109 protein-coding genes and 2 tRNA genes (1 of these 111 cut by a window edge) are annotated in these 111,514 nt (G+C 63.1%); 50 read left to right on the top strand and 61 right to left on the bottom strand.

What is annotated here, in order from left to right; all coding sequences use genetic code 11:
- Nucleotides 1-161, top strand: partial view of a DUF2093 domain-containing protein gene (locus tag ABLE85_RS03795; protein WP_348791335.1) — the 3' portion only. The gene continues 76 nt to the left of window position 1, outside the view; 161 of the gene's 237 nt are visible here — the last part of the coding sequence; its start codon lies off the left edge, out of view; its stop codon occupies nucleotides 159-161.
- A 55-nt stretch (nucleotides 162-216) separates the two neighbouring features.
- Here ABLE85_RS03795 and lpxK read toward each other — a convergent pair whose 3' ends face one another.
- The 6 genes from lpxK to ABLE85_RS03765 all read right to left on the bottom strand — a co-directional run bounded on the left by lpxK (nucleotide 217) and on the right by ABLE85_RS03765 (nucleotide 5,822).
- Nucleotides 217-1,239, bottom strand: coding sequence for a tetraacyldisaccharide 4'-kinase (gene lpxK / locus ABLE85_RS03790; RefSeq protein ID WP_348791334.1), 1,023 nt, complete (start codon nucleotides 1,237-1,239; stop codon nucleotides 217-219).
- 2 nt (nucleotides 1,240-1,241) lie between these two features.
- Nucleotides 1,242-2,552 carry a lipid IV(A) 3-deoxy-D-manno-octulosonic acid transferase gene (gene waaA, locus ABLE85_RS03785; protein WP_348791333.1) on the bottom strand — a complete coding sequence of 437 codons (1,311 nt, stop codon included), beginning with the start codon at nucleotides 2,550-2,552 and terminating at the stop codon, nucleotides 1,242-1,244.
- Complete coding sequence (locus ABLE85_RS03780; RefSeq protein ID WP_348791332.1) at nucleotides 2,549-3,271, bottom strand: lysophospholipid acyltransferase family protein; 723 nt, start codon at nucleotides 3,269-3,271, stop codon at nucleotides 2,549-2,551. Before ABLE85_RS03780 ends, waaA begins: the two co-directional genes overlap by 4 nt.
- Nucleotides 3,272-3,339: 68 nt before the next feature.
- On the bottom strand, nucleotides 3,340-3,594 hold the full coding sequence (locus tag ABLE85_RS03775) for a DUF4170 domain-containing protein (protein ID WP_348791331.1): 255 nt from the start codon (nucleotides 3,592-3,594) through the stop codon (nucleotides 3,340-3,342).
- A gap of 79 nt (nucleotides 3,595-3,673) precedes the next feature.
- Nucleotides 3,674-4,456, bottom strand: a complete 783-nt coding sequence (locus ABLE85_RS03770) for a 3'(2'),5'-bisphosphate nucleotidase CysQ (RefSeq protein WP_348791330.1) — start codon at nucleotides 4,454-4,456, stop codon at nucleotides 3,674-3,676.
- A 10-nt stretch (nucleotides 4,457-4,466) separates the two neighbouring features.
- Nucleotides 4,467-5,822: a TldD/PmbA family protein gene (locus ABLE85_RS03765; RefSeq protein WP_348791329.1), complete on the bottom strand. Its 1,356-nt coding sequence runs from the start codon at nucleotides 5,820-5,822 to the stop codon at nucleotides 4,467-4,469.
- A 197-nt stretch (nucleotides 5,823-6,019) separates the two neighbouring features.
- Between ABLE85_RS03765 and ABLE85_RS03760 the strand changes: the two genes are divergently transcribed.
- Both ABLE85_RS03760 and ABLE85_RS03755 read left to right on the top strand, forming a co-directional pair.
- The gene (locus ABLE85_RS03760) at nucleotides 6,020-6,436 is read left to right on the top strand and encodes a VOC family protein (RefSeq protein WP_348791328.1); all 417 of its coding nucleotides are present in this window, start codon (nucleotides 6,020-6,022) and stop codon (nucleotides 6,434-6,436) included.
- Between the two features lie 33 nt (nucleotides 6,437-6,469).
- Nucleotides 6,470-7,873, top strand: a complete 1,404-nt coding sequence (locus ABLE85_RS03755) for an MATE family efflux transporter (RefSeq protein WP_348791327.1) — start codon at nucleotides 6,470-6,472, stop codon at nucleotides 7,871-7,873.
- On the opposite strand, the gene ABLE85_RS03750 is transcribed toward ABLE85_RS03755, so the two are convergent.
- The 5 genes from ABLE85_RS03750 to ABLE85_RS03730 form a co-directional block, all read right to left on the bottom strand.
- On the bottom strand, nucleotides 7,874-8,719 hold the full coding sequence (locus tag ABLE85_RS03750) for a patatin-like phospholipase family protein (RefSeq protein ID WP_348791326.1): 846 nt from the start codon (nucleotides 8,717-8,719) through the stop codon (nucleotides 7,874-7,876).
- Nucleotides 8,716-10,071, bottom strand: coding sequence for a pitrilysin family protein (locus tag ABLE85_RS03745; RefSeq protein WP_348791325.1), 1,356 nt, complete (start codon nucleotides 10,069-10,071; stop codon nucleotides 8,716-8,718). The genes ABLE85_RS03750 and ABLE85_RS03745 overlap by 4 nt, the downstream gene beginning before the upstream one ends.
- A 14-nt stretch (nucleotides 10,072-10,085) precedes the next feature.
- On the bottom strand, nucleotides 10,086-11,576 hold the full coding sequence (locus ABLE85_RS03740; protein WP_348791324.1) for a pitrilysin family protein: 1,491 nt from the start codon (nucleotides 11,574-11,576) through the stop codon (nucleotides 10,086-10,088).
- 203 nt (nucleotides 11,577-11,779) lie between these two features.
- Entirely contained in the window at nucleotides 11,780-12,334 is a 555-nt protein-coding gene (gene rsmD / locus ABLE85_RS03735) for a 16S rRNA (guanine(966)-N(2))-methyltransferase RsmD (RefSeq protein ID WP_348791323.1), read from the bottom strand.
- Nucleotides 12,315-14,525 (bottom strand): pseudouridine synthase, encoded by a 2,211-nt coding sequence (locus ABLE85_RS03730; RefSeq protein ID WP_348791322.1) that lies wholly within the window; start codon nucleotides 14,523-14,525, stop codon nucleotides 12,315-12,317. Before ABLE85_RS03730 ends, rsmD begins: the two co-directional genes overlap by 20 nt.
- A 65-nt stretch (nucleotides 14,526-14,590) precedes the next feature.
- Here ABLE85_RS03730 and ABLE85_RS03725 point away from each other — a divergent pair, with 65 nt between their 5' ends.
- A complete protein-coding gene (locus ABLE85_RS03725) occupies nucleotides 14,591-15,043 on the top strand; it encodes a nucleoside deaminase (RefSeq protein ID WP_348791321.1) in 453 nt (150 codons plus the stop codon).
- A 25-nt stretch (nucleotides 15,044-15,068) separates the two neighbouring features.
- Here ABLE85_RS03725 and ABLE85_RS03720 read toward each other — a convergent pair whose 3' ends face one another.
- From ABLE85_RS03720 to ABLE85_RS03710, 3 genes are all read right to left on the bottom strand, one after another.
- Nucleotides 15,069-15,737, bottom strand: coding sequence for a hypothetical protein (locus tag ABLE85_RS03720; RefSeq protein WP_348791320.1), 669 nt, complete (start codon nucleotides 15,735-15,737; stop codon nucleotides 15,069-15,071).
- 184 nt (nucleotides 15,738-15,921) lie between these two features.
- Complete coding sequence (gene ileS, locus ABLE85_RS03715; RefSeq protein ID WP_348791319.1) at nucleotides 15,922-18,843, bottom strand: isoleucine--tRNA ligase; 2,922 nt, start codon at nucleotides 18,841-18,843, stop codon at nucleotides 15,922-15,924.
- 238 nt (nucleotides 18,844-19,081) lie between these two features.
- Nucleotides 19,082-19,840: a MipA/OmpV family protein gene (locus ABLE85_RS03710; RefSeq protein ID WP_348791318.1), complete on the bottom strand. Its 759-nt coding sequence runs from the start codon at nucleotides 19,838-19,840 to the stop codon at nucleotides 19,082-19,084.
- A 246-nt stretch (nucleotides 19,841-20,086) separates the two neighbouring features.
- On the opposite strand from ABLE85_RS03710, the gene ABLE85_RS03705 reads away from it, so the two are divergent.
- On the top strand, nucleotides 20,087-20,695 hold the full coding sequence (locus tag ABLE85_RS03705; protein ID WP_348791317.1) for an HdeD family acid-resistance protein: 609 nt from the start codon (nucleotides 20,087-20,089) through the stop codon (nucleotides 20,693-20,695).
- Between the two features lie 26 nt (nucleotides 20,696-20,721).
- Here the strand turns inward: ABLE85_RS03705 and ABLE85_RS03700 are convergent, their stop codons facing one another.
- Nucleotides 20,722-21,720: a bifunctional riboflavin kinase/FAD synthetase gene (locus ABLE85_RS03700; RefSeq protein ID WP_348791316.1), complete on the bottom strand. Its 999-nt coding sequence runs from the start codon at nucleotides 21,718-21,720 to the stop codon at nucleotides 20,722-20,724.
- Between the two features lie 8 nt (nucleotides 21,721-21,728).
- A complete protein-coding gene (locus ABLE85_RS03695; protein WP_348791315.1) occupies nucleotides 21,729-22,589 on the bottom strand; it encodes a TIGR01459 family HAD-type hydrolase in 861 nt (286 codons plus the stop codon).
- A gap of 324 nt (nucleotides 22,590-22,913) precedes the next feature.
- Here ABLE85_RS03695 and ABLE85_RS03690 point away from each other — a divergent pair, with 324 nt between their 5' ends.
- A complete protein-coding gene (locus tag ABLE85_RS03690; RefSeq protein ID WP_348791314.1) occupies nucleotides 22,914-23,546 on the top strand; it encodes a LysE family translocator in 633 nt (210 codons plus the stop codon).
- A gap of 45 nt (nucleotides 23,547-23,591) precedes the next feature.
- On the opposite strand, the gene ABLE85_RS03685 is transcribed toward ABLE85_RS03690, so the two are convergent.
- Genes ABLE85_RS03685 through ABLE85_RS03675 form a run of 3 tightly spaced genes read right to left on the bottom strand, consistent with a single transcriptional unit; the run spans nucleotide 23,592 to nucleotide 26,817 of the window.
- A complete protein-coding gene (locus tag ABLE85_RS03685; protein WP_348791313.1) occupies nucleotides 23,592-25,124 on the bottom strand; it encodes a DHA2 family efflux MFS transporter permease subunit in 1,533 nt (510 codons plus the stop codon).
- Between the two features lie 59 nt (nucleotides 25,125-25,183).
- Complete coding sequence (locus ABLE85_RS03680; RefSeq protein WP_348791312.1) at nucleotides 25,184-26,344, bottom strand: HlyD family secretion protein; 1,161 nt, start codon at nucleotides 26,342-26,344, stop codon at nucleotides 25,184-25,186.
- Nucleotides 26,341-26,817 carry a MarR family transcriptional regulator gene (locus ABLE85_RS03675; protein ID WP_348791311.1) on the bottom strand — a complete coding sequence of 159 codons (477 nt, stop codon included), beginning with the start codon at nucleotides 26,815-26,817 and terminating at the stop codon, nucleotides 26,341-26,343. Before ABLE85_RS03675 ends, ABLE85_RS03680 begins: the two co-directional genes overlap by 4 nt.
- A 387-nt stretch (nucleotides 26,818-27,204) precedes the next feature.
- On the opposite strand from ABLE85_RS03675, the gene groES reads away from it, so the two are divergent.
- On the top strand, nucleotides 27,205-27,501 hold the full coding sequence (gene groES, locus ABLE85_RS03670) for a co-chaperone GroES (protein WP_348791310.1): 297 nt from the start codon (nucleotides 27,205-27,207) through the stop codon (nucleotides 27,499-27,501).
- A gap of 72 nt (nucleotides 27,502-27,573) precedes the next feature.
- On the top strand, nucleotides 27,574-29,223 hold the full coding sequence (gene groL / locus ABLE85_RS03665; RefSeq protein ID WP_348791309.1) for a chaperonin GroEL: 1,650 nt from the start codon (nucleotides 27,574-27,576) through the stop codon (nucleotides 29,221-29,223).
- Nucleotides 29,224-29,414: 191 nt separating this feature from the next.
- Here groL and ABLE85_RS03660 read toward each other — a convergent pair whose 3' ends face one another.
- The gene (locus tag ABLE85_RS03660; protein WP_348791308.1) at nucleotides 29,415-30,032 is read right to left on the bottom strand and encodes a TetR/AcrR family transcriptional regulator; all 618 of its coding nucleotides are present in this window, start codon (nucleotides 30,030-30,032) and stop codon (nucleotides 29,415-29,417) included.
- 100 nt (nucleotides 30,033-30,132) lie between these two features.
- On the opposite strand from ABLE85_RS03660, the gene ABLE85_RS03655 reads away from it, so the two are divergent.
- The 3 genes from ABLE85_RS03655 to ABLE85_RS03645 all read left to right on the top strand — a co-directional run bounded on the left by ABLE85_RS03655 (nucleotide 30,133) and on the right by ABLE85_RS03645 (nucleotide 32,944).
- Entirely contained in the window at nucleotides 30,133-30,897 is a 765-nt protein-coding gene (locus ABLE85_RS03655; RefSeq protein ID WP_348791307.1) for an NIPSNAP family protein, read from the top strand.
- Nucleotides 30,898-30,996: 99 nt separating this feature from the next.
- On the top strand, nucleotides 30,997-32,394 hold the full coding sequence (gene fumC / locus ABLE85_RS03650; protein WP_348791306.1) for a class II fumarate hydratase: 1,398 nt from the start codon (nucleotides 30,997-30,999) through the stop codon (nucleotides 32,392-32,394).
- 166 nt (nucleotides 32,395-32,560) lie between these two features.
- The gene (locus tag ABLE85_RS03645; protein WP_348791305.1) at nucleotides 32,561-32,944 is read left to right on the top strand and encodes a DoxX family protein; all 384 of its coding nucleotides are present in this window, start codon (nucleotides 32,561-32,563) and stop codon (nucleotides 32,942-32,944) included.
- Between the two features lie 61 nt (nucleotides 32,945-33,005).
- Here the strand turns inward: ABLE85_RS03645 and ppx are convergent, their stop codons facing one another.
- Complete coding sequence (ppx, locus tag ABLE85_RS03640; protein ID WP_348791304.1) at nucleotides 33,006-34,544, bottom strand: exopolyphosphatase; 1,539 nt, start codon at nucleotides 34,542-34,544, stop codon at nucleotides 33,006-33,008.
- A gap of 198 nt (nucleotides 34,545-34,742) precedes the next feature.
- Complete coding sequence (locus tag ABLE85_RS03635) at nucleotides 34,743-36,941, bottom strand: RNA degradosome polyphosphate kinase (RefSeq protein WP_348791303.1); 2,199 nt, start codon at nucleotides 36,939-36,941, stop codon at nucleotides 34,743-34,745.
- Nucleotides 36,942-37,096: 155 nt separating this feature from the next.
- On the opposite strand from ABLE85_RS03635, the gene ABLE85_RS03630 reads away from it, so the two are divergent.
- Together ABLE85_RS03630 and ABLE85_RS03625 are read left to right on the top strand one after the other, a co-directional pair.
- The gene (locus ABLE85_RS03630) at nucleotides 37,097-37,342 is read left to right on the top strand and encodes a zinc-finger domain-containing protein (RefSeq protein ID WP_348791302.1); all 246 of its coding nucleotides are present in this window, start codon (nucleotides 37,097-37,099) and stop codon (nucleotides 37,340-37,342) included.
- Between the two features lie 27 nt (nucleotides 37,343-37,369).
- Nucleotides 37,370-38,584: an FAD-dependent monooxygenase gene (locus ABLE85_RS03625; RefSeq protein ID WP_348791301.1), complete on the top strand. Its 1,215-nt coding sequence runs from the start codon at nucleotides 37,370-37,372 to the stop codon at nucleotides 38,582-38,584.
- Nucleotides 38,585-38,732: 148 nt separating this feature from the next.
- Here ABLE85_RS03625 and ABLE85_RS03620 read toward each other — a convergent pair whose 3' ends face one another.
- The 4 genes from ABLE85_RS03620 to ABLE85_RS03605 form a co-directional block, all read right to left on the bottom strand.
- The gene (locus ABLE85_RS03620; RefSeq protein ID WP_348791300.1) at nucleotides 38,733-39,536 is read right to left on the bottom strand and encodes an amino acid ABC transporter ATP-binding protein; all 804 of its coding nucleotides are present in this window, start codon (nucleotides 39,534-39,536) and stop codon (nucleotides 38,733-38,735) included.
- Between the two features lie 12 nt (nucleotides 39,537-39,548).
- Complete coding sequence (locus ABLE85_RS03615; RefSeq protein WP_348791299.1) at nucleotides 39,549-40,706, bottom strand: amino acid ABC transporter permease; 1,158 nt, start codon at nucleotides 40,704-40,706, stop codon at nucleotides 39,549-39,551.
- 3 nt (nucleotides 40,707-40,709) lie between these two features.
- Nucleotides 40,710-41,900, bottom strand: coding sequence for an amino acid ABC transporter permease (locus ABLE85_RS03610; RefSeq protein ID WP_348791298.1), 1,191 nt, complete (start codon nucleotides 41,898-41,900; stop codon nucleotides 40,710-40,712).
- Between the two features lie 62 nt (nucleotides 41,901-41,962).
- Nucleotides 41,963-43,000, bottom strand: a complete 1,038-nt coding sequence (locus tag ABLE85_RS03605; RefSeq protein WP_348791297.1) for an amino acid ABC transporter substrate-binding protein — start codon at nucleotides 42,998-43,000, stop codon at nucleotides 41,963-41,965.
- Nucleotides 43,001-43,394: 394 nt separating this feature from the next.
- Here ABLE85_RS03605 and ABLE85_RS03600 point away from each other — a divergent pair, with 394 nt between their 5' ends.
- From ABLE85_RS03600 to ABLE85_RS03580, 5 genes are all read left to right on the top strand, one after another.
- Complete coding sequence (locus tag ABLE85_RS03600; RefSeq protein ID WP_348791296.1) at nucleotides 43,395-44,567, top strand: cystathionine beta-lyase; 1,173 nt, start codon at nucleotides 43,395-43,397, stop codon at nucleotides 44,565-44,567.
- 165 nt (nucleotides 44,568-44,732) lie between these two features.
- The gene (locus tag ABLE85_RS03595) at nucleotides 44,733-45,803 is read left to right on the top strand and encodes a transporter substrate-binding domain-containing protein (protein WP_348791295.1); all 1,071 of its coding nucleotides are present in this window, start codon (nucleotides 44,733-44,735) and stop codon (nucleotides 45,801-45,803) included.
- Between the two features lie 93 nt (nucleotides 45,804-45,896).
- A tRNA-Pro gene (locus ABLE85_RS03590) sits at nucleotides 45,897-45,973 on the top strand.
- Between the two features lie 23 nt (nucleotides 45,974-45,996).
- On the top strand, nucleotides 45,997-46,302 hold the full coding sequence (locus tag ABLE85_RS03585) for an ETC complex I subunit (protein WP_348791294.1): 306 nt from the start codon (nucleotides 45,997-45,999) through the stop codon (nucleotides 46,300-46,302).
- Between the two features lie 32 nt (nucleotides 46,303-46,334).
- Nucleotides 46,335-46,411: transfer RNA gene (locus ABLE85_RS03580), tRNA-Arg, on the top strand.
- A 65-nt stretch (nucleotides 46,412-46,476) separates the two neighbouring features.
- On the opposite strand, the gene ABLE85_RS03575 is transcribed toward ABLE85_RS03580, so the two are convergent.
- Genes ABLE85_RS03575 through ABLE85_RS03565 form a run of 3 tightly spaced genes read right to left on the bottom strand, consistent with a single transcriptional unit; the run spans nucleotide 46,477 to nucleotide 47,925 of the window.
- A complete protein-coding gene (locus ABLE85_RS03575; RefSeq protein ID WP_348791293.1) occupies nucleotides 46,477-47,550 on the bottom strand; it encodes a tyrosine-type recombinase/integrase in 1,074 nt (357 codons plus the stop codon).
- A complete protein-coding gene (locus ABLE85_RS03570; RefSeq protein WP_348791292.1) occupies nucleotides 47,547-47,768 on the bottom strand; it encodes a hypothetical protein in 222 nt (73 codons plus the stop codon). Before ABLE85_RS03570 ends, ABLE85_RS03575 begins: the two co-directional genes overlap by 4 nt.
- A gap of 4 nt (nucleotides 47,769-47,772) precedes the next feature.
- The gene (locus ABLE85_RS03565) at nucleotides 47,773-47,925 is read right to left on the bottom strand and encodes an Arc family DNA-binding protein (protein ID WP_348791291.1); all 153 of its coding nucleotides are present in this window, start codon (nucleotides 47,923-47,925) and stop codon (nucleotides 47,773-47,775) included.
- A 99-nt stretch (nucleotides 47,926-48,024) separates the two neighbouring features.
- On the opposite strand from ABLE85_RS03565, the gene ABLE85_RS03560 reads away from it, so the two are divergent.
- The 3 genes from ABLE85_RS03560 to ABLE85_RS03550 all read left to right on the top strand — a co-directional run bounded on the left by ABLE85_RS03560 (nucleotide 48,025) and on the right by ABLE85_RS03550 (nucleotide 50,099).
- Nucleotides 48,025-48,291: an Arc family DNA-binding protein gene (locus ABLE85_RS03560; protein WP_348791290.1), complete on the top strand. Its 267-nt coding sequence runs from the start codon at nucleotides 48,025-48,027 to the stop codon at nucleotides 48,289-48,291.
- Nucleotides 48,292-48,300: 9 nt separating this feature from the next.
- Nucleotides 48,301-49,086, top strand: coding sequence for a hypothetical protein (locus ABLE85_RS03555; protein ID WP_348791289.1), 786 nt, complete (start codon nucleotides 48,301-48,303; stop codon nucleotides 49,084-49,086).
- A gap of 395 nt (nucleotides 49,087-49,481) precedes the next feature.
- Entirely contained in the window at nucleotides 49,482-50,099 is a 618-nt protein-coding gene (locus tag ABLE85_RS03550) for a hypothetical protein (RefSeq protein WP_348791288.1), read from the top strand.
- Between the two features lie 476 nt (nucleotides 50,100-50,575).
- On the opposite strand, the gene ABLE85_RS03545 is transcribed toward ABLE85_RS03550, so the two are convergent.
- From ABLE85_RS03545 to ABLE85_RS03530, 4 genes are all read right to left on the bottom strand, one after another.
- Nucleotides 50,576-51,193 (bottom strand): hypothetical protein, encoded by a 618-nt coding sequence (locus ABLE85_RS03545; RefSeq protein ID WP_348791287.1) that lies wholly within the window; start codon nucleotides 51,191-51,193, stop codon nucleotides 50,576-50,578.
- A gap of 67 nt (nucleotides 51,194-51,260) precedes the next feature.
- Nucleotides 51,261-52,337, bottom strand: coding sequence for a site-specific integrase (locus tag ABLE85_RS03540; protein WP_348791286.1), 1,077 nt, complete (start codon nucleotides 52,335-52,337; stop codon nucleotides 51,261-51,263).
- Nucleotides 52,324-53,406 carry a hypothetical protein gene (locus ABLE85_RS03535; protein WP_348791285.1) on the bottom strand — a complete coding sequence of 361 codons (1,083 nt, stop codon included), beginning with the start codon at nucleotides 53,404-53,406 and terminating at the stop codon, nucleotides 52,324-52,326. The genes ABLE85_RS03540 and ABLE85_RS03535 overlap by 14 nt, the downstream gene beginning before the upstream one ends.
- A gap of 496 nt (nucleotides 53,407-53,902) precedes the next feature.
- Entirely contained in the window at nucleotides 53,903-54,649 is a 747-nt protein-coding gene (locus tag ABLE85_RS03530) for a hypothetical protein (protein ID WP_348791284.1), read from the bottom strand.
- Between the two features lie 504 nt (nucleotides 54,650-55,153).
- Between ABLE85_RS03530 and ABLE85_RS03525 the strand changes: the two genes are divergently transcribed.
- Together ABLE85_RS03525 and ABLE85_RS03520 are read left to right on the top strand one after the other, a co-directional pair.
- Nucleotides 55,154-56,605, top strand: a complete 1,452-nt coding sequence (locus ABLE85_RS03525; protein ID WP_348791283.1) for a DUF1254 domain-containing protein — start codon at nucleotides 55,154-55,156, stop codon at nucleotides 56,603-56,605.
- Nucleotides 56,606-56,814: 209 nt separating this feature from the next.
- Nucleotides 56,815-58,203 (top strand): GGDEF domain-containing protein, encoded by a 1,389-nt coding sequence (locus ABLE85_RS03520; protein WP_348791282.1) that lies wholly within the window; start codon nucleotides 56,815-56,817, stop codon nucleotides 58,201-58,203.
- A gap of 19 nt (nucleotides 58,204-58,222) precedes the next feature.
- On the opposite strand, the gene ABLE85_RS03515 is transcribed toward ABLE85_RS03520, so the two are convergent.
- The 4 genes from ABLE85_RS03515 to ABLE85_RS03500 all read right to left on the bottom strand — a co-directional run bounded on the left by ABLE85_RS03515 (nucleotide 58,223) and on the right by ABLE85_RS03500 (nucleotide 61,601).
- On the bottom strand, nucleotides 58,223-58,975 hold the full coding sequence (locus ABLE85_RS03515; protein ID WP_348791281.1) for a hypothetical protein: 753 nt from the start codon (nucleotides 58,973-58,975) through the stop codon (nucleotides 58,223-58,225).
- A 207-nt stretch (nucleotides 58,976-59,182) separates the two neighbouring features.
- Nucleotides 59,183-59,884 carry a DnaA regulatory inactivator HdaA gene (gene hdaA / locus ABLE85_RS03510; protein ID WP_348791280.1) on the bottom strand — a complete coding sequence of 234 codons (702 nt, stop codon included), beginning with the start codon at nucleotides 59,882-59,884 and terminating at the stop codon, nucleotides 59,183-59,185.
- A 12-nt stretch (nucleotides 59,885-59,896) separates the two neighbouring features.
- Nucleotides 59,897-61,072 (bottom strand): AI-2E family transporter, encoded by a 1,176-nt coding sequence (locus tag ABLE85_RS03505; protein WP_348791279.1) that lies wholly within the window; start codon nucleotides 61,070-61,072, stop codon nucleotides 59,897-59,899.
- Nucleotides 61,044-61,601, bottom strand: coding sequence for a CDP-alcohol phosphatidyltransferase family protein (locus tag ABLE85_RS03500; protein WP_348791278.1), 558 nt, complete (start codon nucleotides 61,599-61,601; stop codon nucleotides 61,044-61,046). Before ABLE85_RS03500 ends, ABLE85_RS03505 begins: the two co-directional genes overlap by 29 nt.
- Nucleotides 61,602-61,831: 230 nt before the next feature.
- Between ABLE85_RS03500 and purM the strand changes: the two genes are divergently transcribed.
- The 5 genes from purM to ABLE85_RS03475 all read left to right on the top strand — a co-directional run bounded on the left by purM (nucleotide 61,832) and on the right by ABLE85_RS03475 (nucleotide 64,831).
- Nucleotides 61,832-62,896 (top strand): phosphoribosylformylglycinamidine cyclo-ligase, encoded by a 1,065-nt coding sequence (purM, locus tag ABLE85_RS03495; protein ID WP_348791277.1) that lies wholly within the window; start codon nucleotides 61,832-61,834, stop codon nucleotides 62,894-62,896.
- Entirely contained in the window at nucleotides 62,893-63,600 is a 708-nt protein-coding gene (purN, locus tag ABLE85_RS03490) for a phosphoribosylglycinamide formyltransferase (protein ID WP_348791276.1), read from the top strand. The genes purM and purN overlap by 4 nt, the downstream gene beginning before the upstream one ends.
- A gap of 47 nt (nucleotides 63,601-63,647) precedes the next feature.
- Nucleotides 63,648-64,175 carry a histidine phosphatase family protein gene (locus tag ABLE85_RS03485; RefSeq protein WP_348791275.1) on the top strand — a complete coding sequence of 176 codons (528 nt, stop codon included), beginning with the start codon at nucleotides 63,648-63,650 and terminating at the stop codon, nucleotides 64,173-64,175.
- 94 nt (nucleotides 64,176-64,269) lie between these two features.
- Nucleotides 64,270-64,551 (top strand): type II toxin-antitoxin system ParD family antitoxin, encoded by a 282-nt coding sequence (locus ABLE85_RS03480; RefSeq protein WP_348791274.1) that lies wholly within the window; start codon nucleotides 64,270-64,272, stop codon nucleotides 64,549-64,551.
- Nucleotides 64,544-64,831: a type II toxin-antitoxin system RelE/ParE family toxin gene (locus tag ABLE85_RS03475; RefSeq protein ID WP_348791273.1), complete on the top strand. Its 288-nt coding sequence runs from the start codon at nucleotides 64,544-64,546 to the stop codon at nucleotides 64,829-64,831. The genes ABLE85_RS03480 and ABLE85_RS03475 overlap by 8 nt, the downstream gene beginning before the upstream one ends.
- Before the next feature lie 5 nt (nucleotides 64,832-64,836).
- Here ABLE85_RS03475 and ABLE85_RS03470 read toward each other — a convergent pair whose 3' ends face one another.
- On the bottom strand, nucleotides 64,837-66,942 hold the full coding sequence (locus tag ABLE85_RS03470) for a molybdopterin oxidoreductase family protein (RefSeq protein ID WP_348791272.1): 2,106 nt from the start codon (nucleotides 66,940-66,942) through the stop codon (nucleotides 64,837-64,839).
- Nucleotides 66,943-67,063: 121 nt separating this feature from the next.
- On the opposite strand from ABLE85_RS03470, the gene ABLE85_RS03465 reads away from it, so the two are divergent.
- The 3 genes from ABLE85_RS03465 (at nucleotide 67,064) to ABLE85_RS03455 (ending at nucleotide 68,366) form a co-directional block, all read left to right on the top strand.
- Nucleotides 67,064-67,393, top strand: a complete 330-nt coding sequence (locus ABLE85_RS03465; RefSeq protein ID WP_348791271.1) for a metalloregulator ArsR/SmtB family transcription factor — start codon at nucleotides 67,064-67,066, stop codon at nucleotides 67,391-67,393.
- A complete protein-coding gene (locus ABLE85_RS03460) occupies nucleotides 67,390-67,854 on the top strand; it encodes an SRPBCC domain-containing protein (RefSeq protein WP_348791270.1) in 465 nt (154 codons plus the stop codon). Before ABLE85_RS03465 ends, ABLE85_RS03460 begins: the two co-directional genes overlap by 4 nt.
- A gap of 92 nt (nucleotides 67,855-67,946) precedes the next feature.
- The gene (locus ABLE85_RS03455) at nucleotides 67,947-68,366 is read left to right on the top strand and encodes a GFA family protein (RefSeq protein WP_348791269.1); all 420 of its coding nucleotides are present in this window, start codon (nucleotides 67,947-67,949) and stop codon (nucleotides 68,364-68,366) included.
- Between the two features lie 123 nt (nucleotides 68,367-68,489).
- Here ABLE85_RS03455 and ABLE85_RS03450 read toward each other — a convergent pair whose 3' ends face one another.
- Complete coding sequence (locus ABLE85_RS03450; protein WP_348791268.1) at nucleotides 68,490-70,367, bottom strand: ABC-F family ATP-binding cassette domain-containing protein; 1,878 nt, start codon at nucleotides 70,365-70,367, stop codon at nucleotides 68,490-68,492.
- 93 nt (nucleotides 70,368-70,460) lie between these two features.
- On the bottom strand, nucleotides 70,461-70,973 hold the full coding sequence (locus tag ABLE85_RS03445; RefSeq protein ID WP_348791267.1) for a DinB family protein: 513 nt from the start codon (nucleotides 70,971-70,973) through the stop codon (nucleotides 70,461-70,463).
- 70 nt (nucleotides 70,974-71,043) lie between these two features.
- Between ABLE85_RS03445 and ABLE85_RS03440 the strand changes: the two genes are divergently transcribed.
- Both ABLE85_RS03440 and ndk read left to right on the top strand, forming a co-directional pair.
- A complete protein-coding gene (locus ABLE85_RS03440; RefSeq protein WP_348791266.1) occupies nucleotides 71,044-71,742 on the top strand; it encodes a glutathione S-transferase family protein in 699 nt (232 codons plus the stop codon).
- A gap of 182 nt (nucleotides 71,743-71,924) precedes the next feature.
- On the top strand, nucleotides 71,925-72,347 hold the full coding sequence (gene ndk, locus ABLE85_RS03435; RefSeq protein ID WP_280819521.1) for a nucleoside-diphosphate kinase: 423 nt from the start codon (nucleotides 71,925-71,927) through the stop codon (nucleotides 72,345-72,347).
- Between the two features lie 102 nt (nucleotides 72,348-72,449).
- Here the strand turns inward: ndk and ABLE85_RS03430 are convergent, their stop codons facing one another.
- The 6 genes from ABLE85_RS03430 to ABLE85_RS03405 all read right to left on the bottom strand — a co-directional run bounded on the left by ABLE85_RS03430 (nucleotide 72,450) and on the right by ABLE85_RS03405 (nucleotide 77,287).
- On the bottom strand, nucleotides 72,450-72,896 hold the full coding sequence (locus ABLE85_RS03430; protein WP_348791265.1) for a YbaY family lipoprotein: 447 nt from the start codon (nucleotides 72,894-72,896) through the stop codon (nucleotides 72,450-72,452).
- A 104-nt stretch (nucleotides 72,897-73,000) separates the two neighbouring features.
- Nucleotides 73,001-73,471: a molybdenum cofactor biosynthesis protein MoaE gene (locus tag ABLE85_RS03425; RefSeq protein WP_348791264.1), complete on the bottom strand. Its 471-nt coding sequence runs from the start codon at nucleotides 73,469-73,471 to the stop codon at nucleotides 73,001-73,003.
- Nucleotides 73,472-73,475: 4 nt separating this feature from the next.
- Entirely contained in the window at nucleotides 73,476-73,742 is a 267-nt protein-coding gene (gene moaD / locus ABLE85_RS03420; RefSeq protein WP_348791263.1) for a molybdopterin converting factor subunit 1, read from the bottom strand.
- A complete protein-coding gene (pgsA, locus tag ABLE85_RS03415) occupies nucleotides 73,739-74,329 on the bottom strand; it encodes a CDP-diacylglycerol--glycerol-3-phosphate 3-phosphatidyltransferase (RefSeq protein ID WP_348791262.1) in 591 nt (196 codons plus the stop codon). The genes moaD and pgsA overlap by 4 nt, the downstream gene beginning before the upstream one ends.
- A 115-nt stretch (nucleotides 74,330-74,444) precedes the next feature.
- A complete protein-coding gene (uvrC, locus tag ABLE85_RS03410) occupies nucleotides 74,445-76,526 on the bottom strand; it encodes an excinuclease ABC subunit UvrC (protein WP_348791261.1) in 2,082 nt (693 codons plus the stop codon).
- Nucleotides 76,523-77,287, bottom strand: coding sequence for an SDR family oxidoreductase (locus ABLE85_RS03405; RefSeq protein ID WP_348791260.1), 765 nt, complete (start codon nucleotides 77,285-77,287; stop codon nucleotides 76,523-76,525). The genes uvrC and ABLE85_RS03405 overlap by 4 nt, the downstream gene beginning before the upstream one ends.
- A gap of 402 nt (nucleotides 77,288-77,689) precedes the next feature.
- Here ABLE85_RS03405 and ABLE85_RS03400 point away from each other — a divergent pair, with 402 nt between their 5' ends.
- Nucleotides 77,690-78,358, top strand: coding sequence for an outer membrane protein (locus ABLE85_RS03400; protein ID WP_348791259.1), 669 nt, complete (start codon nucleotides 77,690-77,692; stop codon nucleotides 78,356-78,358).
- Between the two features lie 71 nt (nucleotides 78,359-78,429).
- Here ABLE85_RS03400 and ABLE85_RS03395 read toward each other — a convergent pair whose 3' ends face one another.
- The 7 genes from ABLE85_RS03395 to ABLE85_RS03365 form a co-directional block, all read right to left on the bottom strand.
- Nucleotides 78,430-79,026, bottom strand: a complete 597-nt coding sequence (locus tag ABLE85_RS03395) for a glutathione S-transferase family protein (RefSeq protein ID WP_348791258.1) — start codon at nucleotides 79,024-79,026, stop codon at nucleotides 78,430-78,432.
- Nucleotides 79,027-79,089: 63 nt separating this feature from the next.
- Nucleotides 79,090-79,788 (bottom strand): ribonuclease, encoded by a 699-nt coding sequence (locus ABLE85_RS03390; protein ID WP_348791257.1) that lies wholly within the window; start codon nucleotides 79,786-79,788, stop codon nucleotides 79,090-79,092.
- Between the two features lie 51 nt (nucleotides 79,789-79,839).
- Nucleotides 79,840-80,277 carry a hypothetical protein gene (locus ABLE85_RS03385; protein WP_348791256.1) on the bottom strand — a complete coding sequence of 146 codons (438 nt, stop codon included), beginning with the start codon at nucleotides 80,275-80,277 and terminating at the stop codon, nucleotides 79,840-79,842.
- A 69-nt stretch (nucleotides 80,278-80,346) separates the two neighbouring features.
- Entirely contained in the window at nucleotides 80,347-81,207 is an 861-nt protein-coding gene (locus ABLE85_RS03380) for a 23S rRNA (adenine(2030)-N(6))-methyltransferase RlmJ (RefSeq protein WP_348791255.1), read from the bottom strand.
- 2 nt (nucleotides 81,208-81,209) lie between these two features.
- Nucleotides 81,210-81,818 (bottom strand): hypothetical protein, encoded by a 609-nt coding sequence (locus ABLE85_RS03375; RefSeq protein WP_348791254.1) that lies wholly within the window; start codon nucleotides 81,816-81,818, stop codon nucleotides 81,210-81,212.
- A 151-nt stretch (nucleotides 81,819-81,969) separates the two neighbouring features.
- Nucleotides 81,970-82,419 (bottom strand): DNA polymerase III subunit chi, encoded by a 450-nt coding sequence (locus ABLE85_RS03370; RefSeq protein WP_348791253.1) that lies wholly within the window; start codon nucleotides 82,417-82,419, stop codon nucleotides 81,970-81,972.
- Nucleotides 82,420-82,496: 77 nt separating this feature from the next.
- Nucleotides 82,497-83,993 carry a leucyl aminopeptidase gene (locus ABLE85_RS03365; RefSeq protein ID WP_348791252.1) on the bottom strand — a complete coding sequence of 499 codons (1,497 nt, stop codon included), beginning with the start codon at nucleotides 83,991-83,993 and terminating at the stop codon, nucleotides 82,497-82,499.
- Between the two features lie 365 nt (nucleotides 83,994-84,358).
- Here ABLE85_RS03365 and lptF point away from each other — a divergent pair, with 365 nt between their 5' ends.
- From lptF to rsmA, 6 genes are all read left to right on the top strand, one after another.
- Nucleotides 84,359-85,561, top strand: a complete 1,203-nt coding sequence (gene lptF / locus ABLE85_RS03360) for an LPS export ABC transporter permease LptF (RefSeq protein ID WP_348791251.1) — start codon at nucleotides 84,359-84,361, stop codon at nucleotides 85,559-85,561.
- Nucleotides 85,558-86,646, top strand: a complete 1,089-nt coding sequence (gene lptG, locus ABLE85_RS03355; protein ID WP_348791456.1) for an LPS export ABC transporter permease LptG — start codon at nucleotides 85,558-85,560, stop codon at nucleotides 86,644-86,646. Before lptF ends, lptG begins: the two co-directional genes overlap by 4 nt.
- A 159-nt stretch (nucleotides 86,647-86,805) precedes the next feature.
- Complete coding sequence (locus tag ABLE85_RS03350) at nucleotides 86,806-89,052, top strand: LPS-assembly protein LptD (RefSeq protein WP_348791455.1); 2,247 nt, start codon at nucleotides 86,806-86,808, stop codon at nucleotides 89,050-89,052.
- Between the two features lie 93 nt (nucleotides 89,053-89,145).
- Nucleotides 89,146-90,084 carry a peptidylprolyl isomerase gene (locus ABLE85_RS03345; RefSeq protein ID WP_348791250.1) on the top strand — a complete coding sequence of 313 codons (939 nt, stop codon included), beginning with the start codon at nucleotides 89,146-89,148 and terminating at the stop codon, nucleotides 90,082-90,084.
- A 5-nt stretch (nucleotides 90,085-90,089) separates the two neighbouring features.
- On the top strand, nucleotides 90,090-91,115 hold the full coding sequence (gene pdxA / locus ABLE85_RS03340) for a 4-hydroxythreonine-4-phosphate dehydrogenase PdxA (protein WP_348791249.1): 1,026 nt from the start codon (nucleotides 90,090-90,092) through the stop codon (nucleotides 91,113-91,115).
- Nucleotides 91,112-91,936: a 16S rRNA (adenine(1518)-N(6)/adenine(1519)-N(6))-dimethyltransferase RsmA gene (gene rsmA, locus ABLE85_RS03335; protein WP_348791248.1), complete on the top strand. Its 825-nt coding sequence runs from the start codon at nucleotides 91,112-91,114 to the stop codon at nucleotides 91,934-91,936. Before pdxA ends, rsmA begins: the two co-directional genes overlap by 4 nt.
- A 28-nt stretch (nucleotides 91,937-91,964) precedes the next feature.
- Here the strand turns inward: rsmA and gmk are convergent, their stop codons facing one another.
- From gmk to fabD, 7 genes are all read right to left on the bottom strand, one after another.
- Nucleotides 91,965-92,621: a guanylate kinase gene (gmk, locus tag ABLE85_RS03330; RefSeq protein ID WP_348791247.1), complete on the bottom strand. Its 657-nt coding sequence runs from the start codon at nucleotides 92,619-92,621 to the stop codon at nucleotides 91,965-91,967.
- A gap of 3 nt (nucleotides 92,622-92,624) precedes the next feature.
- Nucleotides 92,625-93,515 carry a YicC/YloC family endoribonuclease gene (locus tag ABLE85_RS03325; protein ID WP_348791246.1) on the bottom strand — a complete coding sequence of 297 codons (891 nt, stop codon included), beginning with the start codon at nucleotides 93,513-93,515 and terminating at the stop codon, nucleotides 92,625-92,627.
- A gap of 109 nt (nucleotides 93,516-93,624) precedes the next feature.
- On the bottom strand, nucleotides 93,625-94,818 hold the full coding sequence (mltG, locus tag ABLE85_RS03320; RefSeq protein WP_348791245.1) for an endolytic transglycosylase MltG: 1,194 nt from the start codon (nucleotides 94,816-94,818) through the stop codon (nucleotides 93,625-93,627).
- A 96-nt stretch (nucleotides 94,819-94,914) separates the two neighbouring features.
- On the bottom strand, nucleotides 94,915-96,177 hold the full coding sequence (gene fabF / locus ABLE85_RS03315; RefSeq protein ID WP_348791244.1) for a beta-ketoacyl-ACP synthase II: 1,263 nt from the start codon (nucleotides 96,175-96,177) through the stop codon (nucleotides 94,915-94,917).
- A 34-nt stretch (nucleotides 96,178-96,211) separates the two neighbouring features.
- Nucleotides 96,212-96,448 (bottom strand): acyl carrier protein, encoded by a 237-nt coding sequence (locus ABLE85_RS03310; protein ID WP_106572369.1) that lies wholly within the window; start codon nucleotides 96,446-96,448, stop codon nucleotides 96,212-96,214.
- Nucleotides 96,449-96,759: 311 nt separating this feature from the next.
- Complete coding sequence (gene fabG / locus ABLE85_RS03305; protein ID WP_348791243.1) at nucleotides 96,760-97,497, bottom strand: 3-oxoacyl-[acyl-carrier-protein] reductase; 738 nt, start codon at nucleotides 97,495-97,497, stop codon at nucleotides 96,760-96,762.
- A gap of 59 nt (nucleotides 97,498-97,556) precedes the next feature.
- Complete coding sequence (gene fabD, locus ABLE85_RS03300) at nucleotides 97,557-98,498, bottom strand: ACP S-malonyltransferase (protein WP_348791242.1); 942 nt, start codon at nucleotides 98,496-98,498, stop codon at nucleotides 97,557-97,559.
- Nucleotides 98,499-98,871: 373 nt separating this feature from the next.
- On the opposite strand from fabD, the gene ABLE85_RS03295 reads away from it, so the two are divergent.
- Complete coding sequence (locus tag ABLE85_RS03295) at nucleotides 98,872-100,689, top strand: LTA synthase family protein (RefSeq protein ID WP_348791241.1); 1,818 nt, start codon at nucleotides 98,872-98,874, stop codon at nucleotides 100,687-100,689.
- An 86-nt stretch (nucleotides 100,690-100,775) separates the two neighbouring features.
- Here ABLE85_RS03295 and ABLE85_RS03290 read toward each other — a convergent pair whose 3' ends face one another.
- A complete protein-coding gene (locus tag ABLE85_RS03290) occupies nucleotides 100,776-102,668 on the bottom strand; it encodes a pilus assembly protein (RefSeq protein ID WP_348791240.1) in 1,893 nt (630 codons plus the stop codon).
- A 152-nt stretch (nucleotides 102,669-102,820) separates the two neighbouring features.
- On the opposite strand from ABLE85_RS03290, the gene rpsF reads away from it, so the two are divergent.
- From rpsF to purF, 9 genes are all read left to right on the top strand, one after another.
- Entirely contained in the window at nucleotides 102,821-103,270 is a 450-nt protein-coding gene (gene rpsF / locus ABLE85_RS03285) for a 30S ribosomal protein S6 (RefSeq protein WP_348791239.1), read from the top strand.
- Entirely contained in the window at nucleotides 103,270-103,518 is a 249-nt protein-coding gene (rpsR, locus tag ABLE85_RS03280; protein ID WP_019170551.1) for a 30S ribosomal protein S18, read from the top strand. The genes rpsF and rpsR overlap by 1 nt, the downstream gene beginning before the upstream one ends.
- A 214-nt stretch (nucleotides 103,519-103,732) precedes the next feature.
- On the top strand, nucleotides 103,733-104,308 hold the full coding sequence (gene rplI / locus ABLE85_RS03275) for a 50S ribosomal protein L9 (protein ID WP_348791238.1): 576 nt from the start codon (nucleotides 103,733-103,735) through the stop codon (nucleotides 104,306-104,308).
- A gap of 141 nt (nucleotides 104,309-104,449) precedes the next feature.
- A complete protein-coding gene (locus ABLE85_RS03270; RefSeq protein ID WP_348791237.1) occupies nucleotides 104,450-105,739 on the top strand; it encodes a cyclopropane-fatty-acyl-phospholipid synthase family protein in 1,290 nt (429 codons plus the stop codon).
- A 60-nt stretch (nucleotides 105,740-105,799) separates the two neighbouring features.
- The gene (locus ABLE85_RS03265) at nucleotides 105,800-106,126 is read left to right on the top strand and encodes a YnfA family protein (RefSeq protein ID WP_348791454.1); all 327 of its coding nucleotides are present in this window, start codon (nucleotides 105,800-105,802) and stop codon (nucleotides 106,124-106,126) included.
- A gap of 258 nt (nucleotides 106,127-106,384) precedes the next feature.
- On the top strand, nucleotides 106,385-107,872 hold the full coding sequence (locus ABLE85_RS03260; protein WP_348791236.1) for a replicative DNA helicase: 1,488 nt from the start codon (nucleotides 106,385-106,387) through the stop codon (nucleotides 107,870-107,872).
- A gap of 44 nt (nucleotides 107,873-107,916) precedes the next feature.
- Entirely contained in the window at nucleotides 107,917-109,314 is a 1,398-nt protein-coding gene (gene radA / locus ABLE85_RS03255; RefSeq protein ID WP_348791235.1) for a DNA repair protein RadA, read from the top strand.
- A 53-nt stretch (nucleotides 109,315-109,367) separates the two neighbouring features.
- A complete protein-coding gene (locus ABLE85_RS03250) occupies nucleotides 109,368-109,964 on the top strand; it encodes a CvpA family protein (protein WP_348791234.1) in 597 nt (198 codons plus the stop codon).
- Nucleotides 109,965-110,022: 58 nt separating this feature from the next.
- The gene (gene purF / locus ABLE85_RS03245; protein ID WP_348791233.1) at nucleotides 110,023-111,492 is read left to right on the top strand and encodes an amidophosphoribosyltransferase; all 1,470 of its coding nucleotides are present in this window, start codon (nucleotides 110,023-110,025) and stop codon (nucleotides 111,490-111,492) included.
- The last annotated feature ends 22 nt before the right edge of the window (nucleotides 111,493-111,514 follow it).

Raw genomic sequence — 111,514 nt, 5'->3', positions numbered from 1 at the left:
GCCCGGGCTCCTTCGTGCGCTGCGTGGTGACCGGCGAATCGATTCCCCTCGACGAGCTCAAATATTGGAGCGTGGAGCGCCAGGAGCCCTATCTCAACGCCAGCGTCTCGCTGCAGCGCGAACTCGAGGCCCATCCGGAACTGCGTGTGCGTCGCGGCTGACGCGCGCCGGACAGAGCCAGAACTGCGGCGATAGCGAAAGCGTTGCCAGCCGGACCTAAGTTTTGGGCTGCCTTCTGCGCCACGCGTCCACAGTGTCGCCAATAATGCGCGCGGGAGCATGCTTCAGATCGAACGCGGCATCGATCTCCAGCACCCGGAGCCGATCGAGAAAGCCTTGCGGCGCATCGTGGCGCAAGCGTGCGGCATCCTTGGCGGTGGTCACCAGTTCCAGGCCCTCGGCCTTCGCCATCGCGACGAGATCGTCGAGTTCGTCCTTTTCATAGACGTGGTGATCGCCGAAGGAGCGCTTCCGCACGACCGTTCCGCCCGCGCGGGCGACGGTATCGAAGAACTTTTCCGGGTGGCCGATGCCGGCGAAGGCAAGGAAACGCCCTCCGGCAAAAGCTTCCGCGTCGCGCGGGCGCGCCACCGCCTCGAAAACCGCCTTGCCGGCCCGCGACGCCTTGCGCACGATGCCGTCGGCGGCCGTCCCCTCACCCATCTTCAGCACCGCGTCCGCAAAGCGCATCTGCTGCACCAGCGGCGCGCGCAGCGGCCCTCCTGGAATGACATGGCCGTTACCGATGCCGTAACGGGCGTCGACCACCAGCAGCGCATAGTCGAAATGGATGTGCGCGCTCTGGAAGCCGTCGTCCATGATCAGGAAATCGCAGCCCTGCTCGAGGAGCAGCTTGGCGCCGGCCGCGCGGCTTGGCGTCACCGCCACGGGCGCATGCTCGGCCAGAAGCAGCGGCTCGTCGCCGACATGCTTGGCGCTGTCATGATGGGCGTCGACGATGTGCGGCTGCCCGAAATTGCCGCCATGGCCGCGCGACAGGAAGCCGGGCCTGAGGCCCATGCGCCGCGCCTCCCTGGCCAGGGCGATCGCCACCGGCGTCTTGCCCGAGCCGCCGACGGTGAAGTTGCCGACACACAGCACCGGCAGGTCGAAGCGTTCCCGCCTCGCCGACAGCATGAGCCGGCTTGCCACGAGGCCGTACAGCGCCGAAAACGGCCAGAGCGCGTAGGCGCGCCAGTCGGGCCGCTCCCACCAAAAGGGAGGCGCCTCGCTCGCCACGTCTACTGTGTCCCTTTGAGCCGCGACTTCACGATCAGCGGCTGAATGAAGGGATCGAGTGCCTTCAGGGTCCTTGCCAATGCGCCGCGCATCTCGTCCACCGCCGTCAGGCCTGCGGCGATCATGTTGCGGCGCACCTTATCGTTGAGCAGGAGGAAATTGACCGCGCCGGCGAGCATGTCGGGATCGCGCACCAGCTTGGCGCCGCCACGGTCGATCAGGCGCTGGTAGCTGTCGCGGAAGTTCTGGACATTGCGCCCAGCCAGGATGGCAGTCCTCAGCATCGCGGGCTCGAGCGGATTCTGCCCGCCCTCGGAGGTCAGCGAACGGCCGACGAAGGCGATTTCGGTCAGGCGCAGATAAAGCCCCATTTCGCCAATGGTGTCGCCCAACAGGATGTCGGTATCCGCCTCTATCCGGTCGCCGGCACTACGCCGCGCCACCTTGAGGCCCATGCCGGCGAACTGCTCCGTCAATGCCGCTGCCCGATTGGGATGACGCGGCACGATGATGGTAAGCAGGCCGGGATGTCGCGAGCGCAGCCGCGTGTGCACCTCCGCAGCCACCAGTTCCTCGCCGTCATGCGTGGAGACTGCCGCCCAGGTCGGGCGCCTGAGTATCTGTCGCTGCAGCATCTGGAGCTCCCGCTCGTCGGCGGGCGGCGGAGCCGTGTCGACCTTCAGATTGCCGGAAACGGTGACGGGGCGTGCGCCGAGGGCAGCGAAGCGCTCGCCGTCGAGATCCGACTGCGCCACCACATGGGCGAGATTCTCGAACAACGCCTCGGCCACATAGGCGCGCTTGTGCCAGGAGGCGAAGGAGCGGTCGGACAGGCGGCCGTTGACCAGAACCTGCGGTACGCGCCGCTTGCCGAGCTCCAGGATTGTCATCGGCCATATCTCGGATTCGGCGATGATCGCAAGATCGGGTTGCCAATGGTCGAGGAAGCGGCTGACCGCCGGCTTCAGGTCGAGCGGAACATATTGGTGGATGATGCGATCGCCGAGACGCTCGTCGGCCAGTTGCGCCGAGGTGACGGTGCCTGTCGTCAGCACCACGTTGATGCCGTAGCTCAGGATGCTTTCGATGAGCGGCACCACGGCCAGCGTCTCGCCGACGCTCGCGGCGTGCATCCAGATCAGCGGGCCTTCCGGCCGAGGCCGACCGGCCCGGCCATAGCGTTCACGCCGCCGCGCAGGGTCTTCCTTGCCCTTGCTGGAGCGCCAGGCGACGTAGGTGCCGATCACAGGATAGGCGAGCGAGCCTCCGAGACGATAAGCCGACAGAACGGCGCGCGCCCAGCGTTCGCTCATGGACGACCACCGTCGACGAGGCTGTAGGCCTTTTCGGTGGCCTGGCTCAGCGAGGCCGTGAGCTCCTGACGCTTGCGCTCCATCTCCGCCGCATCGGCATCGGCCGGCACCAGCACCGGCTCCCCGATGATTGCCGCGGAGCGCCCGAAGGGCAGGTTGATCGTCGTCTTGTCCCAACTATTCTCCAGCACCTTGCGCCGGCTGGTGGCGACCGCAAACGGAACGACCGGGCGGCCAGACAGGCGGGCCAGCGTGATGATGCCGAGCCCGGCCTCACGCGGGGTCCCATGCGGAATGTCTGCGATCATGGCGACATTCTTGCCGGCATCCAGCGCCCTTTTCAGGGCGATCAGCGCCCGCGCGCCGCCTTTTTCGAGATGCCGTGAATCCTCACGTCCGCCAGAACCGCGCACCGCTTCGAAACCCAGCTTCTCCAACACAAGCGCATTCAGCTCCGCATCGGCGCTGCGCGACACCATGGCGAGCATTTCCTGTCCCCTGGGCAGCAGGCAGGGCGCCAGGAAGTGCTGGCCGTGCCACAATGCGATGATCGCCGGGCTGAACTCGGCCTGCGACTGCTTCAGGTCCGAAGACCCCTTGGCGAGCGGATTGGTCAGGCGGATAAAGCGCGAAGCGTGCGCAAGAAACGTCGCAATCATGCCCTTGGCGAAGCGGGACTGCGCCAAAGGCTTGCGGATCTTGCGCCAAAAGCTCTTCATGACGCCCGCATTACGTCCTTTCCGGGCCGCGGTCCGGGCGACCGGCGGCGCCACCGTTCCATTCTCCATCAGCTCTGACCGGATGCCTTGCCGCCTTCAGGGTCGAGGAGCCGGTGAAGATGGACCACGAAATAGCGCATATGCGCGTTGTCGACGCTCGCCTGCGCCTTCGCCTTCCACGCCGCCTCGGCCGACTTGTAGTCGGGGAAGATGCCGACGATATCGAGCGCATCGAGATCGCGGAATTCGGTCGTGCCGAGCGTCTTCAGCTCTCCGCCGAAAACCAAGTGCAAAAGCTGCTTTTTTCCGTCTTCCTCGGCCATGGGAATTCCTGAATCGTGTTTGGCAAAGTCGCCACTACCTAGAGCAAAATCGCGCGTTTTGGAACCGCTTCGACGCTTTTCAGCGTTCGGCACCCGAGATCACCCCGGCAATGACCGCAAGCAGGTCGCCACTGCCGGCGACGAGAGCGTCATGCGCGGTCACGGCTCCGGCATATGAAGGCGCATCGCCGGCGGCGTCGAGCAACCGTCCACCCGCCTCGCGCAGGATCAGATCGGCGGCGGCGATGTCCCAATCATGGGCGTTGGGCTTGACGAAGGAGGCGTCCAGCGAGCCTTCGGCGATCAGCGCCAGCCGGTAGGCGAGCGAGGGGATATGCGCAACGCGATGCACCCGCGCACGCCACTCTTCCGGCAGCGCATCGAAAAAAGGCTTGGGGCCGCCGATCTCGATCTGCGGGCCTGGCCTGCGGACGCGGATCGGCAGGCCATTCTTGGTCGCGCCTTCGCCCGGCATCGCCGAAAAGATTTCGCCGCGCACTGGACAATCGAGCACGCCCGCGATCGGGACGCCAGCCTCCACGACGGCCACGCTGATGCACCAAGCGTCCGACCCGTCGAGGAAGCCGCGCGTGCCGTCGATGGGGTCCACCACGAAGGTGCGCCTCGCTGCAAGGCGCGCCGCACTGTCGGCGGTTTCCTCCGACAGCCAGCCATAGTCGGGCCGCGCCGCCATCAGCATCTCGCGCAGGAAGGTGTCGACAGCGAAATCAGCCTCGCTGACGGGCGACTGGCCCGTCTTCATCCAGACTTCCGGATTGCGGTTGAAGTAGCGCATGGCAATATCGCCGGCCTCGCGGGCCGCGGCGAGCAGCAGCGAAAGGTCGTCAGCGCGGTCTGACATGCCGAAAGTGTCAGCTGCCCGCAAGCGTCATTCCTTCGATGAGCAATGTCGGCGCGGCGGTGCCGAAATTGCGGTCGAGATCGTTGGCGGGCTGCATGTTGAGGAACATGTCCTTGAGGTTGGAGGCGATGGTCACCTCCGACACCGGATAGGCAAGCTCGCCGTTCTCGATCCAGAAGCCGGAGGCGCCGCGGCTGTATTCGCCGGTGACCATGTTGACGCCCTGGCCGAACACTTCGGTGACGTAGAAACCGCTCTTGAGCGAACGGATCAGATCCTCGGGCGAGCGCTCGCCCGGCTCGATGGAAAAGTTGGTCGAGCTTGGCGACACGGAAGAGCCGCCGCGCACGCCACGGCCGTTGGTCCGGAGCCCCAGTTCCTTCGCCGCCGACACGGACAGGAACCAGTGGTTCAGAATGCCCTTGTCGACCATCACCAGCTTCTCGCCTTCCACGCCCTCGCCGTCGAAGGGGCGCGACGAGGGGCCGCGCATGCGAAGCGGCTCGTCGATGACCGTGATGGAGGCCGAGGCGACCTGCTTGCCCATCATGTCGCGCAGGAAGCTGGTCTTGCGCGCGACCGAGGCGCCGTTGATGGCGCCGGAAAGATGGCCGGCAATGCTGCGCGCCACGCGCGGGTCGAACACCACGTCGACCGGCCCGGTCTTGGCCTTGCGCGGGTTGAGCCGCCGCACCGCCCGCTCGCCGGCATTGCGGCCGATGGTTTCAGGCTTATCCAGGTCGGCAAAGTGCAGGCGCGAGGAGAAATCGTAGTCGCGCTCCATGCCGGTGCCCTCGCCCGCGATCACGCTGGTGGAGAGCGAGAACCGGGTGGCCGTGTATTGGCCAAGGAAGCCGTGCGAGGTGGCAAGCACCAGTCCGCCCATGCCCGCGCTGGCGCCGCTGCCACCGGAATTGGTCACGCCCGGAACGGCCAGTGCGACCTCTTCCGCCGCAAGCGCGTCCGCCTTCAACTGCTCGGCCGAGACGACCGTATCGTCCGTCAGGTCGAGGTCGCGGATGATCCTTGCCAGCAAGGCCGCGTCGGCCAGCCCCTGGAACGGGTCTTCCGGCGAAACCTTCGCCATGGCAACCGCCCGCTCGGCCAGGGCCGCGGGATCGGAGGCGGCTGTGGCCGAGACGCTGGCAACGCGCTGGCCGACGAAGACGCGCAGCGACACGTCCTCGCTTTCGGAGGCCTCCGTGCCCTCTACCTTGCCAAGCCGCACGGAAACGCTGGTCGAGCGACCGCGCACCGCGACGGCATCGGCCGCGTCGGCACCGGCCTTCCTGGCCGCTTCCACAAGTGCGGCGACGCGACCGGTCAGCCTGGCGGCGTCTTTTGCGGCATCGGAGGTGTCGTTCATTGCGGATTTTCCCAAAATTTGATCCTTGGTTCGCGCCCTTTGGCGCGGCCGCCTGCTGAACCATCTATTGTTCCGCACCCGCTTGTGCAATGGGTTACCCCGAAGACTCAAGGCCACATTCGACTGAAGGACCATACCGCCTGCGGCGGCCGCCTACCGTTTTCCGGCAGCGCGGGCCCAAACGGAGAGCCGAAAGCATGACACCTTTTCACCTTGCCTTTCCCGTGCGCGACCTAGAGGAAACCCGCACCTTCTATCGCGACGTGCTCGGCTGCTCGATCGGTCGCTCCTCCGAAACCTGGGTGGATTTCGACCTATACGGCCATCAGATGTCGGCGCATCTCAGGCCCGACGCGGCGGCAGCCGCCAATGATGGACAGGTGGGTGGCAAGCTGGTGCCGATCCCGCATTTCGGCGTCGTTCTGCTGATGGGCGACTGGCAGGCGCTGGCCGACCGGCTGCAGGCGCGCAATGACATCGACTGGCTGGAAAGGCCCATGATCCGCTTCGCCGGCGAACCCGGCGAGCAGGCGACGCTGTTCATTCGCGACCCTTCTGGCAACGCGCTCGAATTCAAGGGTTTTCGGTCGCTCGAGCAGGTCTTCGCGCATTAGGTCACGTACCGCAAGTATCAGGAAAAACAGGCCATGAGCCAGCAACAAAAACCTGGCCAGACGGCGAAATTCGTCACCGGCTCGACCATGCGCCATGTCGTGGTGATGACGGCGACCGGCTCCATCGGTCTCGTTTCGATCTTCATCGTCGACGGGCTCAATCTGTTCTACATCTCGCTTCTCGGCATCGAGGAGCTTGCTGCGGCAATCGGCTTCGCCTCGACGCTGCTGTTCTTCACCCTGTCCATCTCCATCGGCCTGACGATCGCCTGCGGTGCGCTCGTCGCCCGGGCATTGGGGCGCGGCAGCCGGGAAGACGCCGCGCAGATGGGCGGCGCCTCGATGGTGTTCATGGGCATCTCTACGCTTCTAATCAGCGCGGCGGTGTGGCCATTCCTGCGCGACCTGAACGTGGTGCTGGGCGCAACCGGAAAGACGCTGGAACTGTCGACCAGATTCCTCCAGATCGTGCTTTTCTCCACGCCGGTGATGGCGCTGGGCATGTGCACCACCGGCATCCTGCGGGGGACGGGCGACGCCAAACGGGCCATGTATGTGACGCTGGGAAGCGGCCTGGCCGCGGCCGTCTTCGACCCGATTTTCATCTTCGGCTTCAAGATGGGGCTCGAGGGCGCGGCGATTTCCACCGTGCTATCGCGTTTCGTGATGCTGGCGATCGGCATCCACGGCGCGCATGTCGTCCACCGACTGATGCGCATGCCGGACCGCCAGCGTTTGGCCAGTGCCTTCCGGCCATTCTTCGACATCGGCCTGCCGGCCACTCTGACGCAGGTCGCCACCCCCGTCGGCAATGCCTATGTGACCGCCGAGATCGCTGCCTTCGGCGACCAGGCCGTGGCGGGCTGGGCCATCATCGGCCGCATCGTGCCGATCGCCTTCGGTGTCATCTTCGCGCTGTCGGGCGCGGTCGGGCCGATCCTCGGGCAGAATTTCGGCGCGCGAAAATACGACCGGCTGCTGACGACCATGCGCGACAGCCTTGTCTTCACCGTCGCTTACGTTCTGGCGGTGTGGGCGCTGCTTGCGGTCTTCGCGCACCCCATCGCCGGCATCTTCGGCGCACAGGGCATGTCGCGCGACCTGATCGTCTTCTTCTGCGTATTCGCTGCCGGCAGCTTCCTGTTCAACGGCGCGATCTTCGTCTCCAGCGCCGCCTTCAACAATCTCGGCTATCCGACCTATTCGACCGTGTTCAACTGGGGCCGCTCAACGCTTGGCGTCATCCCCTTCGTCTGGGCCGGCGCGCATTTCTATGGCGCGCAAGGCGTGATTGCCGGCTGGGGCCTGGGTGCGGTCGTGTTCGGGGTCGTTTCGGTGCTGGTCTGCTTCCGCGTCATGCGCGACCTGGCCAGCCGCCCCTTGCCGGGCGCCGCGCAACTGCCCGTGGCCACGAGCGAAGCTGCGACATCGCCGTAGCTAGGCCGCCACCGGCTTTTCACGCTCGCGCAGGGCGGCGTCGACCGCGCGCTTGAGTTCGTCCTTGATGGCGACGGTCTCATGCATGACCGCGTCGACCTTGAGAAAGTCCAGGACGCGGAACCGCGACACCGGCGGTCGCAGGAGAATCTCGGGTCGGTTGTGCTCGAGCTTGCCGGCGATGATGGACTGCATCATCAGCTGTGTGGCCCCGAACATCAGGTCGATGGAATTCGGCTTCTTTCGTCTGAGAACGGAAGGCGCGCCGACGACATCGACTGCGATGACGATATCGGCATCCTTTTCGACCAGGTCGAACGGCACCGGATTGTAGATGCCGCCGTCGATCAGCAACCGGCCGCCGCGCTTGACCGGACTGAAAAGGGCCGGGATCGCCGCCGAAGCGGCGAGCGCCGAATTCAGGTCACCATCGCGAAAAACCCAGAGCTGATGCCCGAAATAGTCGGTGGCAGTCACCCTCAGGGGAATTTTCAGGTCTTCGAATGTGCCCGGGATTTCCGGTGGCAGGAAGGCCTTGAGAACGCGCTCGATGCTGAACTGGGTGACCCGCAGGCCACCCTCCACCATCTCCGCGAGAGAGCCGGGTCGCGCCCGCCACATGCGCATCGCCACCTGGGCCCGCCGTCCGAGGATCGAGCGGGCATAGTCGTGCATTTCCCGGCCTGTCATGCCGGCGGCCATGCCGGCCCCCATGATCGCACCGATCGAGGAGCCGGCGATGGAAACCGGACGGATGCCGAGTTCATCCAACGCCTCGATGACGTGGATATGGGCAAGTCCGCGGGCTCCGCCGCCACCGAATGCGACGGCGAAGGTTGGGCTCATCCATTGCCTCCCTCGGCCGCAGCCGGGCCGATGATCAGTTCGGCGGGGGCGGCGCTCAGCAGCTTGCGCGCCATGGCCTTGGTGTCCTCAAGGGTCACGGCGTTGATGAGGCTGGCGCGGCGCTGGATGTAGTCGGGGCTCAACCCCTGGACCTGAAGCTCCAACAGCGTGCTGGCGACGGCGCTGGACGAGTCGAGGTTGTTGATGGCATAGGCGCCGATCAGGTACTTCTTGGCGTTCGCCAACTCGGTTTCCGTCGGCCCGTCCTTGGCCATCTTGCTCACCACGTCGCGCATGACGCTCAACGTCTCGGCGGCCTTGTCGGCTCGTGTCGAGGTAGCGATCGCCAGCGCCGACGCATGCTTGAAGTTCACCAGCGATGAGTTGATGCCGTAGGTCAGGCCACGCTTTTCCCGAACCTCGTCGAACAGCCGCGAGGAGAAGTCGCCTCCGCCGAGAATATGGTTCATCAGGACCGCGGCGAAGAACTCGGGCTTGTCGCGCTCGATGCCGGGATAGGTCAGCTCGATGCTGGTCTGCGGCAACGGGTAGTCGACACGCACTTCCTGGCCGAGCTTGGGCTGGACATCAGGCACCGGCGTCAGCGACGGCTTCTCCGGAAGGCTGCCGAACAGCTTGTCGAGCTCGGTCTTCAAGGTCTCGGCGTCGATCGCTCCGACGACGGAAATCTTCAGGTTCTGACGAGCGAAGGTCGCCTTGTGAAGGGCGCGAAGGTCGTCGGCTGTAATCGTCGCCAGCGTCTGCTCGCTGCCCTCGCCGCGCCGCGCATAGGGGTGATCGCCATAGAGCGCCGTCGACCATTTGATCTGGGCGGCAGTTTCAGGATCGCGGGCGCTGGCAGCGATGCCGGAAACCACCTGGGCGCGAACGCGTTCCAGCGGCTCCTGGTCGAAGCGCGGCTCGTTGATCGCGGACCGCAGCAGGTCAAACGCAGCGTCCTTCTGCTCGGCAAGCATGCGCATCGAACCGTAGACCGCCTCCTGGCCGGCGCTGAAGCTCATCTCGGCACCGGCATCGTCGAGGCGCGACTGAAAGGTGTCGCTGTCGAGCTTGCCAGCGCCCTCGTCGAGCAAGCCGGTCATGAGATTGGTCAGGCCTTCCTTGCCCTTGGGGTCCTGCGTGGTGCCGCCGTCGAACGCGAAGCGGATCGAGACGATCGGCACGGAGTAGTCTTCAACCAGCCAGGCGCTGACGCCACTTGCGGACTTCACCTGCTGGATGTTCATGTCGGCACGCGCCGGAACCATGCCCGGCAGCAGCAACAGCAGCGATGTTGCGACCGTGGCGACAGCGGCTGCCGCCCGAGCGCGCATATCCATTGTCAGTGTCATGCAACTCATCCAATTCAATTGACAGGGGCGGCGGTCTTGACCGTCGGGATGTCGGCTGGGACCTTGCCTTGGGTTTCGGCGCCGAAGGGCTGAGGCATGGCGGGAGGCGCCTCCGCCGTGTCAGGCTGGGCGTCCTCGTCCGGCAGGAGATAACCCGTAACCGCGATTGAGGGCTTCAGGTACTTCGCCGCGACAGCCTGGACCTGCTGGGCTGTGACCGCACGGACCTTGTCCGGCCACTGCTGCACGTCCTTGACGGTGGTGCCCGTGGTCAGCGCGCTGCCATAGATGTTAGCCATGTTAGACTGCTTGTCGCGCGCGAAGATCATGCCGCGCACGTAGCGGTCCTTGGCCTTCTGCAGCTCCCGCTCGCTCACGCCATCCTTGATGATGCGGGCAAGTTCTGCATCGACGGCACCCTCCACGGCTTCAAGGCCGCCTGGCTCGCGCGGCGAGCCGTAGACCATGAAGCTGGTGTCATCGAGCGCGGAGCCGTCGTAGAAGGCGCCGGCATCCGACGCGATGCCCGTCTTGACGATCAGCTGCTGGTAGAGGCGGCTGCGCATGCCTCCGCCAAGGATCTCCGACAGCAGGTCGAGCGCCTCAGCTTCACCCTGCTTGGCGCGATGGTAGGAGGGAACCACCCAAGCCTTCGAGAAGCTCGGGACGGACACGCGCGCGTCGGTCAGCGTGACCGTGCGCTTGGTGTGCGTCTTGGGTTCGGTCGGACGCTCGCGCGGCGGCAGTTCCGGTCCGCGCGCCACCTTGCCATAGGTCTTCTCGGCAAGCTCGCGAACCTTCTGCGGTTCGACGTCGCCGGCCACCACCAGCACCGCATTGTTGGGCGCATAGTAGCGGTTATAAAACTCGATCGCCTCCGGGCGGTTCAGCTGCTCCATCTCATGCATCCAGCCGATGACCGGAATGCGGTAGGGATGGTTTTCGAACAAGGTGGCCTGAACCTCCTCGCTGAGCAGAGCCTCGGGGCTGCCCTCGATGCGCGAACGGCGCTCCTCCAGGATGACGTCGCGTTCCGGTCCGATCACGTCGTCGGTGAGGATCAGGTTGCGCATGCGGTCCGCCTCGAAGCTCATCATGGTTTCGAGCGCATCCGGCGAGACCGTCTGGTGAAAGGCGGTGTAGTCGTAGGAGGTGAAGGCGTTCTCGCTGCCGCCGATCTCCGCGATCTTGGCGCTGAATTCACCTGCCTTGTGGTTGGTCGTGCCCTTGAACATCAGATGTTCGAAGAAGTGGGCGATGCCCGACTTGCCGGGCGGCTCGTCGGCGCTACCTATCTTGTACCAGACCATGTGCGTGACGACGGGCGCGCGATGGTCGGGGATGACCACGACCTCCATGCCGTTGTCGAGCGTGAAGTCGGCAACGTCTTGTTTGGCGGGTGCGGGTTCGGCAAAGGCCGGAAGAGATGCGGTTGCGATCAGCAGCGCGAGCGGCGCAGCCCAGAGGGTGCTGCGCGGCTTGAACCGCCCAGTTTCAAAGGACATCAACAGGGGCTCCTTGGCTTCTCGTTATTTTTTTTATGACCTCGCCGAGATATAAGTGTGCGCACCCTATCTCGAAAAGTTAACAGATTGTCATCTGTCGTGAGAAAGCGGCCGAAACTGGACCAGAATCGGAAAAATCAGGGGCCATTGAAAAAAATTGAGGTTTTGAGGCAGAAATTTTCACTTTTTGCCGGCCGCGCGCCTCAGGCGCGCTCGATCAGCCGGATTATCGTATCTCCATAAGAGCGCTCGTCGACGACGGCAAAGCCCGGGCCGGGGTCGAAGGAAGCAGCTGCGCTCTCCTCCACCACGCACAATGCATTTGACGCAAGCCAGTCACCCGCGAGGGCAGACCGGAGTGCGGCCTCGCCGAGACCCTTGCCATAGGGAGGGTCGGCGAAGACGAGGCCGAAGGGTTGGACCGTGCCGGCAGGCCCCAGACCGGTGGCATCGCGGCGGAAGATCTTGGTGCGGCCTGTCAGGCCGAATGCCTCGACATTGGCGCGGATCAGCCCGCGCCCTTCCACCGACTCCTCCACGAACATGCAGAAGGAAGCGCCCCGAGACACGGCCTCAAGGCCGAGCGCGCCGGTGCCGGCAAACAGGTCCAGCACCCGCGCGCCCTGCAGCCGGTCGGCGTAGCGATGCGCCAGCACGTTGAACAGGGCCTCGCGGGTGCGATCCGTGGTCGGCCGAATCGAGTTGCTGCGCGGCGTGGCCAGCGGCCGGCCGCGAAACTCACCGCCGACGATCCGCATCGCCCTTGCCCCTGCGCGGACCCGACGGACGGTCGCCGCCGCCGCGTGGTCCCCTGCCCTCGTCGCCTTCACGGCGCGGCTTGCCGAAGCCCGACTTGCCGCCGCCGGGCTTGTCGAAGAACGGCTTGCCATGATGGTGCTTGGCCGGCTTGCCGCGGGCTGGCGCTTCTGCCTTGTCGGCAGCCGCCTTGCCCTTGCCGATCGGACGCGCACCCGGCGCCATCCAGACATTGGCCTTGCGCGGGCCCGGCGTCTCGAACGGCCGGCTTGGGCGATCACCACCCGGCTTTTCGCCGCGCGGGAATTTTGGTCCGCGCTCGTGCTTGTCGCCCCGCTCGTGCCTGTCACCCCGATCCGGCTTGAAACCGCGATCCGGCTTCGTCTGCAGGCGGTCGCGCATGTCTTCGCGGTGACGTTCGTCGTCACGTTTGCGATTCCGCTTGATCAGTCCGCCCTCGCCGATGTCGAGAGGGCGCGGCGCACGCGGCGTCCTTGCAGGCGCAGCCCCCTCGGGAGCCTTGCTGAACTCGCGCCGTACAGGCTTGTTGGAGAACGGCTTCAGAATGTCGGCGTCGAAATTGGCGCCGGATTCCTCGATGAGCCTCTCGCCAAGCTGGTCGCGCAGCGTGCGCCCGCTCAACTCCTGGACGTGGCCTTCCGGCAGTTCGCCGAGTTGGAACGGGCCGTAGGAGATGCGGATCAGCCGCGTCACCTCAAGTCCGAGCGCGCCGAGGATGTTCTTCACCTCGCGGTTCTTGCCCTCGCGCAGGCCGACGGTGAGCCACGCATTGGTGCCCTGCGACCGGTCCAGAGAAGCTTCGACCGCGCCATAGAAAACGCCGTCGACCGCGATGCCGTCCTTCAGCCCTTCCAATTGCTTCTCGTCGACCTGGCCGTGCACGCGAACGCGATAGCGCCGGAGCCAGCCGGTGGCCGGCAGTTCCAGAACGCGCGACAGGCCGCCGTCATTGGTCAGCAGCAGCAAGCCCTCGGTGTTGATGTCGAGGCGACCGACCGTCATCAGCCGCGGCAGATCGGCCGGCAGGATGTCGAAGACGGTCTTGCGGCCTTCCGGATCGCGGTTGGTGGTCACCACCCCGGCGGGCTTGTGGAACAGGAACAGCCGGGTGCGCTCGACAGGCGGAATGACCTCGCCATCGAGTTCGATGTGGTCCTGCGGCATCACGTTGAAGGCCGGCGACGTCAGCACCTGACCGTTCACCCGGACGCGACCAGCGGCGATCAGTTCCTCGGCGTCGCGGCGCGAGGCGATGCCCACGCGCGCCAACCGCTTGGCGATGCGCTCGCCCGGTACGTCCTCTTCCTTGCCGTGGGCGCGAACGAATGGCTTGCGCGCCGCGCCTTCGGGCCTGGCCCCTCTCGGCCTATCGCCGTGCGGGCGCGGACGACCTTCGAAGCCGCCCTCGCGCGAGCCGTGCGGGCGATCGAACCGCCGCGCCGGCCGTTCGCCGCGCTCATCCTCGTTGCGATTCTCCCGCGAAAAACCCTCGCCTCTGGCCGCCGCCCGTTCGAAGCGACCGGGCCGCGGGCCCTCCCGCTTCTCGAACGGCCGCCCTTCGGGACGTGGCCGCTTCTGAAAGCCGGATCCACCTTCCTCGCGCGGCCTGTCGTCGCGCCGGAACTCGCGCCTCGGCCGCTCGGCATCGCCATCGCGCGGGCGATCGTCACGGCGAAAATCGCGCTTGGGGCGCTCGCCACCGGCAAAGGCATCGTCGCGCCGCTTGGCGTAGGGCCTGTCCCCGCCGTCACGCTCACCGCGCTTCACGAAGGGTCTGGCGCCCTCCTCGCGCGGACGGTCGTCGCGACGGAACTCGCGCTTGGGGCGCTCCGCGCCCCCGGCTGCGTCGTCGCGCCGCTTGGCGTAGGGTCTGTCCCCCCCGTCACGCTCACCGCGCTTCACGAAGGGCCTGGCTCCCTCCTCGCGCGGGCGATCGTCGCGACGGAACTCGCGCTTGGGGCGCTCCGCGCCCCCGGCTGCGTCGTCGCGCCGCTTGGCGTAGGGCCGGTCCGCTCCATCGCGTTCGCGCTTCACGAAAGGCTTGGCGCCTTCGGCGCGCGGTTTGCCTGCGAATCCGGGCTTTCCGCCCTTGCGCGGCGCGTCGTCGCGCCCGCGCGGTCCGCCCGTTTTGGGTCCGCCTTTGCGCGGAAATTTCTTTCGATCATCATCCATGTGGCATTTGCCTTTCCGGGGCGGTAGATAACAGGAACACTTCACAGTTGCGAGGGAATAACGGCGTGAAACGTCCAGATTTCATGGCGCTGGCGCTTGCCGAGGCAAAGGCCGCCGCCGCGCGCGGCGAGGTGCCGGTGGGCGCGGTTCTGGCTGACGGCAACACCGTCGTCGCCAGCGCCGGCAATCGAACTCGCGAGCTCAACGACCCCACCGCCCATGCAGAGATGCTGGCGATCCGCGAAGCGACGCAAAAGCTATCTGCGGAGCGGCTGACCGATCTCGATCTCTATGTGACGCTGGAGCCCTGCACCATGTGCGCAGGCGCGATCTCCTTCGCGCGCATTCGCAGGCTTTATTTCGGCGCGGCGGACGAAAAGGGCGGCGCCGTGGTCAACGGCGTCCGGTTCTTTTCTTCCCCGACATGCCATCATGTGCCGGAAATCTACTCCGGCATAGCCGAAGGCGATGCCGCCTCGTTGCTCAAGGACTTTTTCCAGGCGCGCCGCGAGCCCTGATGGGCCAGCTGGCAGCGCAATTGTCTTACCAAGGCAGGACGTCGCGCCAGCTGCTCTTGCCGGCAGCAGCCTTCAGGCGCCGCTCCTTCTTGTATTCGTCCTCGCCGACGTCACCGACCGGCGCAGAGTCGGCCGGCTGGCGATACACAAGCGGCGGCTCGCTGAGATATTTGCGCGACGTCGAGCTGCCCTGCTTGCTCTCCGCCAGACGCTTGTTGAATGCCTCGCGCTGATCTTTTTCCGAACCGGGCTTGCCGACGCCGGAGTCGCCGCTGCGCGGGGAAGCTCCCATAGGCAACTCGGTGGCTGAAGACGCTGCGCGCACGTCGCCTTCGATTTCCGGCCGCCAGCCCGGGGTGTCGCGATTTTGCGTGGCCTCGGCGCGAAGGCGCGCGCGGCGCTGCTCCGGCGATTCAGGCCAAACCGTGTTCTCGGCCGTCACGATATTGTTCTGCGGTGCCGGCAGGTTGGGCTTCTCGCCCGTCTTCGGCCGCACCAGTTCGGGGCGCGGCTTGTAATCGATGTTGCCGCGATTCTTCGGCGCAACGGAGAGAATGCCGCTGACGTCGCCGACCAGCTGTGCGCCCGAGGTCTTATCGGTCCCGTAGGTGGGAGAGCTCATGCAGCCCGAGAGCGCGACTCCGGAAGCCAGCAACGCAAGCAGCGACAGGCGCGCGCGCGTCTTTTCAGTCAAGCCAGAAAATTTCACTGCAATCCGCCTCTCGCTCTCGCCAAATACCGGACCGGAGTCCGGATATCTCCCGTCACCCTCTTCAGACGAGATTCCGGCGACAATTTGTCGACCGGTATCCCGCGCTTTTAGCGCAAGCGGCCCCGAAGGGCAACGACCGCCCGGCCGTTGCCCTCGGAGTGTTGCATCAAAGCCGCCCCAGCGCCTCGAGTTCGTGCAGCGCCGCCGCGTCTCGTGCAGACACATCGGCAAACCGCGGATCGGAGCCGACATCGGCCGTGTAGCGCCAGGAGCGCGCGCATTTGCGCAGGCCCCTGCCCTCCGCCTTTTCCACTACCACGGCCACGCCCGGAACCTCGCGCATTGCGAAGGCATCGGCCGGCACCTCGTCGTGGGACACGACGAGATCGCTGGTGATGCTGATCTCTGCAAGATCCACGCCTGCGAACGCCTCCTCGAGGGCCGTATCGGTCATGTAGACGACCGGCACCGCCTCGAGCGAGGAGCCGATGGACTTCTTGGCACGTTCGAGTTCCAGCGCGCCGGTAACGACGCTGCGCACCTGGCGGATCTTGCGCCACTTTTCAGCCAGCGCCTCGTTGTTCCAGTCGGCCGGGACCTCCCGGAACTGCTCCAGATGCACCGATTCAGCCGAAGGATAGCGGTCAAGCCAGGCTTCCTCGGTGGTGAAGGGCAGCATCGGCGCCAGCCACGTCACCAGATGGTCGAACAGATGGCGCACCACCTGCATGGCAGCCTTGCGGCGCAGGCTCGACGGCGCATCGCAGTAGAGCGCGTCCTTGCGGATGTCGAAATAGAAGGCCGACAGCTCCACCACCATGAAGTCGAGCAGAGCGCGGGTGATGCGCTTGAACTCGAAGGCGTCGTAGCCGGCGCGCACGATCTCGTCGAGTTCGGCCAGGCGGTGCAGCATCAGCTGCTCCAGCTCCGGCATTTCGGCCAGCGGCACCACGTCGCCTTCGTCATGCGCGAGCGTGCCGAGCATCCAGCGGATCGTGTTCCTGAGCTTGCGATATGCGTCGATATTGGTCTGCAGCACGTTCTTGCCGAGGCGCTGGTCTTCCCAATAATCGGTCGTCACCACCCACAGGCGCAGGATGTCGGCGCCGGACTGCTTGATGACGTCCTGCGGCACCACCGTGTTGCCGAGAGACTTCGACATCTTGCGGCCTTCCTCATCCATGGTGAAGCCATGGGTGACGACGGCATTGTAAGGCGCGCGACCGCGCGTGCCGCAGCTTTCGAGCAGCGAGGAGTGGAACCAGCCGCGATGCTGGTCGGAGCCTTCCAGATAGACGTCGGCCGGCCACTTCAGGTCCGGGCGGTCTTCCAAAGTGAAGGCGTGCGTCGAGCCCGAGTCGAACCAGACGTCCAGGATGTCCATCACCTGCGTCCAGGGCTCGTTGGCACGGCTGCCGAGGAAGCGCTCGCGCGCGCCCTCCGCGAACCAGGCGTCCGCGCCCTCCTTCTCGAAGGCGTCTAGGATGCGGGCATTGACCTCCTCGTCGACCAGCACGTTGCCGTCAGCATCGACGAATACCGTGATCGGCACGCCCCAGGCGCGCTGGCGCGACAGCACCCAGTCCGGGCGCTCCTCGATCATCGAGCGCAGGCGAGTCTGGCCGGCCGCCGGCACGAAGCGCGTGTCGTCGATGGCCTTCAGCGCACGGCTGCGCAGCGTGGTGCCGTCGCCGAGTTCCTTGTCCATGTAGACGAACCACTGCGGCGTATTGCGGAAGATGACAGGCTTCTTCGAACGCCAGCTATGCGGGTAGCTGTGCTTCAGCCGGCCGCGCGCGAACAGCATGTTGCGCTTGATCAGCTCGTCGATGACGGCCTTGTTGGCGTCGCCCTTCTTGCCGTGATCGTCGATGACGCGCGCCGGCCCACCCTCGCGGTCCGGACCGAAGCCCGGCGCGTCCTTGGTGAGGTAGCCGGCATCGTCGACCGTGAACGGCAGGCGGGTGTCGATGCCACGCTTTTCGAGCGCGGCAGCGGCATCCATCCAGGCGTCGAAATCCTCGCGGCCGTGGCCGGGTGCGGTGTGCACGAAACCGGTACCGGCGTCGTCGGTGACATGTTCGCCCGCCAGCATCGGGACGGGGAATTCGTAGCCGCCGCCGAGACCTTCCAGCGGATGGGAAAGCGTCAGGCTTTCAAGCTCTTCTGCCGAAACGATCCGAAGGAGATTCAACACAACCTTGGCCTTCGCGCCAGCTTCCTCGGCCAGCGCATCCGCAAAGATCAGCTTTTCACCGGGCTGCGGGCCGTAGTCGTTTTCCGCCGCCGTCACCTCATAGAGGCCGTAGCTGATGCGCGACGAATAGTTCACCGCACGGTTGCCGGGAATGGTCCAGGGCGTGGTCGTCCAGATGACGACATGGGTGCCTTCCAGCCCAGGCACGCCCTTTTCGACCGGGAATTTCACCCAGATGGTATCGGACTCATAGTCCTGATACTCGACCTCAGCCTCGGCCAGCGCCGTGCGCTCGACCACCGACCACATCACCGGCTTCGAGCCGCGATAAAGCTGGCCGGTCTTAGCGAACTTCAGCAATTCGCCGGCGATCCGCGCCTCGGAGTGGAAGGCCATGGTCGTATAGGGGTTCTTGAAATCGCCGACGACGCCGAGCCGCAGGAATTCCTCGGTCTGCACGCCGATCCAATGCGCGGCGAAGTCGCGACATTCCTGGCGGAACTCGTTGACCGGCACCTCGTCCTTGTTCTTGCCTGCGGCGCGATACTTTTCCTCGATCTTCCACTCGATCGGCAGGCCGTGGCAGTCCCAGCCCGGCACATAGTTCGAGTCGCGGCCGCGCATCTGGAAGGAACGGGTGATGACGTCCTTCAGCACCTTGTTGAGCGCATGGCCGATATGGGTGTTGCCGTTGGCATAGGGCGGGCCATCGTGCAGCACGAACTTTTCGCGGCCGGCCGCGCTTTCGCGCAGGCGCTTGTAGAGGTCCATCTTCTGCCAGCGCGCCACGGTGTGCGGCTCCCGCTCCGGCAGGCCCGCACGCATCGGAAATTCGGTCTGCGGCAGATAGAGGGTCTTGGAATAATCGAGCTTTTCGGACGTATCGGTCATTGTCTTGCCATCGGATTGCCCGGCGAAAGCTGCCTCGGGCGTTCAATTGTCAATATCTGGGAACGGCGCGGGTAAGCGCATAGACAAAACACCCGGACTTTCGGGCGGCGTCAGGCCGCCCGGAAGGCCGGGCCCATAATTCGTATAGCAATCGCGAAGATGGGCGCGAGACATCTCATGGCCGCGCTTTTAAAGGAGGCAGGCAGGAGAATAAAGCCCATAATGGAGAGTGGCCACCCTACATGCTGAAATCGAAGCGGTAGGTGGCCGAAATGCCGAGCATCAATTGGTTTGCCGAACCGCGCTCGCGCACCAGGCTCGAGTCCTTGGCCGGCCCCATCAGCCGCCGATACTCGCCGAACGCGCTGGTGGTGATCGCATCGGTGATACGCCATTTTATCTCGCCGCCGACGCCGACTGCGCTCAGGCCCGTGTCGGGCTTATACGTCCGCAGGCCCGAGCGTGCCGATTCCGCGGGCGTCACGCCATAATAGGCGTCGAGATACTTGGCCGAACCGACCTGAAGCCTCGGGCCGCCTGAAATGCGGACGGTCGGAGTAACATCTTGGAACGCGTCGACGAACACGTCGGTCACCACGCCGCTGTGCGAGCGGAAGCCTCGGCGCACCTCACCACGGACGCGCAGCCAGTCGGTGGGATAGACTTCGGCGAAGCCACCGGCCTCAAGACCCCACTTGACCGAGTCGAGCCCCTGCAGCTCGTCCGCACGGCCGCTGCTGCGGCCCCAGACGATCTTGCCCACCGGGCCGGCGCGCAGCGAGCCGACATCGAGCATGGAGAAGGACATGTTGTCGTTGCGCGAGGTGAAGCGCACCTGCGAGCCCGCCCTGCCGAGCGAAACCAGAGGCGAAGCGCTGAAAATGCGGCCCTTCGCGCCTTCGAACCTGGGGGCGCTAAATCCTGCCGCGCCCACCTGCAGATACCAGTCGCCGCTGAACCAGTCGCCCGCATCGGCATGAGCCGTACTCCCCAGCAAGACAGCAGCCGCGCAGGCCAGCAAACTCCGATCGAAAGACAGCATCATTCCTCGCGTACTCATTACACAAACGCTCGCTTCAACTGCTTTCGCGCGTTCTCAGTAAAATTTGAATTAACCGCGCCTGCTAAGACTCCAATCTTTGCCATACCAAACAAGCTGTTACGCCGCTGGACGGCCCGGCTCCGCGCACTAGCTTCCCCAAGGGAACATCGGAACAAGTTTCAACTGCCAAAGGAGGCGGCGATGACTTTCGGTTCTGAAATGCCTGATGAACTCCGGGAAGCGATCCATGAGACGCGAACAAAATGGGGCTGGTTCGTTTTTCTCGGCATACTTTTGCTGATCTTTGGCGGAATAGCCTTCGGCAATCTTGTTGTCGCGACCGTCGCATCAGTGTATTTGGTCGGCACCCTGATGCTCATCGGCGGCATCGTCGAGATTATCCACTCTTTCGGCGTCAAGACTTGGGGCGGTTTCTTCTTGTGGCTCTTGAGCGGCCTGCTCTACGCGATCGCCGGCTTCCTGGCCTTCTATAATCCGCTGCTCGTGTCGGTGGCGCTGACCTTCCTGCTGGCGGTGAGCCTGATCGCCTCGGGCTTGCTGCGCCTGTGGATCGGCATCAGGGACCGCTCGGCGAGCGGCTGGGGCTGGATCGTTGCGGCAGGCATAGTGACGATACTGGTGGGCCTGATCATCGCCAGCGGTTGGCCCGTGAACAGCTTGTGGGTGCTGGGCCTGTTCCTGGCGATCGACCTGATCTTCCAGGGCTGGACCTTCATCGCCTTCGGAATCACGCTACGGAGTGCGGCCCACCACCACCTGAAGCCGACGCCTTCGCCGCCAGCCCCGTAAGTCGGCGAAGGCCGAAAGCAGCCAGCTTATGCCGGACCGGCGGCGAAAGTCAGCCGCCGGTCGAGTTCAGAGAGCGGCTTGACGCCGGAGAGCAGGGCACGCGCCTCCGCCTCGTCGCGTTTCATCTGCGCGACCAGCGGATCGAGCCCGTCGAACTTCACCTCGCCGCGCAGGTAGCCGAACAGCGAGACCCGGCAGGTCTGTCCGTAGAGATCGTCGGAGAAATCGAACAGGAAGGTTTCCAGCAAGGGCCTGCCATTGTCGTCCACGGTCGGGCGACGCCCGAAGCTGGCGACGCCGTCGTGCAGCGTGCCGTCGGCGCAGCGGAAGCGCACCGCGTAGATGCCGTGCTTCAATCCCGTGCTTTCCGGCAGCGCCATATTGGCGGTCGGAAAGCCAAGCGTGCGGCCAAGCTGCTTGCCACCCGTAACCTCGGCCTCGACCGTAAAACGATAGCCGAGCAGACCGGCGGCCTCCGCCACCTCGCCCTCGCACAGAAGCTCACGGATGCGGCTCGACGAAACGATCTCCGCGCCCTCGTCACGGAACGCATCGACCAGCGTCACGCCAAAACCGTGGCGCTCTCCGGCTTCCATCAGGAAGGCCGGCCCGCCCTGACGATTCTTGCCGAAATGGAAATCGAAGCCCGTGACCGCGTGGCTGATGCCGAGATTGGCATCGAGGATGTCGGTGACGAAGCGCTCGGCGTCGAGCCCGGCGAATTCCCGCGTGAAGGGTTGCTCGACAACTGCAGCGAAGCCGAGCTTCGCCAGGAGCCGTGCCTTCAACGGCGGCGGGGTCAAAAGAAACAGCGGCACATCAGGGCGGAACACGGTGCGCGGATGCGGATCGAAGGTCAGCACCAGGGCCGGGACACCGCGCCGCTCAGCCTCGGCCAGCGCCCGGTCCAGCACCGTCTGGTGACCGCGATGCACGCCGTCGAAATTGCCGATCGCCACCACGCCGCCGCGTAGCGTATCAGGCAGCCTCTGAGTGTCGGTGATGCGCAGGAACGACTGGCTCATATGCTCTTCTACCGAAGCCTGGGAATGACCGCCACCGGGTGATGCCCGTGCTTTTCCAGGAAGGCAGACAGCCGCTCCAGATCCGGATCCAACGGGTCGCCATAGTCGCCGGCATGGATGCCGCCCGACACGTAGAGCACATCAAGGCCGTTGTCGGCCGCCCCCTTCACGTCGGTCATCATGCCGTCACCGATGCCCAACGCCTCTTCCGAAGCGACATCGCGTCCGAGCACTTCGCCGGCGGCCTTCAGCGCGGCGGCGTAGATCGGCCGGTGCGGCTTGCCCGAAATCAGGGTCCGCCCGCCCAGCTGGGTGTAGTCGCGCGCCAGCGCGCCGGCGCACCAGATCAGCCTGTCGCCGCGCTCGACCACGATATCGGGATTGGCGCAGATGAAGGGCAGATTGCGCGAGCGCAGCCGCAGCAGCATCTCGGCATAGTCTTCCGGCGTTTCGATCTCGTCGTCGAACAGGCCCGTGCAGACCACGGCGTCAGCCTCGAACTCCTCGACCAACTCGCAGTCGATCCCGTCATAGATCGGCTGGTCGCGATCGGGGCCGAGATGAAACAGCTTGCGCGGCGCGGTGCGGATCAGGTCGCGCGTGACGTCGCCCGAGGTGACGATGCGATCCCAGGCATCTTCCGGCACGCCGATCGCCGCAAGCTGCTCCACCACGCCCTCGTGCGGTCGCGGCGAATTGGTGATCAGCACGACAGCGAGGCCCTTCTCGCGCGCCCGGCGCAAGGCGTCGCCTGCCGCCGGGAAAGGATCGATCCCGTTGTGCAGCACGCCCCAGACGTCGCACAGGACGGCAGCGTAGCGATCTGTCAGGTCGTCCAGCGTTCCGATGTTTTCGGGCGACCCCGTCATGGCATTTCCTTCACTGTCGGCTGTCCTGCATGCTGCGGGCGTCCGCCCGGCGGGCTCCGGGATTAGCCGAAGCGCCGCATCATGTCACCACCTTTCGGCCAGACCGGCGCACCGATCCTCCAGCACTGGACTGTTGGCGCCGCCAAAGCTGCAAGCCCCTACCCCGGGTCCTGGCGCAACAATTTTTGTCCGGCAGCAATCTTGAAGGCCCCGAGGGCAGCAAGGATAGTGTCGACGATCCGCCCGAAACGCCGCACACCGGACGGCATGGCAATCCGCATTGCGGCAGCAAGCTTTGCGCAACAGCCATCCGGGTGCATCCCTATGCCTACGCTTTCCACGCTCGCCGCCTTCGCCCTGATCGCACTCGGCATGGTGCTGACACCCGGGCCGAACATGATCTACCTTGTCTCGCGCTCGCTCTCGCAGGGGCCGGTGGCCGGACTGATATCGCTCGGCGGCGTGGCATTGGGCTTCGTGTTCTACATATTGTGCGCTGCCTTCGGCATTACCGCCCTGGTCCTGGCAGTGCCCTATGCCTACGACGTGCTGCGCATCGCGGGCGCGCTCTATCTTCTCTATCTCGCCTGGCAGGCGCTGAAGCCCGGCGGGCGCTCGCCGTTCCAGGTCCGTCAGCTGCCGAAGGATCGCCCCAGAAAACTCTTCATGATGGGGCTGATGACCAATCTCCTGAATCCTAAGGTGGCGGTGCTCTATCTCTCGCTTCTGCCGCAGTTCATCGACCCGAAGCTCGGCAGCGTCTTCACTCAATTGCTGGCGTTGGGCGCCACACAGGTGACCATCAGCCTGACCGTAAACGCCATCATCGCCGTCATGGCCGGATCGATCGCGACCTTCCTAGCCGGACGCCCGTTCTGGATGGTGGTGCAGCGCTGGCTGATGGGAACGGTACTCGTCGGGCTCGCGGTCCGCATGGTGGCGGAGGCCCAGCGCTAGAGCTACGGGCAAAGGAACCGGGCCGCAGGAGGCCCGAACCGTTTCTCAGTCCATATGCGCGGCAGGCGCGCCGCCACCGGCCGCTGCCATCTTCGGCTTGCGCAGCAGCAAGGCCAGCGGGATGGCGCAGAGCGAGACGATCATCATCAACTTGAAGTCGTTGACGTAGGAAATCATCATCGCCTGCTGCGTGACCAGGCCGTCGATCTGAGCCAGAGCAGTCGGGTTTCCGGCAGCAGCACCGGGCGAAAGCGCCTGCAGGCTTGGATTGTAGGGCGTGATGTTGGCGATGAGCTCGGAATGATTGATCTGGACATTCTGGGTCAGCACCACAGTCACCACCGAGATGCCGATGGACGAACCGATGTTGCGCACAAGGCTGAAGAGAGCCGTCGCGTCGGTGCGGTAGCGCGCGTCGAGCGTGGCGAAAGCCACCGTCGACAACGGCACGAACACCAGCCCGAGGCCGAGGCCCTGAACCACGCCCGTGACAAGGATGAGGTGGGAGTCCATCTGCGGCGAGAAACCGGACATGGTGTAGAGCGACTGTGCCGTCAGCAACAAGCCAGTGACCACCAGCAGCCGCGCGTCGATGACGCGCACCAGCCGTCCCACCATGAGCATCGAGATCATGGTGCCGACGCCGCGTGGCGCCATGACCAGGCCGGTGGTGATGGTCGGATAATTGAACAGTTTCGACAGCATCGGCGGCAGCAGCGCGAGGCTCGCCAGCAGGATGACGCCGATGACGAAGATGAACACCAGGCCGGTCGCGAAGTTGCGGTCCTTGAAGATATTCACGTCGATGAAGGTGTTCTCGGCTGTCAGCAGGTGCACGATGAAAACCCAGAAGCCGATGATCGACAGGCCGAGCTCGATCCAGATCTCGACGGAGGAGAACCAGTCCACCTCGGCGCCGCGGTCGAGCATGAGCTGCAGCGCGCCGACGCCCAGGCTGAGCATGGCGAAGCCGAAGAAGTCGAAGCCGCGCAAGCGCTTGGCGGCAGCCGGCAGGTAGGCGGCGCATCCGAGAAAGGCGATGATGCCGACCGGCAGGTTGATGAAGAACACCCAGCGCCAGTTGAAGCTTTCGGTCAGCCAGCCACCCAGCGTGGGGCCGATGATGGGGCCGACCATGATGCCGGCGCCCCACAGCGCCATGGCCTGGCCGTGGCGTTCCTTCGGGTTGATGTCGAGCAGGAAGGTCTGCGACAGCGGCACGATCGCCGCGCCGAACACGCCTTGGAGCAGGCGGAACAGCACCATGCTTTCCAGGCTCCACGCGACGCCGCAGGCCATGGAGGAGACCGTGAAGCCGACGACCGAGGTCAGGAACAGCTCCTTGCGCCCGAAGCGGTCGGACAGCCAGCCGGTCACCGGCGTCATGATTGCCGCGGCAACGATGTAGGAGGTCAGCACCCAGTTGATGGTGTCGGCCGACGCACCAAGGTCGCCCACCATAGAAGGCAGGGCGACGTTCGCAATCGTGGTGTCGAGCACCTGCATGATCGTCGCAAGCATGATCGACACCGTGATCAGCCCGCGATGCGGGACTTCGGTGTGGGTTGTCGGGGTCATCTAAGGCAGACCTGTGCGTTCGGACGCCCGCCACGGCGAGCGCCCGTATGAAATGACTTTTACTTTACGTTGTCGGCCGCGACCGCGCTCGACAGCAGGCCCGGAAGCCCGCGGCTGACCCCGGTGTCGACCGACACCGTGGCGCTCATGCCGGTGCGCAGTGCCACGTCGAGACCGCTGGTGTCGACCTTCAGCCGCACCGGGATACGCTGGGTGACTTTCACCCAGTTGCCGGTGGCGTTCTGCGCGGGCAGAAGCGAAAACTCCGCGCCCGTACCCGCACCGATGGCCTCGATCGTGGCCTTGAGCGGGTGGTTGGGATAGGTGTCGAGCGTAATCTCGGCCGTCTGCCCCGGCTTCATGTTGGTAAGCTGCGTTTCCTTGAAGTTGGCGTCGACCCAGATGTCGTCGGTCTCGACCAGGCTGAACAACGGCGTGCCGACCCCGACGAACTGACCGACCTTGAAGGACGAGGCCTGGGCGACCATGCCGTCCGCAGGCGCGCGCACCGTGGTCTGCGCCAGCGCATAGGCGGCATTGTCGCGGGTCGCGAGCGCGGCCAGCACGGTGGGATGCTCGTCGGTCTCGATAGCAGGATTGCCGGCCAGCGCAGCACGCGCGCTGGCAATGCCCTGCACGGCCGCCGTATGCTGATCCTGCGCCTTGGTCAGGTCTCGCCGGGCCTCGTCGAGGGTCGACTCCGAATTGATGCCGCGCTTCACCAGCGCAGAGGCGCGATCGTACTGCGACTGCAGATAGGTCACGTCGCCGGCCGTCACGCGCTCCTGCGCAAGAGCCTGGCTATAGGCCGCGCGCAGTTGCTCGACATTGAGCCGGGCCGCGGCCAGAGCCGCATCCGCCTGTGCCAACGCGATCCGATAGGGCTCGGGATCTACGACGAAAAGGGTGTCGCCCACCTTGACCATCTGATTGTCGGCGACGTTGACGCTGACGACGCGACCGGCCTCCTGCGAGGCGATCGACACCTTGGCCTGACGCAGATTGGCGTTCTCGGTTTCCTGGTAACGACCACCGGTGACCCAGACATAGCCGCCACCGACAACCAACGCCAAGGGGAGCGCCGACATCAGGAACAAGCGCCCCTTGCGGCGCTTGCGCGCTGGCGCGGGCTGCGCCAGCGGCGCGGCCGTAACCGGCGGCGAGAGCGTGTCTGCTTCGACTTCGGTCACCTCATCCTTGAGCTTCGACACGGCGTTCATGCTGCTGCACCTTTATTCATTGCCTGTTGCTGGCACGGCGCTTCGCCGTCCGAAAGATTGTTTACGATCGTCGCGAGCCCGCGGATGACCGACTTGCGTTCATCTGGAGACAAGCCCGTCAGGGCTTGTTCGAAGACTTCGCCGGCAACGCCTCTGATCGCCCCAAAAGCCTCTCGGCTTTTGTCAGTTGGAAAAATCATGCGTACGCGCCGGTCGCTGACGTCTTGCCGACGCTCGACCCAGCCGCCTTCCTCCATCCGGTCGACAAGCCGCGACACACTGATCGGCTCAACTTCCAAAAGTTCTGCGAGTCGCGCCTGCGCGACCCCCTCGTCCTTCACCACGCGCACCAGCAGCCGCCACTGCGCCGATGACAGACCATAGCCGCTACCGAGCGTTTCAAAACGCCGGCGCATAAGCCGCGCCGCGTCGTGAATGAGAAAGCCCAGCCTCTCCGTACCTTCAAAATCCATGAGCGCGATATATTATGAGCGTGCTTACTATTCAAGCGGCAAGGTGTGACGGTCGCATTCTTGTGATACAGCGAACTTCCAGTGCGGCAGCCCTGGGAAAACAGCAGCATATCGCAACTCTCCGCGCTCCCGCAGCCCTAGCGACGCGGTCATGGTGAATGATCAGTTCACGCGGCAGTCAACAACAGCTCCGCTCGCCGTGACTATGATTTGCACCCCGCCCAAACTGGGTAATTCCATGCATGCAGGCAGTGGCGCTTCTTGACTCGGGCGTAACCCCGGCTTATCTCATCCACGCGTTAGCACTCACCCCAAGCGAGTGCTAACCACGGTCCGGTGACCCGGACGGAAACATCGTTTTTAACATCCGCACCAAGGATAACCAAAATGGCAAAGTCGAAGTTCCGCCCGCTTCATGACCGCGTGGTCGTTCGTCGGGTCGAGTCCGAAGAGAAGACCGCCGGCGGCATCATCATTCCCGACACCGCGAAGGAAAAGCCGCAGGAAGGCGAAATCATCGCCGTTGGCTCCGGCGCCCGCGACGACTCCGGCAAGCTGGTTCCGCTCGATGTGAAGGCTGGCGACCGCGTCCTGTTCGGCAAGTGGTCGGGCACTGAAGTGAAGCTCAATGGCGAAGACCTTCTGATCATGAAGGAATCCGACATCATGGGCATCATCGGCTGAATTTCAGCTCACCCGCACCCATAAAATTTTTGCATTTCGGGCCCCGCAAAGGCCCTCTCCAGGAGCTTTAAAATGGCTGCCAAAGAAGTAAAGTTTTCCCGTGATGCCCGCGAGCGCATGCTGCGCGGCGTCAACATCCTCGCCGACGCCGTCAAGGTGACGCTCGGCCCGAAGGGCCGCAACGTCGTGATCGACAAGTCGTTCGGCGCGCCGCGCATCACCAAGGACGGCGTTTCGGTCGCCAAGGAAATCGAGCTTGAGGACAAGTTCGAGAACATGGGCGCGCAGATGGTCCGCGAGGTTGCCTCGAAGACCAACGACATCGCCGGCGACGGCACCACGACCGCGACCGTCCTGGCTCAGTCGATCGTTCAGGAAGGCCACAAGGCCGTTGCCGCCGGCATGAACCCGATGGACCTGAAGCGCGGTATCGACCTGGCCGTTTCGGAAGTCGTCACCCACCTCGTCAAGAGCTCGAAGAAGATCAAGACCTCGGAAGAAGTTGCCCAGGTCGGCACCATCTCGGCCAACGGCGAGAAGGAAATCGGCTCGATGATCGCCGAAGCGATGCAGAAGGTCGGCAACGAGGGCGTCATCACCGTCGAGGAAGCCAAGACCGCCGAGACCGAGCTCGAGGTCGTCGAAGGCATGCAGTTCGACCGCGGCTACCTGTCGCCCTACTTCGTCACCAACCCGGACAAGATGGTTGCCGAGCTGGATGACGCCTACATCCTGCTCCACGAGAAGAAGCTGTCGAACCTCCAGGCCATGCTGCCGGTTCTCGAAGCCGTCGTGCAGACCTCGAAGCCGCTGCTCATCATCTCGGAAGACGTCGAAGGCGAGGCTCTGGCCACGCTGGTCGTCAACAAGCTGCGTGGCGGCCTGAAGATCGCCGCCGTCAAGGCTCCGGGCTTCGGCGACCGCCGCAAGGCCATGCTGGAAGACATCGCCATCCTCACCGGTGGCCAGGTCATCTCCGAAGACCTCGGCATCAAGCTCGAGAACGTGACCCTCAACATGCTGGGCCGCGCCAAGAAGGTGTCGATCTCCAAGGAGAACACCACCATCGTCGACGGCGCCGGCAAGAAGGCCGAGATCCAGGGCCGCGTTGCCCAGATCAAGCAGCAGATCGAAGAGACCACTTCGGACTACGACAAGGAGAAGCTGCAGGAGCGTCTCGCCAAGCTCGCTGGCGGCGTTGCAGTGATCCGCGTCGGCGGTGCGACCGAGGTCGAGGTCAAGGAGCGTAAGGACCGCGTCGACGACGCCCTCAACGCGACCCGCGCGGCCGTCGAGGAAGGCATCGTTCCGGGCGGCGGCGTTGCGCTGCTGCGCTCTTCGCTCGCCATCAAGGCGGAAGGCGAGAACGCCGACCAGGCTGCTGGCATCAACATCGTCCGTCGCGCTCTGCAGGCTCCGGCCCGCCAGATCGCCGCGAACGCAGGTGCGGAAGCTTCGATCGTTGCCGGCAAGATCCTCGAGAACAAGACGGCGACCTTCGGCTACAACGCCCAGACCGGCGAGTACGGCGACATGATCGCCTTCGGTATCGTCGACCCGGTCAAGGTCGTTCGCACGGCTCTGCAGGACGCCGCTTCGGTTGCCGGCCTGCTGGTCACCACCGAGGCCATGATCGCCGAAGCTCCGAAGAAGGACTCCGGCGCTGCCATGCCCGGCATGCCCGGCGGTGGCATGGGCGGCATGGGCGGCATGGATTTCTAAGGAAATCCATAAAGCACGCCCATTGAGTCTAAAGATGCTCAAGCCCGCAAGCGGGCTTGAGTGGCGGCATGGACTTCTAAGTCCAGCCACCTCAGGCTTACGGAAAGGGCGCCCTCGCGGCGCCCTTTTTGTTTGTCCGAATGCGGAACTCGAGTTGCCTGGCCCGAGGGCGACCGGCCCGCCGAACGCACTCAGATGACGACCACTTCCCCGGCGAACTGACTTGCGCACAACAGCAGCACGCCTACGTCCTGCGTCGCCTTGGCGATCGCCATGGCGCCCGAATAAGTGGCGACGGCAAGTGCCGCGAAACGCTCCGGATCGGTCTTCGGCTCCTCCGCACCTACGTCCTGGTCGCTGCGGAGCTTTAGCGCAATGGCCGCCTGCCAGGCGGCGTAGATGCGGGCCAGTGCCGTGCGGAAATCGGAATCGGCCAGCGACAGCTCATGCGCCAGGTTGTTGAGCGGACAGCCGCGAACAAAACCTTGTTGCTCCAGTTCGGCCGCCACCGCTGCAAAGGTAGCGCACACGCCCTCGCGCGCGGACGCAGCCTGCTCTATCGGCCTGATCCAGGTTTCCTCGACCGCCGCAGCCACCCGCTCGTCGATAACGGCCAATCCCAGCACCTTCTTGGTGGGGAAATGGTGGTGAAGCGCCCCGCCGGTGACGCCGGCGATCTTCATAAGGTCGCCGAGGCTCGTCGCGTGATACCCGCGCGCCTGAAAGGCTTCCTCGGCGGCGTCGAGAACGCGCTGGCGCAGCCCCTCCGGGTCGTTGGTTCGCCTGCGCGACAGTCCCGTTGTTGGCATTGTTGAGAGCCCCCGTTTGATCCTGACACTAGCCAGATTGACAAAACCGGACAACCGGTCTGTTATGAAAACAGGATAACCGACCTGTTTTGGAGGGGTGATGGTCGAGAAACTGGCACTACAGAGCTTATTCGAGCGGCCGCGCTTGTACTCGCCGGTCGTGGAGCTTCGGCAGTACCGGCTGCATCCCGGGCGGCGCGAGGAACTGATCCGTCTTTTCGATTCCCATTTCGTCGAGAGCCAGGAGGCGGTCGGCATGGCCGTCATCGGGCAATTCCGCGACCTTGACTGGCCGGACCGCTTCGTATGGCTGCGCGGCTTCCAGGACATGGCGCTCCGCCGCGCTGCCCTCGCCGCATTCTACGAGGGGCCGGTCTGGGCCGAACACCGGGAAGCCGCCAATGCCACCATGGTCGATTCCGACGACGTGCTGTTGCTTAGGCCCGCGTGGCCCGGCGCAGCTTTCGATCTTGCGGGCAAGGAACGCGAGACGCGATGCAAGATGGCCTCCTTCGCCGTCATCGCTGCCACGATCTTCCATGTCACCCCGGAAACGGAAAATGAATTCGTGACACTGATGATTGAAGAGGCAGAGCCGCTGCTTTGCCTGCATGGCGGCCCTCTGCTGGCGGCCTTCGTCACCGAACACGCCGTAAACACCTTCCCGCGCCTGCCGGTGCGCGCGGAGGAGAACGTGTTCGTCATTTTCCAGAGCTTCGCGGACGCCCTGGCGCTGGCCAACCATGAAGTGGCTCTGATGGAAGACCCGGTCTGGACGCGCGGGGTTCTGCCTGCCCTAAAACACCACTTTACCCGGCCCTCGGAACGGCTGCGGCTGGCGCCCACGGCACGCTCGCTGCTTTGAACCGATTAGGATCGGCGTCCTCCCCATTCAGCACTTGAAGCCTATTGTGCAAAGCGGTAGGCCGTTGCCAGCATTGTACATTTTTCCTGGAGGCGGCCCATGAGCGCTCATCACACCAGAACCGAAACCGATACATTCGGCCCCATCGAGGTTGCGGCCGACCGCTATTGGGGTGCGCAGGCGCAGCGTTCGCTGGGCAATTTCAAGATCGGCTGGGAAAAGCAGCCGCTTTCGGTGGTCCGTGCGCTCGGCATCGTCAAGCGCGCCGCAGCTGAAGCCAATATGGCGCTCGGCCGCCTCGACCCGAAGATCGGCGAGGCCGTTGTGCAGGCCGCCCAGGAAGTCATCGACGGCAAGCTCAATGACCACTTCCCGCTGGTGGTCTGGCAGACCGGTTCTGGCACCCAGTCCAACATGAACGCCAACGAGGTCATATCCAACCGGGCAATCGAACTGCTCGGCGGCGTCATGGGCTCCAAGAAGCCGGTGCACCCCAACGACCACGTCAACATGAGCCAGTCGTCGAACGACACCTACCCGACGGCCATGCACATCGCCTGCGCCGAGCGGATCGTGCATGACCTGCTGCCGGCGCTCAAGCACCTGCATGCCGCACTCGACGCCAAGGCCAAGGCCTTCGACCACATCATCAAGATCGGCCGCACCCACACGCAGGATGCTACGCCGCTGACGCTCGGCCAGGAATTCTCCGGCTACGCCGCGCAGGTCGCCTCCTCCATCAAGCGCATCGAGATGACGCTGCCGGGCCTGTGCGAGCTGGCGCAGGGCGGCACCGCCGTCGGCACCGGCCTCAACGCGCCGGTCGGCTTCGCCGAGAAGGTGGCCGAGCGCATCGCCGCCATCACCGGCATTCCCTTCGTCACCGCCCCGAACAAGTTCGAGGCGCTGGCTGCCCACGATTCCATGGTGTTCAGCCACGGCGCCATCAACGCTGCCGCAGCGGCACTGTTCAAGATCGCCAACGACATCCGCTTCCTTGGCTCGGGCCCGCGCTCGGGTCTCGGCGAGCTCTCGCTGCCGGAAAACGAGCCGGGCTCGTCGATCATGCCGGGCAAGGTCAACCCGACGCAGTGCGAGGCGCTGACGCAGGTCTGCGTGCAGGTGTTCGGCAACAATGCCGCCATCACCTTTGCCGGCAGCCAGGGCCACTTCGAGCTCAACGTCTACAACCCGCTGATGGCCTACAACTTCCTGCAGTCGGTGCAGCTGATGTCCGACGCGGCGATCTCGTTCACCGACAATTGCGTCGTCGGCATCGAGGCCCGCGAGGACAACATCAAGGCTGCGCTGGAACGCTCCCTGATGCTGGTCACCGCGCTGGCCCCGACCATCGGCTACGACAACGCTGCCAAGATCGCCAAGACGGCGCACAAGAACGGCACGACGCTGCGCGAGGAAACCCTGGCGACCGGCCTCGTTACCGAGGCCGACTATGACCGCCTGGTTCGCCCGGAGGACATGACCCGGCCGGGCTGACCGGCCATCGCTTCCCCGGCGAAGGACCGATCGACACGCCGCAGCTGTGTACGCGGAGTGTCGATTGGATCTGAAACGGTGTACAATGCGTTCGGAAGTTTCGATCTCGTGTTGAATCCGGTTCCGCGTTACTTCGCGGTATCGACATCATCTCAGGGGAAGAAACATGCCCAACAGCGTCATCGTACTCATCGGCCGCATCCTGCTATCGATCATGTTCATCCTTGCCGGCTTCGGCAAGCTGACAAACATCGCCGGAACGGCAGGCTATTTCGCCAGCTACAACCTGCCGATGCCGACGGCCACTGCGGTCATCATCGGCCTCGTCGAACTTGTCGGCGGCCTCGCCATCCTGATCGGCTTTCAGACCCGCATTGCCGCCTGGGTCCTGGCGATCTTCAGCGTAGCCGCCGCGCTCGTTGCCCACATGAACTGGGCGGACGTCATGCAGCTCATCAACTTCCAGAAGAACCTTGCGATTGCGGGCGGCTTCCTGGTCCTGGCCTCCTTCGGGCCCGGCGCCTACTCGGTCGACGCACGGCGCGGCTGAAAAAGGGTAACTCCTGCGCAAAAGAAAAGGCCCGGTCGATCCGGGCCTTTTTTCATTCAAGCTACTTGGCGGAAATGAAGGGCGGCTCGCCCTCGATTTCCATGACGAGCTTGCGCCCAGCGAGCTTGCCGAGCTGCGCAAGCCGCCCGGCCGGACGCTCTCCGAGCAGGTCGCCGCATTCGCGGGGAATCACCAGCGCCAGCGTGTCATTGTCGAGCCTTTCCCAGCGCAGCCTTGGGATGACGCCCGGCATGGAAGCCGAGAGCAGATAGACGACGCGGAACATGGCGCCCAGAAGCCGCGCACGCTCCAGATAACCCGGCGTGGCCAGCGACCTCAGTTCGGCGACGCTGCCGTCGTTGAACAGGCCCTCGTGTCGATAGAGGTTGGACAGCGCCAGATAGGCGCGGCCGGGGTGGTCCACGCCGATGAAGGAGGCATGCGCGATGATGTTGAGCGACTGCGTGCCTCGATATTCCGGATGCGCCCGCCAGCCGATATCGGCCAGCAAGCAGGCGGCGTGGCGATAACGCGCCTCGTCCTCGGTCTCGTCGATGCCGAAGGTGGCGAAGGTCTGTCCGGTCCACTGCACCAGTTCGTGCGCATGGGTGACGGAGCGCGCCCGCAGCACCGCCAGCTCTTCCGAGGCCGAGATGAGCGGGTCGAGCTTCTGCTCCCGCGGCGACAGCAGCGAATAGAGGAAGCCTTCGCGCACGCCGAGCGCAGACACCACGATCTTCGACGGCTGCATCGCGGCGATGATTTCCAGCATCACGGCCGCGCCATACGGCAGCAGCGAGCGACGGACCTTGGAGACGCCCTCGATGCCCTTGACCTTGTCGATGTCGCCCTTGGCCACTTGCCGGAGAAAAGGCAAGGAGCTTTCGATGTCCATCTCATAGTGGTGCATCACGCTGAGCGGATAGTTGGTCATGTTCATGTGCAGTCGGGCGAGATTTCGCCAGGTGCCGCCAACGGCATAGAAGACCCTGCCCTGGCCGCCCTTCAGCAGCTTGGCGCGCGCGAGTTCCTCGCGGGCGATTCTCGCGGCCGCGGCCGTCGAGTTCTTGGCCATGTCCTGCAAACGCAGGCCGCCGAGCGGCAGCGTGATGCCGTCGCCGATCCGCTCACCCGCAACGTCGACCAGCTCGAGGCTGCCGCCGCCAAGGTCGCCGGCGATGCCTTCGGCAGGATGGAAACCGGAAATGACACCCAGCGCCGAATAGTAGGCTTCTTCGCGCCCGCTCAGAACGCGGATCTCGGTGCGCAGGATCTTTTCGGCCCGGTGGATGAAATCGATGCCGTTCTCGGCCTCGCGTGCTGCGGCCGTCGCGATGACATAGAGATCGCCGGCGCCAGCCTGATCCGACAGTGCGCGAAACCGGCGGAATTCCTCGATCGCGCGCGAGACGCCGTCGGGATCGAGCTTGCCGGTCGTGACGATACCGCGCCCGAGGCCGGCCAGCATCTTCTCGTTGAACAAAATGGTCGGCGAGCGCGCTATGCCTTCGTAGATGACAAGGCGGATCGAGTTCGAACCGATATCTATGATGGAAACCGGCCGACGGTCCTGAAGTCGGCCTTGGGAGCGTGCGATCATAGGGTCAGGGCCTATCGACTTGATCGAAACGGAATTAGGCCGTCGGGCCCGACACGAGAAACGAAGGCACGGGGAACGCTCGCCATCTTCAGGCCCTCCGCGAGATCGGAGTGCCCCAAGCGCAAAAATCGCGCAAAGAACACTTTGCAGGCTGTTTCAGGCGCCATTTCGACCAAATCGACAGGTGCGCGTCCTACCTTACGCGTTCAACTTCTTGCGGCGCTTGAACTGTGCGATGCGCTTGGGCGCATGCGACTTCAATGCGTCGCCCCGTCCGGACAGGCTAGGATTTGTCATGAAATATTCCTGAGCGTTGAACGGTTCTTCGCCCTCGTCCAGCACGACACGCCGCGAGGTTCCATCTGCCAATACTTCGAAACTTTGCTGGTTGTCCATGATATTTCCCAGCATGATCTGGCCGAGCACCTGCTCGTGCACGGTCGGATTGGTGATCGGGACCATGGTTTCGACGCGCCGGTCAAGGTTGCGCGGCATCAGATCGGCCGAGCCGATATAGACGACGGCGTCGTCGGAAGGCAGGCCATGACCATTGCCGAAGCAATAGATACGGCTGTGCTCCAGGAAGCGGCCGATGATCGATTTGACGCGGATGTTCTCTGAAAGGCCAGGCACTTGCGGCCGAAGGCAGCAGATGCCGCGCACGACCAGGTCGATCTCCACGCCGGCCCGGCTGGCATCGTAAAGCGCGTCGATGATGATCGGGTCGACCAGCGAGTTCATCTTCATCCAGATCTGCGCCGGACGCCCCGCGCAAGCATGCTCGACCTCCTCGGAAATGTGCCAGAGGATGCGGCTCCTCAGAGTCAGCGGCGACATGGCCAGCACCATTTCGTCGGTCGGCTCGGCATAGCCCGTAATGAAATTGAACAGCTGGGCGACGTCGCGCGCGATGTGCGGATCGGTGGTGAAGAAGGACAGGTCGGTATAGATGCGCGCCGTCACCGGATGATAGTTGCCGGTGCCCAGATGCACATAGTTGCGCAGCTTCCCATCCTCGCGGCGCACCACAAGCGACATCTTCGCATGCGTCTTCAGCTCGATGAAGCCGAACACAACCTGCACGCCGGCGCGTTCAAGGTCGCGCGCCCAGCGGATATTGGCTTCCTCGTCGAAGCGGGCCTTGAGCTCGACCAGCGCGGTGACCGACTTGCCGGCCTCGGCCGCATCCACCAGCGCTCGCACGATGGGGCTGTCATTGGAGGTGCGATACAGCGTCTGCTTGATCGCAACCACCTCCGGATCGGCGGCCGCCTGGCGCAGGAACTGCACCACCACGTCGAAGGATTCATAAGGGTGGTGGACGATGAAGTCCTTCTCCCGGATCGCCGCGAAGCAGTCGCCGCCGTGATCGCGCACGCGCTCCGGGAAGCGCGGATTGAAAGGCGGGAACTTCAGGTCGTCGCGCGGCAGCGACACGATCTCGGATATCTGATTGAGCGCCAAAGGCCCCGTCAGCACGCTGATGCGCGCGGGCGATACGCCAAGCTCGGTGGCGACGAATTCGCGCAGCTCGTCCGGCATCTGGCTGTCGAACTCGATGCGGATAACCTGCCCGCGCCTGCGGCGCTTCAACGCGGTCTCGAACAGTCGCACAAGATCTTCGGCTTCTTCCTCGACCTCGATATCACTGTCGCGAATGATGCGGAACGTGCCCGAACCCTTGACCTCATAGCCGGGGAAGAGCTTCCCGATAAAGATATTGACCGCTTCCTCAAGCGGAATGAAGCGCACAGAGCCCTTGCGGTCGGGAAGCCTGATGTAGCGCTTCAGCGCCACCGGCAGACGGAGCAGCGCCGTCATCTCTTCGCCGTTCTTGCGCTGGCGCAGTTGCAGGGCGATGGAAAAGCCAAGATTCGGAATGAACGGGAACGGATGCGCCGGGTCGATGGACAGAGGGGTCAGAACCGGGAATATCTGCTCCATGAAATGGCCTTCGAGCCAGGCCCCTTCCTCCTTGCTCAGAGCGTCGCTCGAGACACTCTCGATACCCTCCTTCTTCAGGAGAGCCACCAGTTCGGAAAGGCTCTTTTGCTGGTCCTCCTGCAGCCGCTCGACCTCGACCAGAATCCGCTCGAGCTGCTGCTCGGGCGTGCGCCCGTCCGGGCTCTTGATGGCGATTCCCTGGCGAACCTGACCGGCGAGGCCAGCCACCCGCACCATGAAGAACTCATCGAGATTGGCGGCAGAGATCGACAGGAAGCGCACGCGCTCCAGCAGCGGGTGGTGCTGGTTCTGCGATTCCTCCAGGACGCGACGGTTGAACTGAAGCCAGGAAAACTCGCGGTTTACGAAACGGTCCGGATTGCCGGAGGAAACGTCTCCGTCAGCAGTGCTTACTGTCGTGAATTCGGTCTGGACCGGCCTGAGTTCGTTCATGTCCCTCTTTATCCTTTGCGACGCTTTGCCGCTTGTTCGGCACAGCTTACCTCCTGACAGCGTTTTGCGACAGTTTGATTTCACACCGCTTGCAAAGCGATTGGCGAAGCACCAAACCCCTGCTATGAGCAGGCGCAAAGTGACAGGAGAAAGCCATGGCCGGCGGTTCCATTCCCCATTTCCAGAATGACGCGGGTTACGCCGTCATCGAGATCGGCGTTAAGGAATTCATGTGCGTGGGCGCCACGCCCCCCTTCGATCATCCGCACGTGTTCCTCGACATGGGCGCCGATTCCGAAAAGGTCTGCCCGTACTGCTCGACGCTCTACCGCTTCAACGGCTCGCTGAAGCCCAACGAGACGCGCCCGGAAAACTGCCTCTATCAGACCCAGGCTGCCTGAGCGGTTTCCCCGCCGGCGGCCGATCCGATGGGCATATCGCGGTCCAGGCAGATCATCGTCGCAGGCGCCGGCATTGCCGGCCTGACTGCGGCCCTCGCCTTTGCCCGGCGCGGTTTTTCGGTTGATGTCTTCGAGCGTTCCGAAAGCCTCGTCGAGGTCGGCGCAGGCCTGCAACTTTCCCCCAACGCCACCCGCATCCTCGACCGGCTCGGTGTTCTGGAGTTGCTCTTGCCGAAGGCCGTGCGGCCACGCGGCGTGATCCTCCGGGATGCCAGGACGCTGTCGGAGCTGGCGCGCGTACCCTTGGGCGACAGCGCCGAGCAGCGCTGGCATGCGCCCTATCTCGTCGCCCATCGAGCCGATCTTCAAGGCGCGCTTCTTGAAGCGGTGGCCCTGCAGCCGGCCATTCGGCTGGTGACCGGCGCGACCGTGGCCGGGCTGACGCCCCGCCCCCCCGGCGTCGCCGTCACGCTCGATCGCGCCGGTGGTATCGACCAGACGACCGGCCTGCTTCTGGTCGGCGCTGACGGCGTCTGGTCGGCAGTTCGCGGCCTGCTCGGCATCGCAGACGGAAGCCGCTTCGCCGGCGAACTGGCCTGGCGCACGGTCATCGACGCTGACAGCGACATAGGCCAGGCATTTGCGGGGATCGGCGCAAGGGATGCCGTCAACGCCTTCCTGCATCCCGGCTTCCACCTCATCGCCTATCCGGTGCGTGGCGGCGCGGCGTTCAATCTGGTCGCCTTCACGCGCGGCCAACGCATTGCCGAAGGCTGGTCGGGCGCGGCCAATGCCGCAATCCTGGAGCAGGCCATGCGCCACACCGCGCCTGCGCTGGCGCGACTCGCCCGCGATGCCGGGCCGTGGACGGCTTGGCCGATCCACACAGTGCGACCGCAAACGCCCTGGACCGCTCCGGGCGTTGCGCTGATCGGCGACGCCGCTCATGCGATGACGCCCTTTGCGGCACAGGGAGCAGCCATGGCGATCGAGGATGCCGACACGCTCGCCGCGTTCGTCGCCTCCGAGCCGGGCAATGTCGCCGCAGCGCTGGCGGCGTGGGAACGATCGCGCCGGCCGCGCATTGCGGCGGTCGCCCGGCGCGGCGCCTTCAATCATTTCGCCTGGCAGGCCTGGGGGCCGATCGCGCTGGTCCGCAATCTCGTGCTGAAAACCCGCCCGCCCGAAAAGCTCGCCGCCGACCTCGACTGGCTCTACGGCTGGGAGCCGGCGCGGGGCTGACTCCGTACCGATGATGCCCAAGCGGCATGAAAAAAGCCCGGTTCAAAACCGGGCTTTTGTGTTTCCAGGCGATCCCGCCGAGAACGCGATGGCCTTTCCCAGGAGCATGATCTTGTCCGAAAAGTCTGCAACTTTTCGGGATCATGCTTTAGTGCAGGATCTGGCTGAGGAACAGCTTCGTCCGCTCGTGCTGGGGATTGTCGAAGAACTCGGCCGGTGTGTTCTGCTCGACGATCTGGCCCTGGTCCATGAAGATCACCCGGTTGGCGACCTTGCGCGCAAAGCCCATCTCGTGCGTCACGCACAGCATGGTCATGCCCTCTTCGGCCAGGCCCACCATGGTCTCCAGCACCTCCTTGATCATCTCCGGGTCGAGCGCCGAGGTCGGCTCATCGAACAGCATGATGCGCGGGTTCATGCACAGCGAGCGGGCGATCGCCACGCGCTGCTGCTGGCCGCCCGACAGCTGGCCGGGGTATTTGTTGGCCTGCTCGGGGATCTTCACGCGCTTGAGGAAATGCATCGCGATCTCCTCGGCCTGCTTTTTGGGCATCTTGCGCACCCAGATCGGCGCTAGCGTGCAGTTCTCCAGGATCGTCAGATGCGGGAACAGGTTGAAGTGCTGGAACACCATGCCGACCTCGCGGCGCACCTCGTCGATCTTCTTGAGATCGTTGCTCAATTCCTTGCCGTCGACGATGATCTTGCCCTTCTGGTGCTCCTCCAGCCGGTTGATGCAGCGGATCATGGTCGACTTGCCCGAGCCCGACGGCCCGCAGACGACGATGCGCTCGCCGCGCATCACGCGCAGATTGATGTCCTTCAGCACATGGAACTCGCCATACCATTTGTGCATGCCGACAATGTCGACCGCCACGTCGGTATCCGAGATGTGCATCTTGCCGGCGTCGACTCTGATTTCCTCGGCGCGAACTGCGTTTTCAATGGCCATAGGCCGAACCCCTTATCGTTCATGACCGGTGTTGAGCCGGTGTTCCATATAGATCGAATAGCGCGACATGCCGAAACAGAACAGCCAGAAAATGAAGCCTGCGAAGACCAGGCCACTGATCGGCGTCTGAGGCGAAGCCCAGTTGGCGTCAGAAAAGTTCTGCCGGACGATGCCGAGCAGGTCAAACATGCCGATGATGCTCACCAGGCTGGTGTCCTTGAACATGCCGATAAAGGTGTTGACGATTCCCGGTATCACCAGCTTCAACGCCTGCGGCAGCACCACGAGGTTCATGGTCTGCCAGTAGTTGAGACCGATCGAGGCCGCACCTTCATATTGCCCTTTGGGGATGGCCTGCAGGCCACCGCGCACCACCTCGGCCATGTAGGCAGAGGCGAACAGCGCCACGCCGACCAATGCGCGCAGGAACTTGTCGAAGGTCATGCCGGCCGGCAGGAACAGCGGGAACATCACGCTCGCCATGAACAGCACGGTCACCAGCGGCACGCCGCGGATCGTCTCGATGAAGATCACGGATACGAGCTTGATAACCGGCAGCTTCGAGCGCCGTCCCAATGCGAGCAATATGCCGAACGGCAAGGAGACGGCGATGCCGACCACCGAAAGCACCAGAGTGATCATCAGGCCGCCCCAGCGCGCCGTCTCGACATAAGGCAGGCCGAATACCCCGCCTAACAGCAGGACGAAGGCCACGAAGGGAAAGACCGCGAACAGCAAGATGGCGTTGAGTCGCTTGTAGGGCGCGCGCGGCACGAGCAGCGGCGCCAGCAGCGCCACGAAGATCAGGCCGGTGAGCAACACGCGCCAGCGCTCCTCGATCGGGTACTGCCCGAACATGAACTGCTGGAACTTTGCGCCCACGAAGGCCCAGCAGGCGCCGGACCAGCCGTCGGGCTGGATGCCTCCCTGCGCAACGGTGGCGCAGAAGGTACGATCCGTTCCGATCCACTGGGCCTCGACGAAAGCCCAGCGGAAAAACGGCGGCACGATGAGCGCGACGATGACGAGCCCCAAAAAAGTGAGGATCGTGTCGGGCACGGAAGCGAAGAAGTTCTTGCGCAGCCAAGGCAATACGCCTTGTTCGGTCACCGGAGGCCGCTCGTCGGCGTCCATCCGTTGGCGCACATAGGAGAGATCAGAATGTTGCATGGGCTATCTCTCCACCAGCGCCATTTTGGCATTGAACCAGTTCATGAAGCCGGAGATCAGCAGGCTGAGGCCGAGATAGACGACCATCCAGATGGCAACGATCTCGATGGAATGGCCGCTCTGGTTGAGGATAGTGCCGCCGATATGCACGAGGTCGGGATAGCCGATGGCGATCGCCAGCGATGAGTTCTTGGTCAGGTTGAGATACTGGCTGGTGAGCGGCGGGATGATGATGCGCAGCGCCTGCGGAACGACCACGAGCCGCAGCGTCTGGCCACGGCGTAGCCCAAGGGCATAGGACGCTTCGGTCTGGCCCTTGCTGACGCCCAGTATGCCGGCCCGCACGATCTCGGCGATGAAAGCCGCCGTATAGAAGGAAAGCGCCAGGTAGAGCGACAGGAATTCCGGCCTTATCTGCGAGCCGCCGAGCAGGTTGAAGGTGGACTTCTGCGGAAACTCGAATGTGAGCGGAAACCCGGCTGCAACGAATGCCAGGACCGGCAACCCGACAAGCAGCGCAACCGATGTGAGGAACACCGGAAACTGCTCGCCGGTCGCCTCCTGCCTCTGGCGCGCCCGACGCGCCACGAACCAGCAGAGCGCCACCGCGACGACGATGGCGATCGGTATGAGCCAGGCCCCCTCTCCCCAGATCGGCCCCGGCAGGAAGAAGCCGCGGTTGTTGAGATAGGCGCCGAAGGGCAGCGCTATGCTCTCGCGCGGTTGCGGCAGCGCCGACAGTACGCCCAGATACCAGAAGAAGATGACCAGCAACGGCGGGATATTACGGAATATCTCGACGTAGACGGTGCAGATCTTGCGGATCAGCCAGTTTTCGGACAGCCGGCCGACACCGATGACAAAGCCGATGACCGATGCGGTTATGGTGCCGACGAACGCCACCAGCGCCGTGTTCGTCAGCCCCACCAGCAGAGCGCGCCAGTAGGTGTCGTTGGAGGAATACCGGATCAGCGTCTCGCTGATATCGAATCCGGCCCGCCCATTGAGAAAGTCGAAGCCGGTGGAGAGATTGGCGCGTCTGAGATTTTCGACGGTGTTGCCGACGATCCAGTAGATGAAGCCGACCAGCAGCGCGAACAGTACGACCTGATAGATCAACCCGCGGATTTTCGGGTCATTGAAAAAGGACGCGCCTGTACTACCGGTATCGCGAATCGTGTCCTGCGAAACCATGGAGTCTCCTTTGCCGGAGAACAGGCGGGAGGCGCCAGCGCCTCCCGCATTTTAACGCATCCTTAGCGGATGGGCATGGCGTATTGCAGACCGCCCTTGGTCCACAGCGCGTTTAGGCCGCGCGCGATCTTGAGCGGGCTGCCGGCGCCGATGTTGCGGTCGAAGATTTCGCCGTAGTTGCCCACGCCCTTGACGATCTTGACGACCCAGTCATTGTCCAGGCCGAGATCAGTGCCCAGCTTGGTCCCCTCCTCTGCGCCCAGAACGCGCTTGATGTCGGGGTTGGACGAGTTCTTCATTTCATCGACATTGGCCTGGGTGATGCCGAGCTCCTCGGCCAACACAAGCGCATTGAACGTCCATTTGACGACATCGAACCACTGGTCGTCGCCCTGGCGGACCGCCGGCGCCAGCGGCTCCTTGGAGATGATCTCGGGCAGGACGATATGATCGTCCGGCGAGGCGAGCGTCAGGCGGATGGCGTAGAGCCCCGATTGGTCGGTGGTATAGGCGTCGCAACGGCCCGCATCGTAGGCCGCGTTCGTCTCTTCCAGCTTCTCGAACACAACGGGGTTGTATTCGAGGTTATTGGCCTTGAAGTAGTCGGCCAGGTTGAGTTCGGTGGTGGTGCCGCTCTGCACGCAGACCGAAGCGCCCGAAAGCTGCAGCGCCGAGTTCACGCCCGGAAGCTTCTTGGCGTTGATCATGAAGCCCTGGCCGTCATAGTAGTTGACGCCGACGAAATTGAAGCCGAGCGCGGTGTCGCGGCTGAGCGTCCAGGTGGTGTTGCGGGCCAGCAGGTCGATTTCGCCCGACTGCAGCGCCGTGAAGCGCTCCTTCGCGTTGGTAGGCGTGAACTTCACCTTCGACGGATCGCCAAAGATGGCCGACGCGACCGCGCGGCAGAAATCGACGTCGAAGCCCTTCCATTCGCCCTTGTCGTCGGGCGCCGAAAAGCCGGCAAGAGCAGTGTTGACGCCGCACTGCACGAACCCCTTGGCCTTCACGTCACTCAGCGTATCCGCAGATGCAACGGAAGCAGCCGACGCCGTCAGCCCAAGAACGGCAGCACCCAGAATGCCTTTCACGGTGTTTTTCATACCCACTGACCCTTTATCTGTTGTTGTCCGGGACCGACCCCTTTTCCCCCAATGAAAGCAGCAGCGCATCGCCGGTCCGGTCCATTTTCCGGAACGTTCTCCTGGCGGCGGAAGTGCGCTTGCTGTCCTCCCATTCACGAAGGTTATCGAATGCGATTATGCGCGTGAGGTCAAGGGCAATGGCCCAATCGTCGAAAAATTGGGAGCCAAGGCCAGGCATGCCATTTCCTCCGCCTGTCTCACGAATTCACGTCGCATCGTGGACCCGTGGTCGCCACCGCCCGGCCAACATCCCGCTGGCGCAAAAAACTCCGGCGCCTGCCCTGCTCGGCCAAGGTTGCGCGGGCCAGCTTGCCGATCTATGCCTGAAAAACTCTCACCACGGCAGGATGATATGGCCAAGCGAAACTTTTCCGATAAGGGCATCCACACCCAGCTGGCCCATGCCGGCAACGATCCGCGCGACTACTACGGCTTCGTCAATCCGCCGGTGGTGCATGCCTCGACCGTGCTCTTCCCGGACGCCGCCACCATGGCGAGCCGTTCGCAGAAATATACCTACGGCACGCGCGGCACGCCGACCACCGACGCGCTGGCCGCGGCAATCGATTCGCTTGAAGGCTCCGCAGGCACCATCATCGTGCCTTCGGGTCTCGCGGCCGTCACCGTTCCGCTGCTTGCCTTCCTGGCGACTGGCGATCATGTGCTGATCGTCGATTCCGTCTATGCGCCGACCCGCCATTTTGCCGACACCATGCTGAAGCGGCTGGGCGTCGAGGTCGAATATTACGACCCGCATGTCGGCGCCGGCATCGCCGCGCTGATGAAGCCGAACACCAAGGTGGTCTTCACCGAATCGCCGGCATCCAACACCTTCGAGGTCCAGGACATCCCTGCGATTGCCAAGGCAGCACATGCCGGCGGCGCCGTGGTGATGATGGACAACACCTGGGCGACCCCGCTCTATTTCAAGCCGCTAGACCATGGCGTCGACGTGTCGATCCACGCCGCGACAAAGTATCCTGCCGGCCATTCCGACGTGCTGCTGGGCACCGTCTCGGCCAACGCCGCCTGCTGGGAGCGGCTGCACGAAGGTTTTCTCACCCTCGGTGCCTGCGCAGCCCCCGACGACGTTTACCAGGTACTGCGCGGCCTGCGCACCATGGGGGTACGGCTGGAGCGGCACGAGCAGAGCGCGCTGGAGATCGCGCGCTGGCTGGAGACACAGCTCGGCGTGGCACGAGTGCTGCATCCGGGCCTCGAAAGCCACCCCGACCATTCGCTCTGGAAGCGCGATTTCTCCGGCGCCAGCGGCATCTTCTCGGTCGTCCTTGCCGGCGGCGGCCAGAAGCAGGCACATGCCTTCCTCGACGCCCTGGAAGTCTTCGGTCTCGGCTATTCCTGGGGCGGTTATGAAAGCCTTGCGGTGCACGTCTATCTCGGCGACCGCGTCGTCGCCAAAGGCCCCTATGAAGGGCCGCTTATCCGCCTGCAGATCGGCCTGGAAAACGTCGAGGACATCAAGGCCGACATCGCCCGCGGGCTGAAGGCGGCCAGCGCGGCATAGCCAGCCGCGCCTTGAGCCACGGGCGGCGCTGCACGCCCCGTGGCTTCTCTTGCGATAGCGCCGGCCGATCAAGACAATCGTAATATTTGTCTGCAACGGTATCGCAACTCAGGTAACAGTCTGCGACCTTAACGAATGTCACCGCGCTCTCGGTCGATGGCCGGCTTGGCCGTCTTTTTGATTTTCCTCACAAGCCTTTTCACCTCAGTGGCACAAGGCGAGGAGCCGCCGTCCCAGCCCCGTATCGTCAATGTCGGCGTCTATCTCAGCCCGCCTTTCGTGGTGCGCAACGGACAGAGCTACTCCGGCATGGCCGTGGAGCTTTGGGAAAAGGTCGCGGTCAAGCTGAAGGTCGTCTCGCAATATCGGGAGTTCAAGAACCTGGGCGATCTCGTCGACTCCGTTGCGAACGGCGCAGTCGACGTCGCTGTCACAAATCTGACCATCACCGAAAGCCGGGCGGACATCGTCGACTTCAGCCACCCATGGTATGATGCCGGTCTTCGCATCATGGTGCCGGCCGACGACGGAACCAGCTTGTCGGAAGTGCTCGGCAAGCTGGGTGGTGCCGGCCATCTGACGGCCTATGCCTGGATCGTCGCCTGCATTGCCTTCGCCACGCTGCTCATGACGCTCTTCGACAGGCGCTTCGACGCGGAATTCCCCAGAAGATGGCGCGACGGACTGGCGGAAAGCTTCTACCACGTCATGTCGATCGCCACGTCGGGCAGGACTTCCCGCAGGAACCTGTTCGGCTGGGCCGGCCGGGCCTGGCAGGCAGTGTGGATGGTGTGCGGCATCGCGGTCATCGCCTACATCACCTCGTCGGCGGCCAGCGTGATGACCGCCGCCCAACTGACCAACGAAATCAATGACCTGACGGACCTTCGAGGCAAGGTGGTGGGGGTTCGGGGCGGCACCGTATCCGAAGCCTACATGAAGTCGTTGCTCATCGGCTCGGTGCGTTACGATCACATCGAGGAGGCGGCCGCGGCATTGGCCAACGGTCAGGTGGACGCGGTCGTCGACGACAAGCCGGTGCTCGAATACTTCGCCTTCCAGAACCCTGAATTGAATCTCAAGGTGGTGGGCAACGTCTTCCGGCCGGACAAATACGGCTTTGCATTCACTCCCGGAAGCCCGCTTACCCGGCCCGCGACGATTGCAGTGGTTGCCGCGCAGGAGAACGGCGATCTCGAAGCCATCCGGGCACGGCACTTCGGCCTGGCGCCCTAACGAGGTTTTTCACCGTGAAGTGTGCCGTCCGTTCGTTTTTCCGGCGATGGGGCTTGCTTCCTAAGGCCTTGAACACTATAGCCCGCAAGGACTCGGAGTGTAGCGCAGCCTGGTAGCGCACCTGATTTGGGATCAGGGGGTCGCAGGTTCGAATCCTGCCACTCCGACCATCGCAAGTTTCGATGAGGATAGCATGTCCGCGCGCATTTTCAGCCCCGCCAAGACGGCGATGCAGTCGGGTAAGGCCAAGACCGGCCAGTGGGTACTTGAATTCGACCCGGCGCAGCCGCGCAAGATCGATTCCCTCATGGGCTACACCAGCTCGGGCGACATGAAGAGCCAGATCCGCCTCACCTTCGATTCGAAGCAAGACGCGATTGCCTACGCCGAGAAATACGGCATCGATTTCCGCGTGCAGGAGCCGAAGGAAACCAAGCGGCGGCAGATTTCCTATTCGGACAATTTCCGCTATGACCGCAAGACGCCTTGGACGCATTGAGCCAGGCTTGACGCGCCTCGGCCGCCAAGAGTGGTCCCGTAGCTCAGCTGGATAGAGCACCGGCCTTCTAAGCCGATGGTCGCAGGTTCGAATCCTGCCGGGATCGCCATCTCCCCTGTAGCGTCGTGTTTTTTCAATGCTTTATGGGCACTTCTGACTAACCGGGTATCGAGGTTAGCCAATCTCTGTTCCGGCGACGTTCTCATAGGCCGCTACCCTTCTTGGCGATGGCATTCGCAGCCCGCGTCTTCTGATCGGCGGCGCGCAATAGAGCTCGATCTCCTTGATGTCGCGATGGCCGGTGATGGCCATGATCTCCAATGCCGAGCAACCGGCTTCGGCAAGCATTCGGCATGCCGCCTTACGCACCCCATGGGGCGAGCTTTGATCTGGCAGGCCAGCGTTGCGGGAGGCATCAATAATCCAATTCGTGAAGCCCTTTTCGGATCGTGCGGCCCCGTGCCCAGTTACGATGAAGTTCAGATGCCCATGGTTGATCTTATCGAGGAACGCCCGAAATTCCGGGTGAATAGGAATTTGAAGCTGGACGATACCGCCGCTCTTTTTGGTGGTGATGACGATGTGGTCACCCTGAATGTGCTGGCGTCCAACACGCACGGCATCTGACCGGCGAAGGCCGGTGTAAAGCATGATTTCCATTGCAATGCGTTGTGGGGCGTCATCCTTCCAGCGGGTGCGGAATTTCGCAATGTCGACATCGCTCCAAGTTCGGATGCCCGCCGTTTTGTATTTGATGCGGTCCACCTGAAGCATCGGGTTGCGTTCGATGTAGTTCCACTTCACGGCGCACTTCATGAGCGTGGCGAGGCGCTTCCGAAGGTTGCTGGCCATCGATGGCGACTTTGCCGTCTCCTCGCCAAGAATGATGTCCAGATGCCTCGCCTCCAGGCGAGCGACAGGCTTATCGCCATGCTTCTGGCGGAACCGTTCAAGCTGCCCGCGGTAAGTCGCCTGCGTGGAGGCTTCCAGTGCGGTGAACAGGCTGGACGCATAGTAGTCTGCGATCAGCGCGGAAAAGCTGCCCGCCTTGGTGCTGGACGCTCCAATCGGCTTCGGTTGCTCGGGAGTGCCTTCCTTGACCTTGTGGTAGGCGATCCAGAAGGGTTCGGAAAAGAGCGGCCCCGGCAGCGCAATTCGGAGTTGGCCGGGCGGACGAAAGCAGATGCGCAGCTTTTCGTGCCGATCCTTGTACGCATGCACATATTTGGGGAGCCTCTGCCGGATCATTTTGGCAATACCTCGTCCCAAGGATTGAGTTCGTCGGCGTTGCCGCCGGTTTTGGTGGTCGATACAAAGAAAGACCCATCGGGATTGCCCTGTATCCCGGCGATGGATAGGCTAAGACCTTCGGTAACCTTAGCAACCTTCTTGATCGCTACGGCACTAAGTGGTTTTGCCTTCTGCTTTGCCTGTATTTCGCGGGCAGCTTTGACGAACTTCATCATGGCGCTACGCCGCAGCCTCCTGATCGGCCTGCTTTGCGGCTTCCAACAGCAACAGTAGTTCCGAGTTCATCGAACGCCTTGCCTTCTTGGCGCGAGCAGCAAGCCAGTTCCTCAACTCATCCGGCATCCGAAGGCCGTAGGGCTTGATGATATGCATCTGATGTTCCAAGGCAAACCTCCATAAGCTGAATGACTTCATCACAATACACAATGAAGCCATTGCCTCAATCGAAAAATAGCTTCAAATGAGAACACTATGAAGTCAGATGAAACAAAAGTGGCCAACATCACGCCGTTTGGCCTGCGATTGCAGCCCGAGCTAAAGCGACGGGTTGAGGAAGCGGCGAAAGCCAGTGGCAACTCCTTGAACATGGAAATCGCCGCTCGCCTTGAGGCGTCGTTTGCTGCGGATGATGCCCGGCATGGATTGGAAGATCAGGTCAAGGAGTTGGCCGAAGCCGTCGAAGATTTGCGCGGGCAATTGAAGAGCCTGCGCAATCTCATCAACGCGCATCTCGACTGAGGGGTAGGAATGGCCAGCACTTTCGATAAATACAAAGATGACATCGAACGACTGGCCAACTTGGGTGGCAAGCTCTCACTTGCAATGCAATTGGAAGCTGATCCTAATGCACAAATTGTGCATCCATACTCGGAAGAAGAACTGAAAAGCCTTCCTGATGTAAGATCGAATTACCAAGGCTGGTACTCAGAAGCCCTTGCGCTCGTCAGTCAGATAATTCCAGAAAGAAAAGACGATTTCCAATCATATTATGCCCCGAAGGGAATGCGAAAAGACATCCTATACTCAAACTATACGATGTCCGACTACTTGCGTGGCACGACTGTAAGACGCGGCGGCGATTTGGTGGTAGGCCCTTCTGCTGCTACGGCAGCCATGTACCAGCAATTCAACATCATTTCCGGGCTGGCAAACCGTTTTTCGTCCACCCTCTATGACATCAAGACCCTGCTACATGCCGACTTGATAGATGATGAGCTTCATGCCGCCAAAGAGCTAAACAGAAACGGCTTTCAACGCGGAGCCGGGGCAATGGCCGGCGTAGTCTTGGAAGGGCACTTGGCCGCCGTTTGCGAACGCCACAAGGTTCCAGCCCGCAAGAAAGACCCCGCCATTTCCGATCTGAATGATGCCCTGAAGGCTGCATCCGTCGCGGACGTAGCGCAATGGAGGTTTATCCAGCATCTCGGTGATCTGCGGAACAAGTGCGATCATAAGAAAGCTTCTGATCCTACAAAGGAGGAAGTGGCAGAGTTAATCGAAGGTGTTCTCAAGATCACCAAGACGCTGCTCTAAGCCGCAATGAGCTACGAAACGACAAATTACCTGCCAAATGGCATCTCTAAGCGGCAAGCCGTGGAGTTTGCACTGCTGCTTGGCTACGAAAAGAATGGGACTTACGCCCATCTTGGAAGCCGAGAAACATTGTCGATGACTTTCTACGACAGGAAGGACTATCGCTCTTGGCAGACCGTCGAGTTATCAATCGGCACAAGCGAAGAGAAGGGATGCGTATACATTGGCACACGAACACGGGTCGGTAGAAGTCATTATGACTTTGAGATGCAGAACCGAACCGTGCGTGAGTTTAGAAGGCGCTTCGGCGGTACGTCTTATCGCGATGGTGGAAATGGCAGTGGGTATGACCCGGGCCCTCCCCTAATCCCGGCTGTTATCTGGCAATGCAGGGATTGGATTGGAACCTTTCACGAGTAGATCATTATTTGCGCCTGTCCTCGATCACACCAGCTTTTCCCGGAGCTATGGAGGAAGCCGAAGAGATTTGGCCTCAGATGCGCCAATTGAACCCTGATGTGTTCGTCGCAAACGTCATGGTGACATATCTGGTCAGCGCGATGGAGGACTATTTCAAAAGCACGTACATCGCACTGCTGACGTACTCAGAACGCAAAGCCACGATCCTGAAGGGCATCCGTCTGTCAGGAGAGCAACTCGCCCAGATTTCTGAGGGAAAACTGGGCGTGGAGGAAGCGGCGGCTGAGGCCCTTTCGTTTCAGCGTTTGGCGGCAGTTGGACGCAATTTCCACGAACTGGATGCTTCACTTGGCATCCTTAGTCCCCTCAAACGCCCATACCGGCGACAGAAGATTAGGTTGCTGGAAAGTCTCGAAGAGCTTGTAACGCAGCGCCATTGTCTTATCCACGGTATGCAAATGGACATCTGGACAGACCACACCGCTTTGAGGCGACACATTGATGATTTGGCAGTCGGGATGAAGCGTGTTTATCAGCACGTTGCAAAACACTACGGCTGGAAACTGGATTTGCCTGCCTCAAGCAACTTCTAGCGCCGTGTTATCCATTTCGGCAATGCTAAAACCGCCAGAAATGGGTGGCAAGATGCGCGGAGTATCGAGCTGTTCACCACGGCTTCTGAATGGCTCCAAGAGATGGAGGGAGAGGTGAAAGGCATGGCGCGGGACGGTCCTCTCGCTCCAGTCACGCCACCGCCCTCACCGCCGAACGATGCCGGTCAGACAGATATAGCGGTGGCCCGTCCGCCCTGCATGGTGAGGCCTGGGCCTATGACCGGCTGAAGTGGTCGCGTGGAGCATTGGCCTTGAGGGTACCCGACCACGACACTTTGAAGGGAAGCGGCGGTGCGTGGGTGCTGAACTGACGAAGATGCCGTTCGCAGCAGACATTGGATTTTGCCAACCGTCATGTTTTTCGAGTGCTGCCCATCGCCGCAGCGGCAGTTGTAGGCTCTGATAAGTGAAGGTTAGCAGAGGTTAGGACCGACGGAGGGCGACCGACACCTGAGCTAAATTTCGGTACCAGGTTTCTGCCGATGGTATCCTTCGAAAATCTCCTTTACCCGCTCAGGATGGGATTTGCGCGGCTTTCCCACCTGAGTAGAGCGGCCTGCTGCCCTTTCCCGCATTTCAAGCACGACATCGTATCCGACAGCGTTCTTCATCACCGAGCGCCAGCGGACATCAACTTCTTGCGGTGTAAAGTATTTGTCCCGAGATTGGCGCAAAAGGCATCCGGGACGAAGACCTCGGTATCGCCGCGCCGCATACAAATCGAAATAAAAGGCGAACCAGAGACTGGGGAATGGCCGTTGCTTACTGGCCCGATCTCGGTATTGGCGTGCACGGCTCTTCAGCGCATCGACCCCATACCGTTTGATCACCTGTCCCACCGTGTCTAACACGGCTTTGACCATATCCAGATGGCCGTGGTCGTCATCTGTCCGAAACCTTGCTCTCAAGGTTCGAGACCATTCAATGGTGGGCGTGGCTGCCAAATCAAAGTACGAAATGTCGGGCATGCTCAGATCAGTATCTACAGGACCAAGACGCCATTCGGTGGCCGTAATCTCGTCCGGACCACTGCGGCCTGGCTCTGCTTTTCGCCAATCAAGTTTGTTCGACATTTCCCCTCCAGCACCATCACCGGACCATGGCACATACCATTACCGTTGCCAAAGCGCTTGGTTCGACCTACAGCACCGCGCCTGCCGCATTGTTGGTGAACATGTCGCCGTCGCGGATGTAGCGGGCAAGCATGGCATCGGAGGCGTGGCCGGTCTGCGCCCTGATTTTGAATGTCGATGCCCCCGCCATGGCCGCACTCGTTGCCAATCCCGCACGTAAGCTGTGCCCGCTATATGCGTCTGGATCGAAGCCTGCCGCCTCGGCCCGGTCTTTGACGACAATGCTGACCGCCTCGCCGGAGAGACGCTGGTCTGCGACGTGGCCGTGACGATTAACGCTCCGAAACACGGCACCGCCTTCGATCCTGGCGTGATCAAGCCAATCGCTCAGATGCCGCACCGGGCACCAGCGGGTGCGTCCGAATGGGATGCCGATTTTCCGTCCTGCGCCGATCTGGTCGGTCTTTGACCGACGCAAGGTGACGACGATGCCCTGCGGGACAGGCTCGATGTCGGCATGATCAAGGCCGATGAGTTCCGAGCGTCGAAAGGCTCCGGCGAAGCCGAGCAACAGCAGCGCCTTGTCGCGTAAATCCTTCGGGCGGTCGCCCATTCGGTGGAGCACGGCAAAGAGGTCGTCCCTGATCAGCGGCTTGGCCTCCCGCTGCGCGGTGCCGATCTGGCGACGGATGCCGCGCAGGGTGGCCTTGACGATTTCCGACTTGCAGGGATCATCCAGCCCCTTGGCGCGATGCGCTTTCGACAACGCGGCGACGCGCCGTGCAAGCGTCGCGGCCCGGCAGTCCTGCGCGAGGTGCACCAGATAGGCCGCCACCATCGCCGGATTGGCGGGCACGCCGCCGCCCCACCGTTCGAAGTTGGCGAGATCGTCGGCATAGGCCCGCTGCGTGGCAGGTGAGAGCGAAGCTTGGATCGCCTCCGCAACTTCCGATGGCAAAAAATCGACCTCGGCGGCGTCGGGCTCAGTGCAATTAATTGCACCAACAGACTTTCCCACGCGCCCGACAGTTGGTGCAATTAATTGCACTCGCGAAGCGATTTTATCCGCGTCCAAATTATCGTTCCGTTTCACCATTTGGTTGTATTCGAACGATCTGCTGGGTTTCGCCTCAACCCCGATCATGATTGGCTCCTGCTGCCTCGATCCGACACAGGTTAAGGAGCGCCAGGTGGTCGTGGGCGACCTCCAGAGCGTCCCTGACGAGGGTTTCGGGAAACCCGGAATAAGTGAGATGGGCAATCTCGGCATCACGTAGGATCGCCCCCGCGTCGGGATAGGCGAGCCTGCGATCCACGACGTGCCCCTCAACCCGGAATACGAGATGGCCGGTGAAGTCGCCATGCGCATCGGCAGGCAGGTGCCGATCCATCAACACCTCCAGGATCGTGCATCGCTCGGCGAATAGGGTGAGCGCCCGCCGCCCGAGACGGGTGTGCATGTCGAATGCGAAATTAGGCCAGCCCCTGATCAGGGCGGGTTCCGATAATTTTTCCGGGCTGACCGTCACCGGCCCCGCGCTTGCCGCCAGCCATACGAGTGGGAACGTCAGCGGGTGCCCCTCCTGCGTCCTCGTCGAGCCGAGGCGAGCGACCTCCAGAACCTGTTCTGAAGCGCCGAGATGCCGGTACACATCGAGCAGCGCCGGGAATGAACCCGCGACCTCGGGTAACGAATAGGCCGGGAACCGCTTCGTGCCCGCGACCAGCCATGCCGCCAGCCTCCGGTCCGCCAGATGCCGGGCCGGATCGGCCACAATGTCGGAAAGCTGATGCTGGCTGAGGTCGAGAAAGGCCGTGCGCTGTCGCTTCAAGCGCGGGTGGAGATCAGCGGCAACCAGCAGCTCGCAAGCGTCCCGGCATTTCGGGGCGGCGCATAGGCGTTGTACCAGTGAGGCCGCGACGGCCCAGTCGCCGCCATGTTCAGCCCGCCATGACTTGCGGGTTGAGACGAGCAGAACGTCGCGCACGGCATCAAGGTCGCCGATGCCTATGTCTTCCAGCGCGATGACAATCAGCCGTCGCCAGAGACGGTCTCCGTGCCCGGCAAGAAGGAAGCTGGTTGCAGCGAGGGCGACGGCCTCATTCCCGCGCCTGATGGCTTTCTGCGGCGCTGACGTTGCCAGCCATGGATCAGAAAGGTGGCGCGATGTATTGGGCCGCTCAACTGTAGGCTTCTGGTCGAAAAAGTCCATGATTTCTCCCTCAAGTTGTTGAGAGAGAAGGGTATCGCGCTGCTGCGCCACGTCATTCGTTTTGCGAGAATGAACCTCAGAATAAATCGAAACGGGACGGTCCAGACCAATCGCAACAGACAAGCAGAGAGCCCGACTTTTCTGGACAGCAAGTGCATCGCGTCGTTCGCTCTTTGGTAGTTCGCAATGCCCGCAACGAGCTTGTCCGATCCGCAGTCCTGACTATGCCAATGGACAACACCTCCGGCCACTTGCCTGAGTTCGGCTTCTCGATAGTCCGATGCACTCATCTGCCTTTACATCTCAAGACTATCAGGGGGTATTTCATACTCTCTCTCGAAATCTCCCCGAGAGGTCGGGCGCAGCCCGATCATGACTGGCGTCAGCCGGTCATCCTTCGATGATTGCTTGACCGAATTACCTACATTACTCGTGGTATGAGCCATCATAGTAGGGGTTCTGAACTGTATAGAACTTATTATGTGAGGTCATTCGGTCACGCCTTCGGCTTCGGCCAGATGCCGGGTGTCAGAGCCTTGAGCCAAGCCGGAACCTTACCCTTCTCCTGAGCATCCATCGTGGCCATTTCGATAGCGACATGCGCATAGCGGCGCATCACCGAGACGGACGGAAACTCCAAATGCCGGTTGAACACCTGTTCGTCCGTCTCAGCCTCCATCACCGCCGCCCATTTGACCCCGGCCATGAAGATCGGCCACCGCTTCAGGACCATCTTGAACATTTCGACTTGATGGCCGTCGGGCCAAATCTCGGCAAGGCCGATCATGCACCCGAACTCCCGTTTGGTGGTGTGCCTCGGCAGAGCAAGCAGTTTATCGAGGCGCATTACCCGTTTTAGACCCATGCTGATCGGCGCGGGTTGAAGCATGTCCATGCTGGCCAGGATCGTTTGCCGTTCTTCGCCCCACTTGGTTCGATGCACCTTGCGACGACCGTTTAAGAGCCGCGACATCTCCTTGGCGATGTCGTCGGCTGTCACTGGTCCAGGCTCGCCCACCCGAAGCAGCGTCACGTTCTTGCCGTCCACCTTCTTGGTTTGGCGGACAATGGGCGGCTTGCTGATCAGGCGACGCAATGTTTCGACTGAGAAGTCGAGCTTCGCGGCAATTGCTGGCTGAGGCATGGCGCACCACGCGTAGCCGTCCAGATGAAAGGGGTTCGCTGCGATTTCTGCGGCAATCAGGCCACACAATGTTTCCAGCTTAGATTTGGGCTTATCCACGACCATGCATCCCACGCGGTTCGGTCTCGGCTGCTACAGGCTCGGTTTCTTTCTGGGACGCACCTGAAGCAGTCGGCCACCATTGCGCCCCGGTCCTCCATCAGCGGGGGACTTCGACATTCAGGGTCTAGGGAGGGTAGCCGACACTCGGGAAAGCCTTTTGAATTCAAAGGCGCGGTTTTTGCGGGTTAGCCAACTTAAGCAATTGAAAACAATGTACAATGGCCATCCTGCCGGGATCGCCAGCCCACGGCGCGTCAAAAGACCCCCTATTTTTGGGCGACGCCGCCCTCAAGTACCACCCCCGAAAGAACAGCCCGGTCGCGCTCGCAACGCCACCTGAAACTATGCACGCGCGCGCGCGTCAGCGCTGTCGGGTCTCAGGCGGGAATTCCTTCGCCCGCAGACTTGCATATTGCCTTTGGCTTCCTTGATTCGGCGCAAGGCGCGCTTCCGTCGCGGCGTGTAGCTTGAGTGGGGAAAACCCACGACGGGAGCATGGTCATGAATCGCAAAACTTTTGCTGCCTTGGCGCTCACCGGCTCGTTGGCCCTGGTCGCCGCGCCGGCTGATGCACAATCAGGCCCCTCAGACGAAGAGGCGCACGCAATCGCCGTCAATGCCTATCTCTACTTCTACCCGTTGATCACGATGGAGCTGACGCGGCAGCAGTCCACCAATGTCGATAAGGCAACGGAAGCCGGCAACGCACCGATGAACGCCTTCTCGAACGTACCAGCCTATCCGACCGCCGAAATGCGGACGGTTGTGCGGCCCAACTTTGACACCCTCTATTCCGTCGCCTGGCTCGACTTGAACAAAGAGCCAATGATCGTTTCCATGCCCGATACCGGCGAACGTTACTATCTGCTGCCGATGCTCGACATGTGGACCGATGTATTTGCCTCGCCCGGCTGGCGAACAACCGGCACCAAAGCCGGCAATTTCCTCGTCACCCCGCCCGGCTGGCGACCCGATCTGCGTGGAATCGTCGAAGAGTTCAAACTGCCGAAGGACATTCAGCGCATCGATGCGCCGACGCCGATCGTCTGGGTGATCGGCCGCACACAGACGAACGGCCCGGCCGACTATGACGCCGTCCACAAGATCCAGGCCGGCTTCAAGATCACCCCGCTCTCGGAGTGGAACAAGACGGACAAGCCGGTCGTGGGCAAGGTTGATCCCGACATCGACATGAAGACGCCTCCAAAGATCCAGGTCGACACCATGCCGGCAGAGAAATTCTTCGGCTACGCCGCACAGCTTCTGAAAACCATCCCGCCTCACGTCACCGACCAGCCGATCATCGCACAGATGAAAAGGATGGGTATCGAGGCCGGCAAGGATTTCGACATCTCGAAAGTCGATCCCGTAACTCGTGCCGCACTGGAGGATGCGCCGAAGGAAGCACAGCAACTGATGGCCTGGAAGGTGCCGACGCTTGCGCGGGTCGCCAATGGCTGGTCGTTGAACACCGACACCATGGGCGTCTATGGCAACTACTATCTCAAGCGGGCCATCGTCTCCCAATTCGGTCTTGGCGCAAACGTGCCGGAGGACGCGATCTATCCGCTCAACCTCGCCGATGACACGGGCAAGCCGCTCGATGGCGCGAACAGATATGCGATCCATTTCGACAAGGCGACGCTGCCGCCGGTCAATGCCTTCTGGTCGATCACGGCCTATGACAATGAAGGCTACCAGGTTGCAAACCCGCTGAACCGTTTTGCGGTCAGCAGCTGGATGCCCTTCGCCTACAACGCCGACGGATCTCTGGAGCTCTACTTCCAGAACGAAAGCCCCGGCAAGGACAAGGAGGCCAACTGGCTGCCGGCGCCGAAAGGTCCGTTCAACCTGACCATGAGGCTCTATGCGCCCCGCCCCGACGTCTTGACTGGCAAGTGGGCACCGCCGCCGGTCACGCGAGCGTCACTCCCTAGCCTGGGCGGCCAATAAGATCGCAGAGCGTCATCGGAGCGACGGCATACCCAGGGCCGTCGCTCCGACATGCCTTCTGTCGAGCCCGATCCGGACTGGGAGACGATACGTGATTGGGTCTCGAATCACCGCCCCGAGCCATAGATCTGTCCACGCGGCTTACTGCCCACTTGCGCGCACTTGCTGCACCGCTTAGCGACGGCAAAAGATTTGCCAGGAGTGCAGCAATGACACCCGACCGTGAGATTGGGCTGACATTTTGGAATACGACGGATCAAGCCACCCGATCCAAGGCGCGTACACTGCTTTCCGGCGTCATAAAGGAACGGGCAGATGATCTCGTCGGCCTCTTCTACAGCGCCTTTCTGGAAGACCGCGAGGCCTCGGCGTTTCTGAGCCATTCCGTGGTCCACGAACGGCTCAGCCATTCGCTCAAGGGCTGGCTGTTCGACTTGCTGGAAGTCGACCCGGAGACCGGCCTCGAAGCCTTCGATGAGCGCCAGAAACAGATCGGCGAGATCCACGCCCGGATCAAGATCCCGATCCACCTCGTCATGGCCGGTGCAAGCCTCGTCAAGAGCGATCTGTGCGCCCGGCTCCTTGAACAGGACGCGGACCGCGAGCTGATCGCGATCGCCGTCATGTTGCTCGGCGAGATCATCGACTATGCGATCCGGCGGATGAGCCAGGCCTATGTCAGCGGCACGACCCGGCGGGCGCAGGTGGACGAAGCCTATCGTCTTGTCTCCCTGGGGCAGGACGTCAGCATCGAGCGCGAAAGCCAGCGCGCGGCCTTGATGGAATGGAGCCAGTCCGTGCTCTTCGGCCTCTTCGGCAGTGCCAGGGGCGTTCACCTCGAGCAGATATCGCAGTCTACCTTTGGGCTGTGGCTGCGGCACAGGGCTGGCATGATGTTTCAGGGCTCGCCCTCCCTGCAGAGCGTCGAGGACGCCGTCCAGCAGATCGACAGCGTCCTGTTGCCCAAGATCAACGAGGCAAGGTCGAGCGGCAACGATCAGTTGCAAGAGGCGGTGGGTCGCCTGCAGACCACCATCGAGGAGATAAAATACCTTCTGGGCGACTTGTTCCAGAGTGTCGCCGGGATGGAGAACGCGCGCGATCCGCTGACGAAGACCCTGAACCGGCGTTTCCTGCCATCCATATTGAGTCGCGAGATTTCGCTGGCCAACTCCTCCCGCACGGCATTCACCCTGCTGATGATCGACGTCGATCACTTCAAGCAGATCAACGACAAATGGGGGCATGCGGCCGGCGACGTCGTCCTGCACCAGATTGCCGAAGTGATCATGGACAATGTCCGGCTGAGCGACTTCGTCTTCCGCTATGGCGGCGAGGAGTTTCTGGTCGCCCTGGTCGAGACGCCCGAGGAGCGTGGCGCCGAAATTGCCGAACGCATCAGGAGCCAATTCGTGGCGCGCCCGCTGCAGTTGCCGGATGGGTCCGTCCTGACATCGACCGTGTCCATCGGCGTTGCCGGGCATCGCGGACACCCGGACTATGCCCATCTCATCGACATCGCCGACAAGGCGCTGTACCGCGCAAAGGCAGCCGGCCGCGACAGGATCGAACTCGGCGCCGTGGAGGGGGTCGCCTGACCTGCCGCCTCCTCCAGGATCAAACCCGGAGCGTGAACCGAACCGAATTGAACTCGATGCGAGCCGGTCCGGCATAGGGGTGGGCATGGATTGCCAGTATCCACAGGCTGACCACGGCAGCTATCGTGAAAATGGTCAGCGCGTTCCTGCCGGCGATCGGACGATCAGCGTGGACCGACGCGATGGATACCATCGACAGGAAGGTCAGGAACAGGACGAGATACCATTTGTACTCGCTGACGGAACTGCTGCCGATGGCGAGACGCTTGTTGCGCGCGTCCTGCAATTCGTCGAAATCCTGCGTCATCTTGGCAATCAGCGGAGCCGGTGCGTTATCCCGAGCGAGTTTTATGATGGCCAGGCGCACAAGTTGCAACGCCGCGTCCACCTCGTGCGACGGCTCGCGATTGGAAGATTCCTCCCATTCCTTGGCCTCGACCGCATCTTTATAGGCGCGGAGCCCTTCCATCATCATCGGCACGTCCAATGCATCCTGCCTGGCCATGCCCGCCAGGCGCCCCACGGATGAGCGCTCCTCGCTGGCGGCCTGTTCGGCCTGCGCCTTGAACGACCACACGTCTGCTGCTGCAAAGCCGAGCGCCAAAGCCCAGGCAGTGGCAATGATGCCGACGAAGGTAGCAACCGGTATGGCATCGCGGACGAGTGCCGCGCGGCGTTGGAAATACCAGAGAAGCCCCAACGACACGGCAAAGCAAACACCGCCGAAAGTCGCGAAGACGCCCAGCAGGGCTATCGCTGACCAGGAAAACATGTAGTGCAAATGACGTCCCCTCGAAAACTCGTCGCGGATTTCCTGCACGATTCACGATTGAGCGTCTAGCCGATTGGGAAGGCTTAGTTTGGTCCAGCTACTACTCGACCTGCCTGGTAGTTCTCATTTCACCGCTCGCCCGGGTTACACGGGCACATCCGCTCAGCGACGGCATCGCACGCGTGCTTTGTCGGGCGGCCAGGCTGGTCACATATCGAGTTCTGGCTGCCCTTCGTCGGCGGCATTGATGGTTTCGGCGGCGAGCGCACGGGTAATGCGCGTCTTCTGTTCGAGCGCGGCTCTGTCAAGCCGATCGACGACGTGGATGGCCGTCGACAGCGACCGCTCGATGCGGCGGACGAGATATTGCACCACGGCCGGATCGACCTCGATCTGGCGGTCGGCGAAGAGCTTCGTGATAACCCCGGCCAGAAGCAGGTCGTCGGGCTCCTCGATCTCGACGGTCGCCGCTGCCTTGAGCCGCGAAGCAAGGTCCGGCAAGGTCACGCCCCAGGCCCCAGGGAAGCGCCGTGCCGTGAGCATCAAGGTCGCGCCTCCGCCCCGGATCTGGTTGATGAGATGGAACAGGCCCTGCTGGTCGAGCACACCTGCATCGGCGTCGTCGATCAGCACGGGCCGCGTGCCATCGAGCGCCGCGATATTTTCCTCGATGCTCGACGCGTTGAGAGACAGGGCATCCGACATCTCGCGCCAGATCGCAGCCAGATGCGACTTGCCCGAGCCGGTCGGCCCGGCAAGCACCACCACAGGCGCCGGCCAGTCGGGCCAACGGTCCACCAGCACCACGGCCTGGGCATTGGCTTGCGACACGACGAGATCGTCGCGGGAATAACCCGTCCTATGGCCGAGATCGAGCGGCAGCTGGCGCGGCTTTTCCAGTTCAGTCATAGTCTTGCGAAATCACGAATTGGTCGTTCTGTCGGTGCTCTTGGCGGGGCGGGCCGGCTTGGTTTGCACCACCTCGTCATCATGCCCCTTGTAGAGCGGCGATTCCAGATAGCGTGAAATGGCGAAGCGCACCAGCACCGCGATCGCCGCAGCAGCCGGCACCGCGATCAGCAGACCCACGAAACCGAACAGCGCGCCGAAGGCAAACAGCGCAAACATCAGCCAGACCGGGTGCAGCCCGACGCTCTTGCCGACCAGGCGCGGTTGCAGAATGTTGCCCTCGATGAACTGGCCGACGAAGAAGACGCACGCGACCGCCACGACCATGAGCCAGTCCGGCCAGAACTGGACGAAGGCGAGCCCCACCGACAGGACCAGGCCCACCAGCGAGCCGACATAGGGAATGAAGCTGATCAGGCCGGCAAAGAGACCGATCAGCACGCCGAACTTCAACCCGGTCAGCGTCAGGCCAGCGGCATACATAAGGCCCAGCACGAGGCACAGCGTACCCTGCCCACGCACGAATCCGGCGGTCGCGGTGTTGATCTCGGTGGCGAGCTGGCGGACCGTGTCGACATGATCGCGCGGAATCCAGCTGTCGACCTTGGCGATCATGCGATCCCAATCGAGCAGCATGTAGAAGGCCACGACCGGCGTGACCACGAATAGGCTGGCGATGGAAAACAGCGCCACGCCGGAGCTCCAGATCGACTGGAGCACCGTCGCCAGGAAACCGAAGCCCGTCGTCAGCAGCGACTTCAGCCCTTCGCGCAGGCTGTTGGGGTCGACGCCGAAGCGCTGCTCGATCCATTGCGGATCGTAGCTGGTGATCAGCCCCTGCAGCTGGGTCAGGTACTCGGGCAGCTTGGCGATGAAGTCGGTCAGCTGCGAAGCCAGCACCGGGATCAGGATGACGAGCGCCAGCACCAGGACGATGACGAAGGCGATTAGGATCAGGGTCGTCGCCATGATCCGCGAAAGGCCAAGCCGTTGCAGCCGGTCGGCGACGGGATCGAGGAAATAGGCCAGCACCATGCCCGCCACGAAGGGCAGCAGAATGCCGCTGAAAAGGTAGATGAACAGCGCGAGTACGAACGCGGCGATGATCCAGAATCGGATCTGCCGGCGGAACGCTGCCGCCACCTCTTCCTGCGTTGTCTCAACTGTTTGGAGCTTCGCCTTCGCCATAGCCGTTCATATGCCTCAGCCAGCCCACGAGATAGGCTGCAGCTGAAGTGACGGTCAAGAGCCCGGACAGCAATATAAGGGCGAGCCGGATGGAACCATACTGCGTCTCGAAGGCGAGCTCGGCGAGCACGAAGGCGGCGAGCACGATCTGTACGGCGGTATTGGCCTTGGACACCATCAGCGGCTTCATTGCCACCGGGTTGCCCATGACCGTCGACAGCACCACCGCGCAGACAATCAGCGCATCGCGCGAGACCACGGCGACGACGAGCCACAGCGGCAACTCATTCATGTAGCCCAGCATGACGAAGACGCTAACCAGAAGCAGCTTGTCGGCCATGGGATCCAGATAGGCGCCGAGCCGGGAACGCTGATTGTAGTGACGCGCCACGAAGCCATCGACAGCGTCGGACACGCCGGCGGTGACGAAACCCGCAAAAGCCCAGTCGGTGCGTCCGGTGAGCAGGGCATAAACCACGCCCGGCACCAGCAGGAACCGCAGAATCGTGATCATGTTGGGTATCGTCACGACGTCGTTGTCTCCCTCGCTTCGATCCCGATAAATGGTCGAGACCGCCATTGCCTGCAAGATGCCACGAGCGGGTGCGATGCTCACCACCTTTTTATGCCGCAAATGCGTGGCTGTCTTGCGGCCGTCCTTGCGAGCCGGTGCCGTTCATGCGAAGAGCCGCGCTATATCATGTCATGGAGGTCGCGCGGGCTCGCCGACCTGATCCGCATTATTCCAGAGGAACCGCCATGAGCGAGCAGAAGAACGGGCTCACCTATGCGCAAGCAGGCGTCGACATCGACGCCGGAAACCTGATGGTCGAGAAGATAAAGCCGCTGGTGCGCTCGACCCGGAGACCGGGCGCGGACGGCGAGATCGGCGGCTTCGGCGGCCTGTTCGACCTGAAGGCCGCCGGCTTTTCCGACCCCGTCCTGGTCGCCGCCAATGACGGCGTCGGCACCAAGCTGAAGATCGCCATCGAGGCCGGCAAGCACGACACCATCGGCGTCGACCTGGTCGCCATGTGCGTCAACGACCTGGTCGTGCAGGGCGCGGAGCCGCTTTTCTTCCTCGACTACTTCGCCACAGGCAAGCTCGACCCCGACCAGGGCGCGGCAATCGTCAGCGGTATCGCCGAGGGCTGCCGGCAGGCCGGCTGCGCGCTGATCGGCGGCGAGACGGCGGAAATGCCGGGCATGTATCAGGACAAGGACTATGACCTCGCCGGCTTTGCGGTGGGGGCTGCAGAGCGCGGCCAGCTCCTCCCCACCGACGATATCGTGGAGGGCGACGTGCTGCTCGGCCTGTCGTCGTCGGGCCTGCACTCCAACGGCTTCTCGCTGGTGCGCCGCATCGTGGCGGCAAGCGGGCTTGGCTGGCACGATCCCGCTCCGTTCGCCGACGACCAGACGCTTGCCGAGGCGCTGCTCGAGCCGACGCGCATCTATGTGAAGTCGGTGCTGCGCGCGATCCGCGGCACGCACGGCATCAAGGCGCTGGCCCACATCACCGGCGGCGGCTTCCCCGAAAACATCCCCCGCGTACTGCCGGCCGATTTCTCGGCCGAGCTGGACCTCGACGCCATTGAGGTGCCGCCGGTCTTCTCGTGGCTGGCCAAGACGGGGGGCGTCGAGGCCAACGAAATGATGCGCACGTTCAACTGCGGCATCGGCATGATCATGGTCGTGGCCTCCGGCCAGGCAGCGCAGGTGGCTGCGGTGCTCCAGGAAGCCGGCGAGAAGGTCGAGCCCATCGGGCGCATCGTGCCGCGCCGCGACACCGGCGTCATATATCGCGGGACCATCGCGCTATGACACAGCCTCGGAAGCGCACCGTCATCCTGATCTCCGGGCGCGGGTCGAACATGACCGCGCTGATCGAGGCAGCCGACGACAGTGCCTTCCCTGCCGAGATCGTCGGCGTGATCTCGGACAAGGCCGAGGCAGGTGGCCTGCAGCTGGCGGCGGCCAAAGGCATCGCCACGCGCGTCGTCTCGCGCGGCGACTTCCCCGACAAGGCGGCACACGATGCCGCGATCGACGCAGCGATCGCCGAGTTCGACGCCGAGATCGTATGCCTGGCCGGCTACATGCGCCTCCTGACCACCGGCCTCGTCGAGAAATGGCAGGGCCGGATGATCAACATCCACCCTGCCCTCCTGCCCTCGCTCAAGGGCCTGGATACCCACCGCCGAGCGCTGGAGACAGGCCTTCGCATTCACGGCTGCACGGTGCATTTCGTGACGACCGCGATGGATGAAGGTCCCATCATCGCACAGTCCGCCGTGCCGGTGCTGGTCGCCGACGATGAACAGGCGCTCTCCGCCCGCGTGCTGAAAGCCGAGCATGCGCTCTATCCCATGGCGCTGCGGCTGGTTGCCGAGGGCAAGGCCCGCATGGAGGGCGGCAGGACCGTGTTCGAAGACTTTGAAGCGCCCGGTCACAACGGATTGATCACCTCGCCCGGCCCGTCGAACGATCCTGTCGACCTCGAAGCGCTGGCACGCTTCACACCTTAGCATCACACCCTAAGTTTCCGTGGGGTCGCCTGGGGCTGGAGCCGTCCATGACCAAGGAACTGCTTCTCCTGCGCCACGCCAAGTCGAGTTGGGACGATCCCGCCCAAGCCGACATCGACCGACCGCTCGCTCCGCGCGGACGCCGCGATGCTCCGCGCATCGGCCGGGCAATTCGGAAGAATGGCTGGCGTCCAAAGATGGCGCTGGTGTCGCCGGCAGCGCGGACGCGCGAGACATGGCAGCTTGCCGCCGCCGAAATGAAGCATGCGCCCAAGCCGACCTTCCGCGACGCCCTCTACGAAGCCGCGCCCGGCCAATTGCTTGCGGAACTGCACGGGACGCCGGAATCCGTCAACTCCTTGCTGATGCTTGGCCATAACCCGGGGCTGCAGGATTTTATCCTGCGTCTTGCCGGCGAAGGCTCCGACGGCGAAGCGCTGGAGCGCTTGCACAACAAGTTCCCGACCTGCGGCCTCGCCCGGCTGGAACTGGAAGGGCCTTGGAAGAAGCTGGGCTTCGGCATGGCCCGCCTCACCCACTGCCTGCGCCTCAAGGACTTCGCCGAGGACCATTGATGAACGATCCGCAGGCTCGCTGGGTGAAGATGCGGAGCGCCCCGACCTTGCCACCGGTAGCAATTCTTACTACCTTAACGGGGAGGAACTTGAGATGTCCAAGGTCGAAAAGATCAGCGTCGCCCTTTCTTCGGAACTGCTCGAAACGGTCCAGCAGGCCGTTGCGACCGGCGAATACGCTTCCGCAAGCGAGGTCATTCGCGAAGCTCTGCGCGATTGGAAGCTGCGCCAACCGCTGCGACAAGCCGAGGTGAAGCGCTTGCAAAAGGCCTGGAAGGAAGGTCTTGCCAGCGGCAAACCCGAGCCGTTCGACATCGAGGAGATCAAGCGGCGAGCACGAGCCCGTTTAGATAGCACCTCGGACGACAATGGCTGATATCGTCCGAAGCCCCGCCGCTGAAGACGATCTCATCGAAATCTGGTGCACTATCGCGCTCGACAGCCCCGCTGCGGCCGACCGCCTGCTCGACACATTCGCATCCCGCATCGAACAACTCGCAGCCTTCCCGGATCTCGGACCCGAAAGGCCGGACATCGGGGAAGGCGCGCGTTCGCTGAGCCTCGGAAACTACCTGGTGCTCTACCGGCACATCGGTGGCTTGATAGAGATCGTCCGCGTCGTTCACGGCGCCCGCGACCTGACGACGCTGCTGTAAGCTATCTAGGCCGCCCGCACCCAGACCTTGTTGTCGTGCACGGCAGCACCACCATAAGGCGCCGGCGCGTCCGAGCCGGTCAGCACATTGATGCCCTCGCCGCGCTCATGCGCATGGTTCGGCCAGACGCCTTCGGCGATCACCACGCCGCGCTTGATCCCGTCGAACAGCCGCGCGTGGAGCACCACCTCGCCGCGATGGTTGCCCACTTCAACGCGGTCGCCGGTCGCCACGCCAAGCGCCGCAGCGTCCTCGGGATGGATCAGCAGTTCCGGCCTGCCCTCCTTCTCGCGCGACACAGGCGTCTCGGCGAAGGTGGAGTTGAGGAAATTGCGCGCCGGCGAAGTCGCCAGGCGGAACGGATGCTCGGCATCCGCCACCTCGATCAGCTCGACATGGTCCGGGAATTCGGGAAGCTGGTTCACCGGGCCGAATATGCCCATGCTCTTGGGCGGCTTGTTGGGCGCGATGCCGCCATTCCATTGCGGCTTGAAGCGGAATTTTCCATCGGAATGCCCAAATCCTTTCAGGAAATGCGCGTCCTCGAATTCTGGCTGCATGTCGACCCACCGGCTGTCCTTGAGGCTGTCGAAGTCGCCCAGCCCGCGCTTGGAAAGCATATGGTCGATGTGCTGGCGCTCGGTCAGGCCGAAGCCCGGCAGGTGCGCCACGCCCAGCCGCTTGGCCAGTTCCTCGATGACATAGTGGTTGGTGCGCGGCCCTTCCGGCGCATCGATCAGCTTGGGCCCCAGCGTGATGTGCTGGTTGCCGCCGCCCTTGTAGATGTCGTCATGCTCGAGGAACATGGTTGCCGGCAGCACGACGTCGGCGAGCCTCGCCGTGTCGGTCATGAACTGCTCGTGCACGCAAGTGAACAGGTCGTCGCGCAGGAAACCCTGCACCACCAGCCGCTGTTCGGGCGCGACATTCGCCGGATTGGTGTTCTGGATCAGCATCGCCGTCACCGGCGGGCCGCTGTAGAGCGCATCCTCCGCTCCGGTCAGCACCGGCCCGATGCGCGAATGGTCGAGATGGCGAACATTCGGGTCGCGCATCTTCGTGCCTTCCAGAAGCTCGGCATTGAGCTTGTAGATGCCCGAATTGGAGTGGAAGGCGCCGCCGCCCTCATATTGCCAGGCGCCGGTGACCGCCGGGATGGACGCCACCGCGTGCATGTTGACTGAGCCGTTGCGCTGCCGCGAAAAGCCGTAGCCGAGGCGGAAGAAGGTCTTCTTCGTCGTGCCGATCAGCCGGGCAAAAGTCTCTATCTCCTCGACCGAAAGCCCGGTGATCGCAGCCGCCCATTCGGGCGTGCGCGTCTGAAGATGCGCTTCCAGCCCTTTCGGATCGTCGGTGTATTTTTCGAGATAGTCGCGATCGGCGAGCCCGTCGCGGAACAGAACATGCATCACCGCGCAAGCCAGCGCACCGTCGGTGCCGGGCTTCAGCACCAGGCCCATATCGGCCTGCTTCATGGTGGCGTTTTCGTAGATGTCGATGACGACGATCTTGGCGCCGCGTTCCTTGCGGGCCTTCACCGCGTGGGTCATGACATTGACCTGCGTGACCACCGCATTGGTGCCCCAGATCACCACGCAGTCCGACTTGGCGATCTCGCGCGGGTCGGAGCCGCGCAGGGCTCCGGTGCCCATCACATAGCCGGTCCAGGCCAGATTGGTGCAGATCGAGCCGAAGAAGCCGGAATACTTTTTGGCATGGCGCAGGCGTTCGATGCCGTCGCGCTGCACCAGCCCCATCGTGCCGGCGTAGAAATAGGGCCAGACCGTCTCCGAGCCGTATTTTGCTTCCGCCGCAATGAACTTTTCAGCGACGAGATCGAGCGCGGCTTCCCAGCTCGCTTCCTTCCACTTGCCCTCGCCCTTGGCGCCGGCGCGCACCAGCGGCTTCATCAACCGGTCGGGATGATGCACGCGGTCTGCATAGCGCGCGACCTTCGCGCAGATCACGCCGGCCGTATAGCTGTTGTCCTTGGCGCCATGGATGCGTCCGATGCGATTGTCGTCGAGAAGCTCGACATTGAGCGCGCAGGTGGACGGGCAATCATGCGGACAGGCCGAGTGGCCAATGCGTATAGAGGCGTGCTGGTTCATGCCGCCTGTTTAACCCCATTTACCGGCGCGGAATAGAGCCAGCCATCGGCTTCGGCAGACAGCAGATCGCCCAAACCGATTAGTCTTGACTAATCAATAAGTATCCACTAATTGTTTTCTCATGATCGAGACCGCACCCATTACGACCGTCATGCGCGCGCTGGCCGACCCGACGCGGCGTGCAGTGTTCGAGCGGATCGTGTCCGCCGATGAAATCACCGTCGCCGAACTCACTCGCGGCAGCGGCGTGACGCAGGGCGCGATCTCGCAGCATCTGAAATCACTCAAACAGGCCGGGCTGGTGGCCGAACGCCCCGAAGGCCGCAACGTTTACTATCGCGCGGAGCCCGAAGGCCTGGCGCCCTTGTTCGACTGGATGAGCCATTACGGCGTCTTCTGGCGCAACCGCTTCACCGATCTGAGAACCCTGCTCAAGGAAATCGACCCATGAACGACATGAGCCACAAGTCCGACACGCAAGACATCGTGGTGGAAGAGGTGTTTCCGCACGCGCCGGAGACGATCTGGAAAGCCTTGACCAGCGGCGCACTCATAGCCCGCTGGCTGATGGAACCCGTCGGCTTCGAGCCCGTGGTGGGCAACCGCTTCACTTTCCGCACCACGCCGGCCGGCCAGTGGGACGGCACCATTCACTGCGAGGTGCTGGAGGCGGTGCCAAATCGGCGTTTCGCCTATTCCTGGAAGGGCGGGCACGAGAGCAATGCCGGCTACGGCTCGTGGCTCGAAACGGTTGTGACCTGGGCGCTCGAATCCACCGAGGCTGGAACGCGCGTGACGCTCATCCATGCCGGCTTCGAGATGCCGCGCAACGAGACCGCCTACCGCAACATGAGCGGCGGGTGGAATAAGGTGGTGCCGAGGCTGGGCGCCATAGCAAACGAACTGAACTGATCAGCAAATCGGCAGGACGACTGTCAACGGGCGGCGGAAGCTGCCCGGCAAGGGACGGTTTGCCCCCTGCCCTAACCGGAAGAGAAACGGACATGACGAAAGCATATACAGGCGGCTGCGCCTGCGGCGAAATCCGCTACGAGGTGACGGCCGAGCCCATCGTGACCAATAACTGCCACTGCCGGCAGTGCCAGAAGGACAGCGGCACCGGGCATGGCTCCTACCTTACATTTCCGCGCAAAGCCGCCACGGTACATGGCGAAGCCAAGAGCTTCGACTTAACCGGCGACCAGGGCATGGTGAAGCGCCGCGCCTTCTGCCAGACCTGCGGCACGCCGGTCTACATGCTATTTCCCGACGTGCCGGAGATCTTCGTGGTCAAGGCCGGCACGCTGGACGAGCCGGAGCGCTATCGGCCGCAGATGGTGACCTGGTCCGAGGCGGCGCAAGATTGGGACAAGATCGACCCGGCGCTGCCGGCTTTCGCCCGCATGCCGCCATCGGCGGGATAGAGCATCACCCCGAACCGAAGGTCCGCGTCAGCGAAAAGTTGCTGACTTTTCGGGATCATGCCTCAAAAACAATGACTTAGAGCGAGATGACGATTCTAGGAGTCGTCATCCCGCTCCAGGCGACTACTCCGCCATCCCTTCCTCATACTCCGTCGACAGTTCCAGCCACTTGTCCTCGTGCATGGACAGCGAGGAAGAGAGCTGCGCGCGCTCCTTGGCAAGCTGGGTGGCCGCGCTCGGGTCCTTGTCGTAGAGCGTCGGGTTGGCAAGCTGGTCCTCGATCGCGTCGATGCGCTTGCGAATTCGGTCCATCAGCGCCTCGGTGGCGCGGATTTCCTTGGCCACGGGCTCCATCGCTGCGCGGCGCGCTGCCGCCTCGCGGCGACGGTCGGCCTTGGAGGACTCTTTCGCCTCGCGTTTTTCGCGGCGATCGACGGACACCCCGGTGACCATCGTGCGATAGTCTTCCAGGTCGCCGTCATAGGGTTTTACCGTGCCGTCCCTGACCAGCCACAGCCGGTCGGCGGTCGCCTCCAGCAAATGCCGGTCGTGGCTGATGATGATCACCGCGCCCGGAAAATCGTTCAGCGCCATCATCAACGCCTCGCGGCTGTCGATGTCGAGGTGGTTGGTCGGCTCGTCGAGGATAAACAGGTTCGGCCCGTCGAAGGCCGCAAGGCCCATCAACAGCCGCGCCTTTTCGCCGCCGGACAGGTCCTTGGCGGGCGTGTTCATCTTCTCGGTCGAAAGGCCGAATTGGGCGACGCGCGCCCTCACCTTCGATTCCGGCGCTTCCGGCATCAGCCGGCGCACATGCTCGTATGCGTTTTCCTCCGGCCTGAGATCGTCGAGCTGGTGCTGGGCGAAGATCGACACCTTCAGGCCGGGCGCGACCGTCACGGTGCCCGTCTCACCTTTCAGGCGGCCGGACAGCAGCTTGGCGAAGGTGGACTTGCCGTTGCCGTTGGCGCCCAGAAGCGCGATGCGGTCGTCGCTGTCGATGCGCAGCGAAAGCTTGCGCAGGATCGGGCTTCCCGGCGCATAGCCGACATCGACCCCCTCCAGCGCAACGATGGGCGAGGCCACCGTCTTCTGCGGCTCGGGAAAGCTGAAGGGCCGGACATGGTCCTCGACCACGGCCGCGATCGGCTTCATGCGCTCCAGCGCCTTGATGCGCGACTGCGCCTGGCGGGCCTTGGTGGCCTTGGCGCGAAAGCGGTCGACGAAGGACTGCAAGTGCTTGCGTTGCGCTTCCTGCTTGACGCGGCCCTTTTCCTGCAGCTCGCGCTGCTCGGCCAGTTGGCGCTCGAACTGGTCGTAGCCGCCGCGCCAAAAAGTCAGCTTCTTCTGATCGAGATAGACGATCGAGTTGACCGCACGGTTGAGCAGGTCGCGGTCGTGGCTGATGAGCAGAACCGTGTGCGGATATTTCGACACATAGTTCTCAAGCCACAGCGTGCCTTCGAGATCGAGATAGTTGGTCGGCTCGTCGAGCAGTAGAAGATCCGGCTGCGAGAACAGCACCGCGGCGAGTGCCACGCGCATGCGCCAGCCGCCCGAGAAGGACGATGCCGGCCGCTTCTGCGCCGCCTCGTCGAAGCCGAGGCCGGCCAGAATGGTCGCCGCGCGCGCCTCGGCCGAATGGGCGTCGATGTCTGCGAGACGTACATGGATTTCGGCGATGCGGTGTGGGTCCGTCGCCGTCTTTTCCTCTTCCATAAGCGCCGCGCGCTCGAGATCGGCCTTCAGCACGATTTCGATCAGCGGCTCCTCGGTGCCCGGCGCTTCCTGCGCCACCTGGCCTATGCGCAGGTTCTTCGGCAGGCTGATCGAGCCGGTCTCCGTCGGCTGGTCGGCGGTGATCGCCCGAAACAGCGTGGTCTTGCCCGTGCCGTTGCGGCCGACGAGGCCCGCCTTCGTTCCCGCCGGCAGCGTGAGCGAGGCATGGTCGAGAAGCAGGCGGCCGGCAACGCGGATGGAAAGATCGTTGATGATAAGCATTGCGGGCTTTTGCACCGGACTCTTGCGGATCGCAAGGCCCACGGCGCCGGCAAGGCCGCGCCAAAGGCCAGAGCGGCCGGGTTTGAACCGCCTTCAGGCGAAGGCGCGCCCTTCTTCGGTGCGCTGGAAAGCGACCAGATCGAGCTGGACCGAAGGCTGGCCGAGCACCGTCAAGCCCATATGCGCCTGGCCGCGGTGATGGGTCTGGTGATTGAAGAAGTGGGCCAACGCCGGCGCCAGCCGCTGCGAGATCGTGCGCATGTCAGTGACCGTCATGTAGCTGAAGCGGCCGGTCACCGCCTGGGCGCTGAGGCCATCGATCCAGGCCAAGATCCGTGCGTCCTCCGCCTCGCGCGCCGCGCGAAGCTTTTCAAAGTTCTGGTACAGCATGGCGTCGAGCTGCGAAGGGGCGTCGCCCTCGCCGGTAAAGCGCTTCATCCAGATCCGGTCGGCGACGAGAACGTGATTGAGCGTGCCCATCAGCGACTTGAAGAAGGCGCCCGTGTCGCGGTGCAACTCCTCCTCAGTCAGGTTGGCTGCGGCATCGTAGATGCGCTGGTTGGCCCAAGCATTGTAGGCCGCAAACATCATGAAATGCTGTTTCATGGACTTCCCTTCAGGGCATGAACGACGGAATATGGCTCATACCTACCTACCTGTTGGGAATTGAAGTGCAATGACCATTCTTCTCTACGATCTCGTCGGTCGCGATCCGACGCGTCCCTACGGCCCGCATTGCTGGAAGACGGCGATGTCGCTGGCCCACAAGGGGCTCGACTTCCACAGCGTGCCGACGACCTTCGTCGAGGTGCCCAATGTCGAGGGCGGCGTCTCCAAGACGGTGCCGGTGATCCGCGATGGCGAGGCGGTGATGGCGGATTCCTTCCAGATCGCGCTTTATCTTGACGAAGCCTATCCGGACCGGCCAACCCTGTTCGGCGGCGAAGGCGGCAAGGCCATGGCCCGCTTTGTCGAACGCTGGTCGCAGCTGACCATCCATCCCTATCTCGGCGCCGCCGCGCTGATGGACATCTACGCCTGCCAGGACAACGACAACCTCCCCTATTTCCGCGAGAGCCGCGAGGCGCGCTTCGGCAAGAAGCTGGAAGAGGTGCCGGCGAACCGCGACACGGGGCTTGCGGCCTTCCGCACCTCGCTGGAGCCGCTGCGCAGCATGCTGGGCTACCAGCCCTTCATCGGCGGCAAGGGGCCGCTGTTTGCGGACTACATCGTCTTCGGCGCGTTCCAGTGGGTGCGCGTGACATCGCCCTACCCCTATCTCGTAGCTGACGATCCCGTCGCGGAGTGGTTCGAGCGCTGCCTCGACCTGCATGGCGGACTGGCACGCAAAGTGACGGCGGCAGCGGCCGCCTGACCTGGCCGCATTCGGTGTGGCCGTTCGGCTTCAGATCGGCCGCCATCCGCCGAAAAATGCACGCGCTGAACGCACCAGACTCTGGTTTCCGTGCGCGCTCCGATACCTGCCACTTGGCAATACGGCAGGCGCCCTGTATAGGGTCCGCCACCATCTCCACCCCATCTGCAGAAGGAAATACCATGGCGATCGAACGCACGTTTTCGATGATCAAGCCGGATGCCACGCGCCGCAACCTCACCGGCGCCATCACCAAGATGCTCGAGGATGCCGGCCTGCGCGTCGTTGCGTCCCGCCGCGTCTGGATGAGCCGCCGCGAGGCCGAGGGCTTCTACGCCGTCCACAAGGAACGCCCCTTCTTCGGCGAACTGGTCGAGTCCATGTCCTCGGGCCCGACGATCGTTCAGGTTCTCGAAGGCGAGAACGCGATTGCCAAGAACCGCGAAGTGATGGGCGCCACCAACCCGGCCAGCGCCGATGAAGGCACCATCCGCAAGGTTCACGCCCTGTCGATCGGCGAGAACTCGGTGCACGGCTCGGACGCTGCCGAGACCGCCGCTCAGGAGATCAAGTACTGGTTCTCCGACACCGAGATCGTCGGCTAACACCTTGATTCCGATCTCGGCCGCAAATGGCTGATTTCATTGAAAAGCCGGAGCGAAAGCCCCGGCTTTTTTCTTAGCCGCTCTCAAATGGCGGCCGCACGGTCACCGGCTTTTTGAAGCGTTCTCGTCGCCCGACTTTTTCAGCATTTCAAGCACCAGGGTCTGGGGCCCCGCGGTCAGCGGGTCGAGCTCGTAGCGACTGTCGTTCTCGAACCACAGCGCATGGCCAACGCTGATGTTGGCTTCCAGCACGTAGGTGGCTTCCGGCCGAATGGCGAGCGGGTCGAAATGTACCTCGAACCTTATCGGCGCCGGCCCCGGATTCGGGACGACCTGCTGCCCGATGATCGCGGTAGGCTCACCGGCGGGGGACTCTTCGATCAGTTGCACCGTCAGAACCGCATTCGGCGGCAACGTTATCGGCTCGCGGTAGAGCACCTGCCCGGTGACGACCTTGTCTTCGGCCATCGATTGTGTCGGCATGACTAGGGCACCGGCTATCAGCGGTACAAATCCGAAGATGAAGAACTCGGCAAGCCTGTCCAGCATGGCCCCACTCCTCGTTTCCGACGGATAGTTGCGCAAAGGAATGCGGTCGTTCCATGTCCGAGCGGCGACAATTGTCCGGCCGCGGAATTGGTCGGAGGTTCGCCTCAGCGACGCCAGCGTTCCACCGCCTCTTCGTCCGCTTCCTTGGCTTCGACCCATCCACCAGTGGAGCCGTCAGCGTGATGCTCTTTCTTCCAGAAAGGCGCACGGGACTTCAGATAGTCCATCAGGAAATTCGCAGCTTCGAATGCCGCCTGCCGGTGCACCGAAGCGGCTACCACCAGCACGATGTTTTCGCCCGGTGCGATCCTGCCGTAGCGGTGGACAGCGGTGAGCCCCTGGAGCGGCCAGCGCGCCACCGCCTCGGCGGCGATGCGGGAAATTTCTGCCTCGGCCATGCCGGGGTAGTGCTCGAGTTCCAGCGCGGCGAGCCGTCCGGCCTCGTCGCGGCAAAGACCGCTGAAGGTCACCACCGCACCAATGTCTGCGCGCCCATGGGTCAGCCGGGAAATCTCGGCCTCGACGTCGAAATCCTCGCGCTGGATACGCACCTGCGGCTTCACCTCGGCAGGCATGGGCTCAGCCTCCGGTCATGGGCGGGAACAGCGCGATCTCGCGCGCACTCGCGATCTTTTCCCGATGGTCGACATGCTCGTGGTTAATGGCCACGCGGATCACGTCCGGATATTGCAGGGCGTTCTCATACTCTTCGCCGCGCCCCTTCAGCCATAGCAGCAGGTCGCCCACCGTCTCCACCTCGGCGGGCAGCGCCACGTCCTCCTCCGGCCGGCCGATCCGCTCGCGGACCCAGGCGAAGTAGACGAGTTTGGTCAGGTGCTGTGTCATTCGTCGATAATATGCTTCAGGCCGGCGCGAAAATAGTCGTAGCCGGTATAGAGCGTGACGATCGCGGAAATCCAGAGCAGCGTGATGCCGACCTGGGTCCAGTAGGGTACGATCTTGTCGCCTGCGGGCCCCAGAATCAGGAAGGCGATGGCGATCATCTGGATCGCCGTCTTCCATTTGGCAAGCTGCGTCACCGGCACGCTGACCTTCAGCGCCGCGAGATATTCGCGCAAGCCCGAAACCAGGATCTCACGGCACAGGATGATGATGGCCGCCCAGAGGGTCCAGCCTGCGATGGTGCGATCCGTGTCGGCAGCCAGAAGCAGCAGGCAGGTGGAAACCAGGAGCTTGTCGGCAATGGGGTCCAGCATGCGGCCGATATTGGAGGTCTGCTGCCAGGCGCGCGCCAGATAGCCGTCGAAATAGTCGGTGATGCTCGCCGCCAGAAAGAGCGCCAACGCCGAGTAGCGGGCAAAATCGCTGGAGCGCAGCCGGCCTTCCAGGAAAAAGCACAGCACGATCAGCGGCACCGCGAGGATGCGGCCATAGGTCAGGATGTTGGGAAGGTTGAACGCATGCTTCCCCATCTTATTCCCGCTTCTTTCAACCTTCGTAGTCACATCAGATACCTGCATAGGGGGTCAACCAAGGGGGACGCGCTCACCGGCGCTGCTTCTAATAGCGCATTAATCGCGCAAACGTTCAACCATCGTGGAAGTGGTTGTAAACAATCCGCGCGATGGACTCCGAAATGCCGTCCACTGCCACCAGATCCTCGATCGCCGCGCGGCTGACCGCCTTGGCGGTGCCGAAGTGCAAGAGCAGCGCGCGCTTGCGCCCCGGCCCGATGCCGCTGATCTCGTCGAGCGGATTGCGGGTCATTTCCTTCTTGCGGCGCGCGCGGTGCGAACCGATCGCGAAGCGGTGCGCCTCGTCGCGCAGTCGCTGCACGAAATAAAGCACGGGATCGCGCACTGGAAGCGTGAAGGATTCGCGCCCTCGGACGAAGAAGCGCTCGCGGCCTGCATCGCGGTCGACGCCCTTGGCCACACCAATCGCCACCACCCGGTCCTCGACGCCCAGGTCGGCCAGGATCTGCCGCACGGCCGTCATCTGCCCCTGTCCGCCGTCGATCAGGATCACGTCCGGCCACGCCGGGAACGCTCCGTTCGACACGTCGTCCGCATTGCCCTCGCCTGCCCCATCCGCAACATCTCCATGCTCCTTCAGCAGGCGCGAGAAGCGCCGCGTCATCACCTCGCGCATCATGCCGAAGTCGTCGCCGGGGGTGATGTCGGTGGAGCGGATGTTGAACTTGCGGTACTGGTTCTTCACGAATCCTTCCGGCCCCGCGACGATCATGGCTCCGACTGCGTTGGTGCCCATGATGTGCGAGTTGTCGTAGACCTCGATGCGAACGGGCGTCTTCTCCAGCCCGAAGGTCTCGGCCATGCCGGCCAGAAGCCGGGCCTGCGTCGAGGTCTCGGCCAGCCGCCGTCCCAGCGCCTCGCGCGCGTTCTGCACTGCGTGATCCACGAGGTCCTTCTTCTCACCGCGTTGCGGCACAGTGATGGTCACCTTGTGGCCAGCGCGTGTCGCGAGCGCCTGCGTCAGCAGTTCCTGCTCCTCCACCTCATGTGAGAGCAGCAACAGCCGCGGGCATGGCTTGTCGTCGTAGAACTGAGCAAGGAACGAGCCCAGTACCTCCTGTGCCTCCATCGCAGGGTCGGCCTTGGGGAAATAGGCACGGTTGCCCCAGTTCTGGCCGGTGCGGAAGAAGAACACCTGGATGCAGACCTGCCCACCCTCCTGGTGGATGGCGAACACGTCCGCCTCCTCGGTCGACTGCGGGTTGATGCCCTGGTGGCTCTGCACATGCGATAGTGCCGCCAAGCGGTCGCGATAGATGGCGGCGCGCTCGAAATCGAGCTCCTCGGCTGCTTCCTGCATGGCCGACGAGATTTCGGTCTTCACCTTCTGGCTGCGGCCGGAGAGAAAATCCTTCGCCTCCGACACCAGCTCGGCATAGTCCTCGGCCGAAATCTCGCCCGTGCAGGGACCCGAGCAGCGCTTGATCTGGTAGAGCAGGCAGGGACGCGTGCGGGTCTCGAATACCGAATCCGTGCAGGTGCGCAGCAGGAAGGCGCGCTGCAGCGAGTTGATGGTCCGGTCGACTGCGTCGGCGGACGCGAAGGGACCGAAATAGTCGCCCTTGCGCGAGCGCGCGCCGCGATGCTTGAAGATGCCAGGCGACGGATGATCGCCGGTCAGCATGATGTAGGGAAACGACTTGTCGTCGCGCAGAAGCACATTGAAGCGCGGCCGCAGGCGCTTGATGAGGTTTGCCTCGAGCAGCAGCGCCTCGATCTCGGTGCGGGTGACGACGAATTCCATCGTCGCCGTCTCGCGCACCATGCGGCCGATGCGGTTGGTGTGGAAGCGCCCTTGCGCATACTGGGTGACGCGCTTCTTCAGATTGCGCGCCTTGCCGACATAGAGCACGTCCCCGACTGCATTCATCATGCGATAGACGCCCGGCGCGTTGGGTAGGCGCTTGACCAGCTCCTGGATGACCTCCGCCCCTACCTTGCCCTCCGTATCGTCGCCATTGGCCGTCCAGTCGATGGCCGTGAAGGACGGATCGGGAGCAGTCGAGGCCGTCTCGGCCTCCGGAACGTCCTCCTCCTCGATTTCATGGCCGGGCATGTAGCCGGCGACGTCGTCGCTGGCCCTGCCCGCCCGTGGACGGTGAAGCGATTTGAGGTTCGGATTCGCGGGGTTCATTCCACCATGCCTGTCACATCCGGCGTCTGCCATGCAAGATGCTGGCCGCCGTCCAGCGCGATCATCTGTCCGGTGACGGAGCGCGCCTCCCATAGATAGCGAATCGTGGCGCCGAATTCCAAAAGCGAAGGGCCGCGCTTGAGGATTAGTCCCTCGACCTGGGCGTCGAAGTCCGCCTGCTGTTGCCTGCTGCTCGGCAATGTCGGCCCGGGACCGATGGCGTTGACGCGGACGCGGGGCGCAAGCGCCTGCGCCATCGTCCGGGTTGCATCCCACAAAGCCGACTTCGACAGCGAATAGGAGAAGTAGCGCGGAGTGGGCTTCAGCACACGCTGGTCGATCATGTTGACCACCAGCCCCTCGGCGTCCGGCGGCAACGCCTCGGCGAAGCGTCTGGCCAGAAGCACGGGCGCCTTCACGTGGACAGCGAAATGCCGATCCCAGGCCGCCCAGTCGAAATCGGTGACCTCGTCGGGTTCGAAGATCGAAGCATTGTTGACCAGAAGCGAGATCGGCCCGAGCGCGGCGGCAGCGCGGCGCACCAGCCCGTCCACGGCGCGCATGTCGGTCAGGTCGGCCGTGACCACGGCAGCCTCGCCGCCACTTGCCGCCACGGTCGCGGCCAGTTCGTCGGCCTCGACGCGGGACCGGTTGCTATGAATGGCGACCGCGAATCCGTGGGCGGCCAGATCCTCCACGATCGCCTTGCCGATGCGCTTGCTGCCGCCCGTGACCAGGGCCGTTTTGCCGACTTGCTTCATTTGTCCACCCCCTAGCTCTTAGGTGCGCATCCGGATTTCGGGAGAATTGGGCGCCCGATACGTGAACGCCCGTTCGCTCATTTGACGGCAATGTGGCAAGAGGCCCCCAAAATCGCCTCGAACAACGCCACACGTTCATGATCTGATTCAATATAGGGGCCACAAGCCATTGAACCAAGTTACTTTTTGCCACTTGGCACGCAGTCTGCTGACAACGGTGTTGCGCAGGCGCAACGCCACCTTTCAGCCTCATTGGCGCCAGCTAAAGACCCTATTTCAGGTACGCTGCGGCCGCAATTCGACCCGACATTGGCCCCTGTCAGACGCCGACAGCGTTCTCCCAGACCTGCCGAAGCGTCTCCCACAGAAGACTAAAGTGCTGTGGCTAAGGAGAGTAGAAGAATGGAAGCCAAATTGAAATTCGCGCGGCCTCTGGCGGCTGCCTTCGGGCTCATCGCCCTTGCCGGCGTGATCCCCGCCAATGCGGCCGACGTGGTCATGGAAGAGCCACCGTTACCCACTGCGCCGATGGTGGAGCCCCCGCTCAACACCTGGTCCGGCCCGTACGCCGGTGTCGCGCTCGGCTACGGTTTCTCCGGCCGGGTCAAGGACAAGAACGCCGACAACACCATCAACACCGATGGCTTCGTCGGCGGTGGCTTTGCAGGCTACAACTTCCAGATGGACAACTTCGTGGCCGGCGTCGAGGGTGACGTTGGCTATGGCGGCCTGAAGGGCGACAATTCCAACGTCGAAGTGAAGGGCGGTTTCAACGGCTCGCTCCGTGGCCGCCTCGGCTACGCCGTCAGCCCGGACATCCTGCCCTACATCACCGCCGGTGGTGCAGCGCAGAGCGTGAAGCTGACCGAAGGCGATGTCTCCGACAAGAAGACCATGCTCGGCTGGACGGCCGGCGTGGGTACCGAAGTCAAGCTCACCGACCAGGTGTTCGGCCGCGTCGAGTACCGTTACTCGGACTACGGCAACAAGACCTTCGACACCGGCGCTGGCGACCGCGACGTCAGCGCTCGCGACCACCGCATCCAGTTCGGCATCGGTATGAAGTTCTAAGAACGCTCGCCTTCACGGGCGAGAAGCAGAAGCCGGGCGTCCCCCCACGCCCGGCTTTTTTGTATCTGCGATCAGGAAGGCAGATACGGCGTGAGTTCGGGGAACTTCTCGTCAAAGCGCACAGCCCAGCGCTTCAGCTTGGCGCGGCCGCGCTCCCACTGGCCAGCGAAGCGCAGATCCATGTAGCCGATGGCTGTGCGCAGCGCGATCTGGCCGGCGGTGATCTTCTTGGGCAGCTTGGGCGGGTTTGCGTTCAGCAAATCGAGCGCGCGCGACACCTTCGACCACTGCTTGTCCAGCCAGGGCGAATGCACCTTTTCCTCCGGTCGCGCGCGGCGCTCATAGACATGGGCGAGCAGGCAGTCGCAAATGCCGTCGGCCAGCGCCTCCAGCCGCTCGGCCTCGAGCCGCTTCTCGGCATCGCGCGGGAACAGGGCGTTTGCGGACAGGCGGTTCAGATACTGGGTGATCGCGCGGCTGTCGAAAACCGCCTCGCCGTCGTCGGCGAACAGCACCGGAATCTTGCCCAGCGGATTGGCTGCAAGCAGTTCAGGCGGCTCGGCGCCTGTGTCGGTGGGCACGGCCTCCAGCGCGATGCCGGCATAAGCTGCCGCCATGCGCACCTTGGCGCTGTAGGGCGAAGCGGATGAATAGAGGACTTTTGGCATGGAGCTCCCGAAGTGTAGTGCGCCCGCCGAAGTCGGGGCGCTGTTGCAAATTGAATTCGCGAACTAGCCGCCCCGCACCGGCGGCATAACCACCTTTGGCAGGCGGCAGGCGGCGCGGCGGTCGGCCTCGTCGCAAGTCCTGAAGGTCAGATCCTTGTTCATGCAGATGCGCACCTCGCGCAGATAGCGCCTGTCGCATGTGACGGCGATGCCATCCCCCGGTAGATTCGGATTGGCCTTCAGGAAGGCGCGCTCGACCTCGTCGGGATCGGGCGTGAGGTAGTCCTGCAGCCGGATGAATTCAGGCGGTATGTTCACCCGCTCGCGCGCGGCACGCAGAACCGCGAAATAGTCGTCCTGGGACAGGCCGGAGCAACTGCCATGCTTGCGCCATTCGTGGCCGATGAGGCCGACGGCAGGCATGATGTCGAGCAGATTGCGCGCCTCCCTCTCGGGCACGCGCGGGCTGTCAGTGGGACAATCCTCCGGATAGCCGCGCTCGAATTGCGGCCAGAGGCCGTGCACCACGAAGGCGTAGGGGCGGCCGCCGTTACATTGCTGGCTGCGGGCCTCTTGCGCGTCGGCCGCGCAATAGCTCGGTGACCAGGACAATGACAGGACGTAGAAGTCAAAGCCCGTGCCGATCGGCACGCTCGACTGAGTGGCGGGCGCCTGCTCGGCCTTCTGCCCGCTATTGCCGGCAGGCTTGCAGCCGCCGAGGACCAGCAGCAGTGCAAGGCCAAGCCCTGCCGCTACAGGCAAACGCCGACTGCAGGCCGTTTTCATCGTTCTAGATCGTACTTGCCGGCGACGTCAGCGCAACACGCGGCAGTTGCCGTCATAGACCATCCAGCGATCGAAGCCCGAGACGCAGAATTCGACGTTGTCGCCAATGCTGGCAAAGCCCATGCGGCCCTCGATCACGTACCAGACGTCGCGCACGTCGCCGTCCGAAAGTATGGCCTTTGCAGCGCAATAGACCCGCTCGATCGGATGACGGGCGACGACGGGGAAAAAGTGTGTCTGGTGGACGTCATAGAAATTGGCGATCGCAACATCCGGCAGGAATGGAACGTGCCGTACCTGGTAGCGAAAACGGTAGGCGATCTTGTTGAGATAGCGTGGCGCGGCGCAGAGGCCCACGCTCACTGGTTCCTCGAACAAGAAGCCCGCGCGGGACAAGTCAGGGGCAGTAAAGAGCGATCCGACGGCGATCGCGGCAGCCATGGCGAAGTGGGCGATGCGGGACATAGCTAACCTCGTGAATCATTGCAGAAAATGCATGATGTCAAAGGATAGTGCGCAAAGGTCCCGCGACGGTCAAGCGGCGACGTTTTCTCCGGCAAGCCATTCGACCGACCAGGCCGCGCCTTTCTCTTCGGCCAGCAGAGCGTGTAGGGCCGGCAACACCACCCGCAATTCCTTTTCCAGCGTAAAGGGCGGATTGACCACGACCATGCCGGTGCCGTCCAGCCTCGGCTCGCGCGAAGGGCGCCGAATCTCGAAACGGATATCCAGGATCTTCGGGATGCCGGCTTCGGCAAGCGCAGTGCGAAACGCCGCGACGGCCGCCCGGTCCTTGATCGGATACCACAGCGCGTAGATGCCGCCCGGCCAGCGCCGGTGCGCCCGTTGCAAGCCGTCGACCAGGCGCTGGAACTCACCCTCCTTCTCGAAGGGTGGATCGACCAGAACCAGGCCGCGCTTTTCCTTCGGCGGCAGATGCGCGCCGAGCGCCAGCCAACCGTCCAGCTCGGTGACACGAACCTGGAAATCCTCGGCGAACAGCGCCTTGAGCTGCTGAACGTCCTCCGGATGCAACTCGATCGCCGACAGCCGGTCCTGATTGCGCAGCAGGCGGCGCACGATCAGCGGCGATCCGGGATAGGCCGAGAGCGCGCCTTCCGGATCCGCGGCCCGCACAGCGTCGAGATAGGGCTGGATCAGCGTCTCGGCCTCAGGCGAAAGTCTGGCATCGAGAAGCCGCCCGATGCCGCCCTCCCATTCGCCGGTCTTGCCTGCCTCCTCCGACGCCAGGTCGTAGAGTCCGATGCCGGCATGAGTGTCGATGACGCGGAATGCCTTGTCCTTCTGCTTCAGATATTCGACCAGCCGCGCCAGCACCGCATGCTTGACGACGTCGGCGAAATTCCCGGCGTGATAGGCGTGGCGATAATTCATGCTCAGCTCTCGTAATCCTGATCTCGACCGGCCACCGGCGGTCTCCCCTCCCACTGGATGCGCCGTTGCCGACGAATGGCGAAGATCAGACCAACGGCCCCGGCCGCCATTAGCAGGAAACCGGACTCTCGCACCAGTTGGTTCACGCCAAGCGCATCCGAGCGCAACACAATGTCCACCGACTGGATGTCGATGCCCTTTTCATCCCCCGGCCAGACACTGAAAGTGTAGCTCCCGGCATTGATGTCGCGGATCAGCCCCGCGTCCTCCTGGTAGACCAGTTCGTTGGTGTAGCCCGATCTGTTCTTCAGCGTGGTCTGCGAAAAGACCAGGCGCGAGGTCAGGACAGTACGCCCGGCCGTCGCAGCCGCAACCGTCAGCAGGGTCTGCCCGTCGGGCGCGATCTTCTCTCCCACCACCCGCATGTCGACGAATACGCGAACCGGCTCGTCGGCGGGAGTGAGTCGGATATCGACTGGCCTGTAGCCAATGCCGCGGTCATAGACTCGCCAGGTGCCGAGGCCGTGGCCGCTCAGATTTCTCGCAATCCAAGGATAGGCGAGGCCAAGCGCCGCGCCCAGCAGGAAGCAGAGGAGAAAGAAACCGCGCATCACACGGCATCATATAGGCGCCGCGCCCCCGCGGCCACGCCACGACCGGCAAAGCTGACGTCGATTGATCGACCAGCCGTCGTCGGGTCGCGAGCCTATCCGATCCGAAACACACTGCCGGTGTTTGCGGGCGAGCTCCCACCGACCCGGGTTACGCCTTGCGCTCCCAGCGTCGCTCAGGCGTCTGCTGCCAATAGGTGACGCTGTGGCCGCCGGCTTTCATCAGCTTCCAGTGCCCGCGCGCGGCTTCCAGTTGGTTTGCGTCGTGGCCATCGAACATGAACACGGCCCGCTCGTAGTCGCTGAGATCGGGCGGCACGGCGCCATCGACCAGGAAACGGATACGCGCCTGGTTGAGGTTGCCATGGCTGGTGGTCAGGACCACCGGCTGTTCCTCGAGGAAGGCTTCGCGGTCGGTGGCATGCGCGAGAAAGGAATCGTCGCGAAAGGTCCACAAATGCGCATCCAGCGCATCGCGCCGTTCATCCGTTCCGGTCTGCACCACGGCGCGCCAGCCGCGCTCCACGCTCTTTTCGAGCAGGCCCGGCAGCGCCTCCTCCAACGTCGATTCGGTCAGGTGATAAAAAAGAACTTCGGCCATGGCGCCAAGGTAAGCGATCGCGACAGCATTGGAAACGCCCCGCCTCGTCGCATCTCGGCGAGGCGAGGCGTTTCCGCTTATCCTTCGTAGTGATCGCGCACCAGTTGGTCGAGCAGCCGCACGCCGAATCCGGACCCCCAGGATTGGTTGATCTCGTTGGCCTGCGAGCCCATGGCGGTCCCTGCGATGTCAAGATGCGCCCAGGCCGTATCCTTGACGAAGCGCTGCAGGAACTGTGCGGCCGTGATCGAGCCGCCGTGGCGGCCGCCGATGTTCTTCATGTCGGCGTTCTTGGAATCGATCAGCTTGTCGTATTCGGCGCCCAGCGGCATGCGCCACAGTTTTTCCTGAGTCGTGGTGCCGGCGGCGGCGAGCCGTTCGGCCAGTTCGTCGTTGTTGGAGAACAGCCCGGCGTGCTGCTGACCCAGCGCCACCATGATCGCACCGGTCAGCGTCGCCAGGTCGACCATGAACTTCGGCTCGAAGCGATCATTGCAGTACCAGAGCGCGTCGGCGAGCACGAGCCGGCCTTCGGCGTCGGTGTTCAGCACCTCGATCGTCTGCCCCGACATGGAGGTGACGATGTCGCCTGGGCGCTGGGCATTGCCGTCGACCATGTTTTCGACGCAGCCGATTATGCCGACGACGTTGACTTTGGCCTTGCGCGCGGCGAGCGAGTGCATGAGGCCGGTGACGGCGGCTGCGCCGCCCATGTCGCCCTTCATGTCCTCCATGCCGGCGGCCGGCTTGATCGACACGCCGCCCGAATCGAAGACCACGCCCTTGCCCACGAAGGCGACCGGCTTGTCCTTGGACTTGCCGCCGTTCCACCGCATGACCACCAGTCGCGGCGGGCGCACCGAGCCTTGGGCGACGCCCAGCAGCGCGCCCATGCCGAGCTTCTTCATCTCCTTCTCGGTCAGCACCTCGACCTCGACGCCAAGCTTTTCCAGTTCCTTGGCACGGGCGGCGAATTCGACCGGGCCGAGTACATTGGCCGGCTCGTTGACCAGATCACGCGCCAGCATGACACCGTCTGCCACTGCTTGCGCATCCGAAAACGCTTTCTTGGCGCCGGCCGGGTCGGCGCACTGGATGGTGACCTTGGCCGGCTTGGCGGGAGCATCCTTGCCGTTGTTCTCGTCCTTGCGGGTCTTGTATTTCTCGAAGCTGTAGCTGCGCAGCAGCATGCCGGCCGCGAGCTTCGCCGCCTCGGCGCCACCAGCCGCAGCGCCCGCAAGCTCGACGACCACCGTCACCTCGCCGGCCTTGCGCAGCTGCGCCGCAACCGCGCCACCCAGCTTCAGCCAGCCATAATCATTGAGATCGGCAGCCTTGCCCGCGCCGATCGCGACCAGACGGTCGAGCGGGGAGCCCTCGGGCGCCAGCACTTCCACCACGCTCCCGGACTTCCCGGAAAATTCCGCTACCGGGAAAGCCCGCGAAAAAGCCTTTCCCGGATCACAGGTATTGGCCGCCTCGCTGAGGGCGCCGCCTTCCTCGACGAGCACGATTGCCGTGCCTTTCTTGGGCGCAGCGAACTTGGCGAAGCTGATGATGGGCATCGGTGTCATGGAGGGCCTGCTTTCGAATGTGGCGTCTTGCGGACAGATCTTCACGCGACATTTCGTCGTTTTGCAGCATTTGGCAAGGCGCAAGGCCGCTCGGTCTGTTTTTTGCTGCATTGTGGCTGTTGATCTGATCGGTCGATCATTGCGGCTGCACCTGCTAAATCGGTTGCCGAATCGTGGTCAACGCTTGATTAACCAGCTTTCTTGGCTGTTTCTTAGCCAATCCTGACGAGACTCCCGCATGCGCCGACAGCAGACAAAAGGCAGGAGCGGATTGAAGCGATTGTGCGACCTCCATGGCGCAGCTACCCTTTGCCGCGACCTGACGGGCCACCACAGCCGACCAGAGGAACGGAACCCCGCGGCACATGAAGGTCGTTGAACGCTACATACTGCACCGGACGCTCCTGTTCTTCCTGGGCGCGCTGCTGTGGACTTTGGTGATCGTCTGGACGACCCAGGTGCTCGCCCGCATCAATCTCGTCACCGACAGTGGCCAATCGGCTTTCACCTTCTTCGAAGTCGCCACGCTGATCCTGCCGTCGATCACTCCCATCGTGGTGCCCTTCGCGCTGATCATCGCAGTGGCGCAGACACTCAGCGTGATGAACGCGGATTCGGAGCTGGCCGTCATCAGCGCGGCCGGCGGCTCGCGCTGGATCATCGTGCGACCGATACTGGTCCTCGCCCTTCTGGCCAGCGCCTTCTCCTTCGTAGTCGACAACGGTATCGACCCCTACGCGCGCGAACGCGGCCGCCAGCTCATCGCCACCGCGCGCGCCGACCTGTTGTCCCTGATCATCCAGGAAGGCACCTTCCGCAAGGTCGATGACGGCCTGTTCGTGCAAGTGGCCGAGCGGCTGCCCGACGGTCGCCTGGGCGGCATCTTCGTGGCGGACTCGCGCCAGCCGGGCACCGATCTGGTCTACTACGCCAAGACCGGCGCCGTGGTGCAGGACAGCGAGAAGAGCATGCTCGTGATGAGCGACGGGGCGGTTCACCGCAAGGCGCCCGGGGGCGATCTGTCGGTGATCCGCTTCACCTCTTATGCCTTTGATCTTTCCGCATTTTCATCGGCCACCGGCAGCATCACCATGTATCCTAAGGATCGTACGCTGCCTTACCTGATGAAGCCGAATCCCAACGACAAGATATACCAGAACAGCCCGCAACTTTTCCGCGCCGAGTTGCACCGGCGGCTGACGGAATGGCTATATTCGCTGGTGTTCGCGCTGATCGCACTTGCGGTAGCAAGCGACGCGCGATCGCATCGCGAGGGCCGCATCAATCCGCTGGTGACATCGATAGCGATCGCGCTTTTCGTGCGCTGGCTGGGTTTCTTCGTGTCCAACCAGGCCCAGACGAACCCATTGTTCAGCCCACTTGCCTATTTTGTGCCGGCTATTGCTGCCCTCGTGGCAATCGGCTTCATCAAGAGCAACAAGACGATGGAGCTCCCGCTCGCCTGGACCGAGCGCATATCCAGCACGGCACGCCAGTCTCGCGAGAAGCTGTCGGCCCTCTGGCTCAGGCTGACACGCCGGGCCAACGTGAGTGGGGAATCGGCCTGATGGGTTGGACACTCGGCCTTTATTTCTTCCGCCGCTATGCCGTGATCACGGCATGGTTTTTCGTCGGCATTTTCGCCCTGATCTTCCTCATAGACTTCACCGAGTTTTCCAGCCGCACCTCCGGACTGCCCAAATTCACCTTCCTTATGGCGCTTTCGGTCTCCGCTCTGCGCGTGCCGATGATCGTGCAGCAGACCGTCCCCTTCATCGCGCTTTTCGCGGCGATGGCGACGCTGGTCTCGCTGAATCGCAAATATGAACTCGTGATCGCGCGCGCTGCCGGCATTTCCGCCTGGCAGTTCCTGCTGCCGGCCTGCGCGGGCGCCCTGCTGTTCGGCATTCTGACGATCGGAATCATCAATCCGATCGCGGCCTACGGGCTGTCGCGCTCCCAATTCATTGAATCCGACATCCGCTCCGGCGATTCCAATGAGGTTTCGGCCTTCGACGCCCCCTGGATTCACCAGAAGGTCGGGGACGTAGACACCATCATCGGGGCGCGGGCCGTTCTCAACCAGGGTCTGGAGCTGTCCGACGCCGTCTTCTTCGACATAGACCGCAATGGCGAAATCGTGGAGCGCAAGGACGCCAAGCGGGCATTTCTGCGTGAGGGCTACTGGGAACTCAACGACGTCCAGCGATTCCGCGACGGCGCTCGTGTCGAATCACTCGCAACCGATCGAGTGCCGACGAATCTGAAGCCGGAATTCGTGCAGGAACGCCTCGCGGAACCCGAAACGATCCCGTTCTTCCAGCTTCCGAGCAAGATCGAGGCAGCACGCTCGTTCGGCCTCGGGGCGAACGCATTTGCCATGCAGTTCCACTCACTTGTTGCACTGCCGCCACTACTCGTTGCGATGACGCTTATCGCGGCCACCGTTTCGATGCGGTTTGCAAGGATGGGGCAATCTTCGACGATGATTTTGGGTGGCGTCGTCGCCGGGTTTCTGCTTTATGTCGTTTCAGTCTTGGTCAAGGCATTCGGGAACGCGGGATTCGTGCCGCCTTTCATCGCGGCGTGGTTTCCGGTCGTCGTGGCCATGTTTTTCGGGGTAACTTTCCTGCTATACAGGGAGGACGGTTAGTTGGGGGGCGCGGTGACACCAGCGCAAAAGACGATCCGCTTGGCACGCCTCTACGGCGCGACAGCGCTCGCCTGCCTGTTCGCCTATGCCCTGCCTGCCGCTCCGGCCTCGGCGCAGGAGATCGGCAACCTCGCGCCCAATATCCCGGCCGGCTCGCAGATGCTGCTCGAAGCCGACACCCTGGTCTATGACCACGACAAGAACACGGTAACCGCTGTCGGCGGTGTCAGGATCGATTACGGCGGCAACCGCCTGGTCGCGCAACGTGTCGCCTATGACCGCAACACCGGCAGGCTCGTGGCCAGCGGCAATGTCGAGATCGTCGACAGCAACGGCACCAAGATCTATTCCGACGAGATCGACGTCACCGACGATTTCGCCAACGGCTTCGTCAACGCGCTGCGTGTCGAAACAATCGACAAGACCTATTTCGCGGCCGAAAGCGCCGAGCGCATGGGCGGGGTGCTGACGACCTTCAACAATGGCGTCTACACCGCATGCGCGCCTTGCGAGGCGCAGCCTGACAGGGCGCCGATCTGGCGCATCAAGGCCCAGAAGATTATCTGGAACGGCACTTCCAAGACGGTGCGCTTCGAGAACTCGCGCTTCGAGTTCTTCGGCTTCCCGATCGCATATGTGCCCAGCTTCGAAATCGCCGACCCGACGGTCAAGCGCAAAAGCGGCTTTCTTTTCCCCGGTCTGAAGACCAAGTCCGAACTCGGCTTCGGCGTGGCAGTGCCCTATTACTTTGCTCTGTCGCCTACATACGACCTGACGGTTACCGGTACCGGTTTTACCAAGCAGGGCTTTCTTGGCGAGGCCGAATGGCGCCAGCGCTTCGACTCGGGTGAATACAGCCTCAAGATCGCCGGCATCCGTCAGAACGATCCCCAGGCCTTCGTCCAGCCGAACGGTCGGCATGGCGTGAATTCAGGACCGGCGGACGATCCGAATCGTTTGCGCGGCATGGTCGGGACCAAGGGCAGGTTCGACATCAACCCGCGCTGGGTGTTCGGTTGGGACATCCTTGCGCAGTCCGACCAGAACTTCGCCTACACCTACCAGATCGACGGCTATAGCAACTATATCTACCAGTCGCAGATCTATCTTACCGGTCTTAACGATCGGAATTTCTTCGATTTGCGGGCGATGCGATTCGAGGTTCAGAGCGACGCGCTCAACGACGAGCGGCGCGACAAGGAGCCCTGGGTCCTGCCTGTGTGGGACTATAGCTATATACCCGACGAGCCCGTATGGGGCGGCGAACTGAATTTTGGCGTGAACCTGCGTTCGGTCAGCCGCTCGCATCTCGACTACCGGCCTGAGAAGCCAGCGGTTCGTGGCATCGACGGCACCTCGACGAGGCTGACTGCGGAAGCCGAGTGGAAGCGCTCCTTCATCACCGATGGCGGCCTGGTGGTCACGCCGCTGCTGGCCTTCCAGGCGGACACTACGTCCGTCAGCCAGACGCAGGCCTCGGTCGATGCGATCAACAATATGGCTGCCCGTCTGCCGACCCCCGTCGAGACGGACATCCTCTCGGCCTATTATCGCGCGATGGCGACCGCCGGGCTTGAGCTGCGCTGGCCGGTGCTGTTTTCCTCCACCAGCGCCTCGCACGTTCTGGAGCCGATGGCGCAGGTGTTCGCCCGCCCGAACGAGAGATATGCCGCCGAACTCGGCATTCCCAACGAGGATGCGCAGAGCTTCGTCTTCGATGCCACGACGCTGTTCGAACGCGACAAGTTCTCCGGCTACGACCGCATCGAGGGTGGCACGCGCGCCAATGTCGGCTTCCGCTATTCCGGCTCGTACGATAACGGCTGGGCGACGAATGCCCTGTTCGGCCAGTCCTACCAGCTCGCCGGCCGCAACTCTTTCGCTTCGCCCGACCTCGTCAATGCGGGTGCCTATTCCGGGCTAGAAACCGACACATCCGATTTCGTCGGCCTGATGGGACTTGTCAGCCCCCTCGGCTTGTCGGCATCGGCCAGCGCGCGCCTGGACGAGCATACGCTCGAAGTCAGGCGTGCCGAACTGAAGGCCGGCTACAGCTCGTCGCCGATCTCCGTTACGGCGCAGTACGCGTTCATCCAGGCTCAGCCACTCTACGGCTTCGACCAGGACCGCAAGGAAATGACGCTCGGCGCCTCCAGCCGCTTCCACGAGAACTGGCGCGCTTTTGGTTCGGGCACTTATGACTTCCAGTCTGGTGTAGTCACGCGCAACTCGGTCGGCTTCGCCTACGACGACGAGTGCTTCTCCTATACGGTGACGATGACGACGAAACGCGACGCGAACCTTAATCCGGAAAAGCGGGAAAAGGACGTGCAAACCTTCGGTTTCAACATTTCGTTCCGTACACTTGGCGATTTCGGTTCCTCGACGAGGGACCTGCTGCAATGACGCGCGCAAGTAGTCGTCATTGTTTCGCCGCATAGGATCGGCAACCAAACCCATGTCTATGACTAGGAATATCGAGGGCGGGGATCGATCGATATGGCTTTGATCAGGAAATACCTCGTTTCGACGAGCTTCGCGATGTTTGTGGCAGTGAGCTCTGCTACGCTGGTGGGCACTGCCGTTCCGGCCGCGGCGAGCGAGATCAAATACGTCGTGAACAATGTTCCGATCACCAGTTACGACATCCAGCGGCGCGCGGCCTTCCTCAAGCTGCAGCACCGCAAGGGCAATCTGAACAAGCTTGCCGCCGACGAGCTGGTCGAGCAAACGTTGCGCGTGGCGGAGACGAGGCGGCTCGGCATCAAGGTGTCGGAGCAGCAGGTCAATGATGCGTACAAGCGCTTCGCCAGTTCCAACAAGATGACGCTCAAGCAGTTGGACGACATCATGCAGCAGGCAGGTGTCACCCCGGAGCACTTCAAGCAGTTCATCGCTGCCCAGATGGGCTGGAATCAGGCGCTGCAGGCTCGCTATCGCGAGCAAGGCGGGAGCATGAGCGAGCAGGACGTGGTCCAGCGCATGCTGCAGCAGGGCGGAAGCAAGCCTACGGCGACCGAATACATGCTACAGCAGGTGATCTTCGTCGTGCCGCCAAAGGAGCGCGGCAAGATTGGCGCCCGAAAGCGCGAAGCCGAGGCCATGCGCGCGCGCTTCAATGGCTGCAACACCACCCGCGAGTTCGCCAAGGGCCTGCTTGACGTGACGGTGCGTGATCTCGGTCGCGTGCTGGCGCCGGAGTTGCCGCCGGAATGGGCAGACCAGATCAAGAAGACCAAGACTGGCGGCACCACGGGGGTGCGAGAGACCGATCGCGGCGTCGAATTCATCGGCATTTGCAGCGCCCGCGAAGTGTCGGACGACCAGGTGGCCAAGATGGTGTTCCAGTCCGAAGGCACGCAGGACCAGCAATCCGAGCAGCTCAACAAGAAGTACATGGCCGAATTGCGGGACAGAGCCCGCATCGTCGAACGCTGAGCACTGTGCGCTTCCATGCTGAATCCGCGCTGGCGCTGACGAGTGGCGATCCTTCGGGCATCGGCCCCGAGATCGCCATCGCCGCCTGGCTGGCGCGCACCGCAACGGATATTCCGCCTTTCTATCTCCTGACTGACCCTGCCCTGCTGGCAGCGCGAGCACGCCAGCTTGGCGTCGACATCGTGATCGAAGAGACCACGCCCGGCCGCGCCGTCCACACCTTTTCCCGCGCCCTGCCGGTCGTGCCGCTCGCAGCCCGTTTTATTGACAGCCTCGGAAAGCCGGATCCTGCCAATGCCACTGGCACGGTCGAAGCGATCGACCGGGCTGTTGCGGACGTCTTTGCGGGTGAAGCTGCGGCGGTCGTCACATGCCCCATAGCCAAGAAGCCGCTTTACGATGCTGGCTTTCTCTTTCCCGGCCACACTGAATATCTTGCCCATCTGGCCAGCCTGAAGACGGGCACCTCGGTCACGCCGGTGATGATGCTGGCGGGTCCCGATTTGCGCACCGTGCCGGTGACGATCCACATTCCCCTCGTCGACGTCCCCGGAGCACTGACGGTCGGCGGTATCGTCACCGTCGCCCGCATCACCGCTCATGAGTTGCGAACCCGCTTCGGGATCGACAAGCCCCGGCTGTGCGTTGCGGGCCTCAACCCCCATGCCGGCGAAGGCGGTGCAATGGGGAGCGAGGACGAGGCAATCGTGCGGCCTGCCGTGGAGGTGCTACGCCAGTCCGGCATCGAGGCGGTCGGTCCGCACCCTGCCGACACCATGTTCCATCCGCGCGCCCGCGCCAGCTACGACGCCGCAATCTGCATGTATCACGACCAGGCCCTAATCCCGGCCAAGGCTCTGGCCTTCGACGAAACGGTCAATGTCACGCTCGGCCTCCCCTTCGTCCGTACTTCGCCAGATCACGGCACCGCCTTCAACATCGCCGGGAAGGGCATTGCGCGCCCCGACAGCCTGATCGCCGCATTGAAGCTGGCGCGGCATCTGGCCGATACGGAAAGCCACGCCAAATGAGCCTCGATGGACTGCCGCCGCTACGTGACGTGATCGAGCGCCATGGTCTCCAGGCGAAGAAGTCGCTCGGCCAGAATTTCCTGCTCGACCTCAATCTCACCGGCAAGATCGCCCGCTCGGCCGGCGACCTCACTGCCTGCACGGTCATCGAGGTGGGCCCCGGCCCCGGCGGACTGACGCGCGCGCTGCTGATGAACGGGGCCGCCCGTGTCGTCGCCATCGAGCGCGACGAGCGCTGCCTGGAAGCGCTGGCAGAGGTCTCGGCACATTACCCGGGTCGCCTCGAAGTGATCCCGGGCGACGCGCTGAAGACCGATTTCGCCGCTCTGGTCCCCTCTGGTCCGGTCAAGATCGTGGCCAACCTGCCCTACAATATCGGCACGGAATTGCTGATCCGCTGGCTGACGGTGGCCGACTGGCCGCCCTTCTACGCTTCCATGACATTGATGTTCCAGCGTGAGGTGGCGCAACGCATCGTCGCCAAACCGGGTAGCGATGCCTATGGCCGGCTCGGCGTTCTTGCCGGCTGGCGCACGGATGCCAGGATAGTCTTCGACGTGCCGCCGCAGGCCTTTACACCGCCGCCGAAGGTCACCTCCTCGGTGGTTCAGCTCATCCCGCGTGAAAACCCGCTGCCGGCCGATGTCCGCACGCTCGGCCGCATCACGGAAGCCGCCTTCGGCCAGCGCCGCAAGATGCTGCGCCAGAGCCTGAAAGGCATCGAAGGCGCGCGCCTGCTGGAAGCCACCGGCATTGACGGAACCCGCCGCGCGGAGACGCTGGACATCGCTGAATTCGTGGCGTTGGCGAACGCAGTGTAGGTGCCCTCCGCGAAGGAGGGCAATCGCCCTACTCCGTCTTTTCGTCGAGCAATCCCGAAACGAAGTCGAACAGGCCGGGACGCCGGTTACGGCGCAGGCGCTCGGCCGTTACGATCGCGCGTACCGCGCTGTAGGCGCGGTCGAGATCATCGTTGACCACCACATAGTCGTAGTCGCGCCAATGCTCGATCTCGACTCGGGCATTCTCCAGACGCTTCTCGATGACCTCGTCGCTGTCCTCGGCGCGGCGCTTGAGCCGGGTCTTCAGTTCCTTCATGGAAGGCGGCAGGATGAAGATCGACACTATGTCGGCCGGCATCTTTTCCTTCAGCTGCTCCGCGCCCTGCCAGTCGATGTCGAACAGCATGTCGCGACCGGCTGCCATCGCCGCTTCCGCCGGCTCGCGCGGGGTGGCGTAGTAGTTGCCGTGCACCTCGGCCCATTCCAGCAGCGCGTCAGTGTCGCGCAGACGCTCGAAATCGCGCTGCGAGACAAAGTGGTAGTGTACGCGATCGATCTCACTGCCGCGTCGCGCGCGCGTGGTGACGCTCACCGACAGTTCGAGGCTCGGATCGCTTTCGAGCAGAGTGCGCGCGATGGTCGACTTGCCGGCGCCCGAGGGCGACGACAGCACCAGCATCAGGCCCCGACGACGGATGGCGCTCGAAGGTGTCTCAGCGCTCATATGCTACTCCAGATTCTGTACCTGTTCGCGGAACTGATCGACGACCGCCTTCAATTCCAACCCTATGGCGGTGACCGCCGCGGCGTTCGATTTCGAACACAACGTATTCGATTCGCGATTGAATTCCTGCGCCAGAAAATCGAGCTTGCGGCCAATGGCCCCGCCCCCCGCCAGAAGCGCGCGGCCGGAAGCGACATGCGTCTTCAGGCGGTCGATTTCCTCGCGAATGTCGGCCTTGGTCGCGAGGAACGCAGCTTCCTGATGCAGCCGAGCCTCATCGAGAGTGGCGGCCGCGTCCATGAGCAGGGCGACCTGCTCGGCGAGGCGTGCGCGGATCACGGCGGGCTCACGCGACGGATCGGCCTCGGCCCTCAGCGTCAGCGCTTCTATCGTGTCGATATGACCGCCAAGCAGCGCACCAAGGGCGGCTCCTTCGGCCTTGCGCGCGTCCTCCAGGCCGGCAAGTGCCGTTTCCAGCGCGGCCAGCACGGCGGCGTCGAAGCTCGCCCGCTGCTCCTCGGTTTCGGTTGCTTCCGGCACGTCGAGCACGCCTCGCAGAGCGAGAAGCCCGTCGGCGGTGGGCGGCGCGATGCCGAACTGCTCCTGCAGCCGCTTGGCAAGCCCGGCAAGATCCTTGAGGAATGCCTCGTTGACCACAGGCTGGACAAGTGCGCCGGCAGCACGGGTGACGTTCAGCGATGCCTGGATATTGCCGCGGCTGAACCGCTTCTGCACGGCCTGGCGCAGCTGGGGCTCCAGCCGTTCGCAGCCGGGTGGAAGGCGAAAGCGGACTTCGCAGCTCTTGCCGTTCACCGACTTCAGTTCCCAGGCTATCGCCGCGCCGTCGTGCTCCGCGGCGGCGCGTGAAAAGCCCGTCATACTCTGCAAGATCATCTCCCGGCCCCCTCACGCGCCGGCGCGGCGGTTCGGTCCGAACGGCCGCACGAATGGAAACAGTGTTCTGCGGCGCGCCCTCGGTCCGTTCTCACCGGATCTCCCACCCCTACTGGGCCGGAGCGGCCGGCTTGTCGCCGGTCGTCGTCTGACCTTCAGCAGCCTTGGCGGCCTCTTCGGCCTGCTTCTTCTGCACTGCACGCCAGCGTGCCACGTTCTCGTTATGCTCGTCGAGCGTCTTGGCAAAGACATGCCCGCCGGTGCCGTCGGCCACGAAATAGAGGTCGTCCGTCTGCGAGGGGTTGGCGACCGCCTCCAGCGCCGCGCGGCCGGGATTGGCGATCGGCGTCGGCGGCAGGCCGTTGATCTGATAGGTGTTGTAAGGCGTCGGCTTGTCGATGTCGGACTGGTAGATCGGCCGATCGGCCGGGCGCCCCTTGCCGCCGAACAGGCCGTAGAGAATGGTCGGGTCCGACTGGAGCCGCATCTTCTTCTTCAGCCGGTTGATGAAGACGGCGGCAACGCGCGAACGTTCGTCGGCACGGCCGGTTTCCTTCTCGACGATAGAGGCGAGCGTCACGAATTCGTTGATGTCGGCGAGCGGAAGGCCAGGCACGCGCCGCTCCCAGATCTCCTCGACCATCTGCTTCTGGTGCGCGAGCATCTTGTCGATGATCTGCTGGCGGGTGGCGCCGCGGGTGAAGCGCTGGGTGTCGGTGGCGAGGCTGCCTTCCGGGGGAAGCGTCGTCGGCATGTCGCCGATCAGCACCTCATGCTCGGCGACGCGCTGGAACGCCTGTTCGACGGTCAGCCCCTCGGGGATGGTCAGTGAATACATCACCGACTTGCCGCTCTTCAGCAGTTCCATCACGTCGCGCATCGAGGCGCCGGCCTTAATATCGTATTCGCCGGCCTTCAGCGCCGAGTCATTGCCGTAGGCGCGAACGCCGAGACGGAAGATCCGCGCATCGTTGATCAGGCCGCGGCGCTCGAGCTGGTCTGCGATCTCCTGCACGCCGGTATTCGGCTTGATCAGGAATGTCTGGTCGACCGTGGTCGGTCCGGGCCCGTCGAACTCACGCTTGCCGAAATAGACCCCCGCTCCGGCAGCCAGGACGACCAGGACGATAGCGGAAACGATGAAGTTGAGGAAAACAACGAACTGATTGCGCGAGGCGCGCGAACGACGGGGCGGGGGCGTCCCGGCTTCGGGACGCAATGCCTCACTGGCGCTCTTGGGAACGATCGGTTTCGACGACTCGGTACTGCGACCGGTTTCGCCGTCGGAAGAACTCGTGGTCATAGCGCCTCAACAAATGCTCTTTGCGTAAGAATCCCCGCCGAGAGACTAGGGGCGAATATGGCAAAATTCGCGGCGAAGCGGGCCTTGCGGCGCCGCTCAGCCGTTATAGCGCTGGAAAACCAGCGAGGCGTTGGTGCCGCCAAATCCGAAGGAATTCGAAAGCGCAACATCGATCTGGCGCTCACGCGGCTTGTTCGGCACGAGGTCGATCGCCGTTTCGCGCTCGGGATTGTCCAGATTGATCGTCGCAGGAGCGATATTGTCGCGAATGGCGAGAATGGAGAAAATCGCCTCGGCCGCGCCGGCAGCACCGAGCAGGTGGCCAATCGACGACTTGGTAGACGACATCGAGATCTTCGAGGCAGCATTGCCGACCAGGCGTTCGACCGCACCGAGCTCGATGGTATCGGCCATGGTCGAAGTGCCATGCGCGTTGATGTAGTCGATGTCGGCAGGCTGCAGATTCGCACGCTTCAGCGCAGCCGTCATGCAGCGGAAGGCACCCTCACCGTCCTCGGAAGGAGCGGTGATGTGATAGGCGTCTCCGGTCAGGCCGTAGCCGACGACCTCGGCATAGATCTTCGCACCGCGCGCCTTGGCGTGCTCGAGCTCCTCGAGCACCACAACGCCGGCGCCCTCGCCCATGACGAAACCGTCGCGGTCGCGATCATAGGGACGGGAAGCCTGTTCGGGCGTCTCGTTGCGTCCGGTGGAGAGCGCCTTGCAGGCCGCAAAGCCCGCCAGCGAAAGGCGCGTCACCGGGGCCTCGGCACCGCCGGCGACCATCACATCGGCATCGCCGAACATGATCAGCCGCGCCGCGTCGCCAATGGCGTGCGCGCCGGTGGAGCAGGCGGTGACCACGGCATGGTTCGGGCCCTTGAGCCCGTGCCGAATGGAAACCTGCCCCGAAACCAGATTGATGATGTTGCCCGGAATGAAGAACGGGCTGATACGGCGCGGGCCGCGTTCCTGCAGGGTAAGCGCGTTTTCCGCGATCCCCTCGATACCGCCAATACCCGAGCCGATCATCACGCCGGAAGCATATTGCTCATCCGGCGTCTTGGGCTGCCAGCCCGAATCCTTCAGCGCCTCGTCGGCGGCCACGATCCCGTAAAGGATGAAGTCGCCGATCTTGCGCAGCTCCTTCGGCTCAAGATAGGCCTCGGGATTGAAGGTATTGTCGCTGCCATCGCCCCGCGGGATCACGTTCGCGATCTTGCAGGCAAGATCTTCGACTTCGAAATGAGTGATCCTGCGGGCGGCACTCCGACCGCTCAGAAGCTCCCTCCAGCCATGCTCAACGCCGACGCCAAATGGCGAAAGCAGACCCAGGCCGGTGACGACGACACGCCTCATAGCGGTATTCTCGGAATGCTGAGCTGATGAAGCGTCAGGCCGAGGCCTTGTCGATGTACTTGACGGCGTCACCGACGGTCAGGATCGTCTCGGCCGCGTCATCGGGGATTTCAACGCCGAATTCTTCTTCGAAAGCCATGACGAGTTCGACCGTGTCAAGGCTGTCAGCGCCCAGATCATCGATGAAGCTGGCGCCTTCGGTTACCTTGTCGGCTTCGACGCCGAGATGTTCGACAACGATCTTCTTGACGCGCTCTGCGGTGTCACTCATTTGGGCATCCTCGTCTTAAATTTGTCTGTCTTCGTTAACGGCAGGAATGCCGGTAATCAAGCTGAAAGATGTTCCCGGGGGAACGTGGTGACGGCGGCGGGGCGTCAGCCCCAACCGCCGCAAGTCATGGCGGCATTACACGAAAAGAGCCGTGCGTCCAATGCGAAAACGCCGATTTTGCGCGGTTTTGCAGCAACCATCTACAGAAATCGGCTTTGCCGGCCACCATTTCGCTGGCAGCGACCGCATCCGCCCCACACCCTCCCCCTTCAGCGAACCAGCCGAAGGGAAAAGGTTAACGGGCGGAGAGATCAGATCATGGCCATGCCACCGTTCACATGAATCGTCTGGCCCGTGACGTAGGAGGCCTCGTCGGAGGCGAGGTAGACAACCGCCGAGGCGACTTCCGCGCCTGTGCCCATGCGCTTGGCCGGAATTGCGCCCATGATGGCTTCCTTCTGCTTATCGTTCAGCTTGTCGGTCATGGCTGATTCGATGAAGCCGGGGGCAACGCAGTTGACGGTCACGTTGCGGGTGGCGATCTCCTGGGCGAGCGACTTCGAGAAGCCGATCAGGCCGGCCTTGGAGGCGCAGTAATTGGCTTGGCCGGGGTTGCCGGTCACGCCCACCACCGAGCTGATGTTGATGATGCGGCCATTGCGGCGGCGCATCATGGGATGGGTCAGCTCGCGCGTCAGGCGGAACACGGCCGTGAGGTTCACCTCCAGCACCGCATCCCAGTCGGCATCGGACATGCGCACGAACAGGCCGTCCTTGGTGATGCCGGCATTGTTGACCAGGATGTCGACGCCTTCGAGTTCGGCTTCGGCCTTCTGGCCGAGCGCCTTGACCTCGTCGCGGTCGGACAGATTGGCCGGGAACACTTTTACGCGGTCGCCAAGCTCGGCGGCCAGCGCTTCGAGCTTTTCGGCGCGGGTGCCATGCAGGCCGACGGTTGCGCCCTGTGCGTGCAGCGCGCGGGCAATCGCCTCGCCGATGCCGCCGGTAGCTCCGGTAACGAGTGCCTTGCGGCCGGTCAGATCGAACATTTTTGACTCCATCTCAAGAGCACACCCGTCACACGGGTGGGGTCATTGTTCTCAATTGTTCAGGCGAGCGCCGCAACCGCCGCTTCGACGTCGGCCGGCGTGTTGATGGCGCTGGTGGCGATTTCCTTGTCGATGCGGCGGGCAAGACCCGAGAGCACCTTGCCCGAGCCCACTTCGTAAAGCGTCTTGACGCCGTTGGCGCCGAACCATTCCAACGTCTCGCGCCAGCGCACGCGGCCGGTGACCTGCTCGACGAGGCGGGCGGCAATCTCGTCCGGGTTGCTCAGCGGCTGCACGACGACATTGGCGACCACCGGCACCACCGGCGCCTGCTTGGCAACACTAGCCAGCGCCTCGCGCATAGCCTCGGCCGCCGGCGACATCAGCGCCGAATGGAAGGGCGCGGAAACCGACAGCATCAGCGCGCGCTTGGCGCCCTTTTCAGAGCAGAGCTTTGCGGCAATCTCGACGGCCGCCTTGGCGCCGGAAATCACCAACTGACCACCGCCATTGTCATTAGCGATCTGGCAGACGGAGTTCTGCGCAGCTTCTGCGCAAGCGGCTTCGACGTCGGCCTGCTCCAGACCGATGATGGCGGCCATGGCGCCCTCGCCCACCGGAACAGCGGCCTGCATGGCGTTGCCGCGAATGCGCAGAAGCCGCGCCGTGTCGGCAATCGAGAACATGCCGGCAGCCGCAAGTGCGGAATATTCGCCCAGCGAATGGCCGGCGACATAGGACACCTTGTCCTTCAGCGAGAAGCCGCGCGCCTCCATGGCGCGAAGGGCTGCCAGCGACACCGCCATCAGCGCCGGCTGGGCGTTGGCGGTCAGCGTCAGCGTCTCCTCGGGGCCTTCCCACATGATCTGGGACAGTTTTTGGCCCAGCGCCTCGTCGACTTCCTCGAAAACCGCACGGGCCTCAGGGAAAGCGTCAGCAAGGTCCTTGCCCATGCCCACGGACTGGCTGCCCTGCCCCGGAAAGGTGAATGCGACGGCCATGAAAGGCTCCCGGATTATGTTTCACTTGAAGGCCGTGTGGCGCAAGGAAGGCCGGAAAGTCAAGGCCGCGCCGCACTTCGACCGTGGGCAGAGGGCATTTGAAAGGCGTCGCGCAGCCGGAACGTGGCTGGCCTCAGGCCTCCGAGCGACCTCGCACCGCGTCTTCTATCTGCCTGCAAGGAGAATTGATGCGCTTGGCATCCCGCCAGCCTAGCTTTTGTGACGGTTAAATGACAGTGAGATGACATTTTCCGATTTTGCAGTTTGGGGTTGAGAGTTGGCACATCCACAGGTAGCAGCGCACGACGGATCGCAACGCGCTCAGGCTGGCCTATCCGGCTGGCGCAACGCATGGGCGATTCGAGTCGTCGGCATGCTGGCGCTGACGTTTGCCATCTCCACTGTCCTGGTATTCTGCATAGAACTCGTGGTGCGCGGCTCGCTTGCGCCAACGCTACTGTTCTTCCAGCAACCGTTCCGCCCGGGCTGGACGACGGTGGCGCTGTTTGCGCTGCTGCTCATTTTCCTCGATGCACTGCTGGGTCGCGCCCATCACGCGCTGCTGCTGGTGGCTCCACTGGTATTGCTGCTCGCTTTCATCGGCCATCAGAAGTCGCTTTATCTCGGCGATCCGCTTTACCCGGCCGACATTCTCTATGCGCGCCAGATATTCGAGTTGCTGCCGCTGCTGGCGAGCGACCGGCCGGTTGCGGCCGCAGCCATCGCACTGGGCGCCCTGGCCGGCGTGGCTCTGCTCGTCGCAGCCTGGAATTACTGGTGCCGCAGCATGCCAGCACTGTCGCTGCGTGGGCGTCTCGGGCGGCTGGCGCTCACGCTGCCCCTTCTGGTGTTCTTCGGCTCGATCATGGACTACGCGACCTTCTCCTGGGCGCGCGATCGGCTGCAGATCATTCCGATGATGTGGGACCAGAAGGAAAACTACAACAGCAACGGCTTCGCCATCGCTTTCGCCCTCAATGTCCCCATGGCCAAGGTGGCAGCGCCTTCCGGCTATTCGGCCGAGGCGATCTCGGCGATCACCGGGCCGGAAGCCGCCGCCCCGGTGGTGCCGAGCGATGCACCCGACATCATCGTCATCATGAACGAATCCTTCTGGGACCCGACGCTTCTGCCTGGCATCACCATTACGCCCGACCCGATCGTCAATGTCCGGGCGCTGCAGTCCGGCCACATTTTCTCGCCGGAATTCGGCGGCATGACCGCCAATGTCGAGTTCGAGGCGCTGACGGGGTTCTCCAATGCCTTCCTGCCCTATGGCAGCATTCCCTACCAGCAATATGTGCGTGGCCCCATTCCATCACTCGCCAGCTTCCTGCGCTCCGAAGGCTACGACACACGCGCCTTCCATCCCTTCGCGGGCTGGTTCTGGAACCGCACGCCGGTCTACAAGGCATTCGGCTTCGAACACTTCATGTCTCAGGAGAACCTGCCGCCTCTGGCAACCCGCGGGCCGCTCGCTTCCGATGCCGCGCTGGTGGAGGAGATCATCCGGGAGGCCGACACCACGCGGGATCCATTGTTCTTCTTCGCGGTGACGCTGCAGAACCATGGCCCTTACGCGCCGAATCGTTATGACGACCCCACGCACACTGTCGACGGCGACGTGAGCAGCAAGGCGCGCGACAGCATCCTGAGCTATGCGGAGGGCGCGGCCGACGGCGACCGAGCACTGGGGCGGCTTATCGACTGGGCCCGGAAGCGCAACCGTCATACCATCGTCGCCATGTTCGGCGACCACCTGCCGCCGCTCGGGCCGGTCTATGTCGAAACCGGCTTCATGGAGAGCAACGTCGCCAAGCGCCGCGCGCCGCTGCCCGAAATGAGCGTCCAGCACGAGACGCCTCTGGTGGTGTGGTCGAACCGCACGGGCCCGGCAAAGACCGGTTCGGTGAGCCCGGCCTTCCTGCCGCTGCACCTGCTCGAGACGGCGGGCATCAGCCACCCTTACTACACGGGCTTCCTCGGCGAATTGCGCGGGCACTATCGCGTGGTCGATCGTAACCTGCTGGTCGGCGCCGATGACGAGACGACCCCGGACTGGTCGCGGGAAAAAGCCATCGATCCGGCGATCCGCGACTTCCGCCTGCTGCAGTACGACATGATCTTCGGCAGGCAGCACGCGGCGGAAAGCTTCTTCCCCGAAATGCTGAACGGCCCTGCCGCGATGTGAACCGCGTCAACGACAACGGCCCGAAGATCACTCTTCGGGCCGTTGTCGTTGCGGAAGACGGAGCCGTCTTGCAGCTTCCGCCCGCGTCAGTTAGTGATGTAGAGCTGCGAGATCGAGAAAGCGATGGTCTGGAAAGCAGCCTTTAGCTGGTCCTGGGTCTTGGCGACGTAGAAGTTGTCAGGCGTCGTGGCACACTTGCCGTAGAGATCGCGGTTCGCGGTGGTATCCGCACCGAAAACCACGGTAAACACCCTGACGCCTTGTGCCTTGAGCTTCGTGCACATGGACTGCGTCATGTTGTTGACGTTGGTCAGCGCCTTGCTGCGGTTTTGCGTCGAATCCAGACGTCCGTTGCTGAGGTAGCCGTAAGAGCCGTAGTCCGACTTATTTATGTTGTCTTTTTGGCCGAAGACGTTGTTTTCGCCGTCTGTGAAGACCACGACCACCTTGGACGTGCCTTCCGAGTTGAAGGCGTCGCCCGTGCCGAAATTCGGCGACAGGACGCGATATCCCCAGGCGAGCCCCTCGGAAACGTTGGTTCCCGAGCCGTTCCAATAGGTCATCTTGCTGATCTCGGTCTTCAGCTTTTCGAGATCATCCGTCAGCGGCGCGATCGGCGTCGGGCAGGCATAGTTGGGGCCGCTGGTCAATGGAGCGGCTGCGGTGATTAGATAGTCCGTCGGGGTCTTCTGCGTTGATTGCTTAGTCGAAACGTCGACGTACTTTCCGATGTACTTTTGCAGCGTAGCATTGTCCTTACTCGTGGACACGTCCGCGAGATAGCTGTTGTTGAATACGGAGCCGTCGGCGTTCTGGGCCTTGGCGGGCACGCCCGGCTCGTCAGGTGCGAAATAGGGCACAAACAGCGTTGCCGGATTGCTCAGATTGGGTTTGGCATCATCAAGATTGTAGGGACTCGGCCGCGCCTCGACGCAGCCCTTCCAATCCACGGAGGGATTGGAAATGGCCGTGGAAACGGGATCGGCGACATAAATGTTCTTCGGGTTCAGCCGCCTGAACAACTCCCAGTGGCCAACACGATTCTTGTTTGTCAGCGGCTCGAAATTCACGCCGTTGAAGGTATTTGTCTCGTTTGCAGGGATTTCCAAGCGCTTGTCGATCCACTCCTGCTTAAAGAAGTCGTCACCCTTGATGTTCACCGCCGTCACGAACGGCACCAGGGCTGAGCGGATCGTGCGCTGAAAGTTCTGCTTTTTCGCTTCCTGCAGGATGTTGATCAGATTGGTTGCGCCGTCGCGCAGCGCCTTCATGTTGGAGTCGCCCATCGAGCCGGTATTGTCGAGCACAAGCGCAATCTCGAGCTTGGCGGTCGATTCATAGGCGCTGGACGTCACCGAAATATGGGCGCTTTGGCCAAAAATGAAGCCGAAGTTCAGCGCGACGTCGGCAGTGGCCGTGGCCGAAGTGCGAATGGAATTGATCGCCTGATCCACCTTCAGCTCGGCGCTGGCGTTGAGCAATTCACGCTTGCCGCTGATGTTTGCCTTGAAAAAGCCGTTGAAAACATCCGTGCGTGAGGTGGACGCGTCGGCCAGACGCGAGGCAGCCAAAACCGCCGAATCCAATGCGTTCTGCAAATTCGATTTCGCGGTCATCAGGTTGGAAATGTCGAGCGCTAGCCCGACCCCGGCAAAAACGGCCGGAAGCGATAGCGCGAACATCATCGCGAAATTGCCGCTTTGCGACCGCCAGAAGCGATTGATAAGCATCGTTACCCCCGCAATGCCACTTTGAAGGAACTGTTGTCGCGCGAACAAGGTGAATATCGCGTTGATCCGCGAGCCTTCCTCGGCCGTTTCGTGAAACTTGGTTAAGGGCACGTTCGCGTCCGTGCACCAATTCGAAGGGTGTTTTGCCTTGCTTTCCCGCCGCAATACTGTATAGACGCCCGCAATCTGCCGGTCCCAGCTGGGGGCTGAACGGAGGGCCGGAGCTTTTGAAAGCCCCGTGTGAAGCAAGAAGTGCTTCCGCCTCCCGTGTCTCCGCTCTCGACCGTCTCGTCATGCTCCTTTCTTCCCCTTGGATGGCCTTGGCCTTCGAAGGATCAAGAGAAGTTGCAGAGGCTTAGCCGCCGGGAACCGGACAGGGAAACGAAGAAAGGCAAAGAACAATGGCTCTGTACGAACATGTGTTTCTTGCCCGCCAGGACCTTTCGCAGCAGCAGGTCGACGCGCTCGTGGAGCACTACAAGGGCGTCATCACCTCGCACGGCGGATCGGTCGGTCGGGTCGAGAATTGGGGACTGAAGTCCCTCACCTACCGTATCAACAAGAACCGCAAGGCGTACTACACGCTGATGGACCTCACCTGCCCGCCGGCCGCTCTCAACGAGATGGAGCGCCAGATGGGTCTGTCCGAAGACGTGCTGCGCTTCATGACCGTCAAGGTCGAAGCCCACGAGGAAGGCGCCTCGGCAATGATGCAGAAGCGCGAAGAGCGTTCGGAACGCGGTGAGCGCGGCAGCTTCGGCGACCGTGGTGACCGCCCGAGCCGTGGCTTCGGCGACCGCGACCGTGGTCCGCGCCGTCCGCGCGAACAGGCTGAAGGAGGTGCAGAATAATGGTCGACATCAACCAGATCCCGACCCGGCGTCCGTTCCACCGCCGCCGCAAGACCTGCCCGTTCTCCGGCGCCAACGCCCCGAAGATCGACTACAAGGACGTGCGTCTGCTGCAGCGCTACATCTCCGAGCGCGGCAAGATCGTGCCGTCGCGCATCACCGCCGTCAGCCAGAAGAAGCAGCGCGAGCTCGCCAAGGCGATCAAGCGCGCCCGCTTCCTCGGCCTGCTGCCCTACGTGGTGAAGTAAGACCCATTCCGGAAAGGGCGGCCACCGCCCTTTCCATCTCTCCGCGTCGGGTGCGGCGAGAAGCATCAAAATCCCGAAGTTGAAGCCGGACTTTGCGAAAGCTTCTAACTGCCGGACAGGCAGGACAGCGACCCTAGGCGCCAAGCGCCAGCCTGCTTCCTGACCCGTCCCGAACGAATCACGCCGCTTGCGGCACAGACAAAGGACAGGAACGATGGAAGTCATCCTTCTCGAACGTATTTCCCGCCTCGGCCAAATGGGCGACACCGTCAGGGTCAAGGACGGTTTTGCCCGCAACTTCCTGCTGCCGCAGGGCAAGGCACTGCGCGCCAACGAAGCCAACAAGAAGAAGTTCGAAGGCCAGCGCGCCCAGCTCGAGGCTCGCAACCTGGAGCGCAAGTCCGAAGCCCAGCAGATCGCCGACAAGCTCGACGGCAAGACCTTCGTGGCCGTGCGCTCGGCCGGCGAAACCGGCCAGCTGTACGGCTCGGTCTCGACCCGCGACATCGCCGATCTGATTACGGCCGAGGGCTTCTCGGTCAACCGCACGCAGATCGAACTCAACCACCCGATCAAGACCATCGGCCTCACCAATGTGGCGATCGCGCTGCATCCGGAAGTCGAGGTGACCATCACGCTGAACATCGCCCGCACGGCCGACGAAGCCGAGCGTCAGGCAGCCGGCGAGAAGCTCGACACGGCCGAAGCGATCTACGGCGAGGACATCAACGAGAACGCCCGCCCCGAGAATTTCTTCGATCCGATGGCGGAAGAAGAAGAAGGCGAGTAAGCCGCACCCGTTCAGTGTTGAACTGGACCAAAGCCCGGGCCCAAAGCCCGGGCTTTTTTGTACAAACTGGAACTATTGCACCTGCGGCGCTTTGAAGCAAAATAGAAGCGACCTCTTTTTCGTGAATGCAGGTGCTGTGCCATGAACATAATGCTGCAGCGCATCATCGAACGCTTGGTGCGCACTGGAAACCTCACTGTCACGAGTGCGAGTGGTTCGTCGCACAGATTCGGCGACGGCGGCGGAGACCCGGTGCATGTGGTCTTCCGCACGCGTCATGCCGAACGCGCCGTTGCCCTGGACCCGATGCTGGCGCTTCCGGAAGCTTTCATGGACGGCGAGATGGACGTCGTGGAGGGCGATATTCTCGGCCTGCTGCGCATCGCTTACCAAAACATGGGACCGAGCGGCGTCGAGGCGGCGTGGACAAAGGCCCTCGAGGGGCTTCGCAATGCGTTCCGGCGCCTGCAGCAGCTCAACACCACCGGGCGTTCGCGCCGCAACGTACAGCGCCACTACGATCTCTCGGGCGAGATGTACAAGCTCTTCCTCGACACGGACATGCAGTATTCCTGCGCCTATTTCGAGCGGCCGGACATGACGCTGGAGGAGGCACAGCTCGCCAAGAAGCGCCACCTCGCCGCCAAGCTGCGGCTGAAGCCCGGCCAGAACGTGCTCGACATCGGCTCGGGCTGGGGCGGCCTGGGCCTTTATCTGGCCCGCAACTTCGAAGCCGACGTTCTCGGGGTGACGCTGTCGACCGAACAGCATGCGGTCTCCACCGAGCGGGCGCATGCCGAAGGGCTGGAGAATCACGTCCATTTCGAACTGCGCGACTATCGCCACCTCACCGAGCGCTTCGACCGCATCGTCTCGGTCGGCATGTTCGAGCATGTCGGCGTCAACCACTACCGCACTTTCTTCGACAAGTGCGCTACCCTGCTGAAGCCGGACGGCGTGATGGTGCTGCATTCGATCGGCCGAAGCGGTCCGCCCTGCGCCACCAACGCTTTCATCCGCAAGTACATCTTCCCCGGCGGCTATATCCCCGCGCTGTCGGAAGTGTTGCCGGTGATCGAAAAGGCGGGCCTGATGGTGTCCGACGTCGAGATCCTGCGCATCCACTACGCGGAAACGCTGAAGAACTGGCGCGAGCGCTTCATGGCCAATCGCGAGCGCGCCAAGGAAATCTACGATGAACGCTTCTGCCGCATGTGGGAGTTCTATCTCGCCGGCTCGGAAGCGGCGTTTCGCTGGCAGGACCTGATGGTGTTCCAGATCCAGCTCACGCATCGCAACAACGTGGTGCCGCTGACGCGCGACTATATCGGCAAATGCGAGAAGGCGCTGGCCATGCACGACGGCCCGCGCAAGTCCGAGCCGGCGAGCAGCAAGCAGCCGAAGCGGCGTATTTCCGAGGCGGGCGAATAGCCCGCCTATTGCCTTCCGGCGATTTCACCTCGAAAAAGAACCAGGCAGCCAGAGGGCATTATCTTGAGCATTCCCATCTTCGTCGCCGCCGCGATCTGCGAAATCGCCGGCTGCTTTTCTTTCTGGGCCTGGTTGCGCCTGGAGAAGTCAGCGCTGTGGCTGATACCCGGCATCGCCCTGCTGATGGCCTTTGCCTGGCTGCTGACTTTTGTCGATTCTTCCGCCGCGGGTCGTGCCTACGCGACTTATGGCGGCATCTACATCGCCGCCTCGCTGGCCTGGCTTTGGATAGCCGAGGGCGTGCGTCCGGATCGTTGGGATTTGCTGGGCGCTGCCGTCTGCATCGCCGGCGCCTGCATCATCCTTCTGGCGCCGCGCGCCGCCTGAGCGCGGGGGCACCGCATCAGCCCTCTTTGCGGAGGACAACAGTCTGGAAGCGTGGCGTTTCGCGCGTTTCCTGTTCTGTTCCCGCAATCGCGCGGCTAATCTGCGCAAACGATTCGCGTCAACCTGGATTCGCATAGCCGGCCAAGCAGCCTGTGGATGGCTTGGACCGGCTGTGAATCATGGGAAACAAGGGGCGAATGTTCACAAGCCAGCGTCCATGTCTGGTACCGCAGGATACAGGGCAAGATCGGGGGCAAGATGGCAGAGGCGGCGCGCAAGTTCGAGGTGGCGGAGACTCCGCTCTATCGCGAAGCACCCAACAATATCGAGGCCGAGCAAGCCCTTCTGGGCGCGATCATGGTCAACAACGACGCCTATTACCGCGTCTCGGACTTCCTCAAGGCCGCGCATTTCTACGAGCCGCTGCACCGCAAGATCTTCGAGGTCGCGAGCGAGCTGATCCGCATGGGCAAGATGGCGAATCCCGTCACGCTCAAGACCTTCCTGCCTTCGGACGAGAAGGTCGGCGACATGACCGTCGCCCACTACCTCGCCCGACTCGCGGCCGAGGCCGTCACCGTCATTAACGCCGCCGACTATGGCCGCGCCATCTACGACCTCGCCACGCGCCGCGCGCTGATCACGGTCGGCGAGGACATGGTCAACATCGCCTACGATGCGCCGGTCGACATGTCGCCGGGCGAGCAGATCGAGGACGCCGAGCGGCGCCTGTTCGAACTGGCCGAAACCGGACGCTACGACGGCGGCTTCGAAAGCTTCAATGACGCGGTCAAGACCGCTGTGGACATGGCCAATGCCGCCTATATGCGCGACGGCCACCTCTCCGGCATTTCCACCGGCTTGCGCGACGTCGACCGCAAGCTCGGCGGCCTGCAGCCCTCCGACCTGATCATCCTTGCCGGCCGCCCGGCCATGGGCAAGACCTCGCTGGTCACCAACATCGCCTTCAACATCGCCCACGCCTATGAGCCCGCGCAGCAGGCCGACGGGTCGTTCAAGGCCGCCAATGGCGGGGTGGTCGGCTTCTTCTCGCTCGAAATGTCGGCCGAGCAGCTGGCGACCCGTATCATCTCCGAGCAGACCGAAATCTCGTCATCGAAGATCCGCCGAGGCGAAATCACCGAGACCGATTTCGAAAAGCTCGTCGCCTGCTCCCAGACCATGCAGAAGATCCCGCTCTTCATCGACGCGACCGGTGGTATCTCGATCGCCCAGCTCGCGGCGCGTGCGCGCCGCCTGAAGCGCCAGCGCGGCCTGGAAGTCATCGTCATCGACTACGTGCAGCTGATGCAGGGCTCCGCCAAGAATTCGCAGAACCGCGTGCAGGAAATCACCGAAATCACCACCGGCCTCAAGGCGCTGGCCAAGGAACTCCACGTTCCGATCATCGCGCTGTCACAGCTCTCCCGTCAGGTCGAAAACCGTGACGACAAGCGGCCGCAGCTCTCCGACCTTCGCGAATCGGGCTCGATCGAGCAGGACGCGGACGTGGTGCTCTTCGTCTATCGCGACGAGTACTACCTGCAGAACAAGCAGCCGGAGGAAGGCACGGCGGAATATGAGGAGTGGCGGCTGAAGTTCGAGAAGGTGAAGGGCAAGGCCGAACTCATCATTGCCAAGCAGCGTCACGGACCCACCGGCACCGTCGATCTCGCATTCGAGGGTCAGTACACCCGCTTCTCGGACCTGGCGGAAGAGCATCACCTGCCGGAACGGTTCGAGTAGTGCCCCCATGCGCGCGCTCGTAATCGCCCCGCCGGAGGCCGCCCATGGCTAAGACCCGCGTCCAGTTCATCTGCCAGAACTGCGGCACGGCGCACACGCGCTGGGCCGGCAAATGCGATGCCTGCGGCGAGTGGAACACACTGGTCGAGGAAGGCACGAACAGCGGCATCGGCAGCGGTCCCGCCTCCATGCGCAGCGCGCGCAAGGGCCGACCCGTCGCCCTCACCTCGCTGTCGGGCGACATAGAGGATGCGCCGCGCATCGCGTCGGGCATCGGCGAGCTTGACCGGGCCACGGGCGGCGGCTTCGTGCGCGGCTCGGCGCTTCTGGTCGGCGGCGACCCGGGCATCGGCAAATCCACCCTGCTGACGCAGGCCGCCGCAGCACTTGCCAGTCGCGGCCACCGCATCGTCTATGTCTCGGGCGAAGAGGCCGTGGCTCAGATTCGCCTACGCGCGCAGCGGCTCGGCGTTGCTGCCTCTGCGGTCGAACTCGCCGCCGAAACCAATGTCGAAGACATTCTGGCCACCATCGCCGAAGGCAAGCGGCCCGACCTCGTCATCATCGATTCGATCCAGACGCTGTGGACCGACCTTGCAGACTCCGCGCCCGGCACCGTTACCCAGGTGCGCTCCTCGGCGCAGGCGATGATCCGCTACGCCAAGTCCACCGGCGCAGCCGTGGTGCTGGTCGGCCACGTCACCAAGGAAGGCCAGATCGCAGGCCCGCGCGTGGTCGAGCACATGGTCGACGCGGTGCTCTATTTCGAGGGCGAAGGCGGCCACCACTACCGCATCCTGCGCACGGTGAAGAACCGTTTCGGCCCGACCGACGAGATCGGCGTGTTCGAAATGTCGGACAAGGGGTTGCGCGACGTCGCAAATCCTTCCGAACTATTTCTGGGCGAGCGGCACGCCAAGTCGCCGGGCGCGGCGGTCTTTGCCGGCATGGAGGGCACCCGCCCGGTGCTGGTCGAGATCCAGGCGCTGGTCGCGCCCTCGACGCTCGGTACGCCCCGCCGCGCGGTGGTGGGCTGGGACAGCCCGCGGCTTGCAATGGTGCTGGCCGTGCTCGAAGCCCATTGCGGCGTTCGCTTCGGCCAGCACGACGTCTATCTGAACGTCGCCGGCGGATACCGGATTTCCGAGCCGGCAGCGGACCTTGCGGTGGCGGCGGCGCTGGTTTCGTCCCTCACCGGACTTGCCCTGCCCGCAGATTGCGTCTATTTCGGCGAAATCAGTCTTTCGGGCGCGATTAGGCCGGTTGCGCATGCGCAGCAGCGCCTCAAAGAAGCCGAAAAGCTGGGCTTTGGACAGGCTGTCCTGCCGAAGGGCAGCGAGGAAATGTCCGGGGGGATCGGGGCCGGTGCATTCCAACCCGCGACACTCACGGACCTCGTTGTGCGGATTGCGGGAGCCCTGCGCCGAAACACGGACGACTGACCGGGCCAGGCGGCGCGGTACGGCACGAGCTGTCATGATGGAGTGAGAACGACATGCCGATTACGCTGCTGGACGGAATTCTCGTCGGCTTCACTCTGGTCTCGGCAATGCTGGCCATGGTGCGCGGCTTCTCGCGCGAAGTACTTTCCGTGGCGTCCTGGATCGCCGCTGCCGCAGCAGCCTATTACTTCTATCCGGCGGTGGTACCCTATGTGCGGCCGCACATCGACAATGAAAAGATTGCGATGGGCGCGGCCGCCGGCGTCGTCTTCATCATCGCGCTGATCGTGGTGACGGTCATCACCATGAAGATCGCCGATTTCATCATCGATTCCCGCGTCGGCGCGCTCGACCGCACGCTGGGCTTCCTTTACGGCGCGGCCCGCGGCGTCCTGGTCGTGGCGGTGGGCCTGTTGTTCTTCAACTGGCTGGTCGGCACGAATCCGCCCACCTGGATCGCTGACGCCAAGTCGAAGCCGCTGCTCGAGAGCGTTGGCGCCAAGCTTGAGAGCTTGATGCCGGAAGATCCCGAGAAGTCGCTGCTCAAGCGGTTGCAGCCAGGTGCCGCCCCGGACGCCGAGCCGGGTACGGCCCCTGCCGACGCCGGCGCGGAAACGCCGCAGGACGAAAATCCGCCCGCGGACAATTGATGGTGGCGCGCTCAGCGCCGCCGCGCTATATGAGTGCTTTCTCACGAGAGACCGCCCGATGGCCCAAGTCGAAGACACCTTGCCCAGCGAGGCCGATGACCATTTCCACGACGAATGCGGTGTATTCGGCATATTCGGCCGGCAGGACGCTGCCGCGATCGTCACGCTCGGTCTGCACGCCTTGCAGCATCGCGGACAGGAAGCGGCGGGTATCGTTTCCTATGACGGCTCGCAGTTCCACGTCGAACGCCATGTCGGCCTGATCGGCGACAACTTCACCAAGCCGAGGGTCATCGACAGCCTGAAGGGCAACCGCGCCATCGGCCACACCCGCTACGCCACCACTGGCGGCTCGGGTCTCCGCAATGTACAGCCGCTGTTTGCCGAGCTTGCCGATGGCGGCTTTGCCATCGCCCACAACGGCAACATCACCAATGCGATGACGGTTCAGCGCGCCTTGCAGAAGCAGGGCGCGATCTTTTCTTCCACCTCCGACACCGAGACCATCCTGCATCTGGTGGCGACCAGCCGCGAGAAGGATTTCAACGCCCGCTTCATCGAGGCGGTGCGCCAGCTGGAAGGTGCGTTCTCGCTTGTCGCGCTGACCTCCAAGAAGATGATCGGCTGCCGCGACCCGCTTGGCATCCGCCCGCTGGTGCTCGGCGATCTCGACGGCTCCTACATCCTTGCCTCCGAGACCTGCGCGCTCGACATCATCGGCGCGCGCTTCGTCCGTGACGTCAAGCCCGGCGAGATGGTGATCATCACCACCAAGGGCATCGAGAGCCTGTTCCCGTTCGAGCCGGTCAAGCCGCGCTTCTGCATCTTCGAATATGTCTATTTCGCCCGCCCCGACTCCACCGTCGAGGGCCGCAACGTCTATGAGGTGCGCAAGCGCATCGGCATGGAGTTGGCGATCGAGAATCCGGTCGAGGCCGACATCGTCGTGCCCGTGCCGGACTCGGGCACCCCGGCGGCCATAGGCTTTGCCCAGCAGGCCGGCCTGCCCTTCGAGCTCGGCATCATCCGCAACCACTATGTGGGCCGCACCTTCATCTCGCCCGGCGATTCCATCCGCCACATGGGCGTCAAGCTGAAGCACAACGCCAACCGCCGCATGATCGAGGGCAAGCGCGTGGTGCTGGTCGACGATTCCATCGTGCGCGGCACCACCAGCCAGAAGATCGTGCAGATGGTGCGCGACGCGGGCGCCAAGGAGGTGCATATGCGCATCGCCTCGCCGCCGACGCGCTCATCGTGCTTCTACGGTGTCGACACGCCGGAAAAGTCCAAGCTGCTCGCCTCGCGCATGTCGATCGAGGAGATGGCGGAATTCATCCGCGTCGATTCGCTGGGCTTCCTGTCCATCGAGGGTCTTTACCGCGCCGTCGGCGAGGCCAACCGGAACATGGAACAGCCGCAGTTCTGCGACGCCTGCTTCACCACCGAATATCCCACGCGCCTTGCCGATTTCGAAGGCGCCGACAACATACGCACTCTGTCGCTGCTGGCTTCCAGCGGGCAGTGATGGCTCGTCTCAATCCCCTTGG

The organism is Mesorhizobium sp. KR1-2, from assembly GCF_040045035.1.
In the GTDB taxonomy this organism is placed as follows: domain Bacteria; phylum Pseudomonadota; class Alphaproteobacteria; order Rhizobiales; family Rhizobiaceae; genus Pseudaminobacter.
Note: the sequence above shows the minus strand (reverse complement) of the source record. Positions and strands in the feature narration are given on the sequence as shown.

Coding starts and splice junctions, on each gene's coding strand:
- waaA (WP_348791333.1), bottom strand. CDS start 2,552: ATGAGCGAACGCTGGGCGCGCGCCGTTCTGTCGGCTTATCGTCTCGGA.
- ABLE85_RS03780 (WP_348791332.1), bottom strand. CDS start 3,271: ATGAAGAGCTTTTGGCGCAAGATCCGCAAGCCTTTGGCGCAGTCCCGC.
- ABLE85_RS03775 (WP_348791331.1), bottom strand. CDS start 3,594: ATGGCCGAGGAAGACGGAAAAAAGCAGCTTTTGCACTTGGTTTTCGGC.
- ABLE85_RS03770 (WP_348791330.1), bottom strand. CDS start 4,456: ATGTCAGACCGCGCTGACGACCTTTCGCTGCTGCTCGCCGCGGCCCGC.
- ABLE85_RS03765 (WP_348791329.1), bottom strand. CDS start 5,822: ATGAACGACACCTCCGATGCCGCAAAAGACGCCGCCAGGCTGACCGGT.
- ABLE85_RS03760 (WP_348791328.1), top strand. CDS start 6,020: ATGACACCTTTTCACCTTGCCTTTCCCGTGCGCGACCTAGAGGAAACC.
- ABLE85_RS03755 (WP_348791327.1), top strand. CDS start 6,470: ATGAGCCAGCAACAAAAACCTGGCCAGACGGCGAAATTCGTCACCGGC.
- ABLE85_RS03750 (WP_348791326.1), bottom strand. CDS start 8,719: ATGAGCCCAACCTTCGCCGTCGCATTCGGTGGCGGCGGAGCCCGCGGA.
- ABLE85_RS03745 (WP_348791325.1), bottom strand. CDS start 10,071: ATGACACTGACAATGGATATGCGCGCTCGGGCGGCAGCCGCTGTCGCC.
- ABLE85_RS03740 (WP_348791324.1), bottom strand. CDS start 11,576: ATGTCCTTTGAAACTGGGCGGTTCAAGCCGCGCAGCACCCTCTGGGCT.
- rsmD (WP_348791323.1), bottom strand. CDS start 12,334: ATGCGGATCGTCGGCGGTGAGTTTCGCGGCCGGCCGCTGGCCACGCCG.
- ABLE85_RS03730 (WP_348791322.1), bottom strand. CDS start 14,525: ATGGATGATGATCGAAAGAAATTTCCGCGCAAAGGCGGACCCAAAACG.
- ileS (WP_348791319.1), bottom strand. CDS start 18,843: ATGACCGATACGTCCGAAAAGCTCGATTATTCCAAGACCCTCTATCTG.
- ABLE85_RS03705 (WP_348791317.1), top strand. CDS start 20,087: ATGACTTTCGGTTCTGAAATGCCTGATGAACTCCGGGAAGCGATCCAT.
- ABLE85_RS03700 (WP_348791316.1), bottom strand. CDS start 21,720: ATGAGCCAGTCGTTCCTGCGCATCACCGACACTCAGAGGCTGCCTGAT.
- ABLE85_RS03695 (WP_348791315.1), bottom strand. CDS start 22,589: ATGACGGGGTCGCCCGAAAACATCGGAACGCTGGACGACCTGACAGAT.
- ABLE85_RS03690 (WP_348791314.1), top strand. CDS start 22,914: ATGCCTACGCTTTCCACGCTCGCCGCCTTCGCCCTGATCGCACTCGGC.
- ABLE85_RS03685 (WP_348791313.1), bottom strand. CDS start 25,124: ATGACCCCGACAACCCACACCGAAGTCCCGCATCGCGGGCTGATCACG.
- ABLE85_RS03680 (WP_348791312.1), bottom strand. CDS start 26,344: ATGAACGCCGTGTCGAAGCTCAAGGATGAGGTGACCGAAGTCGAAGCA.
- ABLE85_RS03675 (WP_348791311.1), bottom strand. CDS start 26,817: ATGGATTTTGAAGGTACGGAGAGGCTGGGCTTTCTCATTCACGACGCG.
- groES (WP_348791310.1), top strand. CDS start 27,205: ATGGCAAAGTCGAAGTTCCGCCCGCTTCATGACCGCGTGGTCGTTCGT.
- groL (WP_348791309.1), top strand. CDS start 27,574: ATGGCTGCCAAAGAAGTAAAGTTTTCCCGTGATGCCCGCGAGCGCATG.
- ABLE85_RS03660 (WP_348791308.1), bottom strand. CDS start 30,032: ATGCCAACAACGGGACTGTCGCGCAGGCGAACCAACGACCCGGAGGGG.
- ABLE85_RS03655 (WP_348791307.1), top strand. CDS start 30,133: ATGGTCGAGAAACTGGCACTACAGAGCTTATTCGAGCGGCCGCGCTTG.
- fumC (WP_348791306.1), top strand. CDS start 30,997: ATGAGCGCTCATCACACCAGAACCGAAACCGATACATTCGGCCCCATC.
- ABLE85_RS03645 (WP_348791305.1), top strand. CDS start 32,561: ATGCCCAACAGCGTCATCGTACTCATCGGCCGCATCCTGCTATCGATC.
- ppx (WP_348791304.1), bottom strand. CDS start 34,544: ATGATCGCACGCTCCCAAGGCCGACTTCAGGACCGTCGGCCGGTTTCC.
- ABLE85_RS03635 (WP_348791303.1), bottom strand. CDS start 36,941: ATGAACGAACTCAGGCCGGTCCAGACCGAATTCACGACAGTAAGCACT.
- ABLE85_RS03630 (WP_348791302.1), top strand. CDS start 37,097: ATGGCCGGCGGTTCCATTCCCCATTTCCAGAATGACGCGGGTTACGCC.
- ABLE85_RS03625 (WP_348791301.1), top strand. CDS start 37,370: ATGGGCATATCGCGGTCCAGGCAGATCATCGTCGCAGGCGCCGGCATT.
- ABLE85_RS03620 (WP_348791300.1), bottom strand. CDS start 39,536: ATGGCCATTGAAAACGCAGTTCGCGCCGAGGAAATCAGAGTCGACGCC.
- ABLE85_RS03615 (WP_348791299.1), bottom strand. CDS start 40,706: ATGCAACATTCTGATCTCTCCTATGTGCGCCAACGGATGGACGCCGAC.
- ABLE85_RS03610 (WP_348791298.1), bottom strand. CDS start 41,900: ATGGTTTCGCAGGACACGATTCGCGATACCGGTAGTACAGGCGCGTCC.
- ABLE85_RS03605 (WP_348791297.1), bottom strand. CDS start 43,000: ATGAAAAACACCGTGAAAGGCATTCTGGGTGCTGCCGTTCTTGGGCTG.
- ABLE85_RS03600 (WP_348791296.1), top strand. CDS start 43,395: ATGGCCAAGCGAAACTTTTCCGATAAGGGCATCCACACCCAGCTGGCC.
- ABLE85_RS03585 (WP_348791294.1), top strand. CDS start 45,997: ATGTCCGCGCGCATTTTCAGCCCCGCCAAGACGGCGATGCAGTCGGGT.
- ABLE85_RS03575 (WP_348791293.1), bottom strand. CDS start 47,550: ATGATCCGGCAGAGGCTCCCCAAATATGTGCATGCGTACAAGGATCGG.
- ABLE85_RS03570 (WP_348791292.1), bottom strand. CDS start 47,768: ATGATGAAGTTCGTCAAAGCTGCCCGCGAAATACAGGCAAAGCAGAAG.
- ABLE85_RS03565 (WP_348791291.1), bottom strand. CDS start 47,925: ATGCATATCATCAAGCCCTACGGCCTTCGGATGCCGGATGAGTTGAGG.
- ABLE85_RS03560 (WP_348791290.1), top strand. CDS start 48,025: ATGAAGTCAGATGAAACAAAAGTGGCCAACATCACGCCGTTTGGCCTG.
- ABLE85_RS03555 (WP_348791289.1), top strand. CDS start 48,301: ATGGCCAGCACTTTCGATAAATACAAAGATGACATCGAACGACTGGCC.
- ABLE85_RS03545 (WP_348791287.1), bottom strand. CDS start 51,193: ATGTCGAACAAACTTGATTGGCGAAAAGCAGAGCCAGGCCGCAGTGGT.
- ABLE85_RS03540 (WP_348791286.1), bottom strand. CDS start 52,337: ATGATCGGGGTTGAGGCGAAACCCAGCAGATCGTTCGAATACAACCAA.
- ABLE85_RS03535 (WP_348791285.1), bottom strand. CDS start 53,406: ATGGACTTTTTCGACCAGAAGCCTACAGTTGAGCGGCCCAATACATCG.
- ABLE85_RS03525 (WP_348791283.1), top strand. CDS start 55,154: ATGAATCGCAAAACTTTTGCTGCCTTGGCGCTCACCGGCTCGTTGGCC.
- ABLE85_RS03520 (WP_348791282.1), top strand. CDS start 56,815: ATGACACCCGACCGTGAGATTGGGCTGACATTTTGGAATACGACGGAT.
- ABLE85_RS03515 (WP_348791281.1), bottom strand. CDS start 58,975: ATGTTTTCCTGGTCAGCGATAGCCCTGCTGGGCGTCTTCGCGACTTTC.
- hdaA (WP_348791280.1), bottom strand. CDS start 59,884: ATGACTGAACTGGAAAAGCCGCGCCAGCTGCCGCTCGATCTCGGCCAT.
- ABLE85_RS03505 (WP_348791279.1), bottom strand. CDS start 61,072: ATGGCGAAGGCGAAGCTCCAAACAGTTGAGACAACGCAGGAAGAGGTG.
- purM (WP_348791277.1), top strand. CDS start 61,832: ATGAGCGAGCAGAAGAACGGGCTCACCTATGCGCAAGCAGGCGTCGAC.
- purN (WP_348791276.1), top strand. CDS start 62,893: ATGACACAGCCTCGGAAGCGCACCGTCATCCTGATCTCCGGGCGCGGG.
- ABLE85_RS03485 (WP_348791275.1), top strand. CDS start 63,648: ATGACCAAGGAACTGCTTCTCCTGCGCCACGCCAAGTCGAGTTGGGAC.
- ABLE85_RS03480 (WP_348791274.1), top strand. CDS start 64,270: ATGTCCAAGGTCGAAAAGATCAGCGTCGCCCTTTCTTCGGAACTGCTC.
- ABLE85_RS03475 (WP_348791273.1), top strand. CDS start 64,544: ATGGCTGATATCGTCCGAAGCCCCGCCGCTGAAGACGATCTCATCGAA.
- ABLE85_RS03470 (WP_348791272.1), bottom strand. CDS start 66,942: ATGAACCAGCACGCCTCTATACGCATTGGCCACTCGGCCTGTCCGCAT.
- ABLE85_RS03465 (WP_348791271.1), top strand. CDS start 67,064: ATGATCGAGACCGCACCCATTACGACCGTCATGCGCGCGCTGGCCGAC.
- ABLE85_RS03460 (WP_348791270.1), top strand. CDS start 67,390: ATGAACGACATGAGCCACAAGTCCGACACGCAAGACATCGTGGTGGAA.
- ABLE85_RS03455 (WP_348791269.1), top strand. CDS start 67,947: ATGACGAAAGCATATACAGGCGGCTGCGCCTGCGGCGAAATCCGCTAC.
- ABLE85_RS03450 (WP_348791268.1), bottom strand. CDS start 70,367: ATGCTTATCATCAACGATCTTTCCATCCGCGTTGCCGGCCGCCTGCTT.
- ABLE85_RS03445 (WP_348791267.1), bottom strand. CDS start 70,973: ATGAAACAGCATTTCATGATGTTTGCGGCCTACAATGCTTGGGCCAAC.
- ABLE85_RS03440 (WP_348791266.1), top strand. CDS start 71,044: ATGACCATTCTTCTCTACGATCTCGTCGGTCGCGATCCGACGCGTCCC.
- ndk (WP_280819521.1), top strand. CDS start 71,925: ATGGCGATCGAACGCACGTTTTCGATGATCAAGCCGGATGCCACGCGC.
- ABLE85_RS03430 (WP_348791265.1), bottom strand. CDS start 72,896: ATGCTGGACAGGCTTGCCGAGTTCTTCATCTTCGGATTTGTACCGCTG.
- ABLE85_RS03425 (WP_348791264.1), bottom strand. CDS start 73,471: ATGCCTGCCGAGGTGAAGCCGCAGGTGCGTATCCAGCGCGAGGATTTC.
- moaD (WP_348791263.1), bottom strand. CDS start 73,742: ATGACACAGCACCTGACCAAACTCGTCTACTTCGCCTGGGTCCGCGAG.
- pgsA (WP_348791262.1), bottom strand. CDS start 74,329: ATGGGGAAGCATGCGTTCAACCTTCCCAACATCCTGACCTATGGCCGC.
- uvrC (WP_348791261.1), bottom strand. CDS start 76,526: ATGAACCCCGCGAATCCGAACCTCAAATCGCTTCACCGTCCACGGGCG.
- ABLE85_RS03405 (WP_348791260.1), bottom strand. CDS start 77,287: ATGAAGCAAGTCGGCAAAACGGCCCTGGTCACGGGCGGCAGCAAGCGC.
- ABLE85_RS03400 (WP_348791259.1), top strand. CDS start 77,690: ATGGAAGCCAAATTGAAATTCGCGCGGCCTCTGGCGGCTGCCTTCGGG.
- ABLE85_RS03395 (WP_348791258.1), bottom strand. CDS start 79,026: ATGCCAAAAGTCCTCTATTCATCCGCTTCGCCCTACAGCGCCAAGGTG.
- ABLE85_RS03385 (WP_348791256.1), bottom strand. CDS start 80,277: ATGTCCCGCATCGCCCACTTCGCCATGGCTGCCGCGATCGCCGTCGGA.
- ABLE85_RS03380 (WP_348791255.1), bottom strand. CDS start 81,207: ATGAATTATCGCCACGCCTATCACGCCGGGAATTTCGCCGACGTCGTC.
- ABLE85_RS03375 (WP_348791254.1), bottom strand. CDS start 81,818: ATGCGCGGTTTCTTTCTCCTCTGCTTCCTGCTGGGCGCGGCGCTTGGC.
- ABLE85_RS03370 (WP_348791253.1), bottom strand. CDS start 82,419: ATGGCCGAAGTTCTTTTTTATCACCTGACCGAATCGACGTTGGAGGAG.
- ABLE85_RS03365 (WP_348791252.1), bottom strand. CDS start 83,993: ATGACACCGATGCCCATCATCAGCTTCGCCAAGTTCGCTGCGCCCAAG.
- lptF (WP_348791251.1), top strand. CDS start 84,359: ATGAAGGTCGTTGAACGCTACATACTGCACCGGACGCTCCTGTTCTTC.
- ABLE85_RS03350 (WP_348791455.1), top strand. CDS start 86,806: ATGCTGCTCGAAGCCGACACCCTGGTCTATGACCACGACAAGAACACG.
- ABLE85_RS03345 (WP_348791250.1), top strand. CDS start 89,146: ATGGCTTTGATCAGGAAATACCTCGTTTCGACGAGCTTCGCGATGTTT.
- rsmA (WP_348791248.1), top strand. CDS start 91,112: ATGAGCCTCGATGGACTGCCGCCGCTACGTGACGTGATCGAGCGCCAT.
- gmk (WP_348791247.1), bottom strand. CDS start 92,621: ATGAGCGCTGAGACACCTTCGAGCGCCATCCGTCGTCGGGGCCTGATG.
- ABLE85_RS03325 (WP_348791246.1), bottom strand. CDS start 93,515: ATGATCTTGCAGAGTATGACGGGCTTTTCACGCGCCGCCGCGGAGCAC.
- mltG (WP_348791245.1), bottom strand. CDS start 94,818: ATGACCACGAGTTCTTCCGACGGCGAAACCGGTCGCAGTACCGAGTCG.
- fabF (WP_348791244.1), bottom strand. CDS start 96,177: ATGAGGCGTGTCGTCGTCACCGGCCTGGGTCTGCTTTCGCCATTTGGC.
- ABLE85_RS03310 (WP_106572369.1), bottom strand. CDS start 96,448: ATGAGTGACACCGCAGAGCGCGTCAAGAAGATCGTTGTCGAACATCTC.
- fabG (WP_348791243.1), bottom strand. CDS start 97,497: ATGTTCGATCTGACCGGCCGCAAGGCACTCGTTACCGGAGCTACCGGC.
- fabD (WP_348791242.1), bottom strand. CDS start 98,498: ATGGCCGTCGCATTCACCTTTCCGGGGCAGGGCAGCCAGTCCGTGGGC.
- ABLE85_RS03295 (WP_348791241.1), top strand. CDS start 98,872: ATGCTGGCGCTGACGTTTGCCATCTCCACTGTCCTGGTATTCTGCATA.
- rpsF (WP_348791239.1), top strand. CDS start 102,821: ATGGCTCTGTACGAACATGTGTTTCTTGCCCGCCAGGACCTTTCGCAG.
- rpsR (WP_019170551.1), top strand. CDS start 103,270: ATGGTCGACATCAACCAGATCCCGACCCGGCGTCCGTTCCACCGCCGC.
- rplI (WP_348791238.1), top strand. CDS start 103,733: ATGGAAGTCATCCTTCTCGAACGTATTTCCCGCCTCGGCCAAATGGGC.
- ABLE85_RS03270 (WP_348791237.1), top strand. CDS start 104,450: ATGAACATAATGCTGCAGCGCATCATCGAACGCTTGGTGCGCACTGGA.
- ABLE85_RS03260 (WP_348791236.1), top strand. CDS start 106,385: ATGGCAGAGGCGGCGCGCAAGTTCGAGGTGGCGGAGACTCCGCTCTAT.
- radA (WP_348791235.1), top strand. CDS start 107,917: ATGGCTAAGACCCGCGTCCAGTTCATCTGCCAGAACTGCGGCACGGCG.
- ABLE85_RS03250 (WP_348791234.1), top strand. CDS start 109,368: ATGCCGATTACGCTGCTGGACGGAATTCTCGTCGGCTTCACTCTGGTC.
- purF (WP_348791233.1), top strand. CDS start 110,023: ATGGCCCAAGTCGAAGACACCTTGCCCAGCGAGGCCGATGACCATTTC.